Annotated in this window: 96 protein-coding genes, 1 tRNA gene and 2 pseudogenes (2 of these 99 only partly in view); 56 read left to right on the top strand and 43 right to left on the bottom strand. The window is 59.9% G+C overall.

What is annotated here, in order from left to right; translation table 11 throughout:
* The 4 genes from bamC to C9422_RS07890 all read left to right on the top strand — a co-directional run.
* Window positions 1-756: the 3' portion of an outer membrane protein assembly factor BamC gene (gene bamC / locus C9422_RS07875; protein ID WP_116580245.1), read on the top strand. The gene continues 360 nt to the left of window position 1, outside the view; only the last 756 of its 1,116 coding nucleotides appear in the window; its start codon lies off the left edge, out of view; it ends in the stop codon at window positions 754-756.
* 4 nt (window positions 757-760) lie between these two features.
* A complete protein-coding gene (locus C9422_RS07880) occupies window positions 761-1,519 on the top strand; it encodes an MBL fold metallo-hydrolase (RefSeq protein WP_116580246.1) in 759 nt (252 codons plus the stop codon).
* 28 nt (window positions 1,520-1,547) lie between these two features.
* Complete coding sequence (gene purC / locus C9422_RS07885) at window positions 1,548-2,261, top strand: phosphoribosylaminoimidazolesuccinocarboxamide synthase (protein ID WP_007944067.1); 714 nt, start codon at window positions 1,548-1,550, stop codon at window positions 2,259-2,261.
* Between the two features lie 83 nt (window positions 2,262-2,344).
* Window positions 2,345-2,434: transfer RNA gene (locus tag C9422_RS07890), tRNA-Ser, on the top strand.
* Window positions 2,435-2,505: 71 nt separating this feature from the next.
* Here the strand turns inward: C9422_RS07890 and C9422_RS07895 are convergent.
* Window positions 2,506-2,697: pseudogene (locus C9422_RS07895) on the bottom strand (YegP family protein).
* A gap of 275 nt (window positions 2,698-2,972) precedes the next feature.
* On the opposite strand from C9422_RS07895, the gene C9422_RS07900 reads away from it, so the two are divergent.
* The 6 genes from C9422_RS07900 to C9422_RS07925 all read left to right on the top strand — a co-directional run bounded on the left by C9422_RS07900 (window position 2,973) and on the right by C9422_RS07925 (window position 8,569).
* Complete coding sequence (locus C9422_RS07900; RefSeq protein WP_033048395.1) at window positions 2,973-3,938, top strand: glycosyltransferase family 2 protein; 966 nt, start codon at window positions 2,973-2,975, stop codon at window positions 3,936-3,938.
* 3 nt (window positions 3,939-3,941) lie between these two features.
* Window positions 3,942-4,652 (top strand): bifunctional 2-polyprenyl-6-hydroxyphenol methylase/3-demethylubiquinol 3-O-methyltransferase UbiG, encoded by a 711-nt coding sequence (locus tag C9422_RS07905; RefSeq protein WP_116580247.1) that lies wholly within the window; start codon window positions 3,942-3,944, stop codon window positions 4,650-4,652.
* Window positions 4,649-5,035, top strand: coding sequence for a GtrA family protein (locus C9422_RS07910; RefSeq protein WP_007979764.1), 387 nt, complete (start codon window positions 4,649-4,651; stop codon window positions 5,033-5,035). Before C9422_RS07905 ends, C9422_RS07910 begins: the two co-directional genes overlap by 4 nt.
* Window positions 5,032-7,137: a DUF6311 domain-containing protein gene (locus tag C9422_RS07915; protein WP_116580248.1), complete on the top strand. Its 2,106-nt coding sequence runs from the start codon at window positions 5,032-5,034 to the stop codon at window positions 7,135-7,137. The genes C9422_RS07910 and C9422_RS07915 overlap by 4 nt, the downstream gene beginning before the upstream one ends.
* An 88-nt stretch (window positions 7,138-7,225) precedes the next feature.
* Window positions 7,226-8,152 carry a LysR substrate-binding domain-containing protein gene (locus C9422_RS07920; RefSeq protein WP_102674441.1) on the top strand — a complete coding sequence of 309 codons (927 nt, stop codon included), beginning with the start codon at window positions 7,226-7,228 and terminating at the stop codon, window positions 8,150-8,152.
* Window positions 8,153-8,203: 51 nt separating this feature from the next.
* Window positions 8,204-8,569 carry a 5-carboxymethyl-2-hydroxymuconate Delta-isomerase gene (locus C9422_RS07925; protein WP_116580249.1) on the top strand — a complete coding sequence of 122 codons (366 nt, stop codon included), beginning with the start codon at window positions 8,204-8,206 and terminating at the stop codon, window positions 8,567-8,569.
* Window positions 8,570-8,572: 3 nt separating this feature from the next.
* Here C9422_RS07925 and C9422_RS07930 read toward each other — a convergent pair whose 3' ends face one another.
* From C9422_RS07930 to C9422_RS07940, 3 genes are all read right to left on the bottom strand, one after another.
* Entirely contained in the window at window positions 8,573-9,511 is a 939-nt protein-coding gene (locus C9422_RS07930; RefSeq protein ID WP_116580250.1) for a LysR family transcriptional regulator, read from the bottom strand.
* 115 nt (window positions 9,512-9,626) lie between these two features.
* Entirely contained in the window at window positions 9,627-10,544 is a 918-nt protein-coding gene (locus tag C9422_RS07935; protein WP_116580251.1) for a DMT family transporter, read from the bottom strand.
* Window positions 10,545-10,557: 13 nt separating this feature from the next.
* Window positions 10,558-11,742 carry a cyanate transporter gene (locus C9422_RS07940; RefSeq protein ID WP_116580252.1) on the bottom strand — a complete coding sequence of 395 codons (1,185 nt, stop codon included), beginning with the start codon at window positions 11,740-11,742 and terminating at the stop codon, window positions 10,558-10,560.
* 485 nt (window positions 11,743-12,227) lie between these two features.
* Between C9422_RS07940 and C9422_RS07950 the strand changes: the two genes are divergently transcribed.
* The 6 genes from C9422_RS07950 (at window position 12,228) to C9422_RS07975 (ending at window position 18,771) form a co-directional block, all read left to right on the top strand.
* Window positions 12,228-13,610 carry a glutamine synthetase family protein gene (locus tag C9422_RS07950; protein WP_116580254.1) on the top strand — a complete coding sequence of 461 codons (1,383 nt, stop codon included), beginning with the start codon at window positions 12,228-12,230 and terminating at the stop codon, window positions 13,608-13,610.
* Window positions 13,611-13,799: 189 nt separating this feature from the next.
* Window positions 13,800-15,449, top strand: a complete 1,650-nt coding sequence (locus tag C9422_RS07955) for a phosphoethanolamine transferase (RefSeq protein WP_116580255.1) — start codon at window positions 13,800-13,802, stop codon at window positions 15,447-15,449.
* 72 nt (window positions 15,450-15,521) lie between these two features.
* Window positions 15,522-16,172: a class I SAM-dependent methyltransferase gene (locus tag C9422_RS07960; RefSeq protein ID WP_116580256.1), complete on the top strand. Its 651-nt coding sequence runs from the start codon at window positions 15,522-15,524 to the stop codon at window positions 16,170-16,172.
* Between the two features lie 123 nt (window positions 16,173-16,295).
* Window positions 16,296-17,429 carry a ribonuclease D gene (gene rnd, locus C9422_RS07965; protein ID WP_116580257.1) on the top strand — a complete coding sequence of 378 codons (1,134 nt, stop codon included), beginning with the start codon at window positions 16,296-16,298 and terminating at the stop codon, window positions 17,427-17,429.
* Window positions 17,426-17,719: a YcgL domain-containing protein gene (locus C9422_RS07970; protein WP_033048390.1), complete on the top strand. Its 294-nt coding sequence runs from the start codon at window positions 17,426-17,428 to the stop codon at window positions 17,717-17,719. Before rnd ends, C9422_RS07970 begins: the two co-directional genes overlap by 4 nt.
* A 119-nt stretch (window positions 17,720-17,838) precedes the next feature.
* Window positions 17,839-18,771: a D-2-hydroxyacid dehydrogenase gene (locus C9422_RS07975; protein WP_116580258.1), complete on the top strand. Its 933-nt coding sequence runs from the start codon at window positions 17,839-17,841 to the stop codon at window positions 18,769-18,771.
* Between the two features lie 123 nt (window positions 18,772-18,894).
* Here C9422_RS07975 and C9422_RS07980 read toward each other — a convergent pair whose 3' ends face one another.
* Window positions 18,895-19,488 (bottom strand): nitroreductase family protein, encoded by a 594-nt coding sequence (locus C9422_RS07980; protein WP_116580259.1) that lies wholly within the window; start codon window positions 19,486-19,488, stop codon window positions 18,895-18,897.
* Window positions 19,489-19,652: 164 nt separating this feature from the next.
* Between C9422_RS07980 and C9422_RS07985 the strand changes: the two genes are divergently transcribed.
* A complete protein-coding gene (locus C9422_RS07985) occupies window positions 19,653-20,102 on the top strand; it encodes a YcgN family cysteine cluster protein (protein ID WP_116580260.1) in 450 nt (149 codons plus the stop codon).
* A 35-nt stretch (window positions 20,103-20,137) separates the two neighbouring features.
* Window positions 20,138-21,367: a hypothetical protein gene (locus C9422_RS07990; RefSeq protein ID WP_116580261.1), complete on the top strand. Its 1,230-nt coding sequence runs from the start codon at window positions 20,138-20,140 to the stop codon at window positions 21,365-21,367.
* Between the two features lie 113 nt (window positions 21,368-21,480).
* Here the strand turns inward: C9422_RS07990 and C9422_RS07995 are convergent, their stop codons facing one another.
* The 4 genes from C9422_RS07995 to C9422_RS08010 all read right to left on the bottom strand — a co-directional run bounded on the left by C9422_RS07995 (window position 21,481) and on the right by C9422_RS08010 (window position 23,726).
* Window positions 21,481-21,858, bottom strand: coding sequence for a DUF2892 domain-containing protein (locus tag C9422_RS07995; protein WP_116580262.1), 378 nt, complete (start codon window positions 21,856-21,858; stop codon window positions 21,481-21,483).
* A gap of 80 nt (window positions 21,859-21,938) precedes the next feature.
* Window positions 21,939-22,409 carry an RNA methyltransferase gene (locus C9422_RS08000; protein ID WP_007993783.1) on the bottom strand — a complete coding sequence of 157 codons (471 nt, stop codon included), beginning with the start codon at window positions 22,407-22,409 and terminating at the stop codon, window positions 21,939-21,941.
* 208 nt (window positions 22,410-22,617) lie between these two features.
* The gene (locus tag C9422_RS08005) at window positions 22,618-22,989 is read right to left on the bottom strand and encodes a YajD family HNH nuclease (protein WP_007898702.1); all 372 of its coding nucleotides are present in this window, start codon (window positions 22,987-22,989) and stop codon (window positions 22,618-22,620) included.
* A gap of 50 nt (window positions 22,990-23,039) precedes the next feature.
* Window positions 23,040-23,726, bottom strand: a complete 687-nt coding sequence (locus tag C9422_RS08010; RefSeq protein ID WP_116580263.1) for a spermidine synthase — start codon at window positions 23,724-23,726, stop codon at window positions 23,040-23,042.
* A 95-nt stretch (window positions 23,727-23,821) separates the two neighbouring features.
* Between C9422_RS08010 and C9422_RS08015 the strand changes: the two genes are divergently transcribed.
* The gene (locus tag C9422_RS08015; protein ID WP_116580264.1) at window positions 23,822-24,112 is read left to right on the top strand and encodes a hypothetical protein; all 291 of its coding nucleotides are present in this window, start codon (window positions 23,822-23,824) and stop codon (window positions 24,110-24,112) included.
* Here the strand turns inward: C9422_RS08015 and C9422_RS08020 are convergent.
* Together C9422_RS08020 and C9422_RS08025 are read right to left on the bottom strand one after the other, a co-directional pair.
* Complete coding sequence (locus C9422_RS08020; RefSeq protein WP_116580265.1) at window positions 24,109-24,582, bottom strand: cyclic nucleotide-binding domain-containing protein; 474 nt, start codon at window positions 24,580-24,582, stop codon at window positions 24,109-24,111. The two genes, C9422_RS08015 and C9422_RS08020, sit on opposite strands and share 4 nt — an antisense overlap.
* Window positions 24,583-24,720: 138 nt before the next feature.
* The gene (locus C9422_RS08025; protein ID WP_116580266.1) at window positions 24,721-26,781 is read right to left on the bottom strand and encodes a S9 family peptidase; all 2,061 of its coding nucleotides are present in this window, start codon (window positions 26,779-26,781) and stop codon (window positions 24,721-24,723) included.
* Window positions 26,782-27,054: 273 nt separating this feature from the next.
* On the opposite strand from C9422_RS08025, the gene C9422_RS08030 reads away from it, so the two are divergent.
* The 3 genes from C9422_RS08030 to C9422_RS08040 are packed head-to-tail and all read left to right on the top strand — an operon-like array spanning window position 27,055 to window position 28,915.
* A complete protein-coding gene (locus C9422_RS08030) occupies window positions 27,055-27,552 on the top strand; it encodes an MFS transporter (RefSeq protein ID WP_104450503.1) in 498 nt (165 codons plus the stop codon).
* A 32-nt stretch (window positions 27,553-27,584) separates the two neighbouring features.
* Window positions 27,585-28,361: a class II glutamine amidotransferase gene (locus C9422_RS08035; protein WP_007972420.1), complete on the top strand. Its 777-nt coding sequence runs from the start codon at window positions 27,585-27,587 to the stop codon at window positions 28,359-28,361.
* A gap of 11 nt (window positions 28,362-28,372) precedes the next feature.
* Complete coding sequence (locus tag C9422_RS08040; RefSeq protein ID WP_116580267.1) at window positions 28,373-28,915, top strand: DUF2937 family protein; 543 nt, start codon at window positions 28,373-28,375, stop codon at window positions 28,913-28,915.
* A 155-nt stretch (window positions 28,916-29,070) separates the two neighbouring features.
* Here the strand turns inward: C9422_RS08040 and C9422_RS08050 are convergent, their stop codons facing one another.
* The gene (locus C9422_RS08050) at window positions 29,071-29,985 is read right to left on the bottom strand and encodes a LysR family transcriptional regulator (protein WP_116580268.1); all 915 of its coding nucleotides are present in this window, start codon (window positions 29,983-29,985) and stop codon (window positions 29,071-29,073) included.
* Window positions 29,986-30,131: 146 nt separating this feature from the next.
* On the opposite strand from C9422_RS08050, the gene C9422_RS08055 reads away from it, so the two are divergent.
* From C9422_RS08055 to C9422_RS08070, 4 genes are all read left to right on the top strand, one after another.
* The gene (locus tag C9422_RS08055) at window positions 30,132-31,418 is read left to right on the top strand and encodes an MFS transporter (protein ID WP_116580269.1); all 1,287 of its coding nucleotides are present in this window, start codon (window positions 30,132-30,134) and stop codon (window positions 31,416-31,418) included.
* A 73-nt stretch (window positions 31,419-31,491) separates the two neighbouring features.
* Window positions 31,492-32,244 carry a 5-oxoprolinase subunit PxpA gene (locus tag C9422_RS08060; protein ID WP_102698968.1) on the top strand — a complete coding sequence of 251 codons (753 nt, stop codon included), beginning with the start codon at window positions 31,492-31,494 and terminating at the stop codon, window positions 32,242-32,244.
* Complete coding sequence (gene pxpB / locus C9422_RS08065) at window positions 32,241-32,945, top strand: 5-oxoprolinase subunit PxpB (RefSeq protein ID WP_116580270.1); 705 nt, start codon at window positions 32,241-32,243, stop codon at window positions 32,943-32,945. The genes C9422_RS08060 and pxpB overlap by 4 nt, the downstream gene beginning before the upstream one ends.
* Window positions 32,942-33,865, top strand: a complete 924-nt coding sequence (locus C9422_RS08070) for a biotin-dependent carboxyltransferase family protein (RefSeq protein WP_116580271.1) — start codon at window positions 32,942-32,944, stop codon at window positions 33,863-33,865. Before pxpB ends, C9422_RS08070 begins: the two co-directional genes overlap by 4 nt.
* Window positions 33,866-34,560: 695 nt before the next feature.
* On the opposite strand, the gene C9422_RS08075 is transcribed toward C9422_RS08070, so the two are convergent.
* Window positions 34,561-35,739, bottom strand: a complete 1,179-nt coding sequence (locus C9422_RS08075; protein ID WP_116580272.1) for a VWA domain-containing protein — start codon at window positions 35,737-35,739, stop codon at window positions 34,561-34,563.
* 12 nt (window positions 35,740-35,751) lie between these two features.
* Entirely contained in the window at window positions 35,752-36,597 is an 846-nt protein-coding gene (locus tag C9422_RS08080) for a MoxR family ATPase (protein ID WP_007972431.1), read from the bottom strand.
* A 206-nt stretch (window positions 36,598-36,803) separates the two neighbouring features.
* Between C9422_RS08080 and C9422_RS08085 the strand changes: the two are divergent.
* Window positions 36,804-37,033: pseudogene (locus tag C9422_RS08085) on the top strand (DUF4160 domain-containing protein).
* Window positions 37,021-37,521, top strand: coding sequence for a DUF2442 domain-containing protein (locus C9422_RS08090; RefSeq protein WP_116580273.1), 501 nt, complete (start codon window positions 37,021-37,023; stop codon window positions 37,519-37,521). Before C9422_RS08085 ends, C9422_RS08090 begins: the two are co-directional and overlap by 13 nt.
* Here the strand turns inward: C9422_RS08090 and C9422_RS08095 are convergent.
* Window positions 37,518-38,594 (bottom strand): DUF748 domain-containing protein, encoded by a 1,077-nt coding sequence (locus tag C9422_RS08095; protein ID WP_116580274.1) that lies wholly within the window; start codon window positions 38,592-38,594, stop codon window positions 37,518-37,520. The genes C9422_RS08090 and C9422_RS08095 overlap by 4 nt on opposite strands.
* Before the next feature lie 130 nt (window positions 38,595-38,724).
* Between C9422_RS08095 and cysK the strand changes: the two genes are divergently transcribed.
* The 3 genes from cysK (at window position 38,725) to C9422_RS08110 (ending at window position 42,187) form a co-directional block, all read left to right on the top strand.
* Entirely contained in the window at window positions 38,725-39,699 is a 975-nt protein-coding gene (gene cysK, locus C9422_RS08100) for a cysteine synthase A (RefSeq protein ID WP_116580275.1), read from the top strand.
* 220 nt (window positions 39,700-39,919) lie between these two features.
* Entirely contained in the window at window positions 39,920-40,858 is a 939-nt protein-coding gene (locus C9422_RS08105; RefSeq protein ID WP_116580276.1) for an aspartyl/asparaginyl beta-hydroxylase domain-containing protein, read from the top strand.
* Between the two features lie 465 nt (window positions 40,859-41,323).
* The gene (locus tag C9422_RS08110) at window positions 41,324-42,187 is read left to right on the top strand and encodes a DMT family transporter (protein WP_116580277.1); all 864 of its coding nucleotides are present in this window, start codon (window positions 41,324-41,326) and stop codon (window positions 42,185-42,187) included.
* Between the two features lie 36 nt (window positions 42,188-42,223).
* Here C9422_RS08110 and C9422_RS08115 read toward each other — a convergent pair whose 3' ends face one another.
* The 4 genes from C9422_RS08115 to C9422_RS08130 all read right to left on the bottom strand — a co-directional run bounded on the left by C9422_RS08115 (window position 42,224) and on the right by C9422_RS08130 (window position 46,365).
* Window positions 42,224-43,165, bottom strand: a complete 942-nt coding sequence (locus C9422_RS08115) for a LysR family transcriptional regulator (protein WP_102698961.1) — start codon at window positions 43,163-43,165, stop codon at window positions 42,224-42,226.
* 70 nt (window positions 43,166-43,235) lie between these two features.
* On the bottom strand, window positions 43,236-44,765 hold the full coding sequence (locus tag C9422_RS08120; RefSeq protein ID WP_116580278.1) for a tripartite tricarboxylate transporter permease: 1,530 nt from the start codon (window positions 44,763-44,765) through the stop codon (window positions 43,236-43,238).
* Complete coding sequence (locus C9422_RS08125; protein WP_116580279.1) at window positions 44,762-45,295, bottom strand: tripartite tricarboxylate transporter TctB family protein; 534 nt, start codon at window positions 45,293-45,295, stop codon at window positions 44,762-44,764. The genes C9422_RS08120 and C9422_RS08125 overlap by 4 nt, the downstream gene beginning before the upstream one ends.
* Window positions 45,296-45,348: 53 nt before the next feature.
* Window positions 45,349-46,365: a tripartite tricarboxylate transporter substrate binding protein gene (locus C9422_RS08130; protein ID WP_116580280.1), complete on the bottom strand. Its 1,017-nt coding sequence runs from the start codon at window positions 46,363-46,365 to the stop codon at window positions 45,349-45,351.
* A 445-nt stretch (window positions 46,366-46,810) separates the two neighbouring features.
* Between C9422_RS08130 and C9422_RS08135 the strand changes: the two genes are divergently transcribed.
* The 6 genes from C9422_RS08135 (at window position 46,811) to C9422_RS08160 (ending at window position 54,235) form a co-directional block, all read left to right on the top strand.
* A complete protein-coding gene (locus C9422_RS08135; protein ID WP_116580281.1) occupies window positions 46,811-48,151 on the top strand; it encodes an MFS transporter in 1,341 nt (446 codons plus the stop codon).
* Window positions 48,144-49,103: an amidohydrolase gene (locus C9422_RS08140; RefSeq protein WP_116580282.1), complete on the top strand. Its 960-nt coding sequence runs from the start codon at window positions 48,144-48,146 to the stop codon at window positions 49,101-49,103. The genes C9422_RS08135 and C9422_RS08140 overlap by 8 nt, the downstream gene beginning before the upstream one ends.
* Window positions 49,100-50,104, top strand: coding sequence for a 4-hydroxythreonine-4-phosphate dehydrogenase PdxA (locus C9422_RS08145; RefSeq protein ID WP_116580283.1), 1,005 nt, complete (start codon window positions 49,100-49,102; stop codon window positions 50,102-50,104). Before C9422_RS08140 ends, C9422_RS08145 begins: the two co-directional genes overlap by 4 nt.
* A 291-nt stretch (window positions 50,105-50,395) precedes the next feature.
* The gene (locus C9422_RS08150; protein WP_007972458.1) at window positions 50,396-51,571 is read left to right on the top strand and encodes an L-rhamnonate dehydratase; all 1,176 of its coding nucleotides are present in this window, start codon (window positions 50,396-50,398) and stop codon (window positions 51,569-51,571) included.
* Window positions 51,572-51,624: 53 nt separating this feature from the next.
* On the top strand, window positions 51,625-52,620 hold the full coding sequence (gene araD1, locus C9422_RS08155; protein WP_116580284.1) for an AraD1 family protein: 996 nt from the start codon (window positions 51,625-51,627) through the stop codon (window positions 52,618-52,620).
* Window positions 52,621-52,654: 34 nt separating this feature from the next.
* Window positions 52,655-54,235, top strand: coding sequence for an aldehyde dehydrogenase (NADP(+)) (locus C9422_RS08160; RefSeq protein WP_116580285.1), 1,581 nt, complete (start codon window positions 52,655-52,657; stop codon window positions 54,233-54,235).
* 111 nt (window positions 54,236-54,346) lie between these two features.
* Here C9422_RS08160 and C9422_RS08165 read toward each other — a convergent pair whose 3' ends face one another.
* Complete coding sequence (locus C9422_RS08165; protein ID WP_095963776.1) at window positions 54,347-55,255, bottom strand: DMT family transporter; 909 nt, start codon at window positions 55,253-55,255, stop codon at window positions 54,347-54,349.
* A 181-nt stretch (window positions 55,256-55,436) separates the two neighbouring features.
* On the opposite strand from C9422_RS08165, the gene aceK reads away from it, so the two are divergent.
* The 3 genes from aceK to C9422_RS08180 all read left to right on the top strand — a co-directional run bounded on the left by aceK (window position 55,437) and on the right by C9422_RS08180 (window position 62,753).
* Window positions 55,437-57,155, top strand: coding sequence for a bifunctional isocitrate dehydrogenase kinase/phosphatase (aceK, locus tag C9422_RS08170; protein ID WP_116580286.1), 1,719 nt, complete (start codon window positions 55,437-55,439; stop codon window positions 57,153-57,155).
* Between the two features lie 223 nt (window positions 57,156-57,378).
* Entirely contained in the window at window positions 57,379-61,290 is a 3,912-nt protein-coding gene (gene hrpA, locus C9422_RS08175; RefSeq protein ID WP_116580287.1) for an ATP-dependent RNA helicase HrpA, read from the top strand.
* Between the two features lie 341 nt (window positions 61,291-61,631).
* Window positions 61,632-62,753 (top strand): beta-ketoacyl-ACP synthase III, encoded by a 1,122-nt coding sequence (locus C9422_RS08180; RefSeq protein WP_116580288.1) that lies wholly within the window; start codon window positions 61,632-61,634, stop codon window positions 62,751-62,753.
* A 217-nt stretch (window positions 62,754-62,970) separates the two neighbouring features.
* On the opposite strand, the gene C9422_RS08185 is transcribed toward C9422_RS08180, so the two are convergent.
* Window positions 62,971-64,302: a putative porin gene (locus tag C9422_RS08185; protein WP_007972467.1), complete on the bottom strand. Its 1,332-nt coding sequence runs from the start codon at window positions 64,300-64,302 to the stop codon at window positions 62,971-62,973.
* 280 nt (window positions 64,303-64,582) lie between these two features.
* Here C9422_RS08185 and C9422_RS08190 point away from each other — a divergent pair, with 280 nt between their 5' ends.
* Window positions 64,583-65,707 (top strand): GNAT family N-acetyltransferase, encoded by a 1,125-nt coding sequence (locus C9422_RS08190; protein ID WP_116580289.1) that lies wholly within the window; start codon window positions 64,583-64,585, stop codon window positions 65,705-65,707.
* Between the two features lie 18 nt (window positions 65,708-65,725).
* Here C9422_RS08190 and aqpZ read toward each other — a convergent pair whose 3' ends face one another.
* The 5 genes from aqpZ to C9422_RS08215 form a co-directional block, all read right to left on the bottom strand.
* Complete coding sequence (gene aqpZ / locus C9422_RS08195) at window positions 65,726-66,424, bottom strand: aquaporin Z (protein ID WP_116580290.1); 699 nt, start codon at window positions 66,422-66,424, stop codon at window positions 65,726-65,728.
* A gap of 298 nt (window positions 66,425-66,722) precedes the next feature.
* Window positions 66,723-68,555, bottom strand: a complete 1,833-nt coding sequence (locus C9422_RS08200) for an ABC transporter ATP-binding protein (RefSeq protein ID WP_102698947.1) — start codon at window positions 68,553-68,555, stop codon at window positions 66,723-66,725.
* A gap of 94 nt (window positions 68,556-68,649) precedes the next feature.
* Window positions 68,650-69,207 (bottom strand): peptidylprolyl isomerase, encoded by a 558-nt coding sequence (locus tag C9422_RS08205; RefSeq protein ID WP_095963783.1) that lies wholly within the window; start codon window positions 69,205-69,207, stop codon window positions 68,650-68,652.
* Window positions 69,208-69,210: 3 nt separating this feature from the next.
* Entirely contained in the window at window positions 69,211-70,014 is an 804-nt protein-coding gene (locus C9422_RS08210) for an alpha/beta fold hydrolase (RefSeq protein WP_116580291.1), read from the bottom strand.
* A gap of 14 nt (window positions 70,015-70,028) precedes the next feature.
* Window positions 70,029-70,952, bottom strand: a complete 924-nt coding sequence (locus C9422_RS08215) for a LysR family transcriptional regulator (RefSeq protein WP_007972479.1) — start codon at window positions 70,950-70,952, stop codon at window positions 70,029-70,031.
* Window positions 70,953-71,001: 49 nt separating this feature from the next.
* Here C9422_RS08215 and C9422_RS08220 point away from each other — a divergent pair, with 49 nt between their 5' ends.
* The 4 genes from C9422_RS08220 to C9422_RS08235 all read left to right on the top strand — a co-directional run bounded on the left by C9422_RS08220 (window position 71,002) and on the right by C9422_RS08235 (window position 74,957).
* A complete protein-coding gene (locus tag C9422_RS08220) occupies window positions 71,002-71,316 on the top strand; it encodes a hypothetical protein (RefSeq protein ID WP_007972481.1) in 315 nt (104 codons plus the stop codon).
* 229 nt (window positions 71,317-71,545) lie between these two features.
* Window positions 71,546-72,145 (top strand): FMN-dependent NADH-azoreductase, encoded by a 600-nt coding sequence (locus tag C9422_RS08225; RefSeq protein ID WP_116580292.1) that lies wholly within the window; start codon window positions 71,546-71,548, stop codon window positions 72,143-72,145.
* 345 nt (window positions 72,146-72,490) lie between these two features.
* Window positions 72,491-73,357, top strand: a complete 867-nt coding sequence (locus C9422_RS08230; RefSeq protein WP_116580293.1) for a carboxylate/amino acid/amine transporter — start codon at window positions 72,491-72,493, stop codon at window positions 73,355-73,357.
* Between the two features lie 121 nt (window positions 73,358-73,478).
* Window positions 73,479-74,957, top strand: coding sequence for a S41 family peptidase (locus tag C9422_RS08235; protein ID WP_116580294.1), 1,479 nt, complete (start codon window positions 73,479-73,481; stop codon window positions 74,955-74,957).
* Between the two features lie 32 nt (window positions 74,958-74,989).
* Here the strand turns inward: C9422_RS08235 and C9422_RS08240 are convergent, their stop codons facing one another.
* Window positions 74,990-76,288, bottom strand: a complete 1,299-nt coding sequence (locus tag C9422_RS08240) for a mechanosensitive ion channel family protein (protein ID WP_116580295.1) — start codon at window positions 76,286-76,288, stop codon at window positions 74,990-74,992.
* A 192-nt stretch (window positions 76,289-76,480) separates the two neighbouring features.
* Here C9422_RS08240 and C9422_RS08245 point away from each other — a divergent pair, with 192 nt between their 5' ends.
* Entirely contained in the window at window positions 76,481-77,821 is a 1,341-nt protein-coding gene (locus C9422_RS08245) for a DEAD/DEAH box helicase (RefSeq protein ID WP_007972492.1), read from the top strand.
* A 63-nt stretch (window positions 77,822-77,884) separates the two neighbouring features.
* Here C9422_RS08245 and C9422_RS08250 read toward each other — a convergent pair whose 3' ends face one another.
* Both C9422_RS08250 and C9422_RS08255 read right to left on the bottom strand, forming a co-directional pair.
* Window positions 77,885-78,163: a hypothetical protein gene (locus tag C9422_RS08250; protein WP_116580296.1), complete on the bottom strand. Its 279-nt coding sequence runs from the start codon at window positions 78,161-78,163 to the stop codon at window positions 77,885-77,887.
* A gap of 194 nt (window positions 78,164-78,357) precedes the next feature.
* The gene (locus tag C9422_RS08255; RefSeq protein WP_104450473.1) at window positions 78,358-79,092 is read right to left on the bottom strand and encodes a thioredoxin family protein; all 735 of its coding nucleotides are present in this window, start codon (window positions 79,090-79,092) and stop codon (window positions 78,358-78,360) included.
* Window positions 79,093-79,286: 194 nt separating this feature from the next.
* On the opposite strand from C9422_RS08255, the gene C9422_RS08260 reads away from it, so the two are divergent.
* Entirely contained in the window at window positions 79,287-79,679 is a 393-nt protein-coding gene (locus C9422_RS08260) for a transcriptional regulator (protein WP_116580297.1), read from the top strand.
* Between the two features lie 47 nt (window positions 79,680-79,726).
* Here C9422_RS08260 and C9422_RS08265 read toward each other — a convergent pair whose 3' ends face one another.
* The 3 genes from C9422_RS08265 to C9422_RS08275 form a co-directional block, all read right to left on the bottom strand.
* On the bottom strand, window positions 79,727-80,596 hold the full coding sequence (locus C9422_RS08265; RefSeq protein WP_116580298.1) for a DUF6279 family lipoprotein: 870 nt from the start codon (window positions 80,594-80,596) through the stop codon (window positions 79,727-79,729).
* Window positions 80,597-80,673: 77 nt separating this feature from the next.
* Window positions 80,674-81,396, bottom strand: coding sequence for a TorF family putative porin (locus C9422_RS08270; RefSeq protein WP_116580299.1), 723 nt, complete (start codon window positions 81,394-81,396; stop codon window positions 80,674-80,676).
* A 204-nt stretch (window positions 81,397-81,600) separates the two neighbouring features.
* A complete protein-coding gene (locus tag C9422_RS08275) occupies window positions 81,601-81,789 on the bottom strand; it encodes a hypothetical protein (protein WP_015096330.1) in 189 nt (62 codons plus the stop codon).
* 350 nt (window positions 81,790-82,139) lie between these two features.
* Here C9422_RS08275 and C9422_RS08280 point away from each other — a divergent pair, with 350 nt between their 5' ends.
* Both C9422_RS08280 and C9422_RS08285 read left to right on the top strand, forming a co-directional pair.
* Window positions 82,140-82,976, top strand: a complete 837-nt coding sequence (locus tag C9422_RS08280) for a S1 RNA-binding domain-containing protein (RefSeq protein ID WP_007972500.1) — start codon at window positions 82,140-82,142, stop codon at window positions 82,974-82,976.
* 179 nt (window positions 82,977-83,155) lie between these two features.
* Window positions 83,156-84,088, top strand: a complete 933-nt coding sequence (locus tag C9422_RS08285) for a DMT family transporter (protein ID WP_116580300.1) — start codon at window positions 83,156-83,158, stop codon at window positions 84,086-84,088.
* On the opposite strand, the gene C9422_RS08290 is transcribed toward C9422_RS08285, so the two are convergent.
* The gene (locus tag C9422_RS08290; RefSeq protein ID WP_116580301.1) at window positions 84,033-85,214 is read right to left on the bottom strand and encodes an MFS transporter; all 1,182 of its coding nucleotides are present in this window, start codon (window positions 85,212-85,214) and stop codon (window positions 84,033-84,035) included. The two genes, C9422_RS08285 and C9422_RS08290, sit on opposite strands and share 56 nt — an antisense overlap.
* A 104-nt stretch (window positions 85,215-85,318) precedes the next feature.
* Here C9422_RS08290 and C9422_RS08295 point away from each other — a divergent pair, with 104 nt between their 5' ends.
* Both C9422_RS08295 and C9422_RS32490 read left to right on the top strand, forming a co-directional pair.
* Complete coding sequence (locus tag C9422_RS08295; RefSeq protein WP_116580302.1) at window positions 85,319-86,212, top strand: LysR family transcriptional regulator; 894 nt, start codon at window positions 85,319-85,321, stop codon at window positions 86,210-86,212.
* A 135-nt stretch (window positions 86,213-86,347) separates the two neighbouring features.
* Complete coding sequence (locus C9422_RS32490) at window positions 86,348-86,476, top strand: PA1414 family protein (RefSeq protein WP_007972508.1); 129 nt, start codon at window positions 86,348-86,350, stop codon at window positions 86,474-86,476.
* A 201-nt stretch (window positions 86,477-86,677) separates the two neighbouring features.
* Here the strand turns inward: C9422_RS32490 and C9422_RS08300 are convergent, their stop codons facing one another.
* The 6 genes from C9422_RS08300 to speB form a co-directional block, all read right to left on the bottom strand.
* Window positions 86,678-86,929 carry a phosphopantetheine-binding protein gene (locus C9422_RS08300; RefSeq protein WP_057715961.1) on the bottom strand — a complete coding sequence of 84 codons (252 nt, stop codon included), beginning with the start codon at window positions 86,927-86,929 and terminating at the stop codon, window positions 86,678-86,680.
* Window positions 86,930-86,999: 70 nt separating this feature from the next.
* A complete protein-coding gene (locus tag C9422_RS08305) occupies window positions 87,000-87,725 on the bottom strand; it encodes an MBL fold metallo-hydrolase (RefSeq protein WP_116580303.1) in 726 nt (241 codons plus the stop codon).
* An 85-nt stretch (window positions 87,726-87,810) separates the two neighbouring features.
* Window positions 87,811-89,190: a sodium:solute symporter gene (locus C9422_RS08310; protein ID WP_116580304.1), complete on the bottom strand. Its 1,380-nt coding sequence runs from the start codon at window positions 89,188-89,190 to the stop codon at window positions 87,811-87,813.
* Window positions 89,191-89,355: 165 nt separating this feature from the next.
* Window positions 89,356-90,867, bottom strand: a complete 1,512-nt coding sequence (locus C9422_RS08315) for a cytosine permease (protein ID WP_007972514.1) — start codon at window positions 90,865-90,867, stop codon at window positions 89,356-89,358.
* 55 nt (window positions 90,868-90,922) lie between these two features.
* Window positions 90,923-91,345, bottom strand: a complete 423-nt coding sequence (locus C9422_RS08320) for a nuclear transport factor 2 family protein (RefSeq protein WP_116580305.1) — start codon at window positions 91,343-91,345, stop codon at window positions 90,923-90,925.
* Window positions 91,346-91,354: 9 nt separating this feature from the next.
* Window positions 91,355-92,305 carry an agmatinase gene (speB, locus tag C9422_RS08325; RefSeq protein WP_007972517.1) on the bottom strand — a complete coding sequence of 317 codons (951 nt, stop codon included), beginning with the start codon at window positions 92,303-92,305 and terminating at the stop codon, window positions 91,355-91,357.
* Between the two features lie 340 nt (window positions 92,306-92,645).
* Between speB and C9422_RS08330 the strand changes: the two genes are divergently transcribed.
* Together C9422_RS08330 and C9422_RS08335 are read left to right on the top strand one after the other, a co-directional pair.
* Window positions 92,646-93,539 (top strand): LysR family transcriptional regulator, encoded by an 894-nt coding sequence (locus tag C9422_RS08330; RefSeq protein ID WP_007972518.1) that lies wholly within the window; start codon window positions 92,646-92,648, stop codon window positions 93,537-93,539.
* A 4-nt stretch (window positions 93,540-93,543) separates the two neighbouring features.
* On the top strand, window positions 93,544-94,140 hold the full coding sequence (locus C9422_RS08335) for a tRNA-uridine aminocarboxypropyltransferase (RefSeq protein WP_116580306.1): 597 nt from the start codon (window positions 93,544-93,546) through the stop codon (window positions 94,138-94,140).
* A gap of 145 nt (window positions 94,141-94,285) precedes the next feature.
* Here C9422_RS08335 and C9422_RS08340 read toward each other — a convergent pair whose 3' ends face one another.
* The 3 genes from C9422_RS08340 to C9422_RS08350 all read right to left on the bottom strand — a co-directional run bounded on the left by C9422_RS08340 (window position 94,286) and on the right by C9422_RS08350 (window position 99,499).
* A complete protein-coding gene (locus C9422_RS08340; RefSeq protein ID WP_116580307.1) occupies window positions 94,286-95,650 on the bottom strand; it encodes an HlyD family type I secretion periplasmic adaptor subunit in 1,365 nt (454 codons plus the stop codon).
* Window positions 95,651-95,831: 181 nt separating this feature from the next.
* Window positions 95,832-97,991: a type I secretion system permease/ATPase gene (locus tag C9422_RS08345; protein ID WP_116580308.1), complete on the bottom strand. Its 2,160-nt coding sequence runs from the start codon at window positions 97,989-97,991 to the stop codon at window positions 95,832-95,834.
* 149 nt (window positions 97,992-98,140) lie between these two features.
* Window positions 98,141-99,499 carry a TolC family outer membrane protein gene (locus C9422_RS08350; protein ID WP_007972522.1) on the bottom strand — a complete coding sequence of 453 codons (1,359 nt, stop codon included), beginning with the start codon at window positions 99,497-99,499 and terminating at the stop codon, window positions 98,141-98,143.
* Window positions 99,500-100,085: 586 nt separating this feature from the next.
* Between C9422_RS08350 and C9422_RS08355 the strand changes: the two genes are divergently transcribed.
* The 3 genes from C9422_RS08355 to C9422_RS08365 all read left to right on the top strand — a co-directional run bounded on the left by C9422_RS08355 (window position 100,086) and on the right by C9422_RS08365 (window position 114,218).
* The gene (locus C9422_RS08355; RefSeq protein ID WP_116580309.1) at window positions 100,086-109,481 is read left to right on the top strand and encodes a retention module-containing protein; all 9,396 of its coding nucleotides are present in this window, start codon (window positions 100,086-100,088) and stop codon (window positions 109,479-109,481) included.
* Window positions 109,482-109,755: 274 nt separating this feature from the next.
* Window positions 109,756-111,735, top strand: coding sequence for a hypothetical protein (locus C9422_RS08360; protein WP_116580310.1), 1,980 nt, complete (start codon window positions 109,756-109,758; stop codon window positions 111,733-111,735).
* 293 nt (window positions 111,736-112,028) lie between these two features.
* Entirely contained in the window at window positions 112,029-114,218 is a 2,190-nt protein-coding gene (locus C9422_RS08365; protein ID WP_256589882.1) for an autotransporter outer membrane beta-barrel domain-containing protein, read from the top strand.
* Between the two features lie 100 nt (window positions 114,219-114,318).
* Here the strand turns inward: C9422_RS08365 and C9422_RS08370 are convergent, their stop codons facing one another.
* Window positions 114,319-115,343: the end of a hypothetical protein gene (locus C9422_RS08370; protein WP_116580312.1), read on the bottom strand. Its footprint extends 1,345 nt past the window's final position; only the last 1,025 of its 2,370 coding nucleotides appear in the window; its start codon lies beyond the right edge, outside the window; the stop codon is at window positions 114,319-114,321.

Here is a 115,343-nt window from a genome sequence, read left to right on the forward strand (position 1 = left end):
TTCTTCCAGGACAACGGTTTCCGTCTGGATGAACAGCGCCCGCAAACCGGCGAATTCACCACGACCTGGCAGCATTCCGATGAACTGTCTGCGGCCATGGCCAAGCGCCTGAGCGCGGCCGGCGTCAGCACCGACAGCGAAACCCGCGTGCGGGTGCGCATTGAGCCGGGCGTGCAGCGCAACACCAGTGAAGTCTACGTGGTCAGCGCCGAGCGTCCTGCCGGCAGCACCGCCGACGTCGAGTTCACCAACCGTTCGGTCAACACTGGCCTGGACGCGGCACTGGTCGACGACATGCTCGCGAGCATGAGCCGTATCTCGGAGAAGGGCGGTTCGGTCTCCATGCTGGCTTCGCGTGATTTCGACGCGCCCAGCCGTGTCAGCCTGAGTGAAGACGGCAGCGGCAACCCTGTACTGAACGTCGGTACCGACCTTGACCGTGCCTGGTCGAGCGTAGGTCGTGCGCTGGAACAAGGCGAATGGCGCGTTGAGGACATCAACCGCAGCCTGGGCCTGTACTACATCAACCTGGCCGAAAAAGCCGAGAGCAAGGACGACAAGCCAGGCTTCCTCAGCAGCCTGTTCGGCACTGCGCCGAGCAAGGAAGAGCTGGAAGCTCGCGCCGAGCGTTATCAGGTTCGCCTGAGCAAGGTTGGCGAGAACGTCCAGGTCACCGTCGAGAAGAACATCAACACCGTGGCGCCGGCAGATGTGGCGCGTAAAGTGTTGAGCAAGATTCAAGACAACCTGGGCTGATCCTATGCGTTTTGCCGTTCTCGGCAGCGGCAGTCAAGGGAACGGCACGCTGATAGCCAGCGCTGATACGTACGTGCTGGTGGATTGTGGTTTTTCCCTGCGGGAAACCGAAAAACGCCTGCTGCGACTGGGTGTGAACCCTGCGCAGTTGAGCGCGATACTTGTGACCCACGAACATGCCGACCACGTGCATGGCGTGGGTTTGCTGTCTCGGCGCTACAATCTGCCTGTCTACCTCAGTCGCGGGACCTTGCGCGGGATGCGCAAACCGATTGAACCCGCAGGCTTTCTGGCCGGCGGCGAGCAGTTGCAGATCGGCGACTTGAGCATCGGTGTCATTGCCGTGGCCCACGATGCACAGGAACCGACGCAGTATGTCTTCAGTGACGGTTTACGGCGTTTCGGCCTGTTGACCGACCTGGGCTCCTATTGCGACAAGGTGCTGGACGGTTACCGGGACCTCGATGCATTGATGATCGAGTCCAACCATTGCAGGGACATGCTGGCTCGCGGTCATTACCCGTACTTTCTCAAGCAGCGGGTGGGCGGTGAACTGGGACATTTGAACAACCATCAGGCGGCATTCCTGGTGGCCGAGCTGGGCTGGAAGGACCTGCAACACTTGGTCCTGGCCCATCTGAGCAGCAAGAACAACCTGCCGCAGCTGGCCCGGCAATGTTTTGTCGACACCCTTGGGTGCGACCCGGACTGGCTGCAACTGGCCGATCAAGATTCAGGGCTCGACTGGCGTCACATCGCCTAGCCCATCTACTTAGCAAGCGGAGCCCATCATGGAAAAACGTGAAGAACTCTACCGCGGCAAAGCCAAGTCGGTTTACAAGACCGACGACGCTAACCGTTTGATCCTGCTGTTTCGCAACGACACTTCGGCGTTCGACGGCAAGCGTATCGAACAGCTCGACCGCAAGGGCATGGTGAACAACAAGTTCAACGCCTTCATCATGCAGAAGCTCGAAGCGGCCGGCGTGCCGACCCAGTTCGACAAACTGCTGGGCGACAACGAATGCCTGGTGAAGAAGCTGGACATGATCCCGGTCGAGTGCGTCGTGCGTAACTACGCCGCTGGCAGCCTGGTCAAGCGCCTGGGTGTCGAAGAGGGCATGAAGCTCAATCCTTACACCTTCGAACTGTTCCTGAAGGACGACGCCAAGGGCGACCCGTTCATCAACGAATCCCACGTCGTGGCTTTCGGCTGGGGCACCGCCGAGCAACTGGTTCGCATGAAAGAGCTGTCGCTCAAGGTCAACGAAGTCCTGAGCAAGCTGTTCGACGACGCCGGCCTGCTGCTGGTCGACTTCAAGCTGGAATTCGGCGTGTTCCACGATGGTTCCATCGTGCTGGGCGACGAGTTCAGCCCGGACGGCTGCCGTCTGTGGGACAAGGCTACCGGCAAGAAAATGGACAAGGACCGCTTCCGTCAGGGCCTCGGTGACGTCATCGAAGCCTACGAAGAAGTCGCCAATCGTCTGGGCGTACCGCTTTAACCGACGCAAGCATCTGAAAGCACAGAAATATTTCGCTTAGGGGGTTCGCTTCCGGCGAAAGTGTTGTTATGATGCGCGCCGTTGGAGAGATGCCAGAGTGGCCGAATGGGACGGATTCGAAATCCGTTGTACCTTCACCGGTACCTAGGGTTCGAATCCCTATCTCTCCGCCATTACATAGAGAAAGCCCCGTAGCTGAAAAGTTACGGGGCTTTTTCGTTTCTGTGATTACCGCCGACAACTATCAAATCTCCTTGATCGGGGTCTCATCCTGCACCCCCATGATCAACTGGATTACGTGCAGGCAATCCACCTTGTTCACATAAGACTCGCCGCTGGCGATGATCTCATGGTTTCCCGCCCGCAACCTTCATCGCCATTAGCCTTTTCCGGTGCTCGGAGTGCCTTTGAATTGCCTGTAAATCTCGAAGTACATTCAGTTCGCTCCCTGCGATAGATCGTGCGACAGCCTGTGTGACGCATCGGTGCAAGCCTGGCAGAGCAGTTTTTTTTGGTTATCGGACATTTGTTTCAAATCCCAGGGGGATGCTCTGATACAGCGGGTTAGAGCGGGTGGATCAGTCTTTGAATTGTCCAAAACGGCGCCGTTTCACCCTTGCAACACCTTCGGAGCTACTGCTTAATATGGAGTCGTTCATAGCGTCCAAAATATTTCGGCAACCGAAAACCATTATAAAAAGAGCACTCCATTTGACTGAGCACGGAACGCAACCGGCCTTCCAGGTGACGTTATCGCTGGTTGTCCCCGTTTTTAATGAGGAAGACAGTCTCGACACGTTTCTCCTGCGTATTGATGAAGTTTTCCGGCAGCAGGAATTGATAAAGCTTGAATTGGTATTCATCAATGACGGCAGCACTGACGCCACGCTTGCACGCCTGCTTGAGCGACAGCAGCACGATTCGCGTCTGCGCATCGTTGACCTGAGTCGCAACTTCGGCAAAGAAGCGGCATTGTCCGCCGGTTTACAGATCGCCACCGGACAGATCGTTGTGCCGATCGACGCCGATCTGCAGGATCCGCCAGAGATTATTTTACAGATGATCGAGCGTTGGCGAGAGGGCTATGAAGTGGTACTCGGTCACCGGATCAGCCGTCGTAGCGATACGTGGGCCAAACAGACTTCCGCCCACTGGTTCTATCGCCTGCACAACAAGATCGCTGAGCAGCCGCTGCCGGAAAACGTCGGGGATTTTCGCCTGATGGATCGCTGTGTGGTCGATGCCTTGCTCACCTTGCCCGAATCTCGGCGCTTCATGAAAGGCCTGTTTGCCTGGGTCGGGTTTCGCACTACCCACGTTGATTACATGCGTCCCGAACGGGTGGCGGGGCAGAGTAAATTCAACGGTTGGCGGTTGTGGAACTTTGCGCTGGAAGGTATCACCAGTTTTAGCACTGAGCCTTTGCGAGTGTGGACGTACATAGGGGCGCTGGTGTCGCTCGTCTCTTTCGCTTTTGCCATATTTATCGTGGTGCGCACGTTGGTCCATGGTGTCGACATGCCCGGTTACGCCTCGCTGATGGTCGCCGTGACGTTCCTTGGCGGCCTGCAACTGATTGGCATCGGCGTACTCGGTGAGTACTTGGGCCGCACTTACATCGAATCTAAACGCCGGCCGGTTTTTCTCGTGCGCCGCGTCTATGACCCCAAGGCCTAAAGCATGGATCTCAAGGAAACCGCCATCCTCGGCGATAGCATCGGTGAGCATTGGTATTACTGCTCGAAAGCGGCAGCGACCCGCCGCCTGCTGGGTGACGCGCCAATCAAGCGGATTCTCGACGTGGGCGCTGGTTCGGGTTTTTTTACCCACCATTTGCTGACTCATACCGAGGCGCGCGAGGCCTGGTGCGTCGATATCAGCTACCTCGCCGATTCCAGTGCGACCACCGCCGGTAAACAGGTGCATTACCGTCGTGGCATCGAGACCGTCGACGCCGACTTGGTACTTTTGATGGACGTGCTGGAGCATGTCGATGACGACCTCGGTTTGCTCAAGGCTTACGTCGATAAAGTGCCGTCAGGCAGTCGGTTCCTGATGACAGTGCCTGCCTTCCAGTTCCTCTGGAGCGGCCACGACGACTTTCTAGAACACAAGCGTCGCTACACCCTGGCCCAATTTGAAACCCTGGCCCGGAACGCGGGTTTGACGGTGCAACGCGGTGCCTACTATTTCGGTGCGGTGTTCCCGATTGCCGCTGCGTTACGCTTGTTGCCCCACGGACGGCAGGGGGCGGTACCTCGTTCACAGCTCAAACGCCATCATCCGCTGGTGAACAATGTGCTCAAGACCCTCTGTAAGCTTGAATTGCCATTGTTGGGCATGAACCGCCTGGCCGGTTTGAGTGTATTCGTACTGGCGCGAAAGCCGTGACATCCGCCGAAAAAACAGCGCTGATCCAGCGCGGATTGCGCTTTGCTGTAACCGGATTGTTCGTTACTGCCCTGCATGCGCTGGTTGCGGTGCTGTTCATCAATTTCGTCGTCGCACATCCGCCTCTGGCTAACGGTGTGGCATTTGCCGTGGCGACGGTGGTGTCCTACGTCATCAACACTACCTGGAGTTTTGCTGCCCGATTGCATGGCAGAACTCTGCTGCGTTTCCTGCTGGTATCGGCGGGCGGTTTTTTGTTGGCGATGTTTGTCGCCTGGACCGCGCAGATGGCGGGGTTGCATTATCTGCTGGGGATAGGTGCGGTAGCGCTAACGGTACCGGCATTCACTTTTGTTTTGCACAATTTTTGGACGTACCGATGAAGCTTTGCACAACGCGCCGGGTGACTGGGCTGCTGCCCGTCCTTTTGGGAATCCTTGCATTTTTCATCGTGGTCGGCCCGCGGGCATTGAACCCGATGAATATTGCCTGGTTGGAGGGGGGCGATCCAGCCACCCATTACCTGGGCTGGGCTTTTTTCAGGCATTCACCCTGGACATTTCCGTTAGGGCTTAATCCCTTGTATGGGTTGGAATTGAGTAACGCGGTAATTTTCTCGGATTCCAATCCGCTGTTCGCTTTTATCTTCAAGCCGTTTTCAGCTCTGCTTCCTGAACCATTCCAGTATTTCGGGATTTGGTTTCTGACGTGTTTCATCCTGCAGAGCTGGTTTGGCTGGAAGCTGACCGGATTGGTCAGTCGCAATGTGGTGTTGCAATTGCTCGGTGCCGGGCTGTTTTTGTTCGTCCCGGCGATGATTATCCGCATGGAAGTGCATTTATCCCTGGCTGGACATTTTCTCGTATTGGCAGCGCTTTATCTTGCCCTGCGCCCATTTACGCAAAAACGCTGTCTGGCCTGGGGGGCGCTGCTTGGTGCGACAGCACTGGTGCACGCTTACTTGCTGGCGATGGTTGCATTGATCTGGATCGCGGACCTCGCGGCCAAAGCCCTCCAGCGCCGCCTGACGCCGGGCAAAGCGCTGACCGAGTTGATCGGTCTGTTCCTGTTGGTCAGTCTGTGTTGCTGGCAAGCGGGTTACTTCAGTGTTGGCGATAGTGGTCTTTCGTTAATGGGATATGGCTTGTTTCGGGCGAATGTCCTGACCTTCTTTGATCCGGGTACGTGGTCCTACACCATGCGGGACATGCCAGGTGTGTTGGGCGACAGTGATGGGTTTGCCTTCCTGGGGTTGGGTGTCATTTTCCTGCTCATCTGCGCTTTAGTGCTATTGCTGCAAGGGGCGGGGGACCTTGGCGCCAAGGTTCGCCGATACCCTCTGCTTTTTGTTGCGCTTGCTAGCCTGGCGATGTTCGCCGTATCCAATAACGTAGGTGTAGGGTCATTCGAATTCCGGATACCCCTGCCGGACGCCGTTGTAGCCGTCGCAACCATCTTCCGTGGCTCAGGACGGATGATCTGGCCGGTGATGTACATGGTTATTTTTGCCACACTTTATGTGGTGGTTCGTGGGCATACCCCGCGCACGGCGGTGATGCTGTTGAGCATCGCTTTGGTGATTCAGGTGGCGGATACGCGATCGGGATGGACAGTCGCGCGCGGTTTTTTCATGACTTCACCAGCGTCCGAGTGGAAGACGCCACTGGCCGATCCTTTCTGGCAACAAGCAGCAAAGCATTATCAGTACGTGCGATGGATTCGCCCGCAGAACTTATCGGAGCAGTGGATGACATTGGCCGATTATGCGCATGCCCATCATCTACCCACAAATGCCGTCTATCTTGGGCGAGTCAGTTCGCTGGCCGTCGAGGCGGCGCAGGCAGAGTCGGTTCGGATGCTGGATTCGGGAAGTTACTCGCAAGATACCCTGTACGTGCTGGATAGCCGCTCCTTGCTCCAGGCTGCCCTGACATTGAAGAGTGATATCGATGTGCTCGCCAGAATTGATGGTTTGAATGTGTTGGCGCCGGGATGGAAGCGCTGTAACGATTGCCCGCCCGTCTTGGTGCCGGATGCATTGAAGCTGATTCCGGAACTCAAGCAAGGCGAGAGAGTGGTGTTCAGTAAAGAGAGTCCGGCGGTGGATTATTTGGCCAAGGGATGGTCGCTCAATGAACCGTGGGGAACCTGGTCCGAAGGTGCCGAGTCGCAAATCGTTTTGCGGCCAACATCAAGGGTTAATTCATTGTTGCTGGAGACCAACGCGTTGCTCGCACCTACGCACACAGAGCAGTCGCTGGAGATTGTCGTCAATGATGTGAGTGTACTGTCCACCCGGTTGGTCAAGCCTGAAGCAAACCGAATCAACATCGAATTACCCGCAGCCGTGCAACAGCTCATCGAACGTCAAGGCGTGCTGCGTATTTTTTTCAAATACCCCAATGCCATCAGTCCGGGCGAGCTTGGCATGAGTAACGACCCGCGCAAACTGGCAATCGGATTACAGGCGCTGACTTTGAACTGAACAAACGTAACGTCTGCACCGGCATTGTCTGTCGTGCAGGCACGTAGACGTTATCCCCGAGCCTTTCTTGGGGATCGGGGGGCACTGGATGAATCGCAACGAACTTCGCAAGGCGGATATCAACCTGATGGTGGTATTCGAAACGCTGATGCTGGAGCGCAATGTCACTCGGGTGGCGGAGAAGCTGTTTCTCGGTCAGCCGACCATCAGTTCTGCACTCAACCGCTTGCGTGCGATGTTCAATGATCCGCTGTTCATCCGTGTTGGCCATCGCATGGAGCCGACGGCACGGGCAGAGGAGATCATCAGGCACCTGTCGCCGGCGCTGGATTCCTTGTCCGTGGCCTTGAGCCTGACCCATGATTTTGACCCGGCCAGCAGCACGATGACGTTCCGCATTGGCTTATCCGACGACGTCGAGTTCGGCCTGTTGCCGCCGTTGCTGCGAACCCTGCGCCAGGAAGCGCCAAAGGTGGTGTTTGTGGTGCAGCATGTCGATTACTGGCGGATTCCCGACTTGCTGGCGTCCGGCGATATCACGGTGGGTATCAGCCAGACCCGTGGCTTGCCGGCCAATGCCAAGCGCAAGTTGCTGCGGCATATCCAGCCCAGCATTTTGCGCGCAGATGCTTCCGACACTCCGCTGACGCTCGACGAATATTGCGCGCGGCCGCACGTGCTGGTGTCCCATACCGCCAACGTCAGTGGCTATGCCGACGAGTGGCTGGCGGAAATCGGCCGCACGCGCCAGGTGGTGCTCTCGGTACCGCAATACAGTTCGTTGCCGGCACTGCTCGCCGGAACGGACCTGATCGCCAGCCTGCCGGACTACACCGCCGAGGCGATGGCTGCTTCGGGCATGCTGTTCAAGGAGCCCTTTCCGTTCAAGACACCGACCCTGGATTTGTCCATGGTCTGGCTCAGTCATGTCGATACCGACCCTGCCGAGCGCTGGTTACGTTCGCGTTTGGAGGCGTTCATGAGTGAGCGTGCCGTTTTGCCGCTGCCCGAATGAACGGGGCATGTTATACGTACGACCTTTCCATCCCCTTCCAGGAGCCAACTCATGCCTCACCTGCACATGGAATACACCGCCAACCTGACTGACCTGAATGCCGATGTGGCGTTGATGCGGTTGAACAATACGCTGGTGGGTTCCGGTCAGTTTGCTGCCGAATTCGACATCAAGAGCCGCGCGGTCAGGGTCGAGACGTTCAAGGTCGGTACTACTTTGGCTGAACGGGCATTCGTGCATGTGAAACTGGCACTGTTGAGTGGGCGTTCCGCACAGATCAAGAAACAACTCTCCGAAAGCCTGCTGGCGGTGGTTCAGGACTTGTGTGAGTGGCCGAGCGGTGTTGAAGTCCAGTTGTGCGTGGAAATTCTCGACATCGATCGCGATTCCTACAGCAAGACCGCCATCAGCCACTGAGTATCAGGCCGTTTCCTGCACGGCGCAGGCCTGTATCACTTGCGCTCGCAGCCAGGTGTTGGCGCTGTCCTGATCGACGCTCTGGCTCCACTGCATGTCGAGGGTGAAACCCGGCAAACCCTCGGGCGCTTCGCAGTGATTGAAGGTGTCGGTACTGGCCAGCAGCCGCTGGATGCGCCGGGGCAGGGTCAGGGCATAGTCGGTGCCGGTAATCAACTTCAGCGCTGCACTGTAACTGTTGGCGCGCGCGACGATTTGGCGCTGTTGGGCCTGCTGCGCGAGCCAGCCGTCGACCATGTTGGTGGCGGACATCCAGGGTGTCGGGAACACGTGTCGACGTTCGACATAGGTTTGCAGGCTCAAACGCGGTTCCGCCGGGGTGGCGCGTTTGTCGAACACACAGACCAGATCATCTTCGAGCAGCGTCCGGGATTTGAAATCGACGTGGCTGCGATGAAAGTTCGGGCCGAAACACATCACCAGGTCGAGACTGCCTTCGCGCAACGCTTCGGCAGGGATGTCGGCTTCGAGTTTGAGCACATTGACCGTCACCGGAAGATCGGCGAGGGCGAAGGTTTTCAACAGGCGCGGCAGGATCAACTGCTCGAAATATTCCGGTGCGCAGAGGTTGAACGTCACGGCTTGCAGGCCAGGGTCGAACGCGGGTGAGCCGGCGTGACACAAATTGATGCTTTCCAGGATTTTCAGCACGTGAGGGTACATCGCGCTGGCCTTGCCTGTGGGCTGCATACCGCCGATACGGGTATGGATGAACAGTTCGTCCTCGAAGCTGTTGCGCAGTTTTTTCAGGCAGTAACTCACGGTGGACTGGCTGACGCTAAGCATCTCCGATACGCCGGTGACGCTGTTCTGCTCGTACACGGCGACGAACACCGTGAGGTCCTGCATGTCGAGTTTTCTAAGCGAATTACTGTTCAGCATCCATTGCGTCTCGCTGCGTCCCCTTGCACTGACCGTGTGCCAGGGTGAGTGAACGATCCTAGCGGAATGAGCGAACAGGGAAAATGCCTTGCAGGAAGTTTTGCCCTGGAGCCCTTCAACTCTGGATCATCGCCGACACGGCGCGGCGACTGGAGATCAACAGCGCGAACATGCCGATGCCCACCAGCAGCGCGCCGGCCAGCTCCAGCGGCAGCGGCATCTGGCGGCCCCAAAACCAATGAAACAAGGTGATGAACAGCGTGCTCAGGTAGATGTAGGAAATCACCGAGGATGGCGCGATCACGCCGATGGCCCGATGCAGCAGCCAGAACGTCGCCAGGGTGGCGAACACCGCCAGGTACATCAACCAATAGAAGTCCTTGAGCGTCAGTGATGATGCCGAGCGCCAACCGCCACTGAATCCACAGAACACCAGCAGAAACAGCGCGCCGAACAGCATGTTCCAGAATGTCATGGGCACCGGCCCGCGTCCCTTGAGACTATTGGCTTTCAGGCGTTGGCTTAGAGGGGCGTAAAGTGCCATCGCCAGGCAACCGATGCCGTACACGGTCAGCGCATACGGCGATGGAAAGTCGTCGGGGCCGGTGCCTTTCATGATCAGTAACACCGCCCCGGCAGCGGCGAGCAGCATCGGCACAATCCGTTGTTTCAGGCGGCTGTCAGGTATGAGCACGGCCTCGAAAGCCAGGGTCATCAGCGGTACCAGTGTAAACATCGTTCCGGTATTGACGGCCGAGGTGTAGCGCAATGCTTCGAACAGCGAACCGAAGTACAACGCCAACAGCAGGCCGAGCACCGCGTGACCCAGCAGCCCGCGGGCGGTCATGACGGCATTGCCTTCACGCAGCAACAGCGGCAGAAACACCAAGGCGCAGAACAACAGGCGCAAGCCGGTCAGCAGGATCGGGTCGATGGCCTGGCTGACTTGCGCCGCCGCGGAAAACGAGGCGGCAATCAGCAAGGCCCAAAGCAGCATGCTGGCGTGAGCGGCGGCGAAACCGGTGGTTTTCATGGCAGGCTCCGGGTTAGTGGATGTGGCGGCTGTAGTGCCTTGGGTTGAAGCGCAAAACCATCAACATCATCAGTGCCATGACCGCCGCCAGCGACCACCAGGCCCATTCAAAGCTGCCGAGCCGGTCGCGGATGATCCCTGCCAGCAGAGGCGACAGGCTGGCGATCAGGTAGCCGATGCCTTGTACGAATGCAGTCAGGCCACCGGCGCGCAATGGATTGTCCAGGTGATCCAGCGATACGATCAGGCTCATCGGGAACAGCCCGCCAATGCCCAGCCCCAGCAGGCATGGCCACATCAGGCTCAAGTGCTGCGGGCTCAGAATCAGTCCGCAGAAACCGGCGATGATCAGTGCCAGCAAGACCATCAGCACGACTCTGCGGTCGCGGCAGCGATTGGCGATGAAGGGCGTCAGCAGGCCCGACAGCACTTCCATTGCGGTGAGAAACCCGAGCAGCAATCCGGCGTGTTGTTCGCTCCAGCCCTTTTCCACGTAGTACGGCGCCAGCCAGGCCAGAACGCAGGTGTAGGACGCAGTGCCCAGGCCAAAGAAGATCGCGAGTAACCACGCGCGGGAATTGGCGAAGAACGATCCTTTGCGGGATGCCCTCGAATCCAGTGTTGGCATCCTTGTGCTTTGGCTGCGCCAGAAGAGCAATGCCAGCACGGCGAGAACGGCCCAGATCGCCAGGCCCATACGCCAGCTGCCGGTAGACGCCATCACCAGTGGCGCAAAGGACGCCCCCATGGCGGCACCGCCCATGATCGATGTGACGTAGAGACCCATGCACAGGGCAACGTGGTCGCTGAAGCGGGATTTGATCAGCGCAGGTATCAGGGCCTGGATCAGGGCGATGCCGATACCTGCCAGTACGGCGCTGAGGATCAATTCGCCTACCGAATCGACAAACAGGCGCGACACCGTGGCCACGCCAATGATCAGCAACGAAAGTACGACCGTGCGCTGTTCACCGAGACGCTGGCTGACACGTAGTCCGAAAAACATCGCCAGTCCCATGGCCATGACCGGCAACAGGGTCAGCAGTGATGCCAGGCTGAAACTCAGCGGGATGTCCTCGCGAATCGCCGAGAGCAACGGCCCGACGGCGGCCATGGAGGGACGCAGGTTCAGGGCGACGAGCGCAATGCTGAACATCAACCAGAGAGCAGGGCGGGTAGTCGCGCGGGTGTTTTCCATGATCGGACCTTGAACGGTAGAGGTGCGATTAGGCGCGCGAGGCCGCAAGGCCGCAAATCAGAAAGTCTGGTGATGTATTTGGAAATTAAATAAGAGTGCGGTCATATGGACGCCGTTGAATGTTTAGCCATTCGACATCCAAGGTTCTTCAAATCCTGATTTAACGACTGAACCCATCGTGTGACGCTGCCGGTCATCTGTTTTCTGCGGTTCTCTCTATGGACGGTTGGCCAGTCGCAATCCACTTCAAGGCAACCTTCGGCGCTCGTGCGTCGAGCCTTGGTCGTCGATTCACGCCCGCCACTGCGCCAAGCCTCTCTGCACTTCCTTCTGAACTGGCCTTCTGGGCGCTGTGGCATTGCCGACATGCGCGCCCGCCGGATTCCTGCTTTTTCCGCTGATCGTTCCTACATATTCCGGTAGGTACCGGAATTAAAGTGCGTGTGCCTTTGTGCACCCGTCAAACACGGAAAAAGAGAATTCCCATGAGTTGTGCCACGACCTCGTTCGCCACCCGGCTTGAAGCCCTGACTTTTCTGGAACAGAACCCGGATATTGAAATGTTCGAGCTGTTCATCCTCGACAACAACGGTGTGCCGCGGGGCAAGCTGCTGCACCGTGACGAGCTGCTGGCGGTGTATGAAAGCGGGCGCCCATTGCCGAGCACCATCCTCGGCCTGACCATCAACGGCGATGACGTGGAAAACTCCGGGCTGGTCTGGGATGTCGGCGATATCGACTGCCGGGCTTACCCGATCAGCGGCAGCCTCACGCGTATGCCATGGCGTCTGATACCGACCGCGGCCGTGCAGGTCAGCATGCACCCGACTGAGGGGATGCCCGCTACCATTGCCGATCCCCGTCACTTACTGGCGAAAGTCATCGAAGGTTTGCAGGCTGACGGCTATTACCCGGTCATGGCGGCGGAGCTGGAGTTCTATCTGCTGGATCAGCAACGCGACAGCAATGGCCGGCCGCAACCGGCACGGGATGTCGATGGCGGGCGTCCGCGCGGCACCCAGGTCTATGGATTGCGCGAGCTTGAACAGATCGAGCCGTTCCTGGCCGATCTCTACAGCGCCTGCAAGCTCCAGGGGATTCCAGCACGCACGGCCATTTCCGAATACGCGCCGGGGCAAGTGGAAATCACCCTCGAACACCGCACCGACGCGTTGCAGGCCATGGACGAAGCGGTGCGTTACAAGCGTCTGGTCAAAGGGGTGGCGCACAAGCACGGCATGACAGCGTGCTTCATGGCCAAGCCATTCGATGACCTGGCCGGCACCGGGATGCATATGCACGTGAGTCTGGCGGACAAGCAGGGCAACAACCTCTTTGCCAGCGAAGCCCCGGATGGAACGCCCCTGCTCAAGCAGGCTGTCGCCGGCATGCTCAGTACCTTGCTCGATTCGCTGTTGCTGTTCTGCCCCAACGCCAACTCCTACCGTCGATTCCAGGCCAACAGCTATGCACCGCTGGCAGCCACCTGGGGTGTGGACAATCGCACCGTGAGTTTGCGCGTACCGGGCGGGCCGGCGTATTCCCGGCACATCGAGCATCGAATTTGTGGCGCGGATGCCAACCCCTATCTGGCGGCTGCAGCGATTCTGGCCGGTATTCATCGCGGTATCCGCGAACAACTCGACCCGGGTGCGCCGGTGGAGGGCAATGGCTACGCCCAGGCCGCGAAACTGTTGCCGACGGACTGGCTGACCACTTTGCGATCGCTGGAAGGTTCCAGTTGGGCCAGGGAAGCCTTCGGCGGCGAGTTCCTCGGTGTCTACCTGGCGGTGAAGCGCGCCGAGTATCGCCAATTCATGGGGGAGGTCGGGGAGCAGGACTGGCGCTGGTACCTGCATCAGGCTTGAGCCGAAACTGAACCCGAGCTGAACCATTCTCAAATAGTCTGAAGTTTCAGGCCGGTGTTATAAGCCAACTAATTGTTGGCTTCTTTTTCACAAAAAATTGATGGTTGGCTACCTAAAATTAGAATTGTCTCGGTCAATGAAATTTTCACATTGACCGAGGGCACTTCTTTTCAGGACTCGCCGAACCTCATGTTTAAGATTAAAGCCGTGCGCCCCGAATGGGTGACACTGATTGCCAGTGCATTTTTGTTGGTTGGCTTCAACTTTGTACTCTGGCAACACCTGTTCGAAATCACTACGTCCGATGGCAAAGGCATGGTCATGCGCGTGGCCTTCGGGGTGATGATATTCGCGGCCTTCAACATTGTGCTGACCCTGCTGGCCTTCCGACCGGTGCTCAAGCCGCTCCTGACCCTGCTGTTCATGGTCAGCGCGGGCGTGGCGTATTTCATGAGCCAGTATGGTGTCCTGATCGACACCGGCATGTTGCGTAACTTCGCTGAAACCAATGCTACGGAAGTGCGCGACTTACTGTCGCTCAAGTTGTTTGTTTATATTGTACTGCTCGGTGTATTGCCGTCGTGGCTATTGTGGAAGGCACCGATTAATTATCGTCGCTGGCACCGTGAACTGCTCAGTAAAGTCCTGGTGATATTTGCTTCTGCGGCCGTCATTGGTGGTGTTGCACTGGTTAACTATCAAGGCTTGTCTTCGCTGTTTCGCAATCACCACGAGTTGCGCCTGATGGTGGTGCCAAGCAACTACATTGGAGCCTCGGCTGGTTTATTGCGCGAGAAAGTAGCGACTGCGCGGCAACCCTTTGTGAAGATCGGTGAAGATGCCCAACGCAATACGGTCTGGCAAACTCACGGGCGCAAATCCCTGACGGTGCTTGTCGTCGGGGAAAGTGCCCGGGCGGAGAACTTCGGCATCTTTGGCTATGACCGCGACACCACGCCAAAACTGAGTAAGGAAGATGGCCTGATCGCCTTCACCGATGTGCATTCCTGCGGAACTGAAACCGCCGTTTCGGTGCCTTGCATGTTCTCCAACATGGGGCGCAAGGATTACAACGCCAGCAAGGCCAAGAACGAAGAAGGCCTGCTGGATGTGCTCAAGCATGCGGGTATCGACGTGATCTGGCGTGACAACCAGTCGGGCTGCAAGGGTACGTGCGATCGCGTCACCCTTCAGGACGTCAGCAATCTGAAAGACCCGGCATTGTGCGCCAACAGTGAATGCCGCGACGAAATCCTGCTGCAGGGGCTGCAACATTTCATCGATACCCTGGACAAGGATACCGTGCTGGTATTGCACCAGATGGGTAGTCACGGTCCGGAGTACTTCAAGCGTTATCCGAAAGAGTTCGAGCGCTTCACCCCGGTTTGCGAGAGTAATGCCCTGAACAATTGCAGTCGCGAAAGTATCGTCAATGGCTACGACAACACCTTGGTCTATACCGACCATGTGCTATCGACCCTGATCGATCTGCTGCGCAGTAACCAGTCCAAAGTGGACACCGCGATGCTGTATCTGTCGGACCACGGTGAATCCCTGGGCGAGTACAACTTGTTCCTCCACGGCACGCCTTACATGCTGGCACCGGAGCAGCAAAAACATGTAGCCATGTTTGCCTGGTTCTCTGACAACTATAAAAAGTCGTTTGCGGTCGATACCCACTGCCTGCAACAGAGTCGTGAAAAGCCCCTGAGCCAGGACAACCTGTTCCATTCGATGCTTGGACTGCTGGAGGTCAACAGCAAGGTCTACAACCAGGATCTGGACATGTTTGCCGGATGTCGTGGCCCGGTGACTGACGGCGTGCTGGCCAAGGATTGAGTGCTCCGATTTTGTTTCACTCGGTGGCTGCCGACCTGCGGCCTGTTGAACGTTTATCAAGAGCCATTGCACATGTCCGCTCAACCCCCATCCGCCATCGAGCTTGAGATTGCCCGGCGCTACGATCAGGAACACGCGCGCGTCTGCCTTCAGCCGCAAGCGCCGGGCCTGGCCGGGCGGCTGACGCACTGGCGCGAGGCGCGTCTGGTGCGCAATGCACTCAAGGTCGCTGGTGAACCGGGGCTGATCCTCGACGTGGCCTGCGGGGTGGGGCGTTTCTGGTCGGTGCTGGCCGAACATGCGAATCGGGTGATCCTCGCGACGGACCCGTCCCAGGACATCCTCGATCATGCCCGCACACATCACCCGCAAAGCCTGCTGAAGCGGATCAAGACCTTTCAAAGCTCCGCCTTCTCGATTGGTTTGTCGGAAAACGCGGTTGACTGCATTTTTTGCATGCAACTGTTTCAGCACCTTTACAGTCCGGAACATCGTCTGGCGATGCTGGGCGAGTTTTACCGGGTCAGTCGCGATACGGTGATCGTCGCGGTGCGCCTCGATGGCCTATTCAAGGGCGCGCATTCCAGCATGGAGGAGCCATTACCGAGCAAGGCCGGGGTCGAAAGCGAGTTCAGGCAGGCGGGATTCCGTTTGCTCAGCCATCAGGATTTTTTTCCGGGTTGTGCACAGATGCGGGTCTACGTGCTGGGTAAGACCAGCTAGGCCGAGCTTGTCGGACTATTCTTCATGTCACGCAGTCATTTTCGCTAACGCTCTTGTTCAGTGGATGCGCGGAAATCGCCGGGGGCGATATATACTGCGCGCCATTCTTCAAGGGAGAGCCGTGTGGCCATCGATATTCACTGGATTCGCGACAACGATAGCCTCGGTCGGTTTTGTGCCGAGTGGCAGCAACTGCCATTCGTTGCCCTCGATACCGAATTCATGCGGGTCGACACCTTCTACCCGATCGCAGGCCTGCTGCAGGTCGGCGATGGCAAACGTGCCTACCTGATTGATCCGCTGACCATCGACAACTGGCAGCCTCTGGCTGCATTGCTGGAAAACCCGGCCGTGCTCAAGGTTGTCCACGCGTGCAGCGAAGATCTCGAAGTCCTGCTACGCCTGACCGGTAGCCTGCCGGTGCCACTGTTCGATACGCAATTGGCAGCCGCTTACCTGAACCTCGGTTTCTCCATGGGCTATTCGCGGCTGGTGCAGGAAGTGCTCGGCATCGACCTGCCCAAGGGTGAGACCCGTTCCGACTGGCTGCAGCGTCCGCTCTCCGAAACCCAGATCAGCTATGCCGCCGAAGACGCCGTGCACCTGGCCGAAGTCTTCGTAAAGCTGCGTCCAAAGCTGTCTGACGAGAAATACGCCTGGGTTCTGGAGGACGGTGCCGAACTGGTGGCCAACCTGCGCCGCGAGATCGATCCGAACGAGGTCTATCGCGATGCCAAGCTGGCCTGGAAGCTGTCCCGCGCCCAACTCGCGGTATTGCGTGAACTCTGCGCCTGGCGTGAAAAGGAAGCCCGTGCCCGCGATCTGCCGCGCAACCGGATCATCCGCGAGCATTCGTTGTGGCCGCTGGCGCGTACGCAACCGGATAACCTCGGCGCCCTGGCGAAAATCGAAGACATGCACCCGCGTACCGTGCGTCAGGATGGTGAGTTTCTGCTTGATCTGATCAAGCGCTCTGGCAGTGTGTCGCCAGATCAATGGCCGCCAGCCGTGCCGGAGCCGCTGCCGGTGGACGCTGCCGTGTTGCTCAAGCAGCTCAAAGCCATCGGCCAGGCCGAGGCCGAGCGCCTGAACATTGCGCCGGAACTGATGCTGCGCAAGAAAACCCTGGAAGCGCTGCTCAAGAGCGGCTTCCCCAATGGTCCCTACCAATTGCCTGATTCGCTGCGTGGCTGGCGCCGCGAATTGATGGGCCAGGCGCTGCTCGACAGCCTGGTCACCGCCGGAGAACAGCCTTGAAACGTATTTGCTCCATCTACCGCAGCTCGAAAAGAAACGAAATGTACCTGTATGTGCTCAAGAGCGATGCTCTGGAGCGCGTGCCGGATCCCCTGATGGCAGCCTTCGGCAAGGCCATCCATGCGTTCGATCTGGTGCTGAGCCCCGAGCGCAAGCTGTCGCGCGAGGACATCGCTGTCGTGCTGGAAAACCTCGAGAAACAGGGTTATCACTTGCAAATGCCACCTGCCGAAGACGAGTACATCGAGCACTTGCCGGAAGAACTGTTGCGTCGCAACGATCCGGTGTGAGCGGCAGACAGGCTCTGTTCAGCGTGGTTATGAAACACTGATTGATTTTAGCGATGGCAGCATCGACAGAGCACTGCTCTGTCGGCTGCCGTCTGCACCGTTTTTGAAAGGTTTGAAGCATGCGCGTCCTGATTGCTGAACACGACCACCCCGTGTACGCCCAACTGTTGCGCGAGGCAGCACCGGACCTGGAGGTGCTGACCAGCGGTGATTCCGCCGAACTGGCCGGCCAGGCCGCCGATTGTCCGGTGTGGCTCGGCCAGCCTGATCTGCTGGCGACCCTGTTGCGCCAGGGCCATCAACCGCAATGGCTGCAATCGACCTGGGCCGGCATTACGCCGCTGCTGGCCGATGGCTTGCCACGGCACTATCGATTGACCCGTGCAGTCGGCATCTTCGGGCAAGTCATGGCCGAGTACGTGCTCACCTATATGCTCGGTCACGAACGTGAAGTGCTGGCGCGACTGGTCAGCCAGGTCGAGCGCAAATGGGACAGCCGCCATGGCCAGAGCCTGGCGGGGCGCAAGGTGTTGATCGTCGGCACGGGTGATATCGGCCAGAGTGTCGCGCAGTTCCTCGTGCCGTTTGGTGTCGAGCTGTATGGCGTTGCCAGCAGCACGCGGGAACAGGCGCCGTTTATCGAAGTCGGTTCACTGGCGGATCTGCCGCGGCTGGTCGGTGAAGTCGATTACGTGGTCAATCTGCTGCCGAACACGCCGCAAACCCACGATATCTACGACGCGGCGCTGTTCAGGCAATTCAAGCCGACCGGGTTGTTCATCAATGCCGGGCGCGGTGTGGCGGTGGTCGATGCGGATCTGGTGGAAGCCTTGAAGGAAGGGCATCTGGCGGGCGCGGTGATCGACGTCTGCCGTCAGGAGCCATTGCCCCAGCGGCATCCGTTCTGGACAGCCTGGGGCCTGCTGCTCACCGGCCACAGCTCGGCACCGACTTCGCCGTCGATGATGGTGAAGCTGTTTGTCGAAAACCTGCGGGCGTTTCAGGCGGGGGAGGCATTGCGCGGGGAAGTGGATTTCGATCGCGGGTATTGAAATCACTCTCAAAAACTGTGGGAGCGAGCTTGCTCGCGATGAGGCCATTAGCTTCAACATCAATGTTGACTGACTGGCCGCCATCGCGAGCAAGCTCGCTCCCACAGGGATTTTCAGTATGGCTTAGAGAGTGAAGTCGCCTTCAGCCGCCAGCTCGCTCAACGGACGACGCGGGCTTGGTACTTCACGGGCCTGCAGGTACTCCGCCAGGCTGGCCTTGTCCCCCAGCTTGCCCACCGCGACGGCGGCGTGCAGGGCGTAGCCTTCGGGAATGTTCAGCTCCTTGCGGGTCAGTTCCTGGTCGAAGCCGGCCATGCCGTGGGTGTGCCAACCGCTCAGGCTCGCTTGCAGGGCCAGGTGGCCCCAGGCGGAACCGGTGTCGAAGGTGTGCCACAGGGCCGGGGTTTCCTCGGTGGCGCCAGGCGCGACGAAGGTGGTTTTCGAAATCACGATCACCAGGGCCGAAGCATGTTGCGCCCAGCTGCGGTTGAATTCGTTCAGCAGTCCCAGGTAGCGCTCCCAGTTCGGCGTGTCGCGACGTGCGTAAAGGAAGCGCCAGGGTTGCGAGTTGTAGGCCGAGGGTGCCCAGCGCGCGGCTTCGAAGAAGCTCAGCAGGGTTTCTTCGGCAATGGCTTCGCCCGTGAAGGCGCGGGGCGACCAGCGATCGGTGAACTGAGGGTCAATGGTGTAATCGGCAACGCGTGGGTTGGCACTCATCAAGAGATTCCTTGCTACGTTTGAAAGTGGGAGCGACGAAAAACCCTACTTGGCAGCGCAGAAACTGACAAGCCCGTTCTACCGACAGTCGCCAATGCTTGGCCCACGGGGCTACGGGCACTAGACTGGCGGCCTTTTCACCACCTGATGTCGATGCTCGAACCATGGCCGCCAAAGTAGAACCGTTCTGGATACGCAAGACCCTCGATCAACTCGATCAGGAGGAATGGGAGTCGCTGTGCGACGGCTGTGGATTGTGCTGTCTGCAAAAGCTTGAAGACGAAGAAGACAACAGCGTCTATTACACGCGCATCGCCTGCAAACTGCTGGACCTGAAAACCTGCCAGTGCACGGATTATCCTAACCGTCGTGCCACTGTGCCGGACTGTATCCAGCTCACGCCGGGCAAGGCCGACGAATTCAAATGGCTGCCGCCGACGTGCGGCTATCGCCTGGTCAGCGAAGGCAAGGACCTGCCGTTGTGGCATCACCTTGTGTGCGGTGATCGCGATGCCGTGCATCACGAGCGGATTTCCCAGTCCGGGCGCATGCTCGCCGAAGGCAGCGTGCCGGAAGACGACTGGGAAGATCACCTGATTTTCCGCGCCGGCTGACTGCCAGAGGCTCAACCTTTCACGAAGGAGTGTGTATGGCTGTGGGATGGCGGCAGGCGTGGGGCGTTGGATTACTGGCCGTGAGTGCGCCCGTATGGGCAGCGAACAAGGTCGATCTGGATTATCACGTGCGCCTGTTGCCGCAGAGCGATCAAGCCGAAGTGCGCCTGACGCTCGCCCAAGGCTCGGCGGTACGCAGCCTGGATTTCGACCTTGGCGATGGCAGCCACTACAGCGATTTCAAGGCCGACGGCCAATGGCAATTGACCCCTGGTAAAGCGACGCGGGGTGTCTGGCGTCCAGCGGCCGACAAGGCCAGCCTGACGTATCGGGTGAGTATCAACCACGGGCGTAAGAACGGCAGCTTTGACACGCGCATGACGCCAGACTGGGCATTGATGCGCGGCGACGATCTGGTGCCGGCTGCCAGGCTCGATCAACAGGATGGCGTCGAGCTGGTTTCACGCCTTCAATTCGAGCTGCCCGGTGGCTGGAAAAGCGTTGAAACCGCGTGGCCACGGATTGGCCAGAACAGGTTCCGTATCGATAACCCTTCCAGACTGTTCGACCGGCCCACGGGCTGGATGCTCGCCGGCCAGCTTGGCAGCCGCCGGACTCGTCTGGGCGAGACTGAAGTCACCGTCGCCTCGCCGCTAGGGCAGGGCATGCGGCGTATGGATGTGCTGACGCTGCTGACCTTCGTCTGGCCGCAAGTGCAGGCGCTATACCCGCGACACCCGGGCAAACTGCTGATCGTCGGGGCCAATGATCCTATGTGGCGTGGCAGCCGGTCGGCGCACGAGTCGATCTACCTCAACAGTCACCTGCCATTGGTCAGCGAAAGCGGCACCAGCGCCCTGGTCCGCGAGTTGGCCCAGGTGTTCGGACGGATCAACGGCACAAAGCGCAGTGACTGGATCGGCGAAGGCTTTGCCGAGTATTACGCCATAGAGCTGGTGCGCCGGGCCGGCGGCATGAGCGATGAACGCTACGAGAGCCTGCACGGTAAACTGGTCAAGACCAGCCAGAAAGTCACCACGCTGCGCAGTGATCGGGTCAACCCGGTGCAGGTGGCCAGGGCGGTGGTGTTGCTGCAGGAGCTGGACCAGGAGATTCGCCTGAAAACCCACAACAAGCGTTCGCTGGATGATGTGTTGCGCGGGGTGATGCGGCTGGGGGATATCGATACCCAGGCGTTTGTTCAGCTCAGCGAGAGCGTGATAGGTGGGTCTTCAAAAGTGCTCAGTACCGAGTTGATTCAGTAACACCGTCATTCGCGAGCAAGCCCGCTCCCACAGGGGATCTGTGTCGTACACAAATCCCCTGTGGGAGCGGGCTTGCTCGCGAAGAGGCCGGTAGCCTCACCGAAACTGTTGGATCAAACCCCGGCTTTCGGCGACTTCAACGAATCATTACCCGTCACGGTTGCAGTTTTGGTCGCCGCCTCGGCATTGGCCTTCAACTGGCTCAGCTCCTCGCCAGCCCGCTGGATTTTCGCCCGCACGTTGTCCATGTCCCGGCGGCTTTTCTCCAGCAGGCTTTTCGCCGAACTGTGGCCGGTAATGCCGCGCGCCAGGGCTACGCCGCCGATGGCCACCTGGATCAGGCCGAAGATCCCGCCACGACGCAGGCCCTTGCCCACCATCACCACGCCGCCGGCCAGGGAGCCGATGCGTTCCCAGCCTTGCACGTTCTGCTCGGAAGGGCTCTGGAAGGGGGTGGATTCGATACGCTCGACGCGTTTGAGTTCGCTCATGGTCTGTCTCCAGGCTTCAGTGATCGATAGTCAAGCTGACCGCCGGGGCGGGCAGCTCGTTCAATCGGATGTGCGGCGATTCAGCGGAATTTTGGACCGGAACGGGTATTGAGCCCCTTGGACATGCGGTCGTAGAGCACGACGTTGACCGTGGCGGCCAGGTTCATGCAACCAGTGGTCGGAATGTAGACCACGTCTTCGCACCAGTCGCGAATCTCCTTATCCAGCGAGCCGTCCTCCGGGCCGAAGATGTAGAGCGCGCGATCCGGGTGGGTGTATTCCGGCAGAGGGCGGGCACCCTCAACCAGTTCCACGGCGACGGGCACACAGTTGAGCGGCAGGATTTTCTTCAGGTCATCGATGCCGATCAGCGGGATGTCGTAGTGCACGCGCTTGGTATCGGTGACGAAGTCGGCGGCGCGCTCATAGCGCTTGCCGGTGTAGAACACCGACGCCACGCCATAACAGCCAGCGGCGCGCATCACCGAACCGACGTTCTCCGGTGACTTGGGGTTATACAAACCAATGCAGCTGTACCGTTTGTCTGCCACGAGCGGGGTGCCTTTCGGGAAAAAAGCGCGATTATACGGGGATTGGGGGAGGGCGGGCAGATTCAAGACTTGTGGTGTCTGAGCCATTGCTTTCGCGGGCAAGCCCGCTCCCACAGGTTTGTGTGGCGTACACAGTTTTTGTGAGCACCGCCAATCACTGTGGGAGCGGGCTTGCCCGCGAAGAGGCCAGTTCAGGCACTGAAGATTTTCAATCTTCTTTTTTCATCAACCCAGCCAACGCCGCAAACGGGTTATGCGTGGCCTTGGCGATTTTCGGCGTGCTCAGCGAGCCTTCGTCGAAATACTGCTGGTCGGTATAGCGCGAGTGTTCGTTATCGTGGCAGTACAGGCACAACAGCTCCCAGTTCGAACCGTCCTGCGGGTTGTTGTCGTGGTTGTGGTCGCGGTGGTGCACGGTCAGCTCGCTCAGGCGCTTGCCGGAGAACTCACGGGCGCAGCGGCCACAGACGTGCGGATACATCTTAAGGGCTTTGTCGCGGTAGCCCATTTCCTTGTCGCGCTGGTTGTCGGCGAGGATGCGATCCAGCTTCGAAGTGTTGGTCGGGGTGGACGAACTCATGGGTTCACCTTTGTAGAAAGACTGATGACGGTTATAGGGTGAAGTTTAGCCTAGCCCTTGAGCTTCTCGGCAATCCAGATGGTGTGGCGGGTGCCCTTGTTGCCGTGGGCGAAGACCTGCACTTCCTCGGCCTTGAAGCCGGCTTTCTTCAGTTTGTCGGAAAATTGCCGATCGGCGCTGGCCGACCAGACCGCCAGCACGCCTTTGGGGCGCATGGCCCTGGCGCAGGCGTTCAGGCCGGCGGCGGAGTACAGCCAGCTGTTGGCCTTCTGGGTCAGGCCTTCGGGGCCGTTGTCGACATCGAGCATGATGGCATCGAAGCCCTGGGGTTCAGCTTGCAGGACCTTGGCCACGTCTTCCATGCGAATCACCGTGCGCGGGTCGAGCAGCGGGTTGCCAGCCTTTTCGCCCAGCGGTCCACGGTTCCACTCAACCACACCGGGGACCAGCTCGGCGACCACCACTTCGGCGCTCTTGCCCAGGTGCTTGAGCGCCGAGGCAAGGGTGAATCCCATGCCCAGGCCGCCGATCAGCACCCGTGAATTCGGTCGGCCCGCGACTTTGCGGCAGGGGATCTCGGCCAGGGCATCTTCGGAGCCGTGCATGCGCGTGTTCATCAATTGTCCGCCGTCGCCACCCTGGATCTTGATGACGAAATCCTCGCCATATTCGAACAGGCACAGGGCACCGCCGTTTTCAGGAATGGGGGTGGTGTCCAGCAGAACGAAACGTTTCATGGGGCTCACTTGAAGAAAATTGGCAGAACTCGGGAGGGCAAACAGACGCAGTTGGGAGTAGCCTGTTCATGACGACAAGGCCAACGGAGCCATTGATGAAGCGCACCATTCTAACGGTCATTGCCCTGGCCGCGCTCTCGATAACTGCAGCGCAGGCCCAACAGTTGCAAACGATTCCCGTCAGCCCCGCGCCGATACCCGGTTCGCCCGGCACCGCCACGCCCACGCCTTACCCGCAAATCAGCCCGGCGCCCTTGCCGAAAGTCGGCCCCGGCAGTAGCGGGCCGCCGTTGGTGCCGATTGAAATGCCCAACCCGCCAACCAAGGATCAGCCTGTGCCGGGAATCGAACCGAACCCGCCGAAAGTCAAATCACCGGGTGGCTAGACCTGCTGCGACAGCAATTGACCGTCGGCCATGCGCAGGCGTTTGGACAGGGAGACGGCGAGGGCACGGATGATCTTGGCGGCGATTTTCGGTGCATCGTTGAGCATCTTTTCCAGTGAGTCCTTGCCCAGGTTGAGCAACTGGCAGTTGCTGGCGGCCACGCAACTGGCCGAGCGCCTTTCGCCGTCGAGCACGGCCATTTCCCCGAACGAGCGGCCGCTGCGCAACGTGGCGATGGTGACTCGTTGCCCGTCAGCGGTGGTTTTCTGCACCGCCACCTGACCGGTATGGATGATGCACATGAAGCTGCCGGCATCGCCCTCCTGGAAGATCACCTCGCCCTGGGCAATGGTGCTGATACTGAAGTAGCCCGAGGCCGCGGCGAAGTCCGCCGGCAACAGTTGATTGAACAGGCCGCAATCCATCAGCCAGTCGCGAATTTCGTTGTTCAGAAAGGTTGATTCAGACATGTCGTCACGGTCTTTTGTTTGTCTGGTTCCCTGTAGGAGCTGCCGCAGGCTGCGATCTTTTGACTTTGATTTTTCAAGATCAAAAGATAGCCGCCTGCGGCAGCTCCTACAAGGGATTGGTGTTGTATCCGTCCGCAATCAAGGCCGGTTTATACCCAATACCTTGAACAAAAATGCATATTCGAGCGCTACGTCACGCAATCCCTGATATCGACCGCTCATCCCGCCATGCCCGGCACCCAGTTCAGTCTTGAGCAGTAGCGGATTGCTGTCGGTCTTGGTCGAGCGCAGTTTCGCCACCCACTTGGCCGCTTCCCAGTACTGCACGCGGCTGTCGTTGTAACCGGCGATCACCAGGGTCGCCGGATACGCTTGCGCGGTGACGTTTTCGTACGGGGCGTAGGCCTTGATCCGATCATAAACGTCCGGCTCTTCAGGGTTACCCCACTCGTCGTATTCCGTCACGGTCAATGGCAGGTCAGGGTCGAGCATGGTGTTGAGGACGTCGACGAACGGCACTTCGGCGATGGCGGCGCCAAACAGCTGCGGCCGTTGATTGAGCACTGCGCCGATCAGCAAGCCGCCAGCGCTGCCGCCGCTGATTGCCAACTGCGGTGCAGTGGTGAAGCCTTGGGCGATCAGGTGTTCGGCGCAGGCGATAAAGTCGCTGAAAGTGTTGTGCTTGTGCTCCTGCTTGCCAGCGCGATACCAGGCTTCCCCCAGTTCGCCGCCGCCTCGTACGTGGGCAATGGCAAACGCCATGCCGCGATCCAGCAGGCTCAGGCGCGCATGGGAAAACCATGGGTCGAGGCTTTCGCCATAGGCGCCATAACCGTAGAGGTACAGCGGCACCGGTTTGCCGAGGTCGGTACGTTTGATCACCAGGCTGATGGGCACTTGCGTGCCGTCCGGCGCCGTGGCCCACAGGCGCTGGCTGATGTAGGCGTCGGCGTCGAACGGGCCGAGCACCGGGGTTTGCTTGAGGACTGTCTGTTCGCCGGTCGCCAGCTCCAGTTGGCGGATTTGCGCCGGACGGTTCAACGCTTCGTAGCGCAGGCGAATCCGCTCGCTTTCGAACTCCAGGCTGTTTTGCACGTGCAGGCTGTAGGCCGCATCCGGCAATTGCACGCGATAAGGCGCCAGGCCTTGTGGGTGTACTTCAATGACCGGCAGACCGCCAAGCCGCAGGCTGAGGGTCATGGCCCCGGTGTTCAGGCTGATGCCGTCGATCATCACCGTGTCGCTATGGGGGATCAGGTTCTGCCAGTCGGCTTCGGTGGGCGCGGCGCCGGTATCGACGGCCGTGTACAAGGCGAAATTGATGCCGTCGCGGTTGGTGCGGATGAACCAGGTCCATTGTCCGTCGAGTGCGCCGTGATCCACGTCGTACTCATGATCCTCAACCCGTGGCGCCAGGCAGGTAAACGCCTGCTGGGGCCGGGAGGCATCGAGCACCCAGACTTCGCTGGTGGTCTTGCTGCCCACGGACAGCAGCAGTTGCTGCTCGGAGCTTGAACGGTAGCAATGCATGAAGAAGCGACCGTCCGGCTCATGGAACACTTCTTCGGCCGCCGTACCGTCCAGCCGATAGCGATACAGCTTGTGCGGGCGATGGGTGTCGTCCAGTTCGCCAAAGAACAGCGTCAGGCTGTCGTTGGCCCAGGTCATGCTGCCGTCGCAGTCCTGGAATTCCAGTTCGCTGACGCGACCGTCGGACAATTCCTTCACGAACAGCGTGTAAATCTCGTCGCCACTGGAGTCGATGCTGTAGGCCAGGCGCTGATGGTCCGGGCTGATGCTGAACGCACCCAGGGAAAAGAAGCCGCCGTTGGCCAGTTCGTTGGGGTCCAGCAGCAGTTGTTCGCGGCTTTCGTCGAGGGTCAGGCTGTCATCGGCCGGACGCGGGCAGCGGTAGTGCCGGGCATACTCATCGCCTGCGGTGGTGCGGGTGTAATACAGATACGGTCCCCAGGGCGAGGGCAGGGACAGGTCGGTCTCGAGAATCCGCCCCTTGATCTCCTCGAACAGGGTTTCGCGCAGCTCGGCCTGGTCGGCGGTTTGCGCCTCCTGATAGCTGTTTTCGGCTTTCAGATAGTCGAGTACTGCATCGGTGTCGCGCTCTTGCAGCCAGGCATACGGATCGGAGCCATCAGCCTTGTGGGCAATCGGAGCGTCGTGAATGTTGGCGGATAGGGGCATGAAGGACTCTCGAGCAGTGTACGGAATTGGGGGTGAATAACCTGTGGGAGCGAGCTTGTGTGGCGAGGGGGTTTGCCCCCGTTCGGCTGCGAAGCAGTCGTAATACAGACACCGCGTTGTTTAAATACCGCAGTGACTTGTTTTAGGGCCGCTTTGCGACCCACGGGGGCAAGCCCCCTCGCCACAAAAGCTCGCTCCTACAGGGTTCTATGTGTTGATGCAGCCTGACGGGCGAAAAGCCGTTATCATAAGCGCCTCTTTGCCTGCCTTGCCATGGACACCATGACCGAGAACGACTATCTGATCGCTTGGGGCCTCTACGCCTTCGCCGCTTTGGGCTGCCTGTTGGTGTGGATGCGCTTGACCCGCTGGATGTGGCGTTGGCTGCGTGAGCCGCTGCGGCTGCTGATGGTCGTGCTGCTGTTCAGCCCGACCATCATCGACCCGGTCAAGGATAAAGTCGCACCGGCCGTCGCCATTACCGCGCTCGACCTGCTGTTCAAGGTCGGCAACAACGCCTGGCGGGCGATTTCCGATCTGTTCATGTACGGCATGATCGCATTCGGCCTCTATCTGGTGCTGGTGGCGATCCGTTTCCCCATCGAACGCGCCGCCAACGCCCGCAAGGAGCGTGAGGCTGCCACCAAAGCCGCCGTCCGCGCCGAAGAGCCTGAGGATGATCAACCGTTTGGCGGTGCCGGCGATGATCGTTACGGTCGTCCGCCCGTGCCGAGCAATCCTCAGCGGATGAGAGTCGAACCCCGTCTGTAATCTTGCCCCTGCGATAGAGCGAGCGTCCGAACATGTGTGAGTTATTGGGCATGAGCGCCAATGTCCCGACCGATATCGTGTTCAGCTTTACCGGGCTGATGCAGCGCGGCGGCCGCACCGGCCCGCATCGCGATGGCTGGGGCATTGCCTTCTATGAAGGCCGTGGGCTGCGGCTGTTCCAGGACCCGGCGGCCAGCTGTGAGTCGGAAGTCGCCAACCTGGTGCAGCGCTATCCGATCAAGAGTGAAGTGGTGATCGGGCACATCCGCCAGGCCAACGTCGGCAAGGTCTGCCTGTCCAACACCCATCCGTTCGTCCGCGAGCTGTGGGGGCGCAACTGGTGTTTCGCCCATAACGGCCAGTTGGCGGATTTTCAGCCAACGGCCAGTTTCTACCGCCCCGTGGGCGATACCGACAGCGAAGCGGCATTCTGCGATTTGCTCAACCGTGTGCGTGCGGCCTTCCCCGAGCCGGTCGAGGTCGAAGCGCTGTTGCCGGACCTGGTGGCCGCTTGCGCCGAGTACCGCAGCAAAGGCGTGTTCAACTGCCTGCTCAGCGACGGTGACTGGCTGTTCTGCTATTGCTCGACCAAGCTGGCGCAGATCACCCGTCGTGCCCCCTTTGGCCCGGCGCGCCTGAAAGATGTCGACGTGATCGTCGACTTTCAGGCCGAAACCACACCCAACGATGTGGTCACCGTCATCGCCACCGAACCTTTGACCGAAAACGAAACCTGGACCCGCTACGAACCGGGTCAATGGAGCCTGTGGCGACGCGGCGAATGCGTCAGCCAGGGCACGACCGAATAAGGACTCCTTGCATGTTGCTCAGTTATCTACGGCTGGTGTTGTTTGCGGCGGGCTTGTTGATCGGTGTCCAGGTGCCGGGGTTCATCAACGATTACGCCAAGCGGGTCGAAGCCCATCTGATCGAGGCGCAAGCCGGGTTGAGCGGCTTCCAGAACACCGCCAACCAGTTCTTCAAGGGCGACATGCAGGCGCTGGTCGCGCATTACCGCGCCAGCGAGGACCCGATCTTTCGCAGCGATGCCGACAGCCTGAGCAACCTGCTGACCCGTCAACTGGTGTTGGATAAACAGTTCCAGGCGATGCAGGGGCCGTGGTACATCCGCTTCCTGCAAGTGGTGCTGGCCGCCGATCCGGACATCCGCAAGGAAACCTGGAACGGCTACAGCTACCAGATCCTGTTGACGCCCGAAGCGATGGTCTGGGGCATGAGCGGTGCTTTGCTGCTGTCGTTCGGGATCGAGTGCCTGTTCCGGCTGATCGACTGGGTGGTGCTGGGCGGCAAACGCCTGCGCCAGAGCCGGCCGATCGAAGAGCGGGATTTGCGCGGGTTGTAACAGCGTGCGGTTCCTGTGGCGAGGGGGCTTGCCCCCGCTCGGCTGCGCAGCAGTCGTAGAATTGGTAGCCGCGGTTTACCTGAATGATTTGGTTGATGGGTATTGGGGCTGCTTCGCAACCCAACGGGGGCAAGCCCCCTCGCCACAGGATGCCATCAACTGGAGAGGGTGATGTAGCGCTCTCCCACTTTCCGCGCATACCCCTCCAGCACCTGCTGACACAACGCCACAATCTCCTCGACCCACTCGACACCCACCCGCCACGACACCACCACCTGCAAGTCGGGTGGTCGCTGATCGATGTCCAGCAGGGTCAACTCCCCCCGTGCCAGCTCTTCGGCCACCAGCACCGGCGGCAACGCGCCAATGCCAAATCCGTCGCGCAGCAGCCGGGTAATCGCCGACACCGAGTTCACGCAGTTCAGTCGCGGCGCCATCACGCCATTGGCCTGCATCAGGGCCAGCACTTCCTGGTGCGGATGGGAGTTTTTCGAATAGGTGATGATCCGCTCGCCCGCCAAGTCAGCGATGCCCGAGTACTCGCGGTTGTAAATGGAGTTGCTGGCGACGATCCAGCCCATGGGGTGGCTGGCCAGTTCCAGGCTGCGCACGCTTTCCTGGCGCAGCAGGTCGGTTTGCAGGATCACGTCGAGAAAGCCTTTTTGCAGCTGATCGCAGAGGTTGAGCGAGGTATCGGCCACCAGTTCGATTTCCACCAGCGGGTAGTGATCGGTCATCTGCGCCACCAACGGGCTGAGCCAGGTATGGATCACCGTGTCCATCACGCCGATGCGCACCCGTCCGGCCTTGCTCGAACGGGTCTCGATCGATTGTTTGAGTGCCTGCATGGTGTCCAGCATCTGCTCGGCGTAATCGAGCACTTTGAGGCCTTCGGGCGTCAGGCTCACGCCGCGCGAATCACGCAGAAACAGCTTCACCCCAAGCTCGCCTTCAAGCACCGCAATTCGACTGGAGATCGAAGCCTGAGTGGTGAAGAGCTTGTCGGCGGTCAGGCGGAAACTCTTGAGTCGGGCGACCCAGACAAAGGTCTCGAGAAACTTCAGGTTCATGGGATAAAGATTTCTTATGTCTAAGGCGGGTTTTTATTAGTTGGACGCAGTGGGGGCGCGCGTCCAAAAATCGACGCATCCGGTTCCCACGATAGGCGTCGTCGGGGCTCAGAACAATACCAATAAAATCAGCGCGGAGATTTGCCATGAGTGCGCCCGACACCCCCGTCATCGCGAAAGCCACGGCTCGCCCGGGACCTTTCGACTGGTATCGCAACATCAATCAGCAGGAACGCCGCACCTTCTGGAGCTGCAAGATCGGCTATGGCCTGGACGGCATGGACACCCAGATGCTCAGCTTCGTGGTGCCGACCCTGATTGCCATGTGGGGCATCACCACCGGCCAGGCCGGGCTGATTCACACCAGCACCCTGATCGCCTCGGCCATCGGTGGCTGGGTCGCAGGGATTCTCTCCGACCGCATCGGTCGTGTACGCACCCTGCAACTGACCGTGTTGTGGTTTGCCTTCTTCACCTTCCTCTGCGGCTTTGCCCAGAGCTACGAGCAACTGCTGATTGCACGAACCCTGATGGGCTTCGGTTTCGGCGGCGAGTGGACGGCCGGCGCCGTGCTGATCGGCGAAGTGATCCGCGCCAAGGACCGCGGCAAGGCTGTGGGCATGGTGCAATCCGGCTGGGCGCTGGGTTGGGGGTTGACGGCGATTCTGTATGCGCTGCTGTTCTCGGTATTGCCACCGGAAGACGCCTGGCGCGCGCTGTTCATCCTTGGCATCGTGCCGGCGATTTTTGTGATTTTTGTCCGCCGTCTGGTCAAGGACCCGGAAATCTATCGTCAAGCCAAGGCCCGGCAGGAGCCGAGCAACCCGTCGAAGTTCTACGAGATCTTCGCCCCCGGCATTCTGTTCACCACGATTCGCGCTTCGTTGCTGACCACCGGGGCATTGGGCGGCTACTACGCCATCACGTCCTGGCTACCGACTTTCCTGAAAAACGAACGCGGTTTGAGCGTACTCAACACCAGCGGTTATCTGGCGATGGTGATCGTCGGTTCCTACGTGGGTTATGTCATCAGCGCCTATTTGACCGACATCCTCGGCCGCAAGAAGAACTTCATTCTGTTCGCCGTCGGCTCGTTCACCATTGTCCTGCTGTACACGCAAATGCCGGTCAGCAACGGCGTGATGCTGTGGCTGGGCTTTCCCCTGGGCTTCTTCGCCTCGGGGATTTTCAGTGGCATGGGCGCATTCCTGACCGAATTGTTCCCCACGCGCATTCGCGGTTCGGGCCAGGGTTTTTGCTACAACATCGGGCGTGCGCTGGCGGCGTTGTTCCCGCTGCTGATCGGCCTGCTCAGCCAGACCGTACCGCTGAGCGTGGGCATCGGTGCCTTCGCGGCGGTTTCCTACGGTGTGGTGATTCTCGCGGCCCTGAGCCTGCCGGAAACCCGTGGCAAGCAACTCGACGCCCAGTAACTGATAACCTGCGGGACTGTCCTACAGATATGTCCCGCAGCTGAAAAGAATAAAGCCTACAGGAGTGTTCAGTGTGAGCCGCCTGCTATTGAACTGCGACATCGGCGAGAGTTTCGGCAGCTGGACCATGGGTCTGGACGCCGAAATCATGCCCTTCATCGATTGCGCCAACATCGCCTGTGGTTTTCACGCCGGCGATCCGAGCATCATGCGCAAGACCGTCAGCCTGGCCCTCAGCCACGGTGTGCAAATCGGCGCGCATCCGGCCTATCAGGATCTGGTGGGCTTCGGCCGCCGCTCCATGGCCTATGCCACCCAGGAACTGCAAGACATCCTGCATTACCAGATCGGCGCCCTCGACGGCATCTGCCGGGCCCAGGGCGGCCGGGTCAGCTACGTCAAACCCCATGGTGCGATGTACAACGACATGATGGCCAACCCGGCGCAGCTGCGCGCCGTTTTGCAAGCGGTGGCGTCCTACGACCGCACGCTGCCATTGATGCTGATGGCGACCCGCGACAACAGCGCTGCCCAACAAATGGGCGATGAATACGGCGTGACGCTATGGTTCGAGGCCTTCGCCGATCGTGCCTACGACAGTGCCGGCAGGCTGGTCTCGCGACAACTGCCGGGCGCGGTGCATCACGACCCGGAAACAATCATCGAGCAGGCGCTGACCATTGCCCGTGGCGATCAGCTCACCGCCAGTGACGGCAGCGCCCTGCATTTGCAGGCCAACACCCTCTGCGTGCACGGCGACAACGCCAGTTCGGTCGCTGCCGTACAACGCATCCGTGAAGCCTTGAACCGGCAGAGTGCGTCATGAAGCTGCGGGTGGAAGTGGTGGCGCTGGATTGCCTGATGGTGCGCCTGTTCGATGAAATTGCCGAAAACAACATGCCATGGATGCTCGCGGCCAGTGAAAGTCTGCGCATGGCATTTGCCGGGCACCTGATCGATCTGGTGCCGTCCTACACCACATTGATGGTGCATTACGACATGACTGCATTGAGCCCGAGCCAGGCACGGGAACTGATCGCCCAGGCGCTGATCGATCTGTCGCCCAATGCGCGCACTCGAGGTACCTGTCATGTGTTGCCGGTGTGGTACGACTTGAGCGTCGGACCGGAATTGACGCTGTTGTCGCAGCGCAGCGGATTGGCGGTGGAGGAGGTGATCCGCCGCCACAGTGAGCGTGAATATCAGGTGTTCGCCCTGGGTTTTGCACCGGGCTTCGCCTTCATGGGGCTGGTGGAGGAAGCGCTCGCTGCGCCGCGTCTGAACACGCCACGCAAGAAAGTCGCGGCCGGCAGTGTCGGCATCGCCGAGCGGCAAACGGCGGCTTACCCGGTGGTGTCGCCGGGCGGCTGGAACCTGATCGGCCGCACGCCGGCCAGATTGTTCGACCGCAACCGTGACGGCTACAGCCTGATGCAACCCGGTGACACCGTACGGTTCGAAGCGGTCGGCCATGCCGAGTTCATTAACCTGGGGGGGGACGATACGCCTCTGGAGGCCCAGGCATGAGCCATCTGATGATTGAAACGAGTACGCCGCTGTGCCTGTTGCAGGATGCCGGTCGATTCGGCGTGCGGCATCTGGGCGTGACCCAGGGGGGAGCGGCGGATTGGCGTTCGATGTCCTGGGCCAACTGGCTATTGGGCAACGGACTGGATGCACCGGTGATCGAAATCACCCTCGGCGGGTTCACCGTGGTGGCTGAAGACGAATGCGTGCTGGCCTTGGCCGGAGCGGATCTTGGTGCGCGGGTGGACGGCGAGGCTTTGACCCCGTGGCGCAGTTTCAGACTGCACAAAGGCCAGCGTTTGCAATTCACTCAGCCGTTGCTCGGAGCCCGGGCGTATCTGGCGGCGCCGGGTGGGTTTGATGCACCGAAAGTGCTGGGCAGTAGCGCGACGGTGGTCCGGGAGGAACTCGGCGGGCTGGACGGCATGGGCCGAGCGCTGGATAAAGGGGCGAGCTTGAGCTATTCGGGCAACCCGGTGATGTTGCTGCGCGAATTGAGCGCAGACCAACGACCGGACCTGAGCCTTGATGCGCCGTTGGACCTGGTCCTCGGAGCACAGATCGGCGAGTTCAGCGGGCAGAGCCTGTTCGATGCGTTCAACAGCGTATGGCACCTCGACAGCCGTGCCGACCGGATGGGTATTCGCCTGCTGGGTACGGCGCTGCAGTACCAGGGCAAGCCGATGATTTCCGAAGGCATTCCGTTGGGTGCCGTGCAGGTGCCGCCCGACGGGCAGCCGATTGTGTTGCTCAATGATCGGCAGACCATTGGTGGATATCCGCGTCTGGGGGCGTTGACGCCGTTGGCGCTGGCGCGGCTGGCGCAGTGCCTGCCGGGGAGGGCGGTTCGACTCAAGCCGGTTGTGCAAGAGGTTGCGCATCGGGAACAGATCGAGTATCTGCAACGCTTTAAAGTTTGAAGATCAAAAGATCGCAGCCTGCGGCAGCTCCTACAGGGATCGGTGTAGGAGCTGCCGAAGGCTGCGATCTTTTAGCTTTATCTGGACAGAAAGCGCATCCCTTCTTCCAGCCCGCGAAGGGTCAGCGGGAGGTTCGACTCAAGCCCGTTGTGCAAGAAGTCGCGCATCGGGAACAGATCGAGTATCTGCAGCGCTTTAGAGTTTGAAGATCAAAAGATCGCAGCCTGCGGCAGCTCCTACGGGGATCGGTGTAGGAGCTGCCGAAGGCTGCGATCTTTTAGCTTTATCTGGACAGAAAGCGCATCCCTTCTTCCAGCCCGCGAAGGGTCAGCGGGCGGTTCGACTCAAGCCCGTTGTGCAGGAAGTCGCGCATCGGGAACAGATCGAATATTTGCAATGCTTTAAAGTTTGAATATCAAAAGATCGCAGCCTGCGGCAGCTCCTACGGGGATCGGTGTAGTAGCTGCCGCAGGCTGCGATCTTTTAGCTTTATCTGGACAGAAAGCGCATCCCTTCTTCCAGCCCGCGAAGGGTCAGCGGGCGGTTCGACTCAAGCCGGTTGTGCAAGAGGTCGCGCATCGGGAACAGATCGAGTATCTGCAGCGCTTTAGAGTTTGAAGATCAAAAGATCGCAGCCTGCGGCAGCTCCTACAGGGATCGGTGTAGGAGCTGCCGCAGGCTGCGATCTTTTAGCTTTATTTGGACAGAAACCGCATCCCTTCTTCCAACCCACGAAGGGTCAGCGGATACATCTGGTCCTCGATCAGGTCCCGCACGATGTTGGTCGAGGAGGTGTAACTCCAGGTGTCCTTCGGATACGGGTTGATCCAGATGAGCTTCTTGTACTTTTCCTTGAACCGCTGCATCCACACGTAACCGGCTTCTTCGTTCCAGTGCTCGACACTGCCGCCCGGCTGGGTGATTTCATAGGGCGCCATGGCGGCGTCGCCGATGAAGATCACTTTGTAGTCGGCGCCGTACTTGTGCAGCAGGTCCATGGTCGAGGTGCGTTCGGAGGTGCGGCGCATGTTGTTCTTCCACACCGATTCATAAATGAAGTTGTGGAAGTAGAAGTACTCCAGGTGCTTGAACTCGGTCTTGCAGGCCGAGAACAATTCCTCGCAAATCTTCACATGGGCGTCCATCGAGCCGCCGATGTCGAACAGCAGCAACAGCTTGACGGTGTTGCGCCGCTCCGGCCGCATCTGGATGTTCAGCAGGCCGGCATCCTTGGCGGTGTGGTCGATGGTGCCATCGATGTCCAGCTCTTCCGCCGCGCCCTGACGGGCGAACTTGCGCAGGCGGCGCAGGGCGACCTTGATGTTGCGCGTGCCCAATTCCACCGAATCGTCGAGGTTCTTGTATTCGCGCTGGTCCCAGACCTTGGCCGCCTTGCCCTGGCGCTTGCCGGCATCGCCGACCCGAATGCCTTCCGGGTTGAAACCGCCGGAACCGAACGGGCTGGTGCCGCCGGTACCGATCCATTTATTTCCGCCGGCGTGACGTTCCTTCTGTTCCTCGAGGCGTTTCTTGAACTCTTCGATCAGTTTGTCCAGGCCGCCGAGGGACTGGATCGCCGCCCGTTCTTCGTCGGTCAGCGAGCGTTCGAATTCTTTGCGCAGCCAGTCTTCGGGGATCAGCGCCTGTAGGTGGTCGTCGAGCTTTTCCAGGCCATTGAAGTAGGCGCCGAACGCCCGGTCGAACTTGTCGAAATGCTTTTCGTCCTTCACCAGGATCGCCCGGGACAGGTAATAGAACTCGTCCATGTCGGCGAAGGTCACGCGCTGTTTCAGCGCGTTGATCAGGTCCAGCAGCTCGCGTACCGAAACCGGCACCTTGGCTGCGCGCATTTCATTGAACAGGTTGAGCAGCATGGCATCAGCCTCTTAGCGGGTGCCGCGACGGCTCATGAACGCCAGACGCTCAAGCAATTGCACGTCCTGTTCGTTCTTCACCAGGGCGCCTGCCAGTGGCGGGATGGCCTTGGTCGGATCGCGTTCGCGCAGTACCGCTTCGCCGATGTTGTCGGCCATCAGCAGCTTTAGCCAGTCCACCAGTTCGGAGGTCGAAGGCTTCTTCTTCAGGCCCGGCACCTTGCGCACGTCGAAGAACACGTCCAGCGCTTCGCTGACCAGGTCTTTCTTGATGTCCGGGTAGTGCACGTCAACGATCTTTTGCAGGGTGGTGCGGTCGGGGAACGCGATGTAGTGGAAGAAGCAGCGGCGCAGGAAGGCGTCCGGCAGTTCCTTTTCGTTGTTGGAGGTAATGATGATGATCGGACGCTTTTTCGCCTTGATGGTCTCGTCGATCTCGTAAACGTAGAACTCCATCTTGTCGAGCTCTTGCAGCAGATCGTTGGGGAACTCGATGTCGGCCTTGTCGATTTCGTCGATCAGCAGGATGACCCGCTCGTCGGACTCGAAGGCTTCCCAGAGCTTGCCCTTTTTCAAGTAGTTACGAACGTCGTGGACTTTTTCGTTGCCCAGTTGCGAGTCGCGCAGGCGGCTGACCGCGTCGTACTCGTACAGGCCCTGGTGAGCCTTGGTGGTGGACTTGATGTGCCAGGTGATCAGCTTGGCGCCAAAGGATTCGGCCAGTTGCTCGGCGAGCATGGTCTTGCCGGTGCCCGGTTCGCCCTTGACCAGCAATGGCCGCTCCAGGGTGATGGCGGCGTTGACCGCCAGCTTCAGGTCATCGGTGGCGACGTAGGCCTGGGTGCCTTCGAACTTCATCTGCTAATCCTCGAACGGTAACGCCGACCTGAGCGAGGCAGGGCGGGGGGCGCAATAAAAGGGTCAGCCCCGACTATAACGCGCCGCCCGGTCGACTGTGAACGCAGACGGCTTATTCAGTCTCTGAATGGAGCGTCACATCTTGACTCAGTCTCGGCTGCTGGCCAGTATTGAGGTATCGCTATTTTGGCGATAGCTTGCCGGGCATGTCTACAAAATACCGATTTCGAGACACATACCGCATTCAATTGCGCGAAAAGGATCATCCACCCCCCATGTTCATCTGACGGGTGGCGGGCTGGACGTCATGTTGAGCCTGGAAACTGTCGAAGTGATGGTGGGCAAGGCGCCGCCGCTGATTCTCAGGGAAGCTCTGGAGTGGGTCAGAGCCCACCGGACTCAATTGCTGGAGGACTGGAAACGATGCTACCCATGAAACGACCACGGCTATCGGCAGTGCAAGCATTGCCGGATTACCGATTGGTGCTGACGTTTATCGATGGCCAGCAACTGCTGCTTGATTTGAGCCGCGACCTGCAGGCCTATCCGGGCCTGCAACCATTGCAGGGAGAGGCTTTTGATCATGCAGCGTTGGGTGACGATGGCTGGAGTGTCGAATGGCCTGAGCTGGATATCCAGATCGGTGCAGACACTCTCTACCTGGATGCCCTGGCGCAGAATGCAGCCGACGAAAACACCCGAATCTTTATCGATTGGCGTGCTCGCACCGGGTTATCGCTCAATCAGGCGGCTCAAGCGCTGGGGGTCAGTAGCCGCAGTATCACCCGATACAGCAGTGGTCGCGAAGCGGTGCCGAGATCCTTGGCCCTGGCTTGCCTGGGCTGGGATTTCCTGCAACAGCAATCGAATTCGCCCCGCGCGGCAGAAGACACTGGTCGGTACGTGGTCACGCGCAAAAATTAGCCGGCATCCGGCTTGGGCCGTTCATACCGCGCATTGAAAGCCTGGATGAAACCATTGCGTAAAATCTGCAAAAAAGCCTGGAATGCGCTGACATCTTGCTGATGCACATTGCCCTTGAGCTCGACCCGTGTCGCAAACTGGTTTTTGCCCTGGTTTTTCAGGACCGTCTCGGTTCCACCGACGAGGGCTTCCCATATCGAGCGGAACAGCCCTTTGTCCTTGTTTTCCACGTCCTGCTGCCAGTTGAACACGTCAACATCGCGCATCAGCGGCTTGATATAGCCGGTCAGTCGCCCCTTGTTGGCCTGGGCTTCGATCACCACGTCGCCATGGCCGGCATTGAAGTCGAACTTGCCGTAGGCCGCGGCGAAGTCGTTCAGGCGCTTGAGTTCGATATCCGTGGTACGCAAGCGAAACTCGAAGTCTTCAAAGTCGCTCAAGGGATCGAAAGTGGCCGTGGTTTCCAGTGGCGCGTGCCCCAGCAGCAAGGCTTTGCCTTCAAAGCGTGCGTCGCGTTTGCCTTTGGTGTCGACCACGTTGGTCAGGTTGAAAATACGGGCATCCACCTTTGTGGCGTTCATGTTCACCGGTGGTTTGGAGTTGAAGTTGCGAAAACTGATCTTGCCATCGATGATCCGCACTTCGTTCAGGGTAATGGGCAGCAGCTTGCCTAATTGGGCACGCCAGTCGGTGCCCTGGCCGGTCTGGGAATTTCGCTTGTTGGCCCCGCCGTCGACGAAGTTGACCTCGGGCGTGATGAACTGCACTTTGGCCACCACCGCGTGGTCGTGCCACAGTGAGTGCCAACTCACCGAGAGGTCGATCAATGGCGCGTTGACGAAAGGCACCGGAACCTTGCCATCGACCTTGACGATTTTCAGTCCGTTGATCTTGTAGGCCCCGCGCCACAAGGCCAGGTCCACGTCGGTGATCTGGCCCCGGTAGTCGCCCATGTCCGCCAGCCTCTCATTCAGGTAGTCGCGCACCAGATAGGGCAAGGCGATGTGCAACGTTATCAGCAGTGCAACGAGGCCGATGAGGGTCCACAGGGGCCAGCTGTATCGACGTTTCATGGCGGCAAATCTCTGGCGATCTAAAGCCATTGACTGCACTGACAGGCGGACGTTCGACCCGACTGGACGCCTGCGGGCAAGAGGGCTTACCTTGATGCCCTATTTCAATGCTGTCGTTAAGGACCCAGCCATGAGCCGCATTTTCGCTGACAACGCCCACTCCATCGGCAATACGCCGCTGGTGCAGATCAATCGCATTGCGCCGCGTGGTGTGACCATTCTGGCCAAGATCGAAGGGCGCAACCCCGGTTACTCGGTCAAGTGCCGGATTGGCGCGAACATGATCTGGGATGCCGAGAGCAGCGGCAAACTCAAGCCGGGCATGACCATCGTCGAACCCACCTCCGGCAATACCGGTATCGGCCTGGCGTTCGTGGCCGCCGCCCGTGGCTACAAACTGATGCTGACCATGCCGGCGTCCATGAGCATCGAACGTCGCAAGGTACTCAAGGCACTGGGTGCCGAGCTGGTGTTGACCGAACCGGCCAAAGGCATGAAGGGCGCTATCGAAAAAGCCGGTGAAATTGTTGCCGGCGACCCGTCGAACTTCTTCATGCCGGCGCAATTCGACAACCCGGCCAACCCGGCCATTCACGAAAAAACCACCGGCCCGGAAATCTGGAACGATACCGATGGCGCGGTCGACGTGCTGGTGGCAGGCGTCGGAACCGGTGGAACCATCACCGGGGTTTCACGGTATATCAAGAATACCCAGGGCAAACCGATTCTCTCGGTGGCGGTGGAGCCGGTGGTGTCGCCGGTGATTACCCAGGCCCTGGCCGGTGAAGAAATCAAACCGAGCCCGCACAAGATCCAGGGCATTGGTGCCGGTTTTGTGCCGAAGAACCTCGATTTGTCGATCGTCGACCGGGTAGAACTGGTCAGTGACGAAGAGTCCAAGGCCATGGCCCTGCGCTTGATGCAGGAAGAAGGAATCTTGTGCGGGATCTCCTGCGGCGCTGCCATGGCCGTGGCCGTAAGATTGGCGGAGACCCCGGAAATGCAGGGCAAGACCATCGTCGTGATCCTGCCGGATTCTGGTGAACGATATCTGTCGAGCATGTTGTTCAGTGATCTGTTTACCGAACAGGAGAATCAGCAGTAAGCGCCAAACAATGGCGGATCGTGGCTGGCGGCGGTTGATAAGGGATTCACATCAGCCGCCGTTCAGGTGCCACATGTTAAGAAATGCTTTGTTGCACATTCGTTAACATTGAATGTTGAAAAGTGCAGGTTTTTTACCGGATCGGCAGTGTTTATCATGCCGCAAGCCTCGTCGGGCAATGGACCTGGTGCAAAGTCGTTTATCTTCAAAGGAGTTGTTGATGACCTTTTCGTTTGCCGCGAAAGCCTCGTTGTTGTTGCTGTTTCTCGGCAGCACCCTGTATGTGCACTTACGCGGTAAGGCGCGTCTGCCGGTTTTGCGCCAATTCGTTAACCATTCGGCACTGTTCGCACCCTATAACGCCTTGATGTACCTGTTTTCCGGTGTGCCTTCCAAACCCTATCTGGATCGCAGCAAGTTTCCCGAACTGGATGTGCTCAAGGACAACTGGGAAGTGATCCGCGACGAAGCGATGCACTTGTTCGACGAGGGGTACATTCGTGCGGCGGAAAAGAACAACGACGCCGGTTTTGGCTCGTTCTTCAAGAAGGGCTGGAAGCGTTTCTATCTCAAGTGGTATGACAAACCGCTGCCTTCTGCCGAAGTCCTGTGCCCGAGAACCGTGGAATTGGTCAGCAGCATTCCCAACGTCAAGGGCGCGATGTTTGCGCTGCTGCCGGGCGGCAGCCACCTCAACCCGCATCGCGACCCGTTTGGCGGCTCCCTGCGTTATCACCTGGGGCTGTCCACCCCCAATTCCGATGATTGCCGCATCTTTGTCGACGGTCAGGTTTACGCCTGGCGCGATGGTGAGGACGTGATGTTCGACGAGACCTACGTGCACTGGGTCAAGAATGAAACGCAAAAGACCCGGGTCATCCTGTTCTGCGATATCGAACGTCCGCTGAGCAATCGCTTCATGACCCGCATCAATCGCGGTATCAGCGCCTGGCTGGGGCGCGCCACCGCGCCTCAGAACCTGGATGACGAACGTGTGGGCGGGATCAACAGGGCCTACGCCTGGAGCAAGAACTCCAGCGATAAAATCAGTGGTGTGGTCAAGCAATGGAAGCGGCGCAATCCCAAGGCTTACCGTGTCCTGCGCCCGGTGCTGGCGGTAGCGGTGCTGACGTTGTTGGGGTATTGGTTGTTTGGTTGAAGCCGGATACGGAATTAAAAAGACCGCTCGTTGTGAGCGGTTTTTTATTGCCGAGAAATACCGGCTACCCCCTTCAGCCGCACTGTATCGACGGTCGTTAATGGCCTTTTGACCAACTCGTTGCAATCCATGTCGAACGCTGGTTATAGTCGGCACACGGTGAGTTTCGGACTCACTTTTTATCTCTCGAGCAAAGATCAGCCCAATGCCTGCATTCCTCCTCAACGCGGTAGTCGATTCAGCGGTCAACGCTGGCGTCGTGCCGTGCGGGAATCAGCAGCCCGGGCAGATCAGTCATTACCCCCCACCTGTCAGTAGCACGCCGGTGTGCGCAGTCGTATCACCGCCAGGCGTCGGCATTTCGGGCTGATCAGCTGTCTTCTGCTGTTCCCCCGCCCGCCTGAAAAAACTACTGGATTTCAGCTTTTGCTGAGTTGGCTTTTTGCCTGACTACAGGTGGTATTCATGTTTGTCCTTTCGAAAAAATCCGCGCTCGCGGCGGCGTCCACGAGCCTGTTCGTGCTGCTGTGGAGCAGCGGGGCGATCTTCTCCAAATGGGGGCTGGCCCACGCGTCACCCTTCGCTTTCCTGATGTTTCGTTTCGTCATCGCGCTATGCGGGCTGGTGTTGCTGGTGCCGTTGTTCAAGCTGAAGTTGCCCAAGGGCGGCAAGCCGATGCTGTATGCGATGGCCACCGGCGTGGTGTTGTTGGGGGGCTATCAGATTTTCTATCTGCTGGCCCTCGACCTTAAAGTCACCCCCGGGGTGATGGCGACCATCATGGGCGTGCAGCCGATCCTTACGGTGGTGATCATGGAGCGTCAACGATCAGCCAGCCGGATGTTCGGTCTGGCGCTTGGGCTGGCCGGTCTGATCATGGTGGTTTACCAGGGCATCGGCCTGGCCGGGATGTCGCTGGCCGGAATGCTTTTCGGTCTGCTGGCGCTGGTGAGCATGACGTTCGGTTCGATCATGCAGAAACGCATCACTGAAAATCCTCTCGGCACGCTACCGGTGCAGTACCTCGCCGGGCTGCTGTTGTGCGGGATTTTCGTCCCTTTCCAGCCGTTTCACTTCGAACACAGCAGCGGTTTCATCCTGCCGGTGCTTTGGATGGGGCTGGTGGTGTCGGTGCTGGCGACACTGTTGCTGTACCGCTTGATCGCCCGGGGCAACCTGGTGAACGTCACCAGTCTGTTTTACCTGGTGCCGGCAGTGACGGCGGTGATGGACTATCTGGTCTTCGGCAATCGCCTGGCGCTGTTGAGCCTGTTCGGCATGCTGTTGATCATCGTCGGGCTGGTGTTTGTGTTCCGTAAATCGGCTTAAAACCGCAAAGGTCCGGAGCAATGCTCCGGGCCTTTTTCATTTGGCCAGCGCATGCTCGGCCCGCACCGAATTCATGAACGCCTGCATCGCCGACGATTGAATGCGATGACGCCGGGTGATCAACCCGTACGGTGGCAGCCGCGCCTCGAACTTGATCGGCAACACCGCCAGCAGATCCCGACCGGGGTAATCCTCGACCACCGACACCGGCGTGACGCCGAGCATGTCAGTCTGCTGAATCAACGACAGCAAGGTCATGATCGATGTGGTTTCGACGATGCTGCTCGGGATGTCGACCCGCGCGTTGTGGAACACCTGATTGATGATCGCGCGCATCGGGCTGGGCTGCTGTTGCAGCACCCAGGTCATGTTCTGCAATTCGGCCCAGCTCAACTGCGTGGCTTTGGCCAGTGGATTCTGAGCGCCGGAAATCACGCACAGCGCTTCCTCGCCAAGGCTGTCGAACAGCAACTCCTCTGCCCGGGCACCGGCGGGAATCCGTCCTAATACGATATCCAGCTGATCTTGCAACAACGCCTGCACCAGCACGTCGCTGGTGTCGACCTGAATGCTCATCGACAAGCGTGGGTGGCTTTGTTTCAAGGTGGCGATGGTGCGCGTCAGCAGCCCCGAAGCCAGTGCCGGAATGGCCCCGACCGCGACCCGGCCAAGGTTGCCGGATTCGAGGGCGACCAGCTCTTCACGCATGCCGCTGAGTTCGGCGAACACCATGCGTGCGTAATAAATGACCGTTTCCCCGAACGGGGTAGAGCGCATGCCCCGGGGCAGGCGTTCGAACAGCTCGACACCCAGCAGGTCCTCGGCTTCATGCAGCATTTTGGTCGCGGCCGGTTGGGTCATGCCGATGTGGTCGGCGGCGCGACGCAACGAGCCGAATTCCTGCAACGCCAGCATCAGCCGCAGTTGGCGCAGGCGCAGTCGGCTGTGGATTACGTTGGCAGCAGGAATTCGGGTCATGGGCCGTGCTCGCAATAAAGTCCTGCGGCAAGCCTGACAACAAATGCCAGGCGTTGCCAGCTTTGGCGTGTCACAGCACCGATTTTGGTTTGGCGACCTGGGGTTTACGCAGGCCGATCAGGGTTTGCAGCGTTTTGGAAATCAGCGGCCAGAACAGCATCAGCAGCGCCGCCGTGGTCAGACTGCCCACCAACGGGTTGGACCAGAAAATCCCCAGGTGCCCGTCGGAGAACAGCATCGACTGACGGAACGCATCTTCTGCCTTGTCGCCCAGCACCGCCGCCAACACCAGCGGCGCAATCGGGTAGCCGAGTTTCTTGAACAGATAACCCAGCGCACCGAAGCCCAGCATCAGCACCACGTCGAAGAACGAGTTGTGCACCGAGTAGGCACCGATGGCGCAGACCATGATGATGATCGGTGCGATGATCGAGAACGGGATGCGCAGGATCGAAGCGAACAGCGGCACGGTGGCCAGCACCACGATCAGACTCACCACGTTGCCCAGGTACATGCTGGCGATCAGGCCCCAGACAAAATCGTGTTGCTCGACGAACAGCGTCGGCCCCGGATGCAAGCCCCAGATCATCAGGCCCCCGAGCATCACCGCCGCAGTCGCCGAACCGGGAATGCCCAGGGTCAGCATCGGCAGCAGGGCACTGGTGCCGGCCGCGTGGTCAGCGGTTTCCGGGGCGATCACCCCTTCGATTTCGCCCTTGCCGAAGTTGTCGCGGTTTTTCGAGAAACGCCGGGCCAGGCTGTAGCTCATGAACGACGCGGCAGTCGGTCCGCCAGGGGTGATGCCCATCCAGCAGCCGACCAGGGTGCTGCGCACAATCGTCCACCAGTAACGCGGCAATCTGGCCCAGGTGCGCAGGATCACCATGGGCGTGATCCGCGCATGCTCGCCGCGGAACACCAGTCCCTCTTCCACGGTGCAGAGGATTTCGCCGATGCCGAAAAGGCCGATCACCGCCACTTCAAAGCTGATGCCGGTCATCAGGATCGGCTGGTCGAAGGTCAGGCGCAGGTTGCCGGACACGGTGTCCATGCCGACGGCGGCCATGGCGAAACCGATCATCATCGCCACCACGGTTTTCAGCGGCGGGTTCTTGCTCATGCCGATGAAGGTGCAGAACGCCAACAGGTACACCGCGAAGAACTCCGGCGAACTGAAGGACATGGCGAACGCGGCAATTTTTGTCGAGAGGAACGTCAGCAACAACACGCCGGCCAACGCACCCAGCAACGCCGAACTGAACGCGGCGGTCAGGGCTTCGGCGGCGCGGCCTTCGCGGGCCATCGGATAACCGTCGAAGGTAGTCGCCACCGATGAGGGCTCACCGGGGATGTTGAACAGGATCGAGGTGATCGAGCCGCCGAACAGCGCGCCCCAGTACATGCACGACAGCAGGATGATCGCCGAGACCGGCGACATGGTGAACGTCAGCGGCAACAGCAACGCCACGCCGTTGGGGGCACCGAGACCGGGCAGTACGCCGACCAGAATGCCCAGCAGCACGCCGATCACCATCAGGCCGATATGGCCCGGCGTGAGGATCAGGTTCATGCCTTGCAGCAGGGAATCGAACTCGCTCATTTGAAATGTCTCCCGGCCAGGGCAATCCAGTCGCCCATTGGGCCGGCATCCAGCGGCACTTTGAACCACAGCGCGAAAATCAGGTAACTGGCCAGCACCGCGCCCAGGGACACGCTACCGATCATCCATTTGCCGTAAGGCTTGGCGCGGACCTTGTCACGCCACATGAACCAGGCAATGAAGCAGGCCGAAGCGACGTAGATGCCGGTGAACGGCATCGCACCGACGAATAGCGCGATGGGCACGAACACCGACAGCACTTGCATGAACGCACTGCGGCTGACGAATGAAATGCCCAGGGCTTGCCAGCGCACCAGGGTCAACACGCCGTTGGCCACACTGGCGGCGCTCAACATCAGGCCGATGTAGAAGGGAAAGTAACCCGGCTCGGGGCCCGCATCACCCCAGCCGATACCCTGTTCAACGCTGCCGAACATCACCACCGCGCCGATCAGCGTGGTGAAGAGTGCCAGGCCGAGCTCGACCCAGCGCGTACCGACCAGCGCTGGTGAATCCGAAGAATGGGACATGAAAGCACCTCCAGAGGTGACGGCCGTACGCAGGGCGGGCGGCCGTGAGCAACTCAGTTTTTCAGCCAGCCGGCCTCTTTGAACACCGGCGTGACGCGGGCGGTGTCTTTTTCGATGTAGGCGGTCAGCGGCTCGCCCTCGAGGAAGGTCGGCACCAGGGCGTTCTGCTTCACGTAAGCCTTGAACTCATCGGTCTGGGTGACTTTGCGCATCAACTCGACATAGAACGCACGCTGCTCGGCGGTGACGTCGCCGGGCATGAACACGGTGCGCGGGAAGCGGTACTGATCGATGCCCAGGCCTTGTTCGTGACAGGTCGGGACGTCGGCCCAGGATTTGTCGCCGGCGACTTTGTCGGTATAGCCCATGCGCTCCTTACTGAACACGCAGAGCGGCTCGACCTGATCGCCACGCCATTGGCTGATGCTCTCGCTTGGGTTGTTGACGTTGGCGGCGATGTGCTTGCCGGCCAGTTGCGTCGCGGCTTCGCTGCCGCTCTTGAACGGGATGTACACCAGTTTGCTGTTGTTGGTCTGGTTCAGCAGCAGGGTCAGGGTCTGGTCGACGTCCTTGGACTGGCTGCCGCCCATGCGCAGGTTCGACGGGTCGGCCTTGACCGCGTCGTAGAAACTTTTCGCGTCTTTCCACGGCGCGCCCTTGTAGCTCCAGAGAATGAAGTCATCCTCGGCCACCGCGGCAATCGGGGTCAGTTCCTGCCATTCGTAGCCGAGCTTGGACACCAGCGGCAACAGGTAGATGTTGTTGGTGCCGATCACCAGTTTGTCGGCATCGCCCTTGCTCATTTTCAGGTCGAGAAAGGCTTCGGCGCCGTTGCCACCGCCCTTGTTGAGGACGATGGTGTTCACGTCGAGCAGCTTGTGCGTGGTGATGATCGACTGGATCAGGCGACCGAGCTGGTCGGTACCGCCACCGGGACCACCGGCGACGACGATTTCGACGTTCTTGTCCGGTTGCCAGGCGGCGTTGGCGAGAGCGGGAAGGGTACCGGCGGCGATCAGTGCGCAACCAAGAAACAGACGGGATGTACGACGGACGAATGCATTTCGCATGATGGAAGAGCCTCGTATTCATGTTCTTGTAATTGTTATGAGCGGCTTGTTTGCGCGGTAAAGCCGCAAGCCTGGCCCGAGTGTGTGAAGGTGCGGGCACGGCGTCTAGTCAAAACAATACATACACCGATAGCCTGGGGTTATAGCTCGGCAAACTGCTGACTACTGTAGGAGCGAGCCTGCTCGCGATGGACTCAAGGGCACCGCGTTAATTCAGGAAGCATGTGTTTTCGTTCAAGACCATCGCGAGCAGGCTCGCTCCTACAGAAAAGAATGCGGGTCCACGTTGAAAGGTCGTTGAAAGCAGGGCATGACATAACCCGAGGCTATCGCCCGATTTCAAGTTTTGATTAGACGGTTATCAGCGAGCCTTCGATAGTGCTCACAAATGTCGCCAGGAAGCGGCGCTGCAGTCCCCACAAAAATAATAAAAGAGGTACGCACCATGGCTCGTTCCAGTGCATCCCTGAACCTGGCCGGCGCGGATATCCAGCCCCAGGCCGCGGCACCCGCGCAGAGCTGCGCCGTCAAGGCCAGCAGCGTGCGCTGGCGGATCTTCGCGATCATCTTCGCGCTGACCATGGTCAACCTGATCGACCGGGTGTCGCTGTCCATTGCGATGCCGACCATCGCCCATGAGTTTTCCCTGTCGCCGAGCCTGCAAGGGCTGATCCTCAGCAGCTTTTTCTGGGCCTACGCACTGTTGCAGATTCCCGGCGGCTGGCTGATCGACCGCTTCGGCCCGCATCGGGTCATCAGTTGGTCCACCGGGTTGTGGGGCACGTTTCAGGTGCTGGCGGCGTTCGCCACCGGCGGCTTGTCGTTGTTGTTTGCCCGGGTTGCACTGGGCGCCGCCGAAGCACCGCTGTTCCCGTCGGGCGGCAAGCTGATTTCCCTGTGGCTGGCCCCGAGCGAGCGCAGTCGCGGCGCGGTGTTGATGGACAGCGGCAGCCCGTTGGGCGTGGCCCTTGGCGGGTTGATCATTGCCTGGCTGATTGCCTCGCTGGACTCCTGGCGCCTGGCCTTCGTGATCGCCGGTATCGCCACCCTGGTGCTGGCCTGGCTGGCGCGGCGTTACCTGCGTGATGACCCGGCCGGTCACCCGCAAGTCAATGCGGCGGAGCTCGAGAAAATCAACGTCGGCCGCGCAACGCCCGCTGCCGAAGCGGCCCGGGCGCCGGTCAAGGGGTTGGGTATTGCGCCACGCTCGCTCAGCGGTTTGCTAATCGGCCGGGCGAGTTGGGCGATGGTGTATTTCGGTCTGCTGACCTGGGGCCCGAGTTACCTGGCCCAGGCCCGGGGTTTCGATATCAAGGGGATTGGTGCGGCGACCTTCGTGATTTTTGTCTGCGGTGCACTCGGTTCGTTGACCGGGGGTTTCCTCTGTGATGGCTTGATTCGCAAAGGCGTGAGTCGCGGGGTGGCGGTCAAGAGCCTGCTGGCGTTTTCCGGGCTGGTGGCCCTCGGCGCATTCCTGTTGCTGCCGACCTTGAGCCATCCTTTTGCGGCGGTGGCGCTGTTGGCCATGACCGCGTTCTTCCTGATGTGGGGCAGCCTCTACTGGAGCTTCCCGGCGCTGCTGGCGGCGCCGGCGCGAGTCGGTTTGATCGGCGGCGTGATGAACATGGCCGGCAGCAGCGGCGGCATCGCCGTGCCGATCCTGGTGGGCGTGATTCTGCAAGCGGCCGGTGGTTTCGCCCCGGTGCTCGGGTTCTTCGCGGCGTGCTCGGCAGTCTTCGTGCTCGCGACCTTGTTCATCAGCCTCGACGAGGTGCGTCATGACTAATGCGTTGTGGAACGGCCCGATCATCGACGCCCATCATCACTTCTGGGACCCGACCGTCAACGACCACCCATGGCTTGCCCCCGAGGCCAACATTCCGTTTCGCTACGGAGACTACAGCGCGATCAAGCGCCGCTATTTTCCCGAGGATTACTTCGCCGACGCAGGGTCGCATAACGTCGTGCAAACGGTGTACGTCGAGACCGAGTGGAACCCGCAGGACCCGATTGGCGAAACCCGTTTCATCGAGCAACTGGCCGCCCGCTACGGCGTACCCAATGCGGTCGTGGCGCAAGCCTGGCTCGATCATCCGGACGCTATCGATGTGCTCACCGAGCAGGCGCGTTTCAAGCATGTGCGCAGCGTGCGCCACAAACCCGGTGGCCCGATCGCGCCGACGCAGGTGGGGCACATGCGCAGCCTGATGAGTGACGAACACTGGCGCCGCAGTTACGCCGCGCTTGAAGGGCTGGGGCTGCATTTCGACTTGCAGACACCCTGGTGGAACCTGCACGAGGCCGAACGCCTGGCCCGGGATTTTCCCGGCATCACGCTGATTCTCAACCACACCGGTTTGCCCAATGACCGCAGTGCCGAAGGCCTGGCGGGCTGGCGTCTGGCGATGGCGCGGCTGGCGCAGTGGCCGAACGTGCAGGTGAAGATTTCCGGCCTGGGGCAGGGCGGCCAGCGCTGGCGCGCCAAGGACAACGCCTGGATCGTGCGCGAGGTGATCGCCATGTTCGGCAGCCACCGGGCGATGTTCGCCAGCAACTTCCCCGTGGACAGCCTGTGCGGTTCGTTCGACGACATCTACAGCGGTTTCAAATCCATCGTCGCCGATCTGCCGACAGCCGATCAGGAACGACTTTTCTACAGCAACGCGCAGCGGGTCTATCGCTGCGAGCCTTGCGCCAATGAGCGGGCGCAGCCTGAACCCTTGAGGAGTGAAGCATGAGCAAATCCACCATCGCGATGGTCCTCGGCGACCCGGCGGGCATCGGCCCTGAGCTGATCGCGCGCCTGCTGGGCGAGCCTGAAGTGCGTGCCCAGGCCAATGTGATCCTGATCGCCGACGAAGCGGAAATGCGTCGCGGCATGCGCATTGCCGGGATGGAATTTCCCTATCGTCGCGTCGAGTCCCTGGAGCAGTTGGCATTCGTCGATGACACGCCGCTGTTCTATGACTTTCGCGGCGACACTATCGGTGAGTTTCCGCGTAGCGAGGCCAGCGTCATCGGTGGCCGCTACAGCCTCGACACCCTGGAAAAAGCCCTGCGCCTGACCGAAGCGGGCATCACTGACGCCGTGTTGTTCGGGCCATTGAACAAGACTTCACTGCACATGGCCGGCATGGCCCACAGCGATGAGCTGCACTGGTTCGCCGAGCTGCTGGATTTCCATGGACCGTTCTGCGAATTCAACGTGCTCGACAATCTCTGGACTTCGCGGGTGACCTCCCATGTGGCCCTGGCCGATGTGCCGGGCCTGCTCAGCCAGCAACGGGTGGTCGAAGCGATTCAATTGATCGACACCGCGCTCAAGCGCAACGGGCTGGAAAAGCCGCGCATCGGCGTTTGCGGGCTGAATCCGCATAACGGTGATAACGGTTCGTTCGGTCGCGAGGAGCTGGACATCATCGGCCCGGCGGTGCGTTCGGCGCAGGCACTGGGGATCGCGGCGGACGGGCCTTATCCGGCCGACACGATCTTCCTCAAGGTCCAGGGCGATGCCAGTGCCTTCGACGCGGTGGTGACCATGTACCACGACCAGGGGCAGATCGCGATCAAGCTGATGGGCTTCTCCCGTGGCGTCACGGTGCAGGGCGGACTGCCGATCCCGATCACCACCCCGGCCCATGGCACCGCGTTCGACATCGCGGGGCAGGGCAAGGCCAACGTCGGCGCGATCCGCCAGGCGTTCGAGATCGCGTGCCGGATGGGTGGCAACAGCTACTGATTGCTGAAAGATCAAAAGATCGCAGCCTTCGGCAGCTCCTACAGGGGATCGCATTCCTCTGTAGGAGCTGCCGAAGGCTGCGATCTTTTTTGCGTCACCCGATAACCCGAAACGCCCAATAACCGGATTCCGCTATCACCCCAGGTTATCGCCGGATACGCATAAGTGATTATCCGCAGCCCTTGGCCGCTGGCTAAAGTCGCTCCATCGAATGCGCAAGACCGCCACCCGAGTGGCATTGCGCAGCGACTCACAATGACAAGAAGCCGGCAGCGCAAGGAAACCGTATTCATGAAAATCAAAGCGATCCGTACCCGCGTTTTCGAGTGGAAAGGCAAGGTCGTGCCACCTCAGGCGCACTTCTGCACCAACGCCAGCGACATCCTGTTCGAGCGCGGCGACGCCATGGGCTCGTTCCGTTTCCACGGCTGGCTGGTGGTGGAAGTCGAGACCGACACCGGCCTCGTCGGCATCGGTAACTGTGCCCTGGCGCCGCGCGTGGCCAAGGAAATCATCGACACCTACCTGGCGCCGATCGCCATTGGCGAAGACCCGTTCGACAACGAATACATCTGGCAGAAAATGTACCGCCAGAGCCACGCCTGGGGGCGCAAGGGCATCGGCATGGCGGCGATCTCGGCCATCGACATCGCGATCTGGGACATCATGGGCAAAGCGGTGAACAAGCCGGTGTTCAAGCTGCTGGGCGGGCGCACCAAGGAAAAGATCTGGACCTACGCGTCCAAGCTCTACGCCAACGACAACCTCGACCTGTTCCTCGAAGAGGCCCAAGGCTATCTGAACCAGGGTTTCACCGCGCTGAAGATGCGTTTCGGCTATGGCCCGAAAGACGGTCCGGCGGGCATGCGCCGCAACATCGAACAAGTGCGCGCCCTGCGTGAGCTGGCCGGCCCCGACGTCGACATCATGCTCGAATGCTACATGGGCTGGACCCTCGAGTATGCCCGGCGCATGTTGCCGAAACTCGCCGAGTTCGAGCCGCGCTGGCTCGAAGAACCGGTGATCGCCGACGACATCGAAGGCTACATCGAGCTGAAGAAGATGGGGATCATGCCGATCTCCGGCGGCGAGCATGAGTTCACCTCCTACGGCTTCAAGGACCTGCTGGAACGTCGTGCCGTCGACGTGATCCAGTACGACACCAACCGCGTCGGCGGCATCACCGCCGCGCGCAAGATCAACGCCATGGCCGAGGCCTGGTCGGTACCGGTCATCCCGCATGCCGGACAAATGCACAACTACCACCTGACCATGTCCACCACGGCTTCGCCGATGGCCGAGTTCTTCCCGGTGTTCGACGTCGAAGTCGGCAACGAACTCTTCTACTACGTGTTCAAGGGCGAGCCGCAACCGGTCAACGGCTATATCCAGCTGGATGACAACAAGCCGGGCCTGGGCCTGGAAATCTCCGATGAGTACCTGAGCGATTTCAACATCATCGAGTGACCGTCCGGCGCCGCTTTCTCGCGGCGCCCACCACGACTTTTCGGAGGACCGACATGCGTCTGATTCAGTTTGAAAACAGCGACGGGCAACGCCAGGTTGGCGTGGTTGAGGGCGCTCGGGTCCAGGTGCTGCGCGATACCCGCAGTACCCGTGAACTGGCCCTGGCCGCCATCCGTGCCCAGTGCAGCCTGCAAGAAGAAGTCGCCCGGCGCGGCAGCGACCCCGGTCCGGATTACGCGCAGCTGTTGCAGCAGCGCAAGGTCCTGCCACCGCTGGACCACGAAGACCCGGCCCATTGCCTGATCAGCGGCACGGGCCTGACCCATCTGGGCAGCGCCGCGACTCGGGACAAAATGCACCAGCACGACGGTGAAGTCGAAGCCGGCATGACCGACACCATGCGCATGTTCAAGTGGGGGTTGGAGGGCGGTAAACCGGCGGCGGAGCAGGTCGGTGCGCAACCGGAGTGGTTCTACAAGGGCGACGGCAGCATCGTCGTGCGTCCCGGTGCGGATTTCCCGGTGCCGCCGTTTGCCGAGGACGCCGGTGAGGAGCCGGAACTGACCGGCCTGTATGTGATCGGCGACGACGGCCGGCCGTACCGTGTCGGTTACGCGCTGGGTAACGAGTTCTCCGACCACGTCATGGAGCGGCGCAACTACCTGTATCTCGCCCATTCGAAGCTGCGTTGCTGCTCCTATGGTCCGGAGTTGCGCGTCGGTGAGTTGCCCAGGCATCTGGTCGGCACCAGCCGCATCACGCGCAACGGCCAGACGATCTGGGAAAAAGAGTTTCTCAGCGGCGAGGACAACATGTGCCACAGCCTGGCCAATCTCGAATTTCATCACTTCAAGTACGCGCAGTTTTTGCGTCCCGGCGATGTTCACGTGCACTACTTCGGTACCGCCACGCTGTCGTTTGCCGACGGTGTGAAGACCCAGCCGGGGGACAGCTTCCAGATCAGCCTCGATGAGTTCGGTGCGCCTTTGGTCAACGGCATCGGCGAGAGCGCCCAGCCGCTGGCTATCGGTCAGGTACGCACACTCTGACCCCCGTAGGTCTGCAATCGATCAAGGAATCCACATGAGCCTGTTTCCTGGACACAACTACATCGGTGGTCGCCGCAGCGCCAACGGCACGTTGCAGTTGCAAAGCCTCGACGCCACCACTGGCGAGCCCTTGCCCGGAACTTTCTTCCAGGCCAGCGAAGCCGAAGTGGATGCCGCTGCCAAAGCCGCGGCTGCGGCATACCCGACCTACCGCAACCTGAGTGCGGAAAAACGCGCGCGGTTTCTCGACGCCATCGCCGATGAAATCGACGGTTTGGGCGATGAGTTCGTCGCCACCGTGTGTCGCGAGACAGCATTGCCGGTCGGGCGTATCCAAGGTGAGCGTGGCCGCACCAGCGGCCAGTTGCGCCTGTTCGCCAAGGTGCTGCGTCGCGGCGACTTCTATGGTGCGCGCATCGACCGAGCCCTGCCGGACCGACAACCGCTGCCGCGTCCGGATCTGCGTCAATACCGCATCGCCCTGGGGCCGGTGGCGGTGTTCGGTGCGAGCAACTTCCCGCTTGCCTTTTCCACCGCCGGTGGCGATACCGCCTCGGCACTGGCCGCCGGTTGCCCGGTGGTGTTCAAGGCCCACAGCGGGCACATGGCGACCGCACAATGGGTGGCTGACGCGATCATTCGGGCCGCGGAAAAAACCGAGATGCCGGCCGGTGTGTTCAACATGATCTACGGCGGTGGTGTCGGCGAATGGCTGGTCAAACATCCGGCGATTCAGGCGGTGGGCTTCACCGGTTCACTCAAGGGCGGCAATGCCCTGAGCCACATGGCTGCAAACCGGCCGCAGCCGATCCCGGTGTTCGCCGAGATGTCGAGCATCAATCCGGTGTTCCTGCTGCCGCAAGCCCTCGAGGTGCGCGGTGAGCAGATCGCGGCGCAATTGGCAGGTTCGGTAACCCTGGGCTGTGGCCAGTTCTGCACCAATCCCGGGCTGGTCATTGGTGTGCGCTCGCCGCAGTTCAGTGCTTTTCTTGAGGCTTTCTGCGCCCACATGAACCAACAGCCGGCGCAAACCATGCTCAATGCCGGCGCGTTGGCCAGCTACAACCGGGGCCTTGGCGAACTGCACGAACATCCGGGCCTGAGCCATCTGGCGGGCCGGCCGCAACAGGGCAATCAGGCGCAGCCGCAGGTGTTCAAGGCCGATGCCGGCCTGTTGCTCAAGGGCGATGAATTGCTGCAGGAGGAAGTGTTCGGGCCCACCACCATCGTCATCGAGGTCGAGGATCGGGCGCAGTTGGCGGCAGCATTGCAGGGCTTGCGCGGGCAATTGACCGCGACCTTGATTGGCGAAGCCGACGAACTGCTGGAGTACCGCTGGCTGGCGGAACTGTTGCAAGAGAAGGTCGGGCGGATCCTGCTCAACGGCTATCCGACCGGGGTCGAAGTTTGCGAGTCCATGGTGCATGGCGGGCCGTATCCGGCGACATCCGACTCGCGGGGGACCTCGGTCGGCACCCTGGCGATCGATCGCTTCCTGCGGCCGGTATGCTTCCAGAATTATCCGGACGCGCTGCTGCCCGAGGCGTTGCAGAACGGCAATCCGCTGGGGATTCGTCGGTTGGTGGATGGGGAGGTGAGTATTTCCGCTTTGTGATTGTTGGTGTCTGGTCTATCGCCTTCGCGAGCAAGCCCGCTCCCACAAGGACCGCGCAAACCCTGTGGGAGCGGGCTTGCCCGCGAAAGCGTCATCCGCCACGCAACAACTCTACCGCTCAGCCACCAAACCCGGCTTCACCGCAGCCGGCTTCAACACCAGCCACAACGCCAACGCAATCAACACCCCGCCATAGATATGCGCCATCGACAGCGGCTCATCGAGAAACAGCGCTCCCCACAACACGCCAAACAGCGGGATCAGGAAGGTCGTGGTCATCGATTTCACCGGGCCGATCGAACTCAGCAGCCGGAAGTAAATAATGTAGGCAAACGCCGTGCAGCCCAGCCCCAACCCCAGCAACGACAGCCACACGCTCCAGCCGCCCCAGCTCGCCGGTGGCTGGCTGATCACGCTGTAGCCGAACAGCGGCAGCAGGAACAAGGTCGCGCCGAGCATGCTGCCCAGTGCCGACAAACGACTATCGAGACCGCCGGCCTGATCGAGCCAGCGGCGGGCGAGGAATCCGGCAAATCCGTAGCACGTGGTGGCGAGCAGGCAGGCGACGGCCCCCATCAGCAGTGACATGTCGAACGCCACCGGACCGGCACGGGTCAGTACGCCCACGCCGAACAACCCCAGGAATACGCCACCGAGCTTGGCGCCAGTGAGCCTTTCATGGAAAAACAGGCCGCCGATCAGCACGCCCATCAAGGGAGTCGTGGCATTGAAAATCGACGAATAACCGGCAGGCAGCACCTGCGCGGCAACGGAGTACAGGGTCGCCGGGATGCCGGAGTTGATCACCCCGAGCAGCATCACGGTCTTGAGTTTGCCCTTGAAGTCCCAGCTGATGCGCATCAGGCCAAGAATCACCAGCAACCCGACGGCGGCAATCGATACGCGAAAAAACGCCGTGGGCAGGGAGCCGATCACCGGGGCGATGATGCGCATGAACAGAAAACTCGCACCCCAAATGGCCGCCAGGGACAGTAAACGGAAAATATCGACGGGGTTCACAGCGCGTTCCTTCCATGATGAAGGGGCGAAAGTGTTGCTGAGTGCGTGATCGATGGCAACCGAAAACCGGGCATTGAACTCTTCAGGGCGTCGATGACGCGGCGCCTGGAAAATTGCGCTTCTCCTGAACCCGGTTCACTGGCTAAGCTCAAGCCTCCCGAATTCCCGCAGAGGTCTCACCATGCCGCAGCAATGGCCAGCCGCCGACATCGCCCGTTTGATCCTCGATGGCTTTGACGATTACCGCGAGCATTTCCGGCAGATCACCGACGGTGCCCGGGCCCGCTTCGAACAGGCCCGGTGGCAAGAGACGCAATCGGCGTCGGCAGCGCGGATCAATCTGTACGAAGATAAAGTCAGTGAAACGGTGGAGCGACTGCGCACCGCATTTGACGCCGAGACACTGGATGTCAGCTGCTGGCCACTGGTGAAAAGTGCCTACATCAGCCTGATCGACCTGCGCTTCGACGATGAATTGTCCGAGACCTGGTACAACTCGATCTTCTGCGGGCTGTTCAGCCATGACCTGATCAGCGACGGCTGCATGTTCATCCACACCACCCGGCCGAGCCTGCGTCGTGCCCGGGCTGCGCAAACCCGTACCTACAAGCCGCAAGGCCAACTGTCGGCGATGCTTGCCAGCATCTTCGCCGACTACCGCTTCAGCGAGGATTACGCCGACCTGTCCGGTGACCTGAAGCGCCTCGAAGCGCAACTGCGCGAGAACCTGCCGGACTGGGTGTGCAAGGACCCGGAGTTGAGCGTCGAGCTGTTTTCCTCAGTGCTGTACCGTAATAAAGGTGCGTACCTGGTGGGGCGCATCTACACCGCCGACGAGCAATGGCCGCTGGCAATTCCCTTGCTGCACCTGGAAGGTCGCGGCATCCAGATCGATGCGCTGATCACCGACGAAGCGGACGTGTCGATCATTTTCTCCTTCACCCGCTCGTACTTCATGGTGGATGTGCCGGTGCCGGCGGAGTTCATCGGCTTCCTGCGGCGCATCCTGCCGGGCAAGCACATCGCCGAGCTGTACACCTCGATCGGCTTCTACAAGCACGGCAAGTCGGAGTTCTACCGGGCGCTGATCAATCACCTGGCCAACACCGACGACCAGTTCATCATGGCCCCTGGCGTGCGCGGCATGGTCATGAGCGTGTTCACCCTGCCGGGGTTCAACACCGTGTTCAAAATCATCAAGGACCGTTTCTCGCCATCGAAAAATGTCGACCGCGCCACGGTGATCGAAAAGTACCGTCTGGTGAAAAGCGTCGACCGGGTCGGGCGCATGGCCGATACCCAGGAGTTCGCCGACTTCCGTTTCCCGCTGAGCAAGTTCGACCCGGCGTGCCTGGAGGAATTGCTGGACGTCGCACCCTCCACGGTGTCGGTGGAAGGCGACACGGTGCTGATCCGTCACTGCTGGACCGAACGGCGCATGACCCCGCTGAACCTGTACCTGGAAAACGCTAACGAAGCGCAGGTGCGCGAAGCCCTGGAAGATTACGGCCTGGCGATCAAGCAACTGGCGGCGGCCAACATCTTTCCCGGTGACATGCTGCTGAAGAACTTTGGCGTCACCCGTCACGGCCGGGTGGTGTTCTACGACTACGACGAAATCTGCTTTCTCACCGAGGCCAACTTCCGCCACATTCCCCAACCGCGCACACCGGAAGACGAGATGGCGTCCGAACCCTGGTACTCGATCGGGCCGCTGGATGTATTCCCGGAAGAGTTTCCGCCGTTCCTGTTTGCCGATTCGGGGCAGCGCAAGTTGTTCGATCAGTTGCATGGCGAGCTGTACAACGCCGATTACTGGAAGAGCCTGCAGGAGGCGATTCGCGCCGGCAAAGTGATCGACGTGTTTCCGTATCGCCGCAAAGGCCTCGATAACGAATAATTCAACCTGATCGTTCCCATGCTCTGCGTGGGAACGATCACATCAAACGCCTGTAGGAGCTGCCGAAGGCTGCGATCTTTTGATCTTGATTTTTTCGACATCTTTGAAAAGCAAGATCAAAAGATCGCAGCCTGCGGCAGCTCCTACAGGAGAACCAGCCAATCCATGGCAAATCTGCGACAATCGCCACCCTGCGCCACTAGACGACTGAATTGCGTACCCGATGACCGACGAATCGCCCTCCATCGACAAACTGCTGAAAAACCTCGATCACGCCATGCTCGCCGACCGCCACCGGCTTCGGCGGCAGTTGCTTGAGCTGCGCAAGAAACCCGACGAGGCCAAGCTGGGCCAGTGGGTGGCGCGCATGCAGGCGTCCTGTGAGCAGGTGCTGGCCCGCCGCGCCAGCCTGCCGGTGATTCGTTACGACGACAGTTTGCCGATTGCCGCCAAGCGCGACGAAATCAAGAAGGCGCTGGAAAAGCACCAGGTGCTGATCATCGCCGGTGAGACCGGCTCGGGTAAAACCACCCAGTTACCGAAGATCTGCCTGGAAATCGGGCGCGGCCAGCATGGCTTGATCGGCCACACCCAGCCACGGCGGATCGCGGCGCGCAGCGTGGCCAGCCGGGTCGCCGAAGAGTTGGGCACACCGTTGGGTGCACTGGTCGGCTATCAGGTGCGCTTCGAGGACCAGAGCGATTCCAATACCCTGATCAAGCTGATGACCGACGGCATCCTGCTGGCGGAAACCCAGAACGACCGCTATCTGGAACGCTACGACACGATCATCGTCGACGAAGCCCACGAACGCAGCCTCAACATCGATTTCCTGCTCGGCTACCTGAAAACCCTGCTGCCGCGCCGCCCGGACCTGAAGGTCATCATCACCTCGGCGACCATCGACCTGGAGCGTTTCTCCAAACACTTCGACGATGCGCCGATTGTCGAGGTGTCCGGCCGTACGTTCCCGGTGGACACCTGGTATCGCCCGCTGACCCTGGAGCAGGACGAAGAGGGTAACCGCGTCGAGGACGACCTGACGGTGGATCAGGCGATTCTCGCCACCCTCGACGAAATCGCCGCTTATGAGCGCAGTGAACGCCGCAGTCCCGGTGACGTGCTGGTATTCCTGCCGGGTGAACGTGAGATTCGCGACGCCGCCGACATGCTGCGCAAGGCCCAGCTCAAGCACACCGAAATCCTGCCGCTGTACGCGCGCCTGTCGCCGGCCGAGCAGCAGCGGATTTTCCAGTCGCACCCGGGGCGTCGCGTGGTGCTGGCGACCAACGTCGCGGAAACCTCGCTGACCGTGCCGGGCATCCGCTACGTGATCGACAGCGGCACCGCGCGCATCAGCCGCTACAGCTACCGGGCCAAGGTCCAGCGCCTGCCGATCGAAGCCGTTTCCCAGGCCAGCGCCAACCAGCGCAAGGGCCGGTGCGGACGGGTCGAGCCGGGCATCTGCGTGCGCCTGTACAGTGAAGAGGATTTCCTCGGTCGCCCGGAATTTACCGATCCGGAAATCCTGCGGACCAACCTCGCGGCGGTCATTTTGCAGATGTTGCACCTGCGCCTTGGCGAGGTCAGCGCGTTCCCGTTCATCGAGCCGCCGGATGGCAAGGCCATCAGCGACGGTTACAACCTGCTGCAGGAACTCTCGGCGGTGGACCGCAACAGCCAGTTGACCCCGCTCGGTCGCCAATTGGCGCGGCTGCCGGTGGACCCGCGCATGGGGCGTATGTTGCTGGAAGCGGCGAAGCTCGGCAGCTTGCAGGAAGTGCTGATCGTCGCCAGCGCCATGTCGATCCAGGACCCGCGCGAACGTCCGCCGGAGCGTCAGCAAGCGGCGGACCAGGCCCACGCCCAGTGGAAAGACGCCGACTCGGACTTCGCCGGTCTGGTCAACCTGTGGCGCGGATTCGAAGAGCAACGCCAGGCGCTGACCGCCAACCCGCTGCGCAACTGGTGCCGCAAGAATTTCCTGAATTACCTGCGCCTGCGCGAATGGCGCGACTCCCATCGCCAGTTGAGCCTGATCTGCCGCGACATGCAGTTGAGCCTCAATAAGGAGCCGGCGGACTATCCGAAACTGCACAAAGCGGTGCTGGTGGGGTTGCTCAGCCAGATCGGCCAGAAAACCGAAGAGGGCGATTACCTCGGCGCGCGTCAGCGGCGGTTCTGGATTCACCCGTCGTCTGGCATCGGCAAGAAGCGTCCGCAGTGGCTGATGACCGCCGAACTGGTGGAAACCACCAAGCTCTACGCGCGCATGGTGGCGAAGATCGACGCCGACTGGATCGAACCGCTCGCCGGGCACCTGATCAAGAAAAACCACTTCGAACCCCATTGGGAGAAGAAGCGCGGCCAGGTGGTTGCGTTCGAGCAGATCACCCTGTTCGGGTTGATCGTGGTCGGCCGGCGGCCGGTGCATTACGGCCCGGTGGACCCGGTGGTGTCTCGTGAACTGTTCATCCGCGAAGCGCTGGTGCGCGGCGAGATCCAGTCCAAAGCCAAGTGCCTGACGGCCAACAAACAGTTGCTGGAGCAACTCGACGAACTGGAAGCCAAGGCCCGCCGTCGCGACATCCTGGCGGATGAAGAAACCCTGTACGCCTTCTACGACGCGCGCCTGCCGGCGGAGATTCATCAGACCGCGACCTTCGACAGCTGGTACCGGATCAACAGTCAGAAAGATCCGCAGCTGCTCATCATGCGCGAAGAAGACGTGCTGGCCCGTGAAGCCAGCGAGGTCACCGCGCAGCATTACCCGGATACGCTGCACATCGGCGATCTGGAGTTGGCCCTCAGCTACCACTTCGAACCGAACCATCCACGGGACGGCGTGACCCTGCGCGTGCCGGCACCGCTGTTGCCGATGCTGCCGCCGGAGCGCCTGGACTGGCTGGTGCCGGGTGTCATCGAAGCCAAGTGCATTGCCCTGGTGCGCAACCTGCCCAAGGCCTTGCGCAAGAATTTCGTGCCGGTGCCGGACTTCGTCAAGGCCGCCTTGCAGCGCATGACCTTTGCCGAGGGCTCGCTGCCCCAGGCCTTGGGTCGCGAGTTGCTGCGCATGACCGGAGCGCGGGTCAGCGATGAAGCCTGGGCCGAGGCGGCACAGCAGGTCGAAAGCCATCTGCGGATGAACCTGGAGATCGTCGACGGCCAGGGCAAGTTCCTCGGTGAAGGGCGTGATCTGGCCGAGTTGACGGCGCGTTTCGCCGAGGCGAGCCAGGCCGCATTGGCGGTGCCGCAAACCGCGAAGAGCCAGCTGCCGGTGGAGCCGAAAGTCTTCGCCGCGGTGGCCGAGAAAACCCAGCAGAAGATCGCCGGACTGTCGATGACGGTCTATCCGGCGCTGGTGGAAGAAGCCGGCACGGTCAAGGAAGGGCGTTTCTCGACACCGGCCGAGGCCGAGTTCCAGCATCGCCGTGCCCTGCAACGCTTGCTGATGCAGCAACTGGCCGAGTCGGCAAAATTCCTGCGCGGCAAGTTGCCGGGCCTGACCGAGCTGGGCCTGCTGTACCGCGACATGGGGCGTGTCGATGCGCTGGTGGAAGACATTCTGCTGGCCAGCCTCGACAGTTGCATTCTCGAAGGCGAAGACCCGCTGCCACGCGATGGCGCCGGATTGGCGTCCTTGGCCGAACGCAAGCGTGGCGCCTGGACCGAGCACGCCGAGCGTGTGGCGAAGCTGACCCTGGAAATCCTCAAGCTCTGGCATGGTCTGCAAAAACGCTTCAAGGGCAAGATCGATCTTGCGCAAGCCGTGGCCCTGAACGACATCAAGCAGCAACTCAGCCACCTGGTCTATCCGGGGTTTGTCCGGGAAACACCGATGCAGTGGCTCAAGGAGTTGCCGCGTTACCTCAAGGCCATCGAACAGCGTTTCGAAAAAATCGGGGCCCAGGTCCAGCGCGACCGGGTCTGGAGTGGCGAATTGAGCGGCCTGTGGACGCAATACCAGACCCGCGCCAGTAAACACGCCCAGGAAGGCAAGCGTGACCCGCAGCTGGAGTTGTATCGCTGGTGGCTGGAGGAGTACCGGGTTTCGCTGTTTGCTCAACAGTTGGGAACCAAGGTGCCGATCTCCGACAAGCGCCTGAGCAAGCAGTGGTCGCAAGTCGAGCCGTAGACCCGAGGCCAGTGCAATACTTGTGGGAGCGAGCTTGCTCGCGATGGGGGCATCACATTCAACATCTATGTTGCCTGTCAGGCCGCAATCGCGAGCAAGCTCGCTCCCACAGTTTTGCATGGCCCGCAGGTAGGGTTCATCCAGCAAAAAGGCGCCAAAACCCACGCTTTATGGCAAACTTCGCGCCTATAAATGCCGGCCCCGCGGTTTTGAGCCCTCACGGTCGCGGGCAGGTCGGAATAAAGCGATGCCAAGTTTGCGTCCCCCGACGGGAATAGACCCTTTGTGTGTTGGTACGACGGTGCCAATGCTTTCTGCCTGAACAGATTAGAGACACGACCATGCATAACGTCGTCATCAGTGGCACCGGCCTGTACACCCCGGCCAACAGCATTTCCAATGAAGAGCTGGTCCAGTCTTTCAATACTTACGTCGCGCAATTCAACGCCGACAACGCCGATGCCATCGCACGCGGTGAAGTTCAGGCATTGACCGAGTCCAGCGCCGCATTCATCGAAAAAGCCTCCGGCATCAAGAGCCGCTTTGTCATGGACAAGGACGGCATTCTCGACCCGCAACGCATGGCCCCGCGCCTGCCGGAACGTTCCAACGACGAGTGGTCGGTACTCTGCCAGATGGCCATCGGCGCGGCCGAACAAGCCCTGCAGCGTGCCGGCAAGACCGCAGCGGACATCGACGGCGTGATCGTCGCCTGCTCCAACCTGCAACGTGCCTACCCGGCCATTGCCATCGAAGTCCAGGAAGCGCTGGGCATCCAGGGTTTCGGTTTCGACATGAACGTGGCGTGCTCCTCGGCGACCTTCGGTATCCAGACCGCCGCCAACAGCGTGCAACTGGGCCAGGCCCGCGCGGTCCTGATGGTCAGCCCGGAAGTCTGCACCGGCCACCTGAACTTCCGCGACCGCGACAGCCACTTCATCTTCGGCGATGCCGCCACCGCGGTGATCATCGAGCGTGCCGACCTGGCGACGTCCAAGTATCAGTTCGATATCGTCAGCACCAAGCTGCTGACCAAGTTCTCCAACAACATCCGCAACAACTTCGGCTTCCTCAACCGCGCGGCGGAAGAGGGCATCGGCGCCAAGGACAAACTGTTCGTGCAGGAAGGCCGCAAGGTGTTCAAGGAAGTCTGCCCGATGGTGGCCGAGCTGATCGCTGAGCATCTGCAAGAGAACCAGCTCAACATCAGCGACGTGAAGCGCTTCTGGCTGCACCAGGCCAACCTCAGCATGAACCACCTGATCGTCAAGAAACTGCTGGGCCGCGATGCGACCGAGCAAGAAGCCCCGGTGATTCTCGACACCTACGCCAACACCAGTTCCGCCGGTTCCGTGATTGCGTTCCACAAGAACCAGGACGATCTGGCCGCCGGTTCGCTGGCCGTGCTCAGCTCGTTCGGCGCCGGTTATTCGATTGGTAGCGTGTTGCTGCGCAAGCGCTGATTCTGCGGCTTGAAAAGATCGCAGCCTGCGGCAGCTCCTACAGGACCGGATTCACCGTGAACCCAACCCTGTAGGAGCTGCCGAAGGCTGCGATCTTTTTTTGCGGGAGAGAAAACAGCCTGGCGTTGATGCATCGGAGGATGATGGGGACCGATACATCAACGCCAGGCTGTAAAAGGGGCCCGGGCTTCCTTGCCCGAGTCGTGTAGCGGGTGAATCAGAACTTGGCTTCGGCATCCAGTTGCAGGGTGTTGATGTCCGAATCCTTCTTGTTGATGTTGGCGTTGGTCTGGTCCGAGGTCGCCATGTAGTAGGTCGCGCCCAGGGCAAAGTTCTTGTCCAGGTCGTAGCTCACTTTCAGCTTGCTGCCGCGCGAACCGGTGAAGCCGTTGGCGAAGTCGGAGTCGGTGAAGGCACCCACCACGGCGTTACGCTGTACGTCGCGGTAGTTGTAGTCCACGTTGAAGCCGTAGAGCTTGGACTTCACACCGGCCAGCCAGCCAGTGTCCTGGTCGTTGCTGGCATCGGTGTTGTTGACGTACTGACCGTAGATCGACAGCGGAACCGGCAGGTTGCTGAAGTCCAGCTGACCAAAGCCTTCGTACAGTTTGAACCGTTCGCCCGGGCTGTTGCCGTTGACGGCCAGTGCGCATGGCGCAGTAACGGTACCCGAGGTAGGGCAGGCGCTGCTGTCGTCGTTGTCGTAGGCGTAGAGACTGCCGCCCAAGGTCATTTTCATGCTGTCGGTGATGCCGAAGCGCGCACCCAACTGGCCGGCGTACAGACGCAGGTCGTGCTTGAATTGCACGCCTTCGCCGTCGACGTTGTCCTTGAGGGTGTAGTGACCGGCGCTACCGAACAGTTCGGTGCTGCCGCTCAGCGGGTACTTGTAGGTGACAGCCAGGCCTTCCGGGTTGATATCGCTATCCCAGATGATGTCGCCCATGCTCACCCATTGTTGCGGCATCTTGCCGCCAACCAGGTGCAGGTTCTTGATCGCGTCCGGGTGGTAGTCGATGTAACCCTGGTCCAGCCAGATCTGCTTCTTGTCGAAGTAGTTGTTCAGGTCCTGGTTGGTCGAGCGAGCGTCGTCGTTGCTGCCGGTGGCGATACGGATACCGGTGTCGACCTGCGGGTTGATTTCGCTGTAGGCACCCAGGCGGGCACGAATGCGCTGACGATCCTGGTCCTTGTTGTTTGGCACGCCATCGTTGTGGACGTTTTCCTGACGGAAGCGCACGTCGCCCTTGAACTGGGTCTTTGCCGCCCATGCAAGCTTCTGGTCGAAGGCGCTCAGTGTGTCGGTTTTCTTCGCGGTGGCCGCGATTTGCTCGTTGGTCTCTTGCTGAGCCTGACGGGCAATCTGCTGTTCTTTCTGATCCCTGGCCAGCTCGGCTTGCAGTTCGCTGTACTGCGCGTTGGTGATCGAGCCGTTAGCCTTGAGCATGTCGAGCAGTTTGGCGTCGACTGCGGCACTGGCCGGAACACTCATGGCCAGCAACAGGCCACCGCACAAGGCCGCCGCAGTTTTTGTGGAAGCAAGACGCATATCAATCTCCGAAGATGAGAGGGGATGACAGAGCCATCCGGGGCACAACCGACCGTAAGGGGCGGAAAACTGTGGCCGGGTATAACCCGGCGCTCTAAAAACAGGCGCCAGTATCGCGATGGTTTATTACAGAGCAGTGGCAATGTGATGTCATGTCCGTGACGATACAAAGCCGCCGTGAACCATTGAGTTAGAGCACTGTCGTCGCTTTGCCCGTGTGCAAAGTGGAGCGATAGGCGATACTCGCGGGGCTTTCACGCCATGAAGAGTGAGGACGGTGATGCCGTTGCAACGCCTGCAAAAACTGTCAGAAATCGCCCCGCAGACCTGGGATGCCATGGTGCCGGAGAGTCAGCCTTTTCTGCGTCACGCTTTTTTGAGCGCACTGGAAGACAGCGGCAGTGTCGGACCCCATTCCGGCTGGCAGCCCGAGCATCTGCTGCACGTTGAAGGTGATCGCCTGATCGCCGCGCTGCCCGGTTATCGCAAGTGGCATTCCTACGGCGAGTACGTGTTCGATCACGCCTGGGCCGATGCCTGCGAACGCGCCGGCATCGATTACTACCCCAAACTGTTGAGCGCGGTGCCGTTCAGTCCTGTGACCGGGCCGCGGCTGTTGGCGGCCACGGTCGAAGACGGTTTCGAACTGTTGAAAAGCCTGCCGGGTTATCTGGAACTCGAAGGTCTTTCCAGCGCCCACATCAACTTCACCGATCCATTCACCGATGCGGCATTGAGCGAGCAGCCTGGCTGGCTGCAGCGCGTTGGCTGTCAGTATCACTGGCAGAACCGCGGGTACCGGGATTTCCAGGACTTCCTCGACGTGCTCAGTTCGCGCAAGCGCAAACAGATGCGCAAGGAGCGCGAGCAGGTGGTCGGCCAGGGTTTCGAGTTCGAATGGCTGGAGGGGCGGGAGCTGAGTCAGGCGCAATGGGATTTCGTCTATGCCTGCTACGCCAATACCTACGCGGTGCGTCGGCAAAGGCCGTATCTGACGCGGGAGTTTTTCAGCCTGTTGGCCGAACGCATGCCGGAGTCGATTCGCGTGGTGCTGGCCAGGCAGGGTTCACGCCCAGTGGCGATGGCGTTCAGCCTGGTGGGGGGCGACAGCTTTTATGGCCGTTACTGGGGATGCCTGGCGGAGTTCGATCGCCTGCATTTCGAGACCTGTTTCTACCAGGGGATGGACTACGCCATCGTCAACGGTTTCCAGCGTTTCGATGCCGGTGCGCAAGGCGAGCACAAACTGATTCGTGGATTCGAGCCCGTCATTACCCATTCCTGGCACTACCTGCGGCATCCGGGGTTGAAGGCGGCGGTGAAAGACTTTCTGGAGCAGGAGCGGCTGGGGGTGCTGGCTTATGCAGAGGACGCGAAGTCAGCCTTGCCTTATCGACAAGGCTGATCTTCACCGTAGGGCGTGTCAGTTGTCTTCCTTGCCCAGCCAGCGATACAGCACGCCGCCGACCACTGCGCCGAGCAGGGGCGCGACCCAGAACATCCACAATTGTTGAATCGCCCAGCCACCGACGATCAGCGCCGGGCCGGTGCTGCGCGCCGGGTTGACCGAGGTGTTGGTGACCGGGATCGAGATCAGGTGGATCAGCGTCAGCCCCAGGCCGATGGCGATCGGCGCCAGTCCTGCCGGTGCACGTTTATCGGTGGCACCGAGGATGATCAGGATGAACATCGCGGTCATCACCAGTTCACAGACAAATCCTGCGGCCATCGAATAGCCGCCGGGCGAGTGTTCGCCATAGCCGTTGGATGCAAGCCCTCCCGCCAGTTCGAAACCGGGTTTGCCGCTGGCAATGAAGTACAGCAGGGCGGCTGCAATCACGCCGCCAATGACCTGGACAATGATGTAGGCTGGCAATTCACTGGCCGGAAACCGCCCACCCACCACCAGGCCGAGGGATACCGCAGGATTGAGATGACAGCCGGAAATATGGCCGATGGCGAAGGCCATGGTCAGTACGGTCAGGCCAAACGCGAAGGACACCCCGAGCAAGCCGATCCCCACCTCTGGAAAAGCCGCTGCCAACACCGCACTGCCGCAACCACCCAATACCAGCCAGAACGTACCTACCAACTCAGTCGCCGAACGTTTTAACAGAGACATAAGAGAGTGCCCTTTCGAGATTATGCTGCCTTGAGCCTCCAGCCGATGGACTGCAGAACCACCTCCAGAACGTTGCAGTGAGTACAGCACGGTTTTTTCAGAATTCCAGCAGGTACAAAAAACCGCCAGGCCCCGTTGTTGACGGGGCCTGGCGGTTTTTTGGAGGCTATCGGTCGCGCCAATCCCTGTGGGAGCGGGCTTGCTCGCGAAGACGGAGTGTCAGTCAGCATCGTTGTTGAATAATCTACCGCATTCGCGAGCAAGCCCGCTCCCACAGGTTTTGTGGCCGCAGCAATGCTCAATCGATCCCGACAAACCCACCGGTCTGGTGTTGCCACAACCGCGCATACAAGCCGCCATGGGCGAGCAACTCGGCGTGGGTTCCGGTTTCGGCGATCTTGCCGTTCTCCAGCACCACCAGCCGGTCCATCCGGGCGATGGTCGAGAGCCGGTGAGCGATGGCAATCACGGTCTTGCCCTGCATCAGGGTTTCGAGGCTTTCCTGGATCGCCGCTTCGACTTCCGAATCCAGCGCAGAGGTGGCCTCGTCCATGATCAGGATCGGCGCGTCCTTGAGCAGCACACGGGCAATGGCGATGCGCTGGCGCTGGCCGCCGGAAAGTTTCACCCCGCGCTCACCGACATGGGCATCGAAACCGGTGCGGCCTTCGGCGTCCGACAGTGCAGGAATGAAACCGTCAGCCCGGGCCTTGTGCACCGCTTCCCAGAGTTGGGCATCGGTGGCGTCCGGTTTGCCGTACAGCAGGTTGTCACGGATCGAGCGGTGCAGCAGGGAGGTGTCCTGGGTGATCATGCCGATGCGCTCGCGCAGGCTTTCCTGGCTGACGTCGGCGATGTTCTGGCCGTCGATCAGGATACGTCCGCCTTCGACGTCGTACAGGCGCAGCAGCAGGTTCACCAAGGTCGATTTGCCCGCGCCGGACGGGCCGATCAGGCCGATTTTCTCGCCAGCCTTGATGGTCAGGTTGAGGCCGCCGATGATCCCGCTCTGTTTGCCGTAGTGGAAGTCCACCTGCTCGAAACGCACTTCGCCACGGGCCACCGCCAAGGGTTTGGCCTGGTCGCGGTCGGTGACGCTGACCGGTTGCGAGATGGTCTGCAGGCCGTCCTGCACCATGCCGATGTTTTCGAAGATGCCGGTCACCACCCACATGATCCAGCCGGACATGTTGACGATGCGGATCACCAGACCGGTGGCCAGGGCGATTGCCCCCACGCTGATCAGCGACTGCGTCCACAGCCACAGGGCCAGGCCGGTGGTGCAGACGATCAGCAGGCCGTTCATGCTGGTGATGACCACGTCCATGCTGGTGACCACGCGGCCGGCCAGTTGGGCCTTCTCGGTCTGTTCCTTGATCGCTTCGCGGGCGTATTGCTGCTCGAAGTTGGTGTGGGCGAACAGCTTCAGGGTGGTGATGTTGGTGTAGCCGTCGACAATCCGCCCCATGAGTTTGGAGCGTGCATCGGATGCCACCACCGAGCGATCCTTGACCCGTGGCACGAAGTACCAGAGGGCGCCGATGAAGGCGAAGATCCACGTCAGCAGCGGGATCATCAGGCGCCAGTCGGCTTCGGCGAACAGCACCAGCGAACTGATGGCGTAGATCAGCACATGCCACAACGCATCCACCGCTTGCACGGCGGAGTCACGCAGCGAGTTGCCGGTTTGCATGATGCGCTGGGCGATGCGCCCGGCGAAGTCGTTCTGGAAGAAATTCAGGCTCTGCTTGAGCACATAACTGTGGTTCTGCCAGCGGATCATGCTGGTCATGCTGGGGCTCAGGGTCTGGTGCACCAACAGGTCATGCAGGCCCACGAATATGGGGCGCAGCACCAGCGCCACCACCACCATCCAGGTCAGTTCGAGGGCGTGCTCGCGGAACAGATTGGCGTTCGGCGTGCCTTGGGCCAGATCGATGATGCGGCTCAGGTAGCTGAACAGCGCTACCTCGATCAATGCACCAATCAGGCCGACGATCAGCAGGGCGGCGAAGCTCGGCCAGACCTGCTTGAGGTAATAGGTATAAAAAGGGAAAACCCGGTCCGGCGGAGACGCCGTCGGTGCTTCACGGAAAACATCGATCAGTTTTTCAAAGCGGCGATAAAGCATGGGGCGTTCGCCCGCGAGCGGGCTCTCCTTTTAACGTTTTGAGCGTTGCCGGCAAACACCGGCAACGGCTCGGACATCCTTGTCCAGCTTAGTCTCAGTCGATGCGCTTGGCCGACTTGATGAACACCGGGTCGGCCGGCACGTCCTTCATGCCGCTACGAACGGTGGTTGGCGAATTGACGATGATGTCGACCACGTCCATGCCTTTGACCACTTTGCCGAACACGGCGTAGCCGTCACCCTGGTCAAGGAAGTCGTTGTCCTTGACGTTGATGAAGAATTGGCTGGTGGCCGAGTCAGGCACGGAAGTGCGGGCCATGGACAAGGTGCCGCGAACGTTGACCAAACCGTTGTTGTGTTCGTTCTTGATCGGCGCCTTGGTTTCTTTTTGTTGCATCTGTTGAGTGAAACCGCCGCCCTGAACCATGAAGCCGGGGATCACGCGGTGGAAGATCGTGTTGTTGTAGAAGCCGCTGTCGACGTACTCAAGGAAGTTCTTGGTACTGATCGGCGCCTTGACCGGGTCCAGTTCGATTTCGATCTGGCCGTTGGTGGTTTCCAGCAAAACGTGCGGCGCCTTGGCGGGCGTTGCGGCCATCAGGTTGGCGGCAAACAGGACGGTGCCAGCGGCGAGGGCGATTTTTTTCAGCATGGGTCAGTGATCCTGAGTGGTGGTGTCGACTGCAGTCAGAAAATCCAGCAGCGTTTGGTTGAAGTGTTCCGGCTGGTCCAGCGGCGTGGCGTGGCGTGAATCGGCGATCACCACCAGCCGCGCATCGGGCAGCAGTCTTACGTAGTTTTCCTTCAGCGCCACCGGTGTGTAGTCACGGTCGGCACTGACGATCAGGGTTGGACAGGTGACCTTCGAAAGTCGTTCCTGGACCCCCCAGCCAACAATGGCATTGAAGCTGGCGAGATAAGCATGTTTGTCGTTTTTTGCCCAGCGTTCGGCCATTTTTTGTCGCAAGTCGGCCTGCTCGGACTTCGGGAACAACTTGCTGCCCAATGCCTTGCCGATGGTGCGCAGGCTGAGTGCGTGCATCAGGCTCCAGCGCTTGAACCACTGCCAGTAATCGTCGCGGCTGCGCAGTTTGACCTCTGGCGCACTGTTGACGATGCACAGGCTCTTGAGCAGTGTCGGCTGGTCCACACCCAGCTGGAAGCCGATCATGCCGCCCATGGACAAGCCGACGTAGTGTGTCGGGCCGAGATTGAGGTGCTCGATCAGCGCGATCAGGTCGGCGCTGAAACCGGCAATGCTGTAGCGCTCCCGGGGTTTGTCCGAACGGCCGTGACCGCGTACATCCGGGACGATCACCCGGTAGCGGGTGGCCAGTGCCGGGATCTGCCTTTCCCAGTCCAGGGTGCTGGAACCGAGGCCGTGGACCAGCAGCAGCGGCGTGCCGTGGCCATATTCCTCATAGTGCAGGTTGCAACCTTCGTGTTCGAAATAGGCCATGCATACACTCCGTGTCAGGCTTGTTCGGGGGCGGCGAACGGGGCGTCCAGTGGTGCGGTGTCAAAGGTGCGCAGCAGTTCGATGAGAATCTGCGTGGCCGGTCCCAGCGGTTTGTCCTTGTTCGAATACAGGTAAAAGCTCGGGTTGCGGCTACCGCCCTGATCCAACGGTAGCAGCTTGAGCGTACCTTCCTTGAGTTCCCGTTCGATCAGGTGCCGGGGCAGCCAGGCAAAACCCAGGCCGCTGCTGACGAAGGTCGCGGCGGTGGCCAGGCTGCCGACGGTCCAGCGTTGTTCGGCCCCGAGCCAGCCGACGTCCCGTGGTTGCTGGCGGCCCGAGTCGCGGATCACCACTTGCATCTGGCTTTCCAGGTCCTGGAAGCTCAGTTCGCGGTTGAGGCGGTGCAGGGGATGCTCGGGGTGGGCGACCGCAACGAACTCGACGTCGCTCAATTCCGCACCCAGGTAACCGGGAATACTGAAGCCGGTGATGGCCAGGTCGGCCACGCCTTCGAGCAGGACTTCCTCCACGCCCGACAGCACTTCCTCACGCAGGCGCACCCGGCAGCCACGGCTTTGCGGCATGAACGCGGTCAAGGCACGGACGAGGCGGGCGCTTGGGTAAGCGGCATCGACCACCAGGCGCACTTCGGCCTCCCAACCCTGTTCCATGTGGTGGGCCAGGTCTTCGAGTTGGCTGGCCTGTTTCACCAGTTGCCGGGAGCGGCGCAACAGTACGCCGCCGGCTTCGGTCAGCACGGCCTTGCGTCCGTCGATGCGCAGCAACGGCACGCCGAGCTGATCCTGCATGCGTGCCACGGTGTAGCTGACCGATGATTGCGAGCGATGCAGCGCCTCGGCGGCCTGGGCGAAACCACCGTGATCGACCACGGCTTGCAGCGTTCGCCATTGATCAAGGGTCACGCGGGGCGCTTTCATGTTGAGCTCCTCTTGTCCTAAGCTGGCAACCCTTACTGGAGGCTGCTGAATGAAAAAAATCTGTTGTGTGCTGCTGGCGCTGCTGCCGCTGACGGCGATGGCTTACCCGATCGATGTGAAGAAAGATCTCAACGGCATGAAGATCGATTACCAGACCTACGACACGGATAGCGACATCGGCTCCATCCAGGTGGCCAACTACGGCGACGTCGATGCAAGCTGCAAGGCCGTTTTCATCAATGGCCCGGAAGCCCCGCGTACCCGCAAGATCGACGTACCGGCCGGCAAGCACAAAAATGCCACCGCCAAATTCAGCCGCAACATCATCAAGCTGCGCATCGAGCTGAGCTGCACCCCGAAGTGATCTCGATCTCCTGTGGGAGCGGGCTTGCTCGCGAAAGCGTTTTGTCATTCGAAATATTATTTGCCTGACTCGGCGCCTTCGCGAGCAAGCCCGCTCCCACAGGGTATGTTGAGCTTATAAACGAATTTATTGATGGGTTATAGCAGTTATTTGCGCTTTTTCATCGATATGACTCTGTTTAACCTTCACTCCATCGACCTACAGCATTCTCAGATGGAGGCTACATCCGATGTCCCGCGTTCTGATCATCGAAAGCAGTGCACGTCAGCAAGACTCGGTTTCCCGTCAACTGACCCAGACCTTCATCAGCCAGTGGAAAGCCGCTCACCCGAATGACCAGATCACTGTCCGGGACCTGGCCGTCAAGCCGGTGCCGCACCTGGATATCAACCTGCTGGGTGGCTGGATGAAGCCCGCCGAGCAGCGCAGCGACATCGAACAGGCGTCCCTGGAACGCTCCAACCAGTTGACCGATGAATTGCTCGCCGCCGATGTACTGGTCATGGCCGCGCCCATGTACAACTTTGCGATCCCCAGCACCCTGAAAGCCTGGCTCGACCACGTGCTGCGTGCCGGTGTGACCTTCAAGTACACCGAAACCGGTCCGCAAGGCCTGCTCACAGGCAAGCGCGCCTACGTGTTGACGGCTCGTGGCGGCATCTATGCCGGCAGCACCGCCGATCACCAGGAACCGTACCTGCGTCAGGTCATGGGCTTCATCGGCATCCACGACGTGACGTTCATCCACGCCGAAGGCATGAACCTGGGCGGTGACTTCCAGGAGAAAGGCCTGAACCAGGCGAACGCCAGGCTTGCGCAAGTGGCCTGACCCGTTAATCGCCAGATAATCGCTGGATGGTCTAGTGACCTGGCGCAACCCTTCAAGCCTGTACGCGCATCGAACCTCCCTTCGCACTTTTTGCTCCTGAGTGCTCTGGCCCGATTGAACGCTTTAGCGAGATCGGGCTTTTTTTTGCCTGTGATTTAACAAGCACCTAAAAAACCTGTGGGAGCGAGCTTGCTCGCGATGACTGAGTGTCAGTCGACAATGATGTTGACTGATCCACCGCTATCGCGAGCAAGCTCGCTCCCACAATGGATTTTTGTATTGTTTGGGGGTTCGCGATCAGTAGCAAAACCCGCTATCGTCGCCGCCATTCGAAACGAGGCGAGCATGGGCTATCTACTTTTTGTCACGCTGATCCAGGCATTTTCCTTCAGTTTGATCGGCGAATACCTGGCCGGTCATGTCGACAGTTACTTCGCGGTGCTGGTGCGAGTGCTGCTGGCAGGGCTGGTGTTCATTCCACTGACCCGTTGGCGCTCGGTGGAGCCGGCGTTCATGCGCGGCATGCTGCTGATCGGTGCCTTGCAGTTCGGCGTGACCTACGTCTGTCTGTACTTGAGCTTTCGCGTACTGACGGTGCCGGAAGTGCTGCTGTTCACCATCCTCACGCCGCTACACGTGACCCTGATCGAAGATGCGCTGAATCGTCGCTTCAATCCCTGGGCCCTGGTCGCGGCCCTGGTGGCGGTGGCGGGGGCGGCGGTGATTCGCTTTGACCGGATCAACCCGGATTTCTTCATGGGGTTCCTGTTGCTGCAACTGGCCAACTTCACCTATGCCGCCGGGCAGGTGCTGTACAAACACCTGGTCGCCCGCCATCCGAGCGATCTGCCGCATTACCGACGTTTCGGCTACTTCTACCTGGGTGCACTGGCGGTGGCGTTGCCGGCGTTTCTATTGTTCGGCAAACAGAACTTCCTGCCCGAAGCGCCTTTGCAATGGGGCGTGCTGCTGTTCCTCGGCCTGGTCTCCACTGCGCTGGGTTTGTATTGGTGGAACAAGGGCGCGTGCATGGTGAATGGCGGGACCCTGGCAGTGATGAACAACCTGCATGTGCCCGTGGGCTTGCTGATCAATCTGCTGATCTGGAACCAGCATGAAGAGCTGGGGCGATTGTTGCTCGGCGGTTCGGTGATTTTGCTGGCGGTGTGGATCAGTCGGTTGGGCATCAGCAAGGGCACACAACCTGCGTAGGAGCTGCCGCAGGCTGCGATCTTTTGATCTTGAAATCAAAAGATCGCAGATGGGACTGAAGGACCTGCAGGCAGATATTTAGCGGGTCAGCCATGGACAGCTGTACTAAAGGAATACCTGCATGAATTCTGCGAACACAAATGTGCTTCTCCTTAAACGCTTATGTTTAATGCTCTTTTTTGTTGTGTCGCCGTCTTTTTTGTTGGCTGATGAAGCGCAAGTAAAAGATTGGGTAGGTCTAACTGTCAATGATCTTTCTGTCATCCGGCAACTGATAGTTGACTCTCATCCGGGTGCTATAGACAGTAAAAATGAGGCTTTTGCAGACTGGGTTGAACGGGGTTATCTGGAAGCCAGTCAGCTGGCGAAGCGTGTCAATTCAAGGAAGGACTCTCAAGCCGTACTTGATTTTTACATCGCAGGTTTCAAGGATGGGCACGTAGGGCTGAATCAACCTGATAAAGGGAGTTCTTCCTGGGCAGGTTTCATTTTGGATATGCGAGGTCAGAGTTTCGTTGTAAAGCACGTCGCAAAAAATTGGCCTGTCCCGCTACCACCGATTGATTCCAAGGTTATATCGTGTGATAACAAATCAGTTCGCGAGATACTGGAGAGCGAAATATCTCCTTATGTTGATCGTAGACTTGATCTGAAGTCGACCTGGTTGCATTTGGCTAAGCAGTTAACTGTCGAGGATTCCAATCATCCTGTGTTGGCGAGGGACTTGTCAAAAAGCTGTCTGGTTGCTCTTCCAAATGGAGTAAGACAAAACTTTACGTTGTTATGGCAAGAAGATTCCGGGCAATTGGAGGCTTTCCTGCGCCAACCCCAACCACCCCAAACGCTCAAGAATCTGGGAGGCGGGCGATATTGGGTACATGTATCCAACTTCATGCCTTCAGCAGCGGAAAATGCCTCCCTCGATAAAATGCTCGACGTCATCAAGAGTCTCGATGATGCCAACCTGGTTGTGCTTGATACACGAGGCAATCGCGGCGGTAACAGTTTAGTGGGGGCTGAAATACTGTCTGCTCTGTTAGGCTCGAAATGGGTAAAGAGCCTGGATGAGTCATCTCGTGCGTATGCGATGTGGCGAGTTTCGCCTTTTGCACTTTCAACGCTCAATAACGCTCTCACGACCATGGAAGGCGACTATGGAAAAAATAGTGAAGCTTATAAATTTGTTTTTAGTTTAACCAAGTCGATGGAGCTCGCATTTCACGAAAAGAAAGACTGGTTGCGTCAGCCCAGCACTTCCTCGGTCGATCAAGAGGGTTCGAGAGGAGACGATACCCAGGGTTTTAAAGGTAAGCTTGCGTTGGTGACTGACTCATTTTGCGCGAGTGCCTGTCTCGACTTTGCGGACGTCGTTCTTGCTGTTCCGGGGGTTGTCCATTTGGGGTTACCAACGAGCGCTGATACGCTTTATATTGATATAGGCGCTCAAACGCTGCCGAGTGGTGCCGAGTTCTGGCTACCGTTAAAGGTATGGAGAGGCCGAGCGCGAGGAAATAACCAGGCTTATGATCCCCGGTTTGTTTTTGAGGGGGATATAAACGATACGGCGGCCGTTCAAAAGTGGGTTCTTGATCACTTATGAACGGATCGGCGCCACTCCTCAATCGCTCGGCATTACATGATGTGTTTTTCCGGCTCGGGAATATGGCTTGCGCCCAACACCGCCGGTAACAACCCGGCTCTCAAATCCGTCCCGCTCGGCTGCTGATACAGGCTCAACCCGAACTCCGGCAGCACCGCCAGCAGGTAGTCGAAAATATCCCCCTGGATCCGCTCGTAGTCGGCCCACGCTGTGGTGCGGGTAAAACAGTAGATTTCCAGTGGAATGCCCTGGGCCGTGGTCTGCATCTGGCGGACCATGCAGGTCATGTTCGGCTGGATCCCCGGATGACTCTTCAGGTACGCCAGCGCATAGGCGCGCAAAGTGCCGATGTTGGTCATCCGCCGGCGGTTGGCCGACATGGCCGCGACGTTGCCCTGGGCCTCGTTCCAGGCCTTGAGTTCGGCCTGCTTGCGGCTCATGTAGTCGGTGAGCAAGTGCACCTGGGACAGCTTCTGCTCCTCGTCGTCGCGCAGGAAGCGCACGCCGCTGGCGTCGATGAACAGGCTGCGCTTGATCCGGCGGCCACCGGAAGCCTGCATGCCGCGCCAGTTCTTGAACGACTCGGACATCAGGCGCCAAGTCGGAATCGAGACGATGGTCTTGTCGAAGTTCTGCACCTTGACCGTGTGCAAGGTGATGTCCACCACATCGCCGTCGGCGCCCACCTGGGGCATTTCGATCCAGTCGCCAACCCGCAGCATGTCGTTGCTGGTCAATTGCACGCTGGCGACGAACGACAGCAGCGTGTCCTTGTACACCAACAGAATCACCGCCGACATGGCACCCAGGCCCGAGAGCAGCAACAACGGCGAGCGGTCGATCAAGGTCGCGACGATGATGATCGCGCCCAGCACGTACAACACCAGTTTCGCCAGTTGCACATAGCCCTTGATCGAGCGTGTGCGGGCGTGTTCGGTGCGGGCGTAGATGTCCAGCAGGGCATTGAGCAGGGCGCTGACCGCCAGCAGCAGAAACAGGAAGGTGAAGGACAGGGCGACGTTGCCGAGGAAATTCAGACTGGTCTTGCTCAGGTTCGGCACCAGATTGAGACCGAACTGGATCACCAGCGAAGGCGCGATCTGCGCCAGGCGATGGAACACCTTGTTCTGCAGAAAATCATTGACCCAGTGCAAGGCCGGTTGGCGACCGAGCATTTTTGCCGCGTGCAGGATGAGGTAGCGCGCCACCCGTCCGAGGAACAGCGCAAGGGCCAGCAACAGCAGCAGCGCCAGGCTGGAATGTACGAGCGGGTGCTGGTCGAGGGCACCCCAAAGGTCCAGGGCGTTGGTCCAGAGCTGTTTGATATCCATGGTTGAAAACGATTCTTCTGTAGGGCGCGAGAGGGGATTAGAGCATTTAAGACGCTTTGTATTACGTTTCGGGAAAAATCAGGCAACAAAAAACCAACTGTTTACCGCCATTTGCATAAAGAAACTCGGCCTGAGCGCTCGAAACCGTTACCCTATGCAGCTGTTTTTTTGCATTTCTTCGAGGTAGCACCCGTGTTTTCCCAATTCGCCCTGCACGAACGCCTGCTCAAAGCCGTGGCCGAGCTGAAATTTGTCGAGCCAACGCCTGTGCAAGCCGCGGCCATCCCGCTGGCGCTCCAGGGGCGTGACCTGCGGGTGACGGCGCAAACCGGTAGCGGCAAAACCGCTGCATTCGTTTTGCCCATCCTCAACCGTCTGATCGGCCCGGCGAAAATCCGCGTCAGCATCAAGACCCTGATCCTGCTGCCGACCCGCGAACTGGCCCAGCAGACGCTGAAGGAAGTTGAACGCTTCTCGCAGTTCACCTTCATCAAGTCCGGCCTGATCACCGGCGGCGAAGACTTCAAGGTCCAGGCCGCGATGCTGCGCAAGGTGCCGGACATCCTGATCGGTACGCCGGGCCGGATGATCGAGCAACTGAACGCCGGCAACCTCGACTTGAAAGAAGTTGAAGTCCTGGTGCTCGACGAAGCCGACCGCATGCTCGACATGGGCTTTGCCGAAGACGTGCAGCGTCTGGTGGACGAATGCACCAACCGTCAGCAGACCATGCTGTTCTCCGCCACCACCGGTGGTTCGGGCCTGCGCGAGATGATCGCCAAGGTCCTGAACAACCCTGAGCACCTGCAGCTCAATGCAGTCAGCCAGCTCAACGACACCACCCGCCAGCAAATCATTACCGCTGACCACAACCAGCACAAAGAACAGATCGTCAACTGGCTGTTGGCCAACGAGACGTACCAGAAGGCTATCGTCTTCACCAACACCCGGGCCATGGCCGACCGTATCTACGGCCGCCTGGTGGCGCAGGAATACAAAGCGTTCGTGCTGCACGGCGAGAAAGACCAGAAGGATCGCAAACTGGCGATCGACCGTCTGAAGCAAGGCGGTGTGAAAATCCTCGTGGCCACCGACGTCGCCGCTCGCGGCCTGGACGTTGACGGCCTGGACCTGGTGATCAACTTCGACATGCCGCGCAGTGGCGACGAATACGTGCACCGTATCGGTCGTACCGGCCGCGCCGGTAACGATGGCCTGGCCATCTCGCTGATCTGCCACGGCGACTGGAACCTGATGTCGAGCATCGAGCGCTACCTCAAGCAGAGCTTCGAGCGCCGCACCATCAAGGAAGTCAAAGGCACCTACGGCGGACCGAAGAAGGTCAAGGCCTCGGGCAAGGCTGTCGGCGTGAAGAAGAAAAAGACCGACGCCAAGGGCGACAAGAAGAAAACTGCCGCCAAGACCCCGACCAAGCGCAAGAGTGCCAACCGGCCGAAGAGCGACTCCCTGGTCAGCAAGGACGGCATGGCGCCGCTCAAGCGCCGCAAGCCGGAAGCGCCAGCGGCTGAGTAAGTCGCTGTAAGCGACCCAGGAAAAACCCGGACAGTGTCCGGGTTTTTTTATACCTGGCGTCTATCAGCTTTCGGTTTTCTTCTCGGCAGCGCCCAGCTCCTTCAAGCGCTGGTCGATCAACTGGCACTTGTCCGGCAAGTCTTTCGAGGCAGTGCCCAGATCCATTTTTTTCAACTCGTCATTGATCTCTTTGGCCTTGGTCGGGTTCTGCTCGGTGAGCTTGGCCACTTCCTGGGCCAGTTGTTCGCGTTTGGCGGTGGCTTCCTCGGGCGTGCAGGCCCAGGCGGGCAGGGCACAAGCGAGGGAAGCGGCGAGAGTGAGCTTCTTCAGCAGTGATTTCATGGGGGTGGGCCTCAGTTCCGGTCAAGGCGGGTTATCCGGTTGAGCGCTGGCCCTTTGGGAAAGTTCAGTCTGTGATATTTGCGTGGGTTGTCAGGGGCCCTTCGCGGGCAAGCCCGCTTCCACAGGTTTTGTGAACAACACGGAAAACTGTGGGAGCGGGCTTGCCCGCGAAGGCCGCGCCTCGTTGCCTGGGTCTATCCACCGTGGCAGCAACTCGATTTCGCCTGTTCCTCATATTTGTCATGGTGGCGCACCCACTCCATGATCTCCTCCTCGTTGCGCCCCTTGGGCGTCAGGTCCAGATAGTTGTAGGCGCCGACCAGCATGTCCAGCCCCCGCGCATAGGTGGAGTAGGTGTGGAATATTTCGCCGGCTTCATTGCGATAAAACACGCTGAGACCGGGGAGTTCTTCCTCGGCGCCGTCGGTTTTTTCGTAGTTGTACGTAGCCTTTCCTGCGGCGACCTCTTCGGCCCGGGCACAGACGCCAAAGTCGTAGTTGAAGTCGCATCCTGCCGACGACACCCAGTCGAACTTCCAGCCCATGCGCCGCTTGAACGCCTGGAATTCGGCGAACGGTGCGTGGGAAACCGCCACCACTGCAATGTCGTGGTGGGCCAGGTGCTGGTTGGCGCCGTCGATGTGATCGCTGAGGTACGAGCAACCGGGGCAGCCCTCGTCCCAGCCCTCGGCGAACATGAAGTGGTAGATGACCAATTGACTGCGGCCGCCGAACAGGTCCGCCAGTTTCAGTTCGCCATTGGGCCCCTGGAAATGGTAGTCCTTGTCGATTTTCACCCAGGGCAGGGCGCGGCGTTCGGCGCTGAGTTTGTCCCGTTCCCGGGTGAAGGCTTTCTCGTGGATCAGGTGTTGTTTGCGGGCGGCGAGCCATTCTTCCCGCGACACGACGGGGTGATTCTGGATGTTCATGTTGTTTTCTCCTGCGTGGGGCTGGGAGGTGACGTACACAGCCTAGTCGTTTGGCTTGTGTGGAATTCGACATACCGCCGGTCGGTCATCGGTGAAAGGTCGTCTGAACGGCTGTCGGGCGTACCGGTCACAACCTGTAAGGCCCGCTCAATTGCTCGGGCATCCATCGAACGGACACCGGAGGTTGAATCAGGATGACGACTTACAACTGGGACTTGATTGAGCGCTTGCTGCATGAAGTGCAAAACAGCGCGGGCCACAACTTCACGCCGCGGCCTTACGCCGAACAGCATGCGGCACAGAAGGCCGCGGAAGGCGAGACGATTGAAAATCTTGATCACTTGAAAACGGTGGCTGGCGAGTACGAAAAGCTGCTGCTGTTGCGTGGCTATATCGAGCCACGGCCGGAGGACGAAGGTGGCACGGGTGCCAATTACATTTTGACGGCGCGGGGTTCGCGTTTATTGAGCCTGCTCGACAGCAGTATTCCCGGTAATGATCACCCGCGGCAGGTGCTCGATGAGCAGGAGGATGCGCTGGATGAAGCGACATTCGATGAGGTGGCGTCGAAGGCGCAGATTGCCTGATGTACGCGTACACCCTGTGGGAGTGAGTTCCCACAGGGGGGGGGCGCTTAGCCTTGTTTCGCCGCTTTCAGGCACTTCAGATCACTGAAATCCTTCCTCACACCCTCGATTTTCTTCAGCAGACGCTCACGCTGGCTCGGTGTGCTTTCAGCCATCAGATCCACGAACAGCGAACGTGCCTGGGCCTCGGTGTTGGCAAAGGCCTGACGATAGGCGGGCGTCCACAAACTCTCGCGATTGATCAGAAGTGTCTCGATTCTTTGTGGGAATTGCGGACTGTGGCGTTGCGCAACGGCCGCGCTGAACTGTTTCTGCCAATGGACACGATTGGCCAGCCATTGCGTATTCTGATCACCCAAGGCGCTGGACCATGCGGCGACCCGCTGGTGCTGGGTGTTGTTCAGTGGGCCGAGCCAGTCGTTCAGGCGCTTCTCCATACGCGCGCTGCGCTCCTTGATCTGCTGGTCGAGTGTGGGCTTGAGGTATTCCTCCTGGCGTTTGCGCCGGTCCTTGGCGAAGGCTTCATTCATATCGGCGACTTGCTTGTCATCCAGACCTTGCAGCAACTCGATGGCCGACGGGGTGATTTCCCGCGCGGTCTCGGTGATCGCCTCTTCGGCTTCGTGGGCGCGGGCCTGCAAGGCAGCATCGGTGACCTGGTTGGTCGTGATCATGGTTTGCAGGCGGTCCAGCCAGTCGAGGTAGCCGGGCAGTTGGGTGGTGCAGTGCCAGCTCAGGTGTTCCTTCAGGCGTTCGTCCAGCCAGCTCTTTTGCTCGCCGTTCATGTCCAGGTAGTCGCTGAGCGTCCACGGGATGATCACATCGAGATTGCGGTAGGCCAGGCCCACGCGGCTGCACGCGCCGAGGGCGAGGGTAACGGTCAACACGACGGCGATATGTGTGAGCCAGCGGGACATGGGCGAATCCTTGCGAAAGCCAGTCTTCGGGGTCTGATTCTCTTGTGAACCCGGGAGGGGGCCGGCAGTTCAGCCGATCAATAGAACGCGTGTTCGGCCTTGAGCGTCACCAGCCCGTCGCATTGGCTGTTGTGCCCGGCATAGGCCGAGCAACCGCTGCCGCTGAGGCTGGAGTCACTGTAGATCAGGTCGAGGTCGATGCCCATGAACGGGCGGGACAATTTCAGTGACCAATCGGTAAAACTGCCTACATACCCGCCATCCACCGCCACTGGCGTATTGAATTGGTGGGTGGTGTATTTCAGGCTGATGCCGACACCGAACGGTTGATTGCCGCTCAAGTCAGCGAACAGGGTGTTGTTCTGTTTGTCCGGGTCATTGCTGAAGGCGATGCCGAAACGGCTGCCGAGCAAGGTCAGGCCGCCGAACAGTTCCTGACTGTCAGGGGTGGTGACTTCGGGGTAGCTGTAGCGGATCAGGCCCACTTCGTAGCCGAGGGTTTGGTCGAAGGGTTGTTTAAAGCCCGCGTAGGAGTCGATCTCGAGGTCTTTCCCCGGGCTGATGCCCATGCTGGGTGACCATTGGCCCACGTAGAAACCGCTGTCGTGGCTCAGGTCCAGGCCTCCGTGGAACGAGCCGACGGCCGAAGGTTTGACCAGGCCCTGGGCCATGCTGCGGGTGGGGGTGGTGCCGAGCTTGAGATCGAAGGCACCCAGCTCACGCTGAAAGATTTGTGCGTGTGCAGCGGAGCAAACCAACAGGCCGCCGAGCAATGCCGATAAACAGAAAGGTTTGAACATGCGTCACTCCATGAACAGCGAGGGCAGGCTGGCGAGCCCGCTGAAACGCTTGATCCAGACGCGTGCAAGGATACCGGCGAATGATCGGCAGCGAAGGCCGTTCGTCGATTTCGATGGATTTTAAGGGGGCGGAGGGAGTGACGAGGGTTCCAGTCCAAGCGCTTCGAGGCTCAAAGCGCTTTGGGACCAGGTGACGCGAGGGGGTTACTTTTTGCCCAGGGTGATCTGCTTGGACGGGCCGAACGTCTGGCCGCTGACGCCTTTGGCAATTTGCTGGATTTCACCGCCGGATTTGAGAAACGCTGCGATCTGGCTGTTGATCGACTCGCTGGTTTCAACGGCTGGAGCTGGCTTTGCTTTGCTGGTGGATGCTTTTACGCGCATGGCGGCCATTAACCTGTAGAAAATTAACTTGGCCAGGCATCGTACAGGAATTACCAGGTAATTGCTTGGCAAATATCCCCTCGCAATAATCCTGAGGTCGGGGTAATCAGTCCTCGGACACTATTCGAAATATACGTCTAAGCCGCTGTTTTAAATAAGAACATGCCTTGAAAAATGCCGAGTTACGCTTGTCTGGGCATGGCGTAAATGCCCGGATCGGCCTGACGAGCGGCCAGGCATGCGATGAAAGCCCGTGAAAATCAAGGCCTTCAGAGGATTTTCTCGCGCCACCGGGCCGGGGGCCGAACGCGGCGCTTAAAACCGGGTAGAATGCCGCCCACGCAATGAGGGTATTGGACATGGCTTTAGTCGGGCGTTACAACAGTTTACAAGTGGTTAAACACACTAACTTCGGTTTATATCTGGACGGTGGCGCGGATGGCGAAATCCTTCTGCCAAATCGTTATATTCCAAAAGATATTCCTAGCGAAGATGAAGACTGGCTCAACGTTTTTATATATCTGGACAGCGATGATAAACTCATCGCCACTACTGAAAAGCCGAAAGTTCAAGTGGGTGAATTCGCCAGTTTGAAAGTTGTTGAAGTCAACAGCATCGGCGTATTCCTGGACTGGGGTTTGCCCAAGGATCTGTTGCTGCCGTTCTCCGAAGAGAAGCGTCAGATGACGGCGGGCGAGTATGTGGTGGTACACGTCTACCTCGACAAGCACACCCGCCGCATCACCGCGACTGCGCGCCTGGACCGCTACCTGGACAAGACCCCGGCCAACTATACGGCTGGCCAGGAAGTGGACTTGCTGGTGGCCGAGGCCACGGACATGGGCTTCAAGGCCATCATCAACAACAAGCATTGGGGCCTGATCCACAAGAACGAAATCTTCAAGTTCATGCGCGCCGGTAAAGAAGAAAAGGGTTTCATCAAGGAAGTTCGCGCCGACGGCAAGATCAGCCTGAGCCTGCAGCCGGTCGGCCAGGAAGCGGCCACCAGCCTGAACTCGAAGATCCTCGCCAAGTTGCGTGAAAACAACGGCACCCTGGCCGTGAGCGACAAGAGCGATCCGGCGTTGATCAGCAGTCTGTTCGGTGTCAGCAAGGGCAACTTCAAGAAGGCCATTGGCGCGTTGTACAAGAATGGCCAGATTGTCATTCATGCCGATCGCATTGATCTGAGTTGATCCCACTCTGCCCCTGTAGGAGCTGCCGAAGGCTGCGATCTTGATTTTAAGGATCAAAAGATCGCAGCCTTCGGCAGCTCCTACAGGGTTATTTCCGGTGTTCTGGTTGATAATCGCCAGCCGGGGTTTTGCTTTTACTGCCGAGTCTTTGCCATGGATTGTGTCTTCGAGGTGTTCCGGTGAGCGCCACCCGGCGCAGTACCGACGGGTTCGCCCTGCAAGTGATGGTCGGGTTGTGCCTGATTTGGGGCGTTCAGCAGGTGATGATCAAGTGGGCGGCGGCCGATATCGCGCCGGTGATGCAGGCGGCCGGGCGTTCCGGCATGTCGGCGTTGCTGGTCGGGTTGCTGATCTGCTGGAAGGGCGGCTGGAACCAGGTGAGTACGACCTGGCGCGGCGGTCTGCTGGCCGGTGCCTTGTTCGGCCTGGAGTTCTTCTTCATTTCCGAAGGCCTGCAACTGACCACGGCGGCGCACATGTCGGTGTTCCTCTACACCGCGCCGATCTTCACGGCATTGGGTGTGCACTGGTTATTGCCCAGTGAGCGTTTGCGCCCCCTGCAATGGCTGGGGATTGTCCTGGCCTTTATCGGCATTGCCATCGCGTTTGCCGGCGGGGTGTCCTGGGACAACCTTGATTACCGCATGTTGATGGGCGATGCCTTGGGGGTGCTGGCGGGGGCCGCCTGGGGCGCGACCACGGTGGTGGTGCGCGCCTCGCGCCTGTCGGAAGCGCCGGTGACCCTGACGCTGTTCTATCAGTTGATTGTCGGTTTCTTCGGTTTGCTGTTGATCGCGCTGCTCAGCGGCCAGATCACCCATGTCAGCCTGACCACCGTGGCGGTCACCAGTGTGCTGTTTCAGGGCGTGGTCGTGTCGTTCTTCAGTTACCTGGTGTGGTTTTGGTTGTTGCGCCGTTACCTGGCGGCGAACCTTGCGGTGTTTTCGTTCATGACGCCGTTGTTTGGCGTCACCTTTGGTGTCGTGCTGCTGGGCGAGAAACTGAGCCTGAACTTCATCCTCGGCGCCGTGCTGGTGTTGGCGGGCATCACCTTTGTCAGCGCCGAGCAGTGGCTGCGCCGTCGTTTGCGCAAAGCTCTGGGGCAGCGCTGACCGGCGTGAGCAACAGACCGCCGGCGATCAGCAAGCCGCAGCCGGCGACCACCAGTGCCGGCTGCAAGCCGCCACTGAAATGACTGCTGAGCGCCGCCAGCAATGGCCCGCTGAGCTGGCCCACGGCAAAGCAGGCCGTCAGCAGGCCGGCATTGCGTTGGGTGGCATGGGGGGCCAGTTCCCGGGAACGCTGGATCACCAGTTGCATGCAGGCCAGGAACGGCGTGCCACACAGGATCACACCCAATGCCAGCCCCGGACCGTTGGCCAGCAGGCAGGCGAACACGCCAGCGGCTTGCAGCCATAACGTTGCCATCAACCAGCGCCGCGTAGCGCCCGCTTTTTGGCGACGCAGACTCACCAGCACCACACCCGTAGCCGCCGCAAGTCCGAAGCACGGCCAGAACAGGTCGGCCTGCCATTGACCCTGGAATTGCGCATTGGCCATTTGCGACAGGAAGGTCGCCGGGATGATGTAGCCCAACCCGTACAAGCCGTAGATCAAGCCCAGGCGAGCGATGCCTTGAGTGCCCGATGCACTGGCGCCAGGCGCAGCGGTCGCGGTTGCGCTCGTTTGCGGCAGGAACGGCAGAACCCCCAGCAGCATCGCCAACCCCGCGGCGGCGTACACCAGCCACAAGGTGGCGGAAGTCTGCCCCAGCAGATTGGAGCCCAGGGCCAACAAACCTGTGAGAAAAATCCCCAGGCCCGGTCCGGCGAAGACCAGGGCGCCGAGCCGGGGACGACCGGCCGCTGCCGCGAGCGGCTGGCTCAGTGCGGTGATCATCACCAACACCCAGGCGCTGGCCACACCGGTGCCGAAGCGCAGCAGCAGGTGCGACCAGAACCCGTTGGCCCAGAACGACGCCAGGGTCAGCAATACGCAGAGCCACAACCCGCCCAGCAAGCGCCGGCGCACTTGCGCGGGACGCCGGGAAAACATGGCGTCCACCGCACCGATGAAATAACCGAGGTAGTTGGCGGCGGCAATCAGCCCGGCGGCGGTCAGGTCGATCTGACCTTCGCTGAGCAGGTGTGGCAGTTGCGGCGTCAGGGCAAAACGGCCGATGCCCATGGCCATCATCAGGGCAACGAAACTGGCGGATAAGCGAATCAGGGGAGACATGGTCTGGATACCGTTCAGAGGATCGATGACCGTCAGGCTAGGGCTGATTGACTTTCTTTAAAAATGAATAATAGTGAGTAACTTGTTCTTTTTTGGAGAATGTCGTGGAGTTCAGCCAATTACGCATCTTCCAGGCGGTGGCGGAGGAAGGGTCCATCACCCGGGCCGCTGAACGGCTGCATCGAGTGCCGTCGAACCTGTCGACCCGGCTCAAACAGCTGGAAGAGCAACTGGGTGTAGAACTGTTCCTGCGCGAGCGTCAGCGTTTGCAGCTGTCGCCTGCGGGAAAAGTCCTGCTGGACTACACCGCCAAGCTGTTTGCGCTGCGCGACGAAGCCAGCGCGGCGGTGCAGGGCGGGCAACCGGCGGGCGACTTCGTGCTCGGCACCATGTACAGCACGGCCGCTATTCACCTGCCGGGGCTGTTGGCGCGCTATCACCGCTTGTATCCGGCGGTGAACCTGCAAGTGCAATCCGGTCCCAGCGGTGAGTTGCTCGAAGGCCTGCTCACCGGTCGGCTCGATGCGGCGCTGGTGGATGGCCCTATGGAGCTGGCCGGGCTCGACGGTGTGCCCTTGTGCGACGAGCGCCTGGTGCTGATCAGCGAGGCCGATCATCCGCCCGTGCGCAACGCGCTGGATGTGGAAGGTCGCGCGGTGTTCACCTTTCGCCAGGGCTGCTCCTACCGCATGCGCCTGGAGGCCTGGTTTGCCCATGACCATGCGGCGATGGGCCGGGCGATGGAGATCGAGTCCTATCCGGGAATGCTTGCGTGTGTGATTGCCGGTTCCGGTGTGGCGCTGATGTCGGAGTCGATGCTCGCCAGTTTGCCGGGCCGCGAGAGTGTGGCCGTGCACCCGTTGGCCGAACCGTTTGCCAGCGCGACCACCTGGCTGATGTGGCGCAAGGGCATGGTCGGGGCCAACCTGAATGCCTGGATCGAGCAGCAGCAGGCGGTTTTTCCGCAGGCGCCGGTGCTGGCGCGGGAAATTGCCTGAACGCCGGCTGATTGTGATGGATTCAGTAACAGATCATTGCGACTTTGCACGAGCATTGCGTAGGACTTCGGACTATTATCAGTGCGAAGGGGCTACAGAATTTTGGCCGCTCGGCACTACCCTGAAGGGGGCACCATGAAAGAGAAAATCCAAAACTGGCTGCATGACCTGGGCGTGGCGCTCGGCTTGATCGAACCGCCTCTGCAACCCGTGCCTGTTCGTACTGACGACGAGCAACGTCGGCGCCAGCAACGACGCCGGTAATGGCTCCGGATCGCCAGTGAGAGGGGCTTGTGTGGTGAGGGGGCTTGCTGTGGCGAGGGAGCTTGCTCCCGCTGGGCTGCGAAGCAGCCCCAAATAGTCACTGAGTTTTAGCAGGTCATTGGATTGCAGGTTTTGCGACTGCTGCGCAGTCGAGCGGGAGCAAGCTCCCTCGCCACAAAGTGCAATGCTCGCCACTCAGCCTCAATACCGCCCAATCTCCAGCAAAAACCGGCTCAAATCATTCACCGTCCTGGCGGTCTTGAGCATCCGGTCTTCTTCCACGGTAAACGCCGTCACACCCAGTTCATCTTCCAGATGGAAGATCAACTCTTCGATATCTTTTTTGTCCAATCCCAACTGCGCCAGGCTGGCGTTGTCGTCGAAGTCATCCCGGCCTTCCAGCAGGCGGCTGATGTAGCGATGTACGACAGCACGAAGGGCGGCTTCTTTCATGATCGTTCTTCGAGGAAGTGGGTGCAGTTCTCCCTGCCGGTGCAGTCCCTGCCGTTGAGTACAGCAGGCTTTAGCCGTGTGAGCGTTGCCATTCGTCAATCATGCCGCGCAAATGCTCTCCGGAAAAACTGCCGAAATGCCCGCCATGCACCGTACGGATCGGCAGTGCATGCAGACGTTGCAGGCTGCGTGCGTAGTCCTCGAGGTTGGAATGGTAGGCGTCTTCGATCAGTGGCCCGTCGTAGATGATGTCGCCGCTGAACAAGGTCTCGGTGGCGGCTTCGTACAGGCAGATGCCACCCGGCGAGTGTCCCGGCGTGTGCACGACCTGCAACACGCGGTTGCCCAGGTCCAGCACATCTCCATCTTCGACAAACCCCGTGGCCGGCGCGGCCTTGACCCGGTACTCGGCGTAGCACAGCGGGCAATCGGGGTGCGCCTCGAACATGTCGTCGCCGACAAAGGCTTTGCTCAAGTCGTTGTCGCCATCCGGCGCGGCCAGGATGTCCGCCTCGGCCGGATGCACCAGGCGCTCGGCGAATTCGTGATGACCGGCGATGTGATCGAAATGGCAGTGGCTGGCCACGGCCACCAGCGGCCGCTCGGTGATCCACGGCAGTTGTTCGCGCAGGCTGACCAGGCCCGAGCCGCTGTCCAGCAGCAGGTCCTTGTCACGGCCCTGGATGTGCCAGAGGTTGCAGCGGTAGAAAGGCCGGATGTACGGCTCGTGGATCAAGCGAATGCCGTCGCTGAGATGTTTGACTTCGAACCACTGGTCGCGGCTGACGATCTTCATAGGCAGTTTCCTTCAGACGAAAAAAAACGAGTGTGGCAACCGACGCCACACTCGTCGAAGAAAGCATCAAGTCGTTATGTTCAGCTTAGGCAGCGCTGGCCACTGCTGCCGTGCGGCGGGACAACAGGCTGACCAGCACGAAGCTCACCAGGCCTACACCGAGGCTGTAGTAGATCGGGGTGTTGGCATCCAGGCCGTCCTTGAACATGAACAGCAGCGCGGTGGCGAAGCCCATGCCCATGCTGGCGATGGCGCCGGCGGTGGTGGCGCGTTTCCAGAAGATCGCGCCCATCAGCGGGATCAGCATGCCGCCTACCAACAGGTTGTAGGCCAGGGTCAGGGCGCTGATCACGTCGTTGACCACCAGGGCGATACCCAACACCACAATACCGGTCAGCATGGTGACCAGACGGTTGAGGCCCAGGCTCGACTGTTTGCCGCCACGCAGTTTCGGCAGCAGGTCTTCGGTCAGGGTGGTGGCAGCGGCCAGCAGGCCGGCGCTGGCGGTGGACATCATGGCGGCCAGTGCGGCAGCGATCACCAGGCCACGGATACCGTCCGGCAGGGACAGTTTGACGATGGCGGCGAAGGCGTTGTTGACGTTGTCCAGATCCGGGATCAGTACGTGTGCAGCCATGCCGATCAGGGCGCAGGCCAGACCGTAGAGGATGCAGTAGATACCGGCAGCGGTACCGGCAACCTGAGCCACTTTGGCGGTCTTGACGGTGAACACCCGTTGCCAGATGTCCTGACCGATCAGGATGCCGAAGAAGTAGATCATGAAGTAGGTGATGATGGTGTCCCAGCCGATGGTGGTGAAGCTGAAGCTCGCCGCCGGCAGTTTCGTTACCAGCTCATCCCAGCCGCCGACGCGGTACATGCAGATTGGCAGCAGGATGAACATCAGGCCCACGGTCTTGATCACGAACTGGACGATATCGGTCAGGGTCAGGGACCACATGCCGCCAATGGCCGAGTAGATCACCACGACGCCACCGCCCAGCAGTACCGAGATCCAGAACGGCAGGCCGAACAGCACTTGCAGAACGGTGCCGATCGCCAGGATCGAGGTCACGCCGATCATCAGCGCGTAGGCCAGCATGATCACCGCGCTCGCCGAGCGGGCCATCGGGTTGTAGCGTTTTTCCAGCACCTGGGTAACGGTGTAGATCTTCAGTTTCAGCAGCGGTTTGGCGAGGAACAGGTTCAGCGCCACGATCCCGCAACCCAGCGCGGCACACAGCCAGAAACCGGAGATGCCATGCACGTAGCCCAGACGCACGGTGCCCACGGTGGACGCGCCGCCCAGAACGGTGGCAGCCATGGTGCCCATGTACAGGCTTGGGCCGAGGTTACGACCGGCGACCAAAAAGTCTTCGTTGGTCTTGGCCTTGCGCATGCCGTAATAGCCAAGCAGCAACATCGCGGCGGCGTAGATGAGTACAACGAATAAATCCAAAGCCATTATGGCGTGTCTCCGATTGTCTTTTTTATGCGAAACAAAGGCGTTTCTGTGGGGCTGCTCTTTGTGGGAGCGGGCTTGCTCGCGAAAGCGGTCTGTCGGTCACATCAGTGTTGAATGTGCTGCCGTCTTCGCGAGCAAGCCCGCTCCCACAGGTCTTGTGTTACATCAGGCGGCTTGACGCATCGCCGGTTTAGCGAGCGAATCCGTGCTCTTGCTGCGAGGGTCATTCGGGCCGAACACTTCGCGCGATTCCGGGAACAGGCTCAGCAGCGCCAGGTACACCAGCGAGGCCAGGCCCAGGGTCACAGGCAGGCTGATGTCGATGCCACCGGCCATTTCGCCCAGCGGCCCGACAAACTGACCCGGCAGGTTCACAAAGCACAGGCCGACGGCCGCGCTCGGGATCCAGGCACCCAGGCCACGCCAGTTCCAGCCGTGGGTGAACCAGTAACGGCCACCTTTTTCGCCGCGGGTGAACACTTGCAGGTCATCGGGGCAGTAGAAGCCGCGACGCACCAGCAGGCCGATGATCATGATCACCATCCAGGGGGTGGTGCAGGTGATGATCAGCACGGCGAAGGTCGACACGCTCTGCACCAGGTTGGCCGCGAAGCGCCCGATGAAGATGAAGGCAATCGACATCACACCGATCAGCAGCGTGGCCTTGACCCGCGACAGTACCCGTGGGAATACGCTGGACATGTCCAGGCCGGTGCCGTACAGCGAAGTGGTGCCGGTGGACATGCCGCCGATCACCGCGATCAGGCACACCGGCAGGAAGAACCAGCTTGGCGATACCGCCAGCAGGCCGCCGACATAGTTGTTGGCCGCGATGTAGTCCGGTGCCTTGATCGCTACGATGGTGGCGGTGGTCAGGCCGAACAGGAACGGGATGAACGTTGCGATCTGCGAAATCACCACCGCCGCCATGATGCGGCGCTTGGAGGTGTCACGCGGAATGTAGCGCGACCAGTCGCCGAGGAACGCACCGAAGGAAATCGGGTTGCTCATGGCCACCAGCGCAGCACCAATGAAGGCGGCCCAGAAACCCGGTTGACCCATGTTGACGCTACCGGCGTAGTTCGCATCGAAGGGACCGGCGAAGGCGAAGATCCCCAGCAGGAACAGCAGGCTGGCACTCCACACCGCGATCTTGTTGACCCACAGCAGGAAGCGGAAGCCGTAGATGCACACGGTCAGCACCAGGATCGCGAACAGACCGTAGGCCAGGCCCAGGGTCAGGTCGGTTTCCGGCAGGCCGATCAGGCGTTTGGCGCCACCGATCAGCGCATCACCCGAACTCCACACCGAGAGCGAGAAGAAGGCGATGGCGGTCAACAGCGACAGGAACGAACCGACGATCCGCCCGTGCACGCCGAAGTGCGCACCGGAAGACACGGCGTTGTTGGTGCCATTGATCGGGCCGAACAGGCCCATTGGCGCGAGGATCAGCGAACCCAGCAACACGCCCAGCACAATTGCCCAGACGCCCGCCTGGAAAGACAGGCCGAACAGGACCGGGAAACTGCCGAGAACGGCGGTAGCAAAGGTGTTGGAACCACCGAAGATCATCCGGAACAAGTCCGTCGGGCCTGCGGTGCGTTCGTTGTCAGGGATTTGTTCGACCCCGTAGGTTTCAATTTGCGTAAGGCTTTGGTCTTTGTTGTTGTTATTCATGATCAGCTCCGATCATAAAGGCGCGCTCATCGTGCGTGAGCGTCACCTGTGTTGGCTAAGGGGGTGGCAGCCCTTCCGGCATCGCGGACAAATGTTCGTGGCAGGCCAGCCATAGGCCTTGTTGTTCTTGGCCAGACGCTTGTTTCCTGAAAACAATCGTCTCGCGCTCCTGGCTAAAGTGCTGCTCCCCTTGCATGCGCAGCTCGGTGGCTACGTCATGGATGAAAATCGCCACGTCACCCTGCAGGCTGACGAAAGCGTTGCTCGAGGTGCACGAGAGCACCTCGAAGCCATCCTCGGCGCGCCAGCCGTCCCACATCGCCTGGTAGGCGTCGCGCGACAGCAGGGGCTTTTCGAGGGTGTAGAAGACGAAGCTGGCATCGGCGCTGAAAGCGCCGAAGTAGGCTTCGCGATCGTTACGGGCAAAAGCGGACACCAGATCGGCGGCGGCTTTCAAAACCTGATCGCGTTCGTTCATGAGCCATCCTCAGCGGTGGACTACGCCAGGCAGTACGCAGAGCATTTCGTACAGCAGGTTGGCGGCCAGCAGCGAGGTGTTGCCGGTGGTGTCGTAAGCGGGCGAGACTTCTACCAGATCGCAACCGACCAGGTCGAGGCCTTGGCAGCCACGAACGATCTCGATCGCCTGAATGGTCGTCAGACCGCCGATTTCCGGGGTGCCGGTACCTGGCGCCCAGGCCGGGTCGATACCGTCGATGTCGAAGCTCAGGTAGACAGGACCGCCACCGACTTTCTCGCGGACTTCAGCCATCAACGGCTCCAGCGATTTGTGCCAGCACTCTTCGGCCTGAACCACACGGAAGCCCTGGTTGCGGCTCCAGTTGAAGTCGTCAGCGGTGTAGCCCTGGGCGCGCAGGCCGATCTGCACCACGCGGTCCGGGTCAATCAGGCCTTCTTCAACGGCGCGACGGAACGTGGTGCCGTGGGCGATTTTTTCGCCGAACATGTGATCGTTCACGTCAGCGTGAGCGTCGATGTGCACCAGGCCGACCTTGCCGTGCTTCTTGTGGATGGCACGCAGGATCGGCAGGGTGATGGTGTGGTCGCCGCCCAGGGTCAGGGGGATCACATCGTGTTCGAGGATGTTGTCGTAGGACTCTTCGATGATCCGTACGGCATCCAGCAGGTTGAAGGTGTTGATCGCGATGTCGCCGATGTCGGCAACCGACAGCGAGTCGAACGGCGCAGCGCCAGTGGCCATGTTGTATGGGCGGATCATCACCGATTCAGCGCGGATTTCGCGAGGCCCGAAACGGGTGCCAGGGCGCAGGGAAGTACCGATGTCCAGCGGCACGCCTACGAAGGCAGCGTCCAGGCCGGCAGCGGTATTCAAGTGGGGGAGTCGCATCATGGTGGCGATGCCGCCGAAGCGCGGCATTTCGTTGCCGCCCAGTGGTTGGTGAAGAATCTTGTCCACGGGTAGGGCCTCATCGTCGTTGTTTTATTTATAGGGTTGCGCCGTTCACGGAAGGTACGGGCACCGTTGTGGGGCGATTCTGCGAAATGTAGTGGCCGGGAAGAATCGCTACGGGCAAATACTTAGTTCAGATTTTTCTAAACTAATGGCCAGGGCGGCGGTAGACTTCACCACTCGTTCAACGGCTGATGGCTAACCCTGTAGGAGCTGCCGAAGGCTGCGATCTTTTGATCTTGATTTTCGGCGGCTTCATGGTCGCCAAGAATGAAGATCAAAAGATCGCAGCCTTCGGCAGCTCCTACAGGAGACAGCTGGAAATCAAATGGTGTCAGGAGTACCCATGGCCAACGCTTTACCCGACCTGAAACTATTGCGCATCTTCGTCAGCGTGGTGCGCCATCAGGGCTTCGCCAACGCCCAGCAGGAGCTCAACCTCTCGACGTCGGCCATCAGCACCTACATGAGCCAGCTCGAAGCGGCCCTCGGCCTGGTGCTCTGTCATCGCGGTCGTGGCGGGTTCAGCCTGACCAGCAAGGGGGAGTTGTTCCATCAGGAAACCCTGCGTCTGTTGGGCGAACTCGAAGGCTTCGAGCAGTACGCCGCCGCGCTGAAGGGCGAGTTGCGCGGCACCTTGAACCTCGGGGTGATCGACTCCACGGTCAGCGACAAGGCTCTGCCGTTCGCCGAAGCCATCGGTGCCTACAGCCAGGAACACCCGGCCGTGCACTTGCACCTGTCGGTAATGAGCCCTTACGAACTGCAGCTCGGCGTGCAGGACAACCGTCTCGACCTGGCCATCGGTGCGTTTTCCACACGCATGAGCGGCCTGGTGTATATGCCGCTGTACCGTGAGCAACACTGGTTGTATTGCAGCACGCGGCATCCGCTGTTCAACGAGCGGCGCATTCCCGAGCAGGTCATCACCCAGCAGCGCATGGTCGGCCGTGGCTACTGGAGCCAGGCCGAGCTGGCGCGTCACGGCTTCAAGCACAGCGCCGCGACCGTGGAAAGTATGGAAGCCCAGCTGATTCTGGTGCTGTCGGGCGCCTACATCGGCTATCTGCCGGAGCACTACGCCCAGGCCTGGGCCGACAAGGGCGACTTGCGGGTGTTGCTGCCGGCGACCTTTGGTTATCAGGCGCCGTTCTCGATGATCGTGCGCCGGGGCCGTAGCCGCGAGCCGCTGATCCAGACGTTCCGTGATTTGCTTAAAGCCCAACTGAATCAGGCCTGAGACGATGTCCAGAATTCAATGTCCGCGCTGTCTGCGTCCGCAATCGCACTGTCTGTGCCCGTTGATCCCGAGCCTCGACAGCCGCACCCGGGTGTTGCTGTTGCAGCATCCGAGCGAAGTGAACCATGCGCTGAATACGGCGCGGTTGGCGGCGTTGGGTTTGGAGAATGCCGAGTTGATCGTGGGTGAGGTGTTCGAGGATTTGCCGGTGTTGTTGAATCGTCCGGGATATACGGCACGGTTGTTGTTTCCGGGCGAAGAAGCGCAGCCGATGAAAGCCTATGGCTGCTCTAATGATTCGATGTTGCTGGTGGTCCCGGACGGCACCTGGCGAAAGGCACGCAAGATGCTGCACCTCAATCCGCTGCTGGCGGCGTTGCCGAGGGTGACGCTGGCCGAAGGCGGTGTGTCCCGTTATCGGCTGCGCAAGGCACCGGGGCCGGGGGCGTTGTCGACAGTGGAGGCGATTGTGCAGGCGCTGGAAACCCTTGAAGCACCGACTTCGTTTGCGCCGTTGTTGAAGCCGTTCGAAGCGTTGATCGAGGGGCAGATTGCGGCGATGGGGGAGGAGGTTTACCAGCGTAATCATGCCGACAAGTGATCGGTGTATGTGCCGGCCTCTTCGCGGGCAAGCCCGCTCCCACAGTGTTCGTGTTGTACATAAAGTTTGCGAACGCCAATGAACCCGTGGGAGCGGGCTTGCCCGCGAAAGCGGCAGATCAGTCACAGCAGATTTTGGAGGCTGCCTACCTTTCCCGCATCGCCTCGGTCCGCGCCTTGAGCACCGGCTTAAGCAGATAATCGAGCACCGTTTTCTCCCCGGTAATAATGTCCACCGTCGCCACCATCCCCGGGATGATCAGCAGCGGTTTCACATCCCCGCCCAGATGGTTTTTGTCAGTGCGCACCTGAATCAGATAAAAGCTGTTGCCCTTGTCGTCGGTGATGGTGTCGGCGCCGATCAGTTCCAGCTTGGCGCTCAGGCCGCCGTAGATCGTGTAGTCGTAGGCACTGAACTTGACCATGGCTTTCTGTCCCGGATGCAGGAATGCAACGTCCTGCGGGCGGACCTTGGCTTCGATCAGCAGGTTGTCTTCCAGCGGCACGATTTCCACCATGTCACTGCCGGGCTGGACCACACCACCGATGGTGTTGACCTTCAACACCTTGATGATGCCGTGCACCGGCGAGACCACTGTGGTACGGGTGACACGGTCGTCGATAGCGATGCTCGACGCCGTGATTTTCGACAGGTCGGTGCGTTTCTCATTCAGCTCTTTGGCCGCTTCCGAGCGGAAGGTCTGTTCAGACTCGTCGATCTTGCTTTTGATCTCGTTGATCGCCGATTCCGCCCGGGGGATCGCCAGGGTGGTGGCGTTCAGCGAGCCGCGAATCTCCACGGCACTGCGTTTGAGGCGCAGGATTTCCACCGGTGACACCGCGCCGGTGCCCACCAGCGGCGTGGACATGTTCATCTCTTGCTGCAACAACGCCAGGCTTGAACTGAATTGACCCTGTTTCGAGCGGAACTCCGCCAGTTCCTGGGTTTTTTGCCGAAGTTGTTCCGACAGTGTGCGCTGTTCGCTCGCGAGTCGACGTTGCCGTTGCTCGTACAGCGAGCGCTCGTCTTCGGCCACTTGCGGAGCCTTGGCGATCACTTCTTCTGACAGCTTGAACGGCCGGCCTTCGGCTTCGGCCGAGAGCCGTTCGACCTGCGCGGTCAAGGCGTAGCGATCGGCTTCGCTTTCGCCCTTGTTCGACAGGTAGCGCGTGTCATCCAGGCGCAGCAAGGTGTCGCCCTTGTTCACCATCTGCCCTTCGCGCACAAAGATCTCGGTGACGATGCCACCCTCGAGGTTCTGGATCACCTGGACCTTGCTCGACGGAATCGCCTTGCCTTCGCCCATGGTGACTTCCTGCAACACGGCGAATTTGGCCCAGACCAGCGCGCTGATCAGCAACGCCGCCGCCAGCCACACGGTGATCCGCGACCAGCGCGGTGAGTCCTGCAATGAGGCGCCGGCGGTTTCCGGCATGAATTCGACTTCGGCGCTTTTACCGAAGCTGTTGAAGTAGCCTCGGGGCGCTGAATCTGGCGTTTGAGCAGACATGGGCGATACCCGTCAGTTAAGAGAAATAGTGCCGAACACAATCCTGTGGCGAGGGAGCTTGCTCCCGTCCGGCGGCGAAGCCGTCGCAAAAACTGCTGGCGCTATCCAGATGACACAACGAGGGGGTTGCGTCGCATCCCAGCGGGAGCAAGCTCCCTCGCCACAGGTTGTGTATTCGCATCTAAACAGCCGCAGAGCCGACACGGCCCTTGCGCAGTGCATCGATGACTGCTTCTTTCGGCCCGTCGGCGACGATCCGTCCGTTGTCCAGCACCACCAGCCGATCCACCAGGCTCAGCATCGAGGTGCGGTGAGTCACCAGCAGCACGGTTTTGCCCTGGACCCAGCCGTGGAGTTTTTGCCGCAGGATATCTTCGCTGCTGTTGTCCATGGCACTGGTCGGTTCGTCGAGCAGCAGGATCGGCGGGTCGAGCAACAAGGCCCGGGCCAGCAAAACCGCCTGGCGCTGACCACCGGACAGCAATTGTCCGCGCTCGCCCACGGGCCGGTCGAAGCCTTGCGGGTGTTGCCGGGCCAGTTCGGTGACGCCGGTGAGTTCGGCTACTTCGAGCATGCGTGAGTCACTGATGTAGCGCGCGCCGAGGGTCAGGTTATCGCGCAGGCTGCCGGCCAGCAGCGGCAGGTCGTGAGCGACGTAACCGATCTGATGGCGCAGGTCGGCGACGTCCAGCTGTCGCAAGTCCAGGCCATCGAGCAATAGCTGGCCTTCCTCCGGTTCGTAGAAACCCATCACCAGCCGCGCCAGGGTGCTTTTGCCCGAGCCGCTGCGACCGATCACGCCGATTCGCTCACCGGGTTTCACACTGAAGCTGACATTGGCCAGGGCGGGAGAATTCTGGCCGTTGTAGTGGAAGGTCACGCCGACAACATCCAGCGCGCCTTGCAGTTGGGTGCGCTCCAGAGGCCGTTGTCTGGTGTCGCGCTCCTGGGGCAGGCCCATCAGCGCGTCGGTGCTTTTCATGGTCAGTTGCGCTTGCTGGTAGCGGGTGATCAGGCCGGCGATCTGTCCCAGTGGCGCCAGCACCCGACTGCCGAGCATGTAGCTGGCCACTAGGGCACCGACGCTGAGATTGCCGGCGATGATGCTGTAGACCCCGGCGACGATGGTCGCCATGCCGGACATCTGCTGGATGAACAGCGTGCCGTTGGTGGCCAGGGCCGAGAGGTTGCGCGCATGGCTGTCGAGGCGGGTGAGGGCGCCGTGGGTACTTTCCCATTTGTGCTGGCGTTCGCTTTCGGCGCTGCAGGCCTTGAGGGTTTCCAGGCCGCTGAGGGTTTCGATCAGCAACGCCTGGCGTTCGGCACCGAGGCTGAGGCTTTTCTGTACGGTGTCGCGCAGGCGTACCTGGATCACCATGGCGAAAATGATGGTGATGGGAAACGCCAGGATCGGAATCACCACCAGCCAGCCACCGAGCAGGCCGATCACCAGCAGCATCAGCAGGCAGAAGGGCAGGTCGATCAGGCTGGTGAGGGTCACGGCGGTGAGAAACTCCCGCAGGCCCTGGAAATCATGAATGCTTTGGGCAAACCCCCCGATGGTCGCCGGCCGTGCTTTCATCGCCATGCCGGTGATGCGCTCGAACAGGGTGGCCGACAGGATCACGTCGGTTTTCTTGCCGGCGGTATCCAGCAGGTGCGCGCGAACGACTCGCAGCACCAGTTCGAAAGCGGTGCCGATCAGCAGACCGATCGCCAGCACCCACAAGGTCGAAGTGGCCTGGTTCGGCACCACCCGGTCGTAGGTCTGCATCACGAACAGCGGCACCATCAGCCCCAGCAGGTTGATCAGGAAACTCGCCAGGATCGCATCGCTGTACAGCCATTTCGACAGCTTCAGCGTATCGCGGAACCAGGCCTGGACCCGAGGCACCAGCGGCGAGCGCAAGTCTTCGAGTTCGTGGCGTGGCCGGGCAAACAGCGCCTGGCCACTGTAGTGTTCGGCCAGCTCTTCAGGGCTGAGCCATTGTTCGCCGCCGTCGGCTTCGCTGGGCAGGATCAGCACCTTGCCGTCCTCGGCATAACGACGCAAGACGGCCGTGCGGCCGTTGTTGAGCAACAGCAACACGGGCAGGTTGAGCGGCGAGATGTCCTTGAGGTCACGGCGCAGCAGACGCGCCTGCAAACCGGCCCGGGCTGCTGCTCGGGGCAGCAGGTCCAGGCTCAGGCGTTGGTGTGCCATGGGGAGCCCGGCACTGAGGCTGGCGCGACTGACCGTCGCACCGTGGAGTTTGCAGAGGATCAACAGACCGTCCAGAAGCGGGTCATCGAAGCTCAGACGCGGATCGACACCAGTGTTGCCGGGTTCCATGCTGGTCAAATTGATTGCTCCCGTTGCTCTTCGGCAATTGACAGATATCTGCATATCTCATTGTAGGAGCTGCCGCAGGCTGCGATCTTTTGACTTTGCTTTTCAGCAAGCACGTTCAAAAGATCACAGCCTGCGGCCGCGCCTGCACGGGTACTTCGTTATTTCATTTCAGGCAGGCGAGCTTCGTTTTTCACTTCGGTCTGGGCGATTGCGTCGGCGGGCAGTACGACCCGTTGCTTGCTCAACAACTGACCCATGTTCGCCAGCACGCGGTACATCGAAAACTCTTCGGTGTAGCGCACTTCGGTGTAGCGACGGTTGGCGTTGTAGAGTTCGTTTTCGCTGTCGAGCAGGTCAAGCAGGGTCCGCTGGCCGAGGCCGAACTGATCCTGATAGGCAATGCGTACACGCTTGCTGGTGTCGGCGTATTCACGGGCGGTCGGGGTTTGTTTCTTGGCATTGACCATGGCGTTCCAGGCTAGGTGAATATTCTCGTTGAGCTGGCGCAGGGCATTGTTGCGGATGTCCATGGCCTGGTTGATCTTGTGCGCGTCGGAGGCCAGGCGCGCCTTGTCGCTGCCGCCGCGGAACAGGTTGTAGTTCATCACCACGCCGACCCGCCACTCGTTGTCGTGGCCTTCGTCACCCTGCACGTTGTTGTTCGCACCCACTGCCGCCTCGGCGTCAAGACGTGGGTAGAAGGGCGACTTGGCAACTTCGTATTGGCTTTCGGCCGACTGCACATCGGCCTGGGCGGATTTCAGGTAAGGGTTGTTTTCCACCATGCTCTGCTGGGCTTCAGGCAGGGAGGTTGGGACTTCACCGCGAATCGACGGCGGGGCTTCGAGCTCATCGGGCATACGCCCGACAACGGCGTAAAAGTTCGACTCGGCGTCAGCCAGATCGACTTCGGCGGTGTCGAGGTTGTTTTCTGCCAGTGCCCGGCGAGCGCTGGACTGGTCGGCATCGGCGTTGCTGCCCACGCCACGCTGGGTGCGCAGGCCGATCTGGTCGTTGACTCGCAAGTGTGCCTGCAGGTTGTTCTTGGCCAGGGTCACCAGTTCGCGGCGCTTGAGCACTTCGAGATAAACCTCGGTGGTGCGCAGGGCCAGATCCTGAGCCGTACCCTGAGCGTAATAGGCTCGCGAGTTGACCACGTCTTTGGTGCGAGCCACTTCGTTGGCAGTGTTGAACCCGTCAAAAAGCATTTGCCGCAGGCGCAATTCCGACTGGGTGTAGTTGAGGGTTTCGGTGTGGTGATTGCCGAGCGCCCGGGTGTTGGTGTTATCGCTGTACCCGCGCCCGTAAGCAGCGTTCAGATCTACCGATGGATAAAAGCCCCCTTTGGCGACCTTCACGTCCTCGTCAGCCGACAGACGGCTGTCCACCCGCGATGCCAGCTCCGGGTGCGTCGCGATGGTGCTCTGGATCGCTTCGGTCAGCGTCATGGCCTGAGCCTGGGACGAGCAGGCCATGGCCAAAAGAACCGCGCTGCAGAGGGGGGTTAATAGGCGCATGTACATCTCCCTGATTCCTGATGGTGCTTATCAGTCGCCAATTATTTGACGACATTTATAGGTAAAGTTGTTTCATGACTTTAACAAAAGAGCTAAGAACATTCTGAAGCGTAGCTAAGAAATTTTTTTCATAACGGTTATGCCAAAAAAAACTTATGCGCTCTGCGAAATCCAGCACATTGTTCAATTCGAAAGCCCTTGTTTTATGAGCTCTGGGGCGCTCGTCGGGGTTTGAGAAAAGTTCCAATCCACTTATCGACATAGAGCGGAGAAGTGCTGGAGGGGAGGGACGCTAGCGATCTGGGAGTGACGGTTTTTTGTCACTTGAGTGATTCAAGATCGTTACGCATCGTTCACAGCAAGGTTGTTGCGCACAGGGATCCGATGCCATTGATTGCAGAGGAGTTTTCCCCAAACCGTAAACAGCGCCGTGAGCGAATGGCTGGGCGATATCGTTGCCGGGGCCACGGCTTACTCAAGTAAACCGGGACCCGGAACACGATTCGCCAGACAACCCGCTTGAGCCATGAGCACGTTCTTCGCACAAACAAGGTGCCGACAGCGGTTGGCAGCGGAGGAAGTGCACATGGCTACGCTCATAGGAATCGTCAGTAAGGTCATCGGTCAGGTGTTCGCGGTTGCAAGCGACGGCACCCGGCGCGCGCTGGTCGAGGGGGACAAGTTGTTCGCCGGCGACCAACTGAGCACCGGCGCCGAAGGCGCGGTAGCGGTGCATCTGCAAAATGGCCAGGAACTGACCCTCGGGCGCGGCAGCAGCATGCAGATGACCCCGCAATTGCTCGCCAATCAGATTCCCCACGTGGACTCGTCCGAGGCGGTGACGCCAAGCCAGGCACAGCTGACGGATGTCGAGCAGCTGCAAAAAGCCATTGCGGCGGGCGACGACCCGACCCAGACCGCTGAAGCCACTGCTGCCGGGCCTACCACGACTGCCGGTGTACCGGGTGGCATCGCGGGCAGCGGCCATAGTTTCGTCATGCTTGAAGAAGTGGGTGGGCGAGTCGATCCCACCATCGGTTTTCCCACTGCCGGTTTCAACGGCATTCCCGAACTTCCCGAAGAACGCCTGAACGCTAATCCGGACAATAACGCCGTAGCGGCCGATACCCCTGTGGTGCCGCCAGTGACGCCGCCAGTGCCGAACAATCCGGTCACCCTTGATGGCCTGTCGGTGGAAAATGGCGAACTGACTGTCAATGAGGCCAACCTGGCCGACGGCTCGGCGAGGAACCCTGGTGCGCTGACCCAAAGCGGCACCTTCACCGTCAATGCACCCGACGGGCTGACCAGCCTCAGCATCGGCGGCATCAACGTGATCAGCGGCGGGGTGGCGGCAGGCTTTCCGCAGTCGATCACCACCCCGCTGGGCAGCACCCTGACCGTCACCGGCTATAACCCGGCCACGGGCGTGGTCAGTTACAGCTACACCCTCAACGGTGCCGAAACCCATGCAAGCGGTGAGGGGGGCAATACCCTCGGTGAACACTTCGCCGTGGTGGCAGGCGACAGCAATGGCGATAGCGTCACCGGTTCGCTGGACATCAACATCGCCGACGACGTGCCCCAAGCGGTCGACGACAGCAATGGCATCGCCTCGGAAACCTTGTTGACGCTGAACGGCAACGTGCTGACCAACGACGTGCAAGGCGCTGACCGTGTGCCGGTCGGTGAAAACAGCGGGCCGATCACTCCCGGCACCTTCACCGGCACCTACGGCACCCTGGTGCTGAATGCCAATGGCACCTACACCTACACGCTCAATACCAGCGATGCCGATTTCAAGGCCCTGCACGGCGATGGCGACGGCACGGACACTTTCACCTACACCATCACCGACGCGGACGGCGACAGCAGCACCGCCAACCTGGTGCTGCAGATCCACAACAACGATGACCCGGTGACGATTGGCGGTTTGAACGTCGAGGGCGGCGAACTCACCGTCTTCGAGAAAAACCTCAGTGACGGCAGTGCTCCGGATACCACGGCGCTGACTCAGAACGGCACGTTCACCGTTACTGCGCTGGACGGCGTCACGACCCTGACCGTCGGCGGCATCGCCGTGGTCACCGGAGGCGTAGCTGCAGGCTTCCCGCAATCAATCACTACGCCATTGGGCAGCACCCTGACCATCACCGGCTTCAACGCCGCGACCGGTGTGGTGAGCTACAGCTACACCCTCAACGACAACGAAGCGCACCCGACCGCCAACGGCGCCAACACCCTGCCTGAGCAGTTCGCCGTGACCCTGGTCGACGACAACGGCACCACGGCCACGGGCAGCCTCGACGTGAACATCGTCGACGACCTGCCACAAGGCGTGAACGACAGCAATGCTTCGACGGCGTCGGAAACCCTGTTGACCCTCAACGGCAACGTGCTGACCAACGACGTACAAGGCGCCGACCGGGTAACCATCGGTGAAGGCACTGGCCCGATCACCCCCGGCACTTTCACCGGTACCTACGGTACTTTGGTGTTGAATGCCAACGGCACCTACACCTACACCCTCAACACCAGCGATGCCGATTTCAAGGCCTTGCACGGCGGTGGCGACGGCACCGAAAGCTTCACCTATACGCTGACGGACGCCGATGGCGACAGCAGTACGGCGACTCTGGTGCTGCAGATCCACAATAACGACGATCCGGTGACGATTGGCGGTTTGAACGTCGAGGGCGGCGAACTCACCGTCTTCGAGAAAAACCTCAGTGACGGCAGTGCTCCGGATACCACGGCGCTGACTCAGAACGGCACGTTCACCGTCACCGCGCTGGACGGCGTGACCACCTTGACCGTCGGCGGCATCGCCGTGGTCACCGGAGGTGTGGCGGCGGGCTTCCCGCAGTCGATCACCACCCCATTGGGCAGCACGCTGACCATCACCGGCTTCAACGCCGCGACTGGCGTGGTGAGCTACAGCTACACCCTCAACGATAACGAAGCCCATCCGAACGCCAACGGCGCCAACAACTTGCCTGAGCAGTTCACGGTGACCGCGGTCGACGACAACGGCACCACCGCGACCGGTTCACTGGACGTGAACATCGTCGACGACCTGCCAAAAGGCGTGAACGACAGCAATGGCACCGCCTCGGAAACCTTGCTGACGCTGAACGGCAACGTGCTGACCAACGACGTACAAGGCGCCGACCGGGTAACCATCGGTGAAGGCACTGGCCCGATCACCCCCGGCACCTTCACCGGCACCTACGGCACCCTGGTGCTGAACGCCAACGGCACCTACACCTACACGCTGAACACCAGCGACGCCGACTTCAAAGCCTTGCACGGCGGTGGCGACGGCACCGACACCTTCACCTACACCATCACCGATGCGGACGGCGATACCAGCACCGCCAACCTGGTGCTGCAGATCCATAACAACGACGATCCGGTAACCCTCAACGGCCTCAACGTGTACGGCGGCGAGCTGACGGTCTACGAGAAAAACCTCGGCGACGGCAGCAACCCCAACACGTCGGCCCTGACCCAAAGCGGCACCTTCACCGTCACTGCACTGGACGGCGTCACCAGCTTGACCGTGGGCGGCATCGCCGTGGTCACCGGAGGCGTAGCGGCGGGCTTCCCGCAGTCGATCACCACCCCATTGGGCAGCACGCTGACCATCACCGGCTTCAACGCCGCGACTGGCGTGGTGAGCTACAGCTACACCCTCAACGACAACGAAGCGCACCCAACCGCCAACGGCGCCAACACCTTGCCTGAACAGTTCACCGTGACCGCGGTCGACGACAACGGCACCACGGCCACGGGCAGCCTCGACGTCAACATCGTCGACGATCTGCCGAAAGGCGTGAACGACAGCAATGGCACCGCCTCGGAAACCTTGCTGACCCTCAACGGCAACGTGCTGAGCAACGACGTGCAAGGCGCCGACCGGGTAACCATCGGTGAAGGCACTGGCCCGATCACCCCCGGCACCTTCACCGGCACCTACGGCACCCTGGTGCTGAACGCCAACGGCACCTACACCTATACGCTGAACACCAGCGACGCCGACTTCAAGGCGTTGCACGGCGGTGGCGACGGCACCGACACCTTCACCTACACCATCACCGACGCGGACGGCGACAGCAGCACCGCCAACCTGGTGCTGCAGATCCACAACAACGACGATCCGGTAACCCTCAACGGCCTCAACGTGTACGGCGGCGAGCTGACCGTCTACGAGAAAAACCTCAGTGACGGCAGCAACCCCAACACACCAGCCCTGACCCAAAGCGGCACCTTCACGGTGACCGCCCTCGATGGCCTGCAAACCTTGACCGTCGGCGGCATCGCCGTGGTCACCGGAGGTGTGGCGGCGGGCTTCCCGCAGTCGATCACCACCCCATTGGGCAGCACGCTGACCATCACCGGCTTCAACGCCGCCACCGGCGTGGTGAGCTACAGCTACACCCTGAACGACAACGAAGCCCATCCAACCGCCAACGGCGCCAACACCCTGCCTGAACAGTTCACGGTGACCGCGGTCGACGACAACGGCACCACCGCGACCGGTTCACTGGACGTGAACATCGTCGACGACCTGCCAAAAGGCGTGAACGACAGCAATGGCACCGCCTCGGAAACCTTGCTGACGCTGAACGGCAACGTGCTGAGCAACGACGTGCAAGGCGCCGACCGGGTAACCATCGGTGAGGGCTCTGGCCCGATCACCCCCGGCACCTTCACCGGCACCTACGGCACCCTGGTGCTGAACGCCAACGGCACCTACACCTACACGCTGAACACCAGCGACGCCGACTTCAAGGCGCTGCACGGCGGTGGCGACGGCACCGACACTTTCACCTACACCATCACCGATGCGGACGGCGACAGCAGCACCGCCAACCTGGTGCTGCAGATCCACAACAACGACGACCCGGTAATCCTCAACGGCCTCAACGTGTACGGCGGCGAGCTGACGGTCTACGAGAAAAACCTCAGTGACGGCAGCAACCCCAACACACCAGCCCTGACCCAAAGCGGCACCTTCACGGTGACCGCCCTCGATGGCCTGCAAACCCTGACCGTCGGCGGCATCACTGTGGTCAGCGGTGGCGTAACCGCCGGCTTCCCGCAAACCGCCGTCACGCCGCTGGGCAGCACGTTGACCATCACCGGCTTCAACGCCGCGACCGGCGTGGTGAGCTACAGCTACACCCTGAACGACAACGAAGCCCATCCGACCGCCAACGGCGCCAACAGCCTCACCGAGAACTTCGATGTCGTCGCTACCGACACCGATGGCGATATCGCAAACGGCCAGATCAACGTCAACATCATCGACGACCTGCCGACCGCCAAAGCCGATGCGGACTCGGTGCAGGAGGGCGGCACCGTCAGCGGCAATGTGCTGGACAACGACATCGCTGGAGCCGATGGTCCGGCTGCCGCTGGCGCCGTGGTCGGCGTGCGTGCGGGCAGCGATACTTCAACCTCGGCCATCGGCGGGCTGGGCAATCAGATCAACGGCGCCTACGGTTACCTGACCCTCGATGCCAACGGCAACGCCGTGTATCACAGCACGCCTAACGCGGTGAGCGGCCCTGGTGCGGTGGATGTGTTCACCTATACCGTGCGCGACTCCGATGGTGACGAAAGCACCACCACCATCACCATCGACGTCTACAACAGTTGCCTGAAAGCGGTCAGCGACAACGATGTGACGGTCTACGAAAAAGCCCTCGACCTGAGCCAGGGCGGCCAGGACCTGGCCGCCGGTACGGTCGTCGGCAGCGATCCGACCAACACGGGCGAAACCGCTTCCGGCACATTGGTGGGCTCGGTCACTCACGCCGTCGGCGCGATCACCTACGCCCTGGTTGGCAGCAACGTGGGGACCTACGGACAGATTCAGCTCAACGCCAACGGCACCTACACCTACACGCTGACGACCCCGCCGAGCACCACACCGAACGCCAATGACGGCCCGAACGTGATGCACGAGACTTTCAGCTATCAGGCTACCGACTCGCTGGGCAATATCGTCACCAGCACCATCGTGGTGGACATTGTCGATGACATGCCCAAAGCGCTGAACGACAGCAACGCCAGCACCGCCTCGGAGACGGTGGCGAGCCTCAGCGGCAATGTGCTCAACAACGACGTGATCGGTGCCGATAAAGTCGCCATCGGCCTGAATGCCGGCCCGGTGACTCCGGGTACCTTCACCGGCACCTACGGCACCCTGGTGCTCAACGCCAACGGCACCTACACCTACACCCTCAACACCAGTGACGCCGACTTCAAGGCCCTGCACGGCGGTGGCAACGGCACTGAAACCTTCACCTACACCCTCACGGACGCCGACGGCGACATCAGTACGGCGAATCTGGTGCTGAATGTCCACAACAATGACGACCCCGTAACCCTTGGCGGCCTCGATGTATATGGCGGCGAGCTGACGGTCTACGAGAAAAACCTCAGTGACGGCAGCACCCCCAACACACCGGCCCTGACCCAGAGCGGCACCTTCACGGTCACCGCCCTCGATGGCCTGCAAACCCTGACCGTGGGCGGCATCACCGTGGTCAGCGCAGGCGTGACCGCCGGCTTCCCGCAAACCGCCGTCACGCCGCTGGGCAGCACCCTGACCATCACCGGCTTCAACGCCGCGACTGGCGTGATCAGCTACAGCTACACCCTGAACGATAACGAAGCCCATCCAACCGCCAACGGCGCCAACAGCCTCACCGAGAACTTCGACGTCGTCGCTACCGACAGCGATGGCGACATCGCGAACGGGCAGATCAATGTCAACATCGTCGATGACTTGCCGAACGCCAAACCTGACACGTCGTCGGTAACGGAGGGCGGCACGGTCAATATCAGTGTGCTGGGCAATGACATCAACGGTGCCGATGGTCCGGCGATGGTGGTCGGCGTGCGCGCCGGCAGCAATACCTCGACCTCGGCCGTCGGCGGGCTGGGCAACCCGATCAACGGCACCTACGGTTACCTGACGCTCGATGCCAACGGCAACGCGGTGTATCACAGCAACCCGGATTCGGTCGGCGCTGCCGGGGCCACGGACACGTTCACCTACACGGTGCGCGACTCCGATGGCGATGAAAGCACTACCACCATCACCATCGATGTGGCCAACAGCATTATCAAGGCCAACCCCGATAGCGACGTGACGGTCTACGAAAAAGCCCTCGACCTGAGCAAGGACGGCCAGGACCTGGCCGTCGGTACGGTCACCGGCAGCGACCCGGGCAATACCGGTGAAACCGCGTCCGGGACCCTGGTCGGATCTGTCACGGGTGCCAGCGGCGCGCTCACCTACACCCTGGTCGGCAGCGCCACCGGCACCTACGGGCAGATCCTGCTCAACCCCGACGGCAGCTACACCTACACCCTGACCTCGGCGCCAAAAACCTCGCCGAATGCCAACGACGGTCCGAACAGTCTGACTGAAAGTTTCACCTACAAGGCCACCGATGCGTCGGGCAACAGCAGCACCAGCACCATTGTGGTCAACATTGTCGATGACGTGCCCAAGGCGGTGGCCTCGGATCGCTCGGTGGCAGCGGTGGAGATCGATTCCAACCTGCTGATCGTGCTCGACGTCTCCGGCAGTATGGTCGACCCTTCCGGCGTACCGGGCCTGTCACGGCTGGAACTGGCCAAGCAGGCCATCAGTGCCTTGCTGGATAAATACGACGACCTGGGCGACGTGAAAGTGCAACTCGTCACCTTCAGCAGTAGCGCCACCGACAGGACTTCGGTGTGGGTCGATGTTGCGACCGCCAAGACACTGCTGGCCGGTCTCACCGCGAACGGTGGCACCAACTACGACGCGGCGGTAGCGACCATGCAGACCGCGTTCAACACCTCGGGCAAATTGACCGGTGCACAAAACGTCGGCTACTTCTTCTCCGACGGCAAGCCCACCACCGGCCAGGAAATCGGCACCGCCGACGAAACCGCGCTGAAAGCCTTCCTCGATGCCAACAACATCAAGAACTATGCAATCGGCCTGGGCAGCGGTGTGAGCAACGCCAACCTCAACCCACTGGCCTATGACGGCAGCAGTCACACCGATACCAACGCGGTGGTGGTGACCGACCTCAACCAGCTCAACTCGGTGCTGTCCGGCACTGTGATTGGCGCACCGGTGACCGGCTCGCTGCTGGGCGAGGGCGGTACCTTTGGTGCCGACGGCGGCTTCATCAAGACCATCACGGTGGACGGCATCACGTACACCTACGATCCGAGCGCCAACAGCAATCAGGGCTCGCTGAACTACAGTGGCAGCGTCAACCACGGCACGTTCAACACCGTGGACAACACGTTGAGCATCGCCACCAACAACAGCGGTACCTTGCTGATCAATCTCGATACTGGCGAATACACCTACATTTCGCAGAAAGCCACGTCGGTGGTGATCACCGAAAACATCGGATTCACCGTCAGCGACAACGACGGCGATCTGGCCAGCTCCACCCTGACGATCAAAGTCATACCGAACGCACCGCCAGTGGCTGCCGATGACCATGTCATCACCAACGTGCTCTCGGGCACCGTCGTGGTACCGGGCGAACTATTGCTGGCCAACGACACCGACCCTAACGGTGATCAGCTCTCGGCGACACCGACTTCCTTCAATACCGGCTGGATACCGAGGGGGGCGGACTTCATCGGGACCAACCAGAGCTTCGGTTTCACGGGCAGCAACGCGAAGGCCGTGACCATAGCCCGCAGTGCCTTTGTCGCCGACGCGGCGGCCATGACCGCTATGCTGGTGGTCAGTGGCGCGCTGGGTTCGGTCGGCAGCAATACCGGTGAAGACTTCATTACCGTCAACCTCAAGGACGGCGAAACCCTCAACCTGAATCACAACCTGGCGGCCGGGCGTATCAGCATGGAGTACTCGGTCGACGGCGGTGGGTTCACCTCCATCACGGACGGCCAGACCATTACGGCGACAGGGGATGGAACCTACCAGATCCACGTCACCAACATCCCCAACGGCTCGGGTGGCGGCGGCAACGGTTCTGAAACCTATCAACTGACCATGACCGTCAACTACGCCGGGGCCCATGACATTGCCCCGGATTACCACGGCACCTACACCGCCAACGACAACCACGGCGGCAGCGACTCGGCCAACCTGACCATCAGCTATCAGGACGGCCACACCCTCACCGGCACCAGCGGAGATGACGTCATGGTGGCGGGCACGGGCAACAACATCATCAATGCCGGCGACGGCAACGATGTGCTCACCGCCGGCTCCGGCAACAACGAGCTGCATGGCGGCGCCGGCAATGATCTGCTCTTCAGCGGACTGGGCAATGACACCCTCGATGGCGGTACGGGCATCGACACGGCCAGCTATGCCCACGCCACCGCTGGGGTCACGGTCGATCTCAGCCTGCTCGCTGCGCAGAACACCCTGGGCGCGGGTACGGACACCTTGACCGGTATCGAAAACCTCACCGGGTCGAACTTCAACGACACCCTGACCGGCAATAACAGCAACAACGTGATCAACGGCGGCCTGGGCAACGACATCCTCAATGGCGGGGGCGGCGATGACTTGCTGATTGGCGGCCTGGGCAACAACACCCTCAGCGGCGGGGCGGGGGCCGACACCTTCCAGTGGCTCAAGGACAACAGCGGCCATGACGTGATCACCGACTTCACGCCCGGCACCGACAAGCTCGACCTGTCGCAACTGCTGCAAGGGGAGAACGGCACCACGGCTTCGCTGGACGACTACCTGCACTTCACCGTCACCGGCAGCGGGGCGTCGACGGTGACCAGCATCGACGTCAGCGCCATGGCCGGCGCCGCGCCGAACCAGACCATCGACCTGGCCGGCGTCAACCTCGCCAGTCAATACGGTGTCACGCCGGGAGCGGGTGGGGTGGTCGCGAGCGGGCATGACACGGCGACTATCATCAACGGCATGCTCAACGATCATTCGTTGAAGGTGGATACCGTGTGACCTGAAACCTGAACGGAAAAACCCGTCGTCCCTGTGCAAGGGATGACGGGTTTTTTATTGCCCGAGACAAAGAAGAATCTCCGACCAGTGGTAGCAAAACCTGTAATTTCTGACAGTAGCCAGCCATTTGTAACTGCCTTTTAATCGAGTCAACGATCAGTCGAATCGAGAGTTCATTTTCCTCTGTACTGCGCTTCGAACAGGCGCCGATCACTCTGGATTGGGCGTTGAGTCGTGACGTGGGCTAAGGCCCAACACTGAAAGGAGCTTTGAAATGACCGTCCCTGAAAAGCTGTCCGCCAAAGAAAAAAGACTGCTCAGTCACAGGAAAAAAAAACGTAGCGGTCCTCTGGAAAGATTGAAACCGCCCACACTGGAAAACATCGTATTGCTACCGGAAACGGACGATGACCCGGGTAATCAACTTCATTCCAGGGATCGAGGCCTTGAGATGAAGCTGAAGATCCCAAAGTTTCCAGTTGCATTCTATCCGGACGGCTCAAATATCACCGTACAAGCACGGTTTAATGGCGAGCTGGTAGGGGTCATACTGAGCGATACTACGCCTTTACCTGACGAGTGGTTCGAACAAACACTGACAGTGCCGGAAGGCCTTACGGCCACTGAGGGTGAGCACAAAGTGGGGTACAGTGTTCGCTATAGAGGAAACGATGACGAATCGGATCCGCTGCTGGACATCCGGGTAGACACTACTCCTCCTAATCCTGCCACTGAGGTCATTGTTCCGACCCGGATCAAAACCGAGGGTATTACTGCCGAGTACTTTACCGAAGAAGGAGTCGACCACGTCCTGGTGGGATACTTGCCGACCTACCCCGTTGCAAAAATCGGAGACGTCGTTGAGTTCATGTTCAAGGAGGTCGGGAAACCGGACGATCAGGCGACGCTCATCGAGCGCTTGACCCTTCCAGATCCGTTGAACACAAGAAAACTGACCAAATCCTTGATCGGGATAGACGAAGGAGAAATCGAGTTATTTGTCTATGTGACTGATCGCAAGGGGAACAAAAGTTCTGCTTCGCCGAAACTTAAAGTTGATGTGGCACTATTCCCTGCCCCGACTGGAGAGTCAGAGACCGTTGAACTGCATGATGATGATGGCATCATTTTGTTCGAGGATGCACGCCAGCCGGTGAGGGCCATTCTCGACTATTTGAATTTCAAACAAAATGATAAGTGGCGGTTGGTGGTTGATCACCAGGCACCGCCATTGGAACCCGATGTAAGTGCTGTTCCGTTTCCCCATACATTGACTTACCGGTATCTTTACAATGATAACGATGGTCCGAAGGAAGTTGATTTTGAGTGGCAAATAAGACGCGGAAACAAGCTTTATCCGACTACTGGACCCCATAGCCGGAAACTGACGATCGACCTGAGAAAGCCGGGCGAACAGCCCGACCCCGATAATCCCGGTATGCCTGGCACGCCTGATCCGAAGTTGCCGCTGATAACGGTTCAGGGCGTAGATGTGTTACGGCCAAACTACCTGAGCAAGCTGGATGCAGATCGGGGCGCAGACGCGTTCGTGAGTATCTATAAAGGACACAAGAAAGGCGATGTTATACAGCTCTATTATAACGGATCTGCAATCGACGAAGCGGATGGTGGCGTTATCGAACTGGATGGTACTGAAACCGACGAGAAGATTCTGGAATTTAGAATTCCCGCTCGTTATATCAAGGCCAGCCGAAACAATAAGGAAACACGTACCGAATACGTTGTCAGTCATGATCTAAACTCCACAGTGGCGTGGTCGGATGTGCAAAAAGTCGAGGTTTATGTTAACGAGGCTCCCCTGCCACAGCCTGATTTTGCCATTACTGATGATTATGGCGATGGCCCAGAGTTGTATTGCGGATCTTTAAAACACAACGCTGATCTGGGCACGATGGCCGTTGAAGTCAAGTTTCCGCCAAAGGCAGATCTAAAAGACACCCAAGTTATCTTTCAGGTTATCGGGTACGAAAATACACAGGATGGGGATGGCAATAATGTGCCGGGCCTGAAGTTGCCAGAAGCTGAGGATATCGTGACAAAAACGCCGAACGCGGAAGAGGCCGCTGCAGGTTTTAGCGTATTTTTCACTTATCACGTCTTCCAAAAAATCAAGAACGGTTGGTGTGAGATCTTTTGCCATGCCGCTCAGGAGGGGCATGAGACAACGTCCGAAGCTCGGTTGTTCCGGGTGGGCATGGAGCTCGCGGGGGGGGATTTCTGCCGTTTTACCTGATCGAAAAAACGAGAGGCGCTTAGGCGCCTCTCGTTTTTCATTACGTTATCCGCTGTGTTGAAAATCAGCTTGGGTAATGAGGATTCTTAAAGTGCGATTGGAGATTAATCCTACATTTTTTTGTAGGAAGTGACGCTATCTTGCGCCCCCTTCATAGTCCTCCAGTTGGTTTTATTCGGTGAGGACGGATTGATCAACAGGACATGAGCATGACAACTGACAACGTAACGTTACGCCCACCTTTTATTTCAGCTTCCAACGGGATGCTGGCATTAGTGCCAGCATTTTTTTTGATGAGCTCGACAGCGCTCGCTGCCGTGATCGTCGACAATGGATCCACCCTGGATATCGATTCAACGGCTGCACCTGACTTTTATTCGGTGAAAAACAACAGCACGCTGAACATGACCGAGGCGACCACCCGAAGTATCACTGTCCAGACCGGCTCTGCCCTGAACATCAATGGCGCGACCGTCACCGGCAATCCGGGTCAGGACGGGATAATCATCAACACCAGCCGCGCAACCATTGACCGGGCGACGGTCAGCAGCGACGCCATTGCGCTGCTGGTCAATCGCACGTCACGAGGAACATCAGGCTCGACCGTGACCGCGGCCAACAGCGTATTCAGTGGTGGCTTCGCCGGTGCCATGGTGACAGGTTTCAGTACCCTCGCGCTGATCAACTCCGAAGTCACCGGAACGGGCGCAGGCAGCTTTGGCCTGGTCGTGGCGGGAGGCTCCGTCAACGCATCCGGCAATACACGTATCAGCGGTGAAGCCGCAGGTGTGCGAATTGAAACGGATCCACTCGTGAGCACTGCGTCGCTGGTGCTGGACGGCTCAAGCGTCGTGGGCCGCGATGGGCCGGCGATTCAAGTGGACGACGGTGTCGACGCCAGTATCGAAGTGTTGAACGGTTCCACGCTGGCGGGCAGTAACGGCAACCTGCTGGAAGTACTGGGGGCATCGACGGCCAGCATGAGAGTGGCCGGCAGCGCCTTGCAAGGCAACGTGCAAGTCACTGACGCCAGCACCGCCAACCTGACGTTTGATCGAGGCCAGATGACTGGCGACGTGGTGGTCGAAGACGGTTCTACCGCCAATGTCACCCTGCAAAACGGCTCGCAGTTTATCGGTCGCCTGGATAACGTCACGGGCGTCACTCTAAGTCAATCGAACTGGACCATGACCGGCAATGACACCATCGGCAGCCTGAGCATGGATGGCGGCCGAGTTGATTTCGGTGATGCTGGGGGGGCATATCGTCAGCTGAACGTTGGAACCCTCGATGGCACCGGCACCTTTGCCATGAAGGGCGATTTCTCTACCGGTGCCGGTGATTTTCTCAATGTGCCCGGCGCAGCCAATGGTCAATTCGGCCTGGAAGTCGCGGCTTCCGGCACGGATGCAGTGGCCACGCAACCATTGGCACTGGTACGCACCGCCAGCGGCACTGCACAGTTTTCGCTGGTCGGCGGGCGGGTGGATCTGGGCACCTGGTCCTACGATCTGGCGAGTGCCACCGATGGCAACGGCGGTACGGAATGGTTCCTCGACCCCGCCACCAAAACGGTCAGCTCCGGCGCCCAGACAGCGATGGCGCTGTTCCGCACCGCGACGACCATTTCCTATGGCGAGCTGAAGTCACTCGAAAGTCGCATGGGTGACTTGCAATCGGACGGCAAGTTGCATGGCGTTTGGGTACGACCTTATGGCAACAAATACAACGTTGGCGAGGGCGCGGGTGTGGCCTATCAACAGCGGCAACAGGGTGTTTCCATGGGCGCCGACACCCGTCTGGGCGATGGTCCGTGGAGCGTCGGGGTGCTGGCCGGTTACAGTCAGTCGGACATTGATCTCAAAGGTGGAAGCAGCGCAACGGTCGACAGCTTTTACGCCGGTCCATACGTTGGTTGGCAGGCTCCGGACAGCGACTACTACGTCGATGGTGCACTGAAATTCAACCATTTCCGCAACGATTCGAAAGTCCGTTTGAGCGACGGAACCCGCGCCAAAGGTGACTACAGCAACTCGGCGGTCAGCGCCCTGGTGGAAGTCGGCCGCAACATCCGGCTGGAGGATAATTGGCTGGTCAAACCTTCCGCCCAGTTGTCGGCCGCCGTCATCGAGGGCGCGAGCTATGACCTGGACAATGGCATGGACGCCGACGGCGACCGGACACGTTCGTTGCGCGCCAAGCTGGGTGTCGCTGCCGGTCGTGATTTCAAGATGGGCGGCGGTACCGTCGTGCAGCCCTACGGGCGTGTCGCGATGGTTCATGAGTTTGCCAACAATGACAACGTGCATGTCAACGGCAACGAGCTCAACAGCGATTTGTCGGGCAGTGGTTTTGAGGTGGGGGGCGGAGTGGCTGTTTCCCTGCGGTCTAATGTACGGCTGAGTGCGGACCTCGACTACGGCAAAGGGAAACATTACGAACAGCCATGGTCGATGACGCTGGGGCTGAGCTACGGGTTTTGATGGCTTGGTATAAAGGAATGAAAAAAACCGCGTAAAGCGGTTTTTTTCGTTTGTCAGTTAAACCAGGTTTTACGAGTTCATGACATTCGTTATCCTATTATCATAATGTTATCCGAATGTACCAGGCTTGCGAAGTCTGGCCATCCGAACTTTTTAACTCGAACTTGTAATGAGAAGCTCCGGGCGAATGTGAGCCAGTGTTTACGTGAAACCACCCTCGCGCATCAGCTTCTTTTCTACCTGCCCAAGTGCCTTCACGATACAGATTGACTTCCTTGTTTGGCGGAGCACCGTAGCCGTTGAAAGTAAACACTTCGTGTTGGGACACACTTCCGAAATTCGGAATGGGGTTTCCCGAGCGGTCGGTGACGTTAAGTATGGTCAACTTGCTGCCATCGACCACAGTGAACGTCCGGGGTGGGTGTGAAACATCGTCCTTGACCTTGGCGGTAATGCTATATTTTTTATAGGACAAATCGGAATCCGGACTGCCGCTCCATTCCCCTTTTTGATTAGTTAATGAAAAACCGATGTACTCGTCACCATTCCACAGTTCGACTCGCTGTCCCGGAGTGGCCTCACCGTTAAAGTCCGGGTTTCTGTCAATTGTATACCCCTCCTCGAGAACGGGCACACCATGGGAGTCAACAACGTTTTTGATGACGGGATGGATGTGCTGTACCCCGGTAGTAATCGTCCAGGAATTAGACTCGGCATTGTCACCATAGTCTGCCACCGCGATGAACTCATACTTGGTATCGTAGTTCAGATTAGGAATGAATCTGACCCATCTGCCCTCATGGTCGGTCGGTTCCGGTCTCGGGTCGATGTCTTCGTTGATTTTTAGCTTGATCGCCGCGTTCGGCGCCGCATTACCCCTGACAAATACATAGTTGTATGGGGTTGTACCGTTGTCCTCGATCAGGCCGTCCGAATCGAATACACGGGTATTGTGCGGCTGGATGATGGATTCCACCCTAAAGGTGCGAGGCGGATGGGTGGTTTCGTTGTCGCCATAGTTCGCCTTAGCGGTCAGGCTGTAGAAACCGTCTGTCACATGGAGCAGAAAATTCCAGATGCCATCGACGGGATCGGCAATTGCGATGGCATCTTTTATCGGCTCCT

The sequence above is a fragment of the Pseudomonas sp. B1(2018) genome (assembly GCF_003097365.1).
GTDB lineage: Bacteria > Pseudomonadota > Gammaproteobacteria > Pseudomonadales > Pseudomonadaceae > Aquipseudomonas > Aquipseudomonas laurylsulfatiphila.

What these genes read in the sequence shown, in the direction of transcription:
- C9422_RS07880 (WP_116580246.1), top strand. Translation starts at nt 761, where the DNA reads ATGCGTTTTGCCGTTCTCGGCAGCGGCAGTCAAGGGAACGGCACGCTG.
- purC (WP_007944067.1), top strand. Translation starts at nt 1,548, where the DNA reads ATGGAAAAACGTGAAGAACTCTACCGCGGCAAAGCCAAGTCGGTTTAC.
- C9422_RS07905 (WP_116580247.1), top strand. Translation starts at nt 3,942, where the DNA reads ATGGATCTCAAGGAAACCGCCATCCTCGGCGATAGCATCGGTGAGCAT.
- C9422_RS07915 (WP_116580248.1), top strand. Translation starts at nt 5,032, where the DNA reads ATGAAGCTTTGCACAACGCGCCGGGTGACTGGGCTGCTGCCCGTCCTT.
- C9422_RS07920 (WP_102674441.1), top strand. Translation starts at nt 7,226, where the DNA reads ATGAATCGCAACGAACTTCGCAAGGCGGATATCAACCTGATGGTGGTA.
- C9422_RS07925 (WP_116580249.1), top strand. Translation starts at nt 8,204, where the DNA reads ATGCCTCACCTGCACATGGAATACACCGCCAACCTGACTGACCTGAAT.
- C9422_RS07930 (WP_116580250.1), bottom strand. Translation starts at nt 9,511, where the DNA reads ATGCTGAACAGTAATTCGCTTAGAAAACTCGACATGCAGGACCTCACG.
- C9422_RS07935 (WP_116580251.1), bottom strand. Translation starts at nt 10,544, where the DNA reads ATGAAAACCACCGGTTTCGCCGCCGCTCACGCCAGCATGCTGCTTTGG.
- C9422_RS07940 (WP_116580252.1), bottom strand. Translation starts at nt 11,742, where the DNA reads ATGGAAAACACCCGCGCGACTACCCGCCCTGCTCTCTGGTTGATGTTC.
- C9422_RS07950 (WP_116580254.1), top strand. Translation starts at nt 12,228, where the DNA reads ATGAGTTGTGCCACGACCTCGTTCGCCACCCGGCTTGAAGCCCTGACT.
- C9422_RS07955 (WP_116580255.1), top strand. Translation starts at nt 13,800, where the DNA reads ATGTTTAAGATTAAAGCCGTGCGCCCCGAATGGGTGACACTGATTGCC.
- C9422_RS07960 (WP_116580256.1), top strand. Translation starts at nt 15,522, where the DNA reads ATGTCCGCTCAACCCCCATCCGCCATCGAGCTTGAGATTGCCCGGCGC.
- C9422_RS07975 (WP_116580258.1), top strand. Translation starts at nt 17,839, where the DNA reads ATGCGCGTCCTGATTGCTGAACACGACCACCCCGTGTACGCCCAACTG.
- C9422_RS07980 (WP_116580259.1), bottom strand. Translation starts at nt 19,488, where the DNA reads ATGAGTGCCAACCCACGCGTTGCCGATTACACCATTGACCCTCAGTTC.
- C9422_RS07985 (WP_116580260.1), top strand. Translation starts at nt 19,653, where the DNA reads ATGGCCGCCAAAGTAGAACCGTTCTGGATACGCAAGACCCTCGATCAA.
- C9422_RS07990 (WP_116580261.1), top strand. Translation starts at nt 20,138, where the DNA reads ATGGCTGTGGGATGGCGGCAGGCGTGGGGCGTTGGATTACTGGCCGTG.
- C9422_RS07995 (WP_116580262.1), bottom strand. Translation starts at nt 21,858, where the DNA reads ATGAGCGAACTCAAACGCGTCGAGCGTATCGAATCCACCCCCTTCCAG.
- C9422_RS08005 (WP_007898702.1), bottom strand. Translation starts at nt 22,989, where the DNA reads ATGAGTTCGTCCACCCCGACCAACACTTCGAAGCTGGATCGCATCCTC.
- C9422_RS08010 (WP_116580263.1), bottom strand. Translation starts at nt 23,726, where the DNA reads ATGAAACGTTTCGTTCTGCTGGACACCACCCCCATTCCTGAAAACGGC.
- C9422_RS08015 (WP_116580264.1), top strand. Translation starts at nt 23,822, where the DNA reads ATGAAGCGCACCATTCTAACGGTCATTGCCCTGGCCGCGCTCTCGATA.
- C9422_RS08020 (WP_116580265.1), bottom strand. Translation starts at nt 24,582, where the DNA reads ATGTCTGAATCAACCTTTCTGAACAACGAAATTCGCGACTGGCTGATG.
- C9422_RS08025 (WP_116580266.1), bottom strand. Translation starts at nt 26,781, where the DNA reads ATGCCCCTATCCGCCAACATTCACGACGCTCCGATTGCCCACAAGGCT.
- C9422_RS08030 (WP_104450503.1), top strand. Translation starts at nt 27,055, where the DNA reads ATGGACACCATGACCGAGAACGACTATCTGATCGCTTGGGGCCTCTAC.
- C9422_RS08035 (WP_007972420.1), top strand. Translation starts at nt 27,585, where the DNA reads ATGTGTGAGTTATTGGGCATGAGCGCCAATGTCCCGACCGATATCGTG.
- C9422_RS08040 (WP_116580267.1), top strand. Translation starts at nt 28,373, where the DNA reads ATGTTGCTCAGTTATCTACGGCTGGTGTTGTTTGCGGCGGGCTTGTTG.
- C9422_RS08050 (WP_116580268.1), bottom strand. Translation starts at nt 29,985, where the DNA reads ATGAACCTGAAGTTTCTCGAGACCTTTGTCTGGGTCGCCCGACTCAAG.
- C9422_RS08055 (WP_116580269.1), top strand. Translation starts at nt 30,132, where the DNA reads ATGAGTGCGCCCGACACCCCCGTCATCGCGAAAGCCACGGCTCGCCCG.
- pxpB (WP_116580270.1), top strand. Translation starts at nt 32,241, where the DNA reads ATGAAGCTGCGGGTGGAAGTGGTGGCGCTGGATTGCCTGATGGTGCGC.
- C9422_RS08070 (WP_116580271.1), top strand. Translation starts at nt 32,942, where the DNA reads ATGAGCCATCTGATGATTGAAACGAGTACGCCGCTGTGCCTGTTGCAG.
- C9422_RS08075 (WP_116580272.1), bottom strand. Translation starts at nt 35,739, where the DNA reads ATGCTGCTCAACCTGTTCAATGAAATGCGCGCAGCCAAGGTGCCGGTT.
- C9422_RS08080 (WP_007972431.1), bottom strand. Translation starts at nt 36,597, where the DNA reads ATGAAGTTCGAAGGCACCCAGGCCTACGTCGCCACCGATGACCTGAAG.
- C9422_RS08090 (WP_116580273.1), top strand. Translation starts at nt 37,021, where the DNA reads ATGCTACCCATGAAACGACCACGGCTATCGGCAGTGCAAGCATTGCCG.
- C9422_RS08095 (WP_116580274.1), bottom strand. Translation starts at nt 38,594, where the DNA reads ATGAAACGTCGATACAGCTGGCCCCTGTGGACCCTCATCGGCCTCGTT.
- cysK (WP_116580275.1), top strand. Translation starts at nt 38,725, where the DNA reads ATGAGCCGCATTTTCGCTGACAACGCCCACTCCATCGGCAATACGCCG.
- C9422_RS08105 (WP_116580276.1), top strand. Translation starts at nt 39,920, where the DNA reads ATGACCTTTTCGTTTGCCGCGAAAGCCTCGTTGTTGTTGCTGTTTCTC.
- C9422_RS08110 (WP_116580277.1), top strand. Translation starts at nt 41,324, where the DNA reads ATGTTTGTCCTTTCGAAAAAATCCGCGCTCGCGGCGGCGTCCACGAGC.
- C9422_RS08115 (WP_102698961.1), bottom strand. Translation starts at nt 43,165, where the DNA reads ATGACCCGAATTCCTGCTGCCAACGTAATCCACAGCCGACTGCGCCTG.
- C9422_RS08120 (WP_116580278.1), bottom strand. Translation starts at nt 44,765, where the DNA reads ATGAGCGAGTTCGATTCCCTGCTGCAAGGCATGAACCTGATCCTCACG.
- C9422_RS08125 (WP_116580279.1), bottom strand. Translation starts at nt 45,295, where the DNA reads ATGTCCCATTCTTCGGATTCACCAGCGCTGGTCGGTACGCGCTGGGTC.
- C9422_RS08130 (WP_116580280.1), bottom strand. Translation starts at nt 46,365, where the DNA reads ATGCGAAATGCATTCGTCCGTCGTACATCCCGTCTGTTTCTTGGTTGC.
- C9422_RS08135 (WP_116580281.1), top strand. Translation starts at nt 46,811, where the DNA reads ATGGCTCGTTCCAGTGCATCCCTGAACCTGGCCGGCGCGGATATCCAG.
- C9422_RS08140 (WP_116580282.1), top strand. Translation starts at nt 48,144, where the DNA reads ATGACTAATGCGTTGTGGAACGGCCCGATCATCGACGCCCATCATCAC.
- C9422_RS08145 (WP_116580283.1), top strand. Translation starts at nt 49,100, where the DNA reads ATGAGCAAATCCACCATCGCGATGGTCCTCGGCGACCCGGCGGGCATC.
- C9422_RS08150 (WP_007972458.1), top strand. Translation starts at nt 50,396, where the DNA reads ATGAAAATCAAAGCGATCCGTACCCGCGTTTTCGAGTGGAAAGGCAAG.
- araD1 (WP_116580284.1), top strand. Translation starts at nt 51,625, where the DNA reads ATGCGTCTGATTCAGTTTGAAAACAGCGACGGGCAACGCCAGGTTGGC.
- C9422_RS08160 (WP_116580285.1), top strand. Translation starts at nt 52,655, where the DNA reads ATGAGCCTGTTTCCTGGACACAACTACATCGGTGGTCGCCGCAGCGCC.
- aceK (WP_116580286.1), top strand. Translation starts at nt 55,437, where the DNA reads ATGCCGCAGCAATGGCCAGCCGCCGACATCGCCCGTTTGATCCTCGAT.
- hrpA (WP_116580287.1), top strand. Translation starts at nt 57,379, where the DNA reads ATGACCGACGAATCGCCCTCCATCGACAAACTGCTGAAAAACCTCGAT.
- C9422_RS08180 (WP_116580288.1), top strand. Translation starts at nt 61,632, where the DNA reads ATGCATAACGTCGTCATCAGTGGCACCGGCCTGTACACCCCGGCCAAC.
- C9422_RS08185 (WP_007972467.1), bottom strand. Translation starts at nt 64,302, where the DNA reads ATGCGTCTTGCTTCCACAAAAACTGCGGCGGCCTTGTGCGGTGGCCTG.
- C9422_RS08190 (WP_116580289.1), top strand. Translation starts at nt 64,583, where the DNA reads ATGCCGTTGCAACGCCTGCAAAAACTGTCAGAAATCGCCCCGCAGACC.
- aqpZ (WP_116580290.1), bottom strand. Translation starts at nt 66,424, where the DNA reads ATGTCTCTGTTAAAACGTTCGGCGACTGAGTTGGTAGGTACGTTCTGG.
- C9422_RS08200 (WP_102698947.1), bottom strand. Translation starts at nt 68,555, where the DNA reads ATGCTTTATCGCCGCTTTGAAAAACTGATCGATGTTTTCCGTGAAGCA.
- C9422_RS08205 (WP_095963783.1), bottom strand. Translation starts at nt 69,207, where the DNA reads ATGCTGAAAAAAATCGCCCTCGCCGCTGGCACCGTCCTGTTTGCCGCC.
- C9422_RS08210 (WP_116580291.1), bottom strand. Translation starts at nt 70,014, where the DNA reads ATGGCCTATTTCGAACACGAAGGTTGCAACCTGCACTATGAGGAATAT.
- C9422_RS08215 (WP_007972479.1), bottom strand. Translation starts at nt 70,952, where the DNA reads ATGAAAGCGCCCCGCGTGACCCTTGATCAATGGCGAACGCTGCAAGCC.
- C9422_RS08220 (WP_007972481.1), top strand. Translation starts at nt 71,002, where the DNA reads ATGAAAAAAATCTGTTGTGTGCTGCTGGCGCTGCTGCCGCTGACGGCG.
- C9422_RS08225 (WP_116580292.1), top strand. Translation starts at nt 71,546, where the DNA reads ATGTCCCGCGTTCTGATCATCGAAAGCAGTGCACGTCAGCAAGACTCG.
- C9422_RS08230 (WP_116580293.1), top strand. Translation starts at nt 72,491, where the DNA reads ATGGGCTATCTACTTTTTGTCACGCTGATCCAGGCATTTTCCTTCAGT.
- C9422_RS08235 (WP_116580294.1), top strand. Translation starts at nt 73,479, where the DNA reads ATGAATTCTGCGAACACAAATGTGCTTCTCCTTAAACGCTTATGTTTA.
- C9422_RS08240 (WP_116580295.1), bottom strand. Translation starts at nt 76,288, where the DNA reads ATGGATATCAAACAGCTCTGGACCAACGCCCTGGACCTTTGGGGTGCC.
- C9422_RS08250 (WP_116580296.1), bottom strand. Translation starts at nt 78,163, where the DNA reads ATGAAATCACTGCTGAAGAAGCTCACTCTCGCCGCTTCCCTCGCTTGT.
- C9422_RS08255 (WP_104450473.1), bottom strand. Translation starts at nt 79,092, where the DNA reads ATGAACATCCAGAATCACCCCGTCGTGTCGCGGGAAGAATGGCTCGCC.
- C9422_RS08260 (WP_116580297.1), top strand. Translation starts at nt 79,287, where the DNA reads ATGACGACTTACAACTGGGACTTGATTGAGCGCTTGCTGCATGAAGTG.
- C9422_RS08265 (WP_116580298.1), bottom strand. Translation starts at nt 80,596, where the DNA reads ATGTCCCGCTGGCTCACACATATCGCCGTCGTGTTGACCGTTACCCTC.
- C9422_RS08270 (WP_116580299.1), bottom strand. Translation starts at nt 81,396, where the DNA reads ATGTTCAAACCTTTCTGTTTATCGGCATTGCTCGGCGGCCTGTTGGTT.
- C9422_RS08275 (WP_015096330.1), bottom strand. Translation starts at nt 81,789, where the DNA reads ATGGCCGCCATGCGCGTAAAAGCATCCACCAGCAAAGCAAAGCCAGCT.
- C9422_RS08280 (WP_007972500.1), top strand. Translation starts at nt 82,140, where the DNA reads ATGGCTTTAGTCGGGCGTTACAACAGTTTACAAGTGGTTAAACACACT.
- C9422_RS08290 (WP_116580301.1), bottom strand. Translation starts at nt 85,214, where the DNA reads ATGTCTCCCCTGATTCGCTTATCCGCCAGTTTCGTTGCCCTGATGATG.
- C9422_RS32490 (WP_007972508.1), top strand. Translation starts at nt 86,348, where the DNA reads ATGAAAGAGAAAATCCAAAACTGGCTGCATGACCTGGGCGTGGCGCTC.
- C9422_RS08300 (WP_057715961.1), bottom strand. Translation starts at nt 86,929, where the DNA reads ATGAAAGAAGCCGCCCTTCGTGCTGTCGTACATCGCTACATCAGCCGC.
- C9422_RS08305 (WP_116580303.1), bottom strand. Translation starts at nt 87,725, where the DNA reads ATGAAGATCGTCAGCCGCGACCAGTGGTTCGAAGTCAAACATCTCAGC.
- C9422_RS08310 (WP_116580304.1), bottom strand. Translation starts at nt 89,190, where the DNA reads ATGGCTTTGGATTTATTCGTTGTACTCATCTACGCCGCCGCGATGTTG.
- C9422_RS08315 (WP_007972514.1), bottom strand. Translation starts at nt 90,867, where the DNA reads ATGAATAACAACAACAAAGACCAAAGCCTTACGCAAATTGAAACCTAC.
- C9422_RS08320 (WP_116580305.1), bottom strand. Translation starts at nt 91,345, where the DNA reads ATGAACGAACGCGATCAGGTTTTGAAAGCCGCCGCCGATCTGGTGTCC.
- C9422_RS08330 (WP_007972518.1), top strand. Translation starts at nt 92,646, where the DNA reads ATGGCCAACGCTTTACCCGACCTGAAACTATTGCGCATCTTCGTCAGC.
- C9422_RS08335 (WP_116580306.1), top strand. Translation starts at nt 93,544, where the DNA reads ATGTCCAGAATTCAATGTCCGCGCTGTCTGCGTCCGCAATCGCACTGT.
- C9422_RS08340 (WP_116580307.1), bottom strand. Translation starts at nt 95,650, where the DNA reads ATGTCTGCTCAAACGCCAGATTCAGCGCCCCGAGGCTACTTCAACAGC.
- C9422_RS08350 (WP_007972522.1), bottom strand. Translation starts at nt 99,499, where the DNA reads ATGCGCCTATTAACCCCCCTCTGCAGCGCGGTTCTTTTGGCCATGGCC.
- C9422_RS08355 (WP_116580309.1), top strand. Translation starts at nt 100,086, where the DNA reads ATGGCTACGCTCATAGGAATCGTCAGTAAGGTCATCGGTCAGGTGTTC.
- C9422_RS08360 (WP_116580310.1), top strand. Translation starts at nt 109,756, where the DNA reads ATGACCGTCCCTGAAAAGCTGTCCGCCAAAGAAAAAAGACTGCTCAGT.
- C9422_RS08365 (WP_256589882.1), top strand. Translation starts at nt 112,029, where the DNA reads ATGAGCTCGACAGCGCTCGCTGCCGTGATCGTCGACAATGGATCCACC.